This window comes from Halegenticoccus tardaugens (assembly GCF_004116405.1).
GTDB classification, from domain to species: domain Archaea; phylum Halobacteriota; class Halobacteria; order Halobacteriales; family Haloferacaceae; genus Halegenticoccus; species Halegenticoccus tardaugens.
This window is the reverse complement of sequence record NZ_SDIC01000010.1, coordinates 1-115343: the sequence shown is the minus strand read 5'-3', so window position 1 is coordinate 115343 and position 115343 is coordinate 1. Positions and strand designations below refer to the sequence as shown.

Annotated in this window: 99 protein-coding genes, 1 tRNA gene and 12 pseudogenes (1 of these 112 running past the window's edge); 50 read left to right on the top strand and 62 right to left on the bottom strand. The window is 61.3% G+C overall.

Annotation, left to right across the window (positions count from 1 at the left end; all coding sequences use genetic code 11):
* Positions 1-395 carry the 3' end of a hypothetical protein gene (locus C3L37_RS21940; protein WP_129116681.1) on the top strand. It extends 1432 nt beyond the left edge of the window, so 395 of the gene's 1827 nt are visible here — the last part of the coding sequence; its start codon lies off the left edge, out of view; its stop codon occupies positions 393-395.
* A 16-nt stretch (positions 396-411) separates the two neighbouring features.
* Here C3L37_RS21940 and C3L37_RS21935 read toward each other — a convergent pair whose 3' ends face one another.
* The 3 genes from C3L37_RS21935 to C3L37_RS21930 all read right to left on the bottom strand — a co-directional run bounded on the left by C3L37_RS21935 (position 412) and on the right by C3L37_RS21930 (position 3403).
* The gene (locus C3L37_RS21935) at positions 412-1818 is read right to left on the bottom strand and encodes an ATP-binding protein (protein ID WP_129116680.1); all 1407 of its coding nucleotides are present in this window, start codon (positions 1816-1818) and stop codon (positions 412-414) included.
* 245 nt (positions 1819-2063) lie between these two features.
* Positions 2064-2234 carry a hypothetical protein gene (locus tag C3L37_RS24590; protein WP_164974842.1) on the bottom strand — a complete coding sequence of 57 codons (171 nt, stop codon included), beginning with the start codon at positions 2232-2234 and terminating at the stop codon, positions 2064-2066.
* A 47-nt stretch (positions 2235-2281) separates the two neighbouring features.
* Positions 2282-3403, bottom strand: coding sequence for a GNAT family N-acetyltransferase (locus C3L37_RS21930; protein ID WP_164974841.1), 1122 nt, complete (start codon positions 3401-3403; stop codon positions 2282-2284).
* Positions 3404-3643: 240 nt separating this feature from the next.
* On the opposite strand from C3L37_RS21930, the gene C3L37_RS21925 reads away from it, so the two are divergent.
* From C3L37_RS21925 to C3L37_RS25600, 5 genes are all read left to right on the top strand, one after another.
* The gene (locus C3L37_RS21925; protein WP_129116678.1) at positions 3644-5236 is read left to right on the top strand and encodes an alkaline phosphatase family protein; all 1593 of its coding nucleotides are present in this window, start codon (positions 3644-3646) and stop codon (positions 5234-5236) included.
* An 82-nt stretch (positions 5237-5318) separates the two neighbouring features.
* Complete coding sequence (locus tag C3L37_RS21920) at positions 5319-6521, top strand: DegT/DnrJ/EryC1/StrS family aminotransferase (protein ID WP_129116677.1); 1203 nt, start codon at positions 5319-5321, stop codon at positions 6519-6521.
* A gap of 37 nt (positions 6522-6558) precedes the next feature.
* On the top strand, positions 6559-8352 hold the full coding sequence (locus C3L37_RS21915) for an asparagine synthase-related protein (protein ID WP_129116676.1): 1794 nt from the start codon (positions 6559-6561) through the stop codon (positions 8350-8352).
* Positions 8349-9299 carry a formyltransferase family protein gene (locus tag C3L37_RS21910; RefSeq protein WP_129116675.1) on the top strand — a complete coding sequence of 317 codons (951 nt, stop codon included), beginning with the start codon at positions 8349-8351 and terminating at the stop codon, positions 9297-9299. Before C3L37_RS21915 ends, C3L37_RS21910 begins: the two co-directional genes overlap by 4 nt.
* 54 nt (positions 9300-9353) lie before the next feature.
* On the top strand, positions 9354-10193 hold the full coding sequence (locus C3L37_RS25600) for an LpxD N-terminal domain-containing protein (RefSeq protein ID WP_164974840.1): 840 nt from the start codon (positions 9354-9356) through the stop codon (positions 10191-10193).
* A 54-nt stretch (positions 10194-10247) separates the two neighbouring features.
* Here the strand turns inward: C3L37_RS25600 and C3L37_RS21900 are convergent, their stop codons facing one another.
* Positions 10248-12095: an asparagine synthase-related protein gene (locus tag C3L37_RS21900; protein WP_129116673.1), complete on the bottom strand. Its 1848-nt coding sequence runs from the start codon at positions 12093-12095 to the stop codon at positions 10248-10250.
* Positions 12096-12267: 172 nt separating this feature from the next.
* Between C3L37_RS21900 and C3L37_RS21895 the strand changes: the two genes are divergently transcribed.
* A tRNA-OTHER gene (locus C3L37_RS21895) sits at positions 12268-12350 on the top strand.
* Positions 12351-12813: 463 nt separating this feature from the next.
* Here C3L37_RS21895 and C3L37_RS21890 read toward each other — a convergent pair.
* The gene (locus tag C3L37_RS21890) at positions 12814-13740 is read right to left on the bottom strand and encodes a glycosyltransferase (protein ID WP_129116672.1); all 927 of its coding nucleotides are present in this window, start codon (positions 13738-13740) and stop codon (positions 12814-12816) included.
* 211 nt (positions 13741-13951) lie between these two features.
* Here C3L37_RS21890 and C3L37_RS21885 point away from each other — a divergent pair, with 211 nt between their 5' ends.
* Entirely contained in the window at positions 13952-15049 is a 1098-nt protein-coding gene (locus C3L37_RS21885) for a hypothetical protein (protein WP_129116671.1), read from the top strand.
* 2 nt (positions 15050-15051) lie between these two features.
* The gene (locus C3L37_RS21880; protein WP_129116670.1) at positions 15052-16056 is read left to right on the top strand and encodes a glycosyltransferase family 2 protein; all 1005 of its coding nucleotides are present in this window, start codon (positions 15052-15054) and stop codon (positions 16054-16056) included.
* 80 nt (positions 16057-16136) lie between these two features.
* Here the strand turns inward: C3L37_RS21880 and C3L37_RS21875 are convergent, their stop codons facing one another.
* From C3L37_RS21875 to C3L37_RS21840, 8 genes are all read right to left on the bottom strand, one after another.
* Positions 16137-17660, bottom strand: a complete 1524-nt coding sequence (locus C3L37_RS21875; RefSeq protein ID WP_129116669.1) for a flippase — start codon at positions 17658-17660, stop codon at positions 16137-16139.
* On the bottom strand, positions 17660-19294 hold the full coding sequence (locus tag C3L37_RS21870) for an alkaline phosphatase family protein (protein WP_129116668.1): 1635 nt from the start codon (positions 19292-19294) through the stop codon (positions 17660-17662). Before C3L37_RS21870 ends, C3L37_RS21875 begins: the two co-directional genes overlap by 1 nt.
* Positions 19294-20307: a GNAT family N-acetyltransferase gene (locus C3L37_RS21865; RefSeq protein WP_129116667.1), complete on the bottom strand. Its 1014-nt coding sequence runs from the start codon at positions 20305-20307 to the stop codon at positions 19294-19296. Before C3L37_RS21865 ends, C3L37_RS21870 begins: the two co-directional genes overlap by 1 nt.
* Positions 20308-20396: 89 nt before the next feature.
* Positions 20397-21284 (bottom strand): polysaccharide deacetylase family protein, encoded by an 888-nt coding sequence (locus C3L37_RS21860; protein ID WP_129116666.1) that lies wholly within the window; start codon positions 21282-21284, stop codon positions 20397-20399.
* 7 nt (positions 21285-21291) lie between these two features.
* Positions 21292-22662 (bottom strand): nucleotide sugar dehydrogenase, encoded by a 1371-nt coding sequence (locus C3L37_RS21855; RefSeq protein WP_228546428.1) that lies wholly within the window; start codon positions 22660-22662, stop codon positions 21292-21294.
* Positions 22659-23675, bottom strand: coding sequence for a Gfo/Idh/MocA family protein (locus C3L37_RS21850; protein WP_129116664.1), 1017 nt, complete (start codon positions 23673-23675; stop codon positions 22659-22661). Before C3L37_RS21850 ends, C3L37_RS21855 begins: the two co-directional genes overlap by 4 nt.
* Complete coding sequence (locus C3L37_RS21845; RefSeq protein WP_129116663.1) at positions 23672-24763, bottom strand: DegT/DnrJ/EryC1/StrS family aminotransferase; 1092 nt, start codon at positions 24761-24763, stop codon at positions 23672-23674. The genes C3L37_RS21850 and C3L37_RS21845 overlap by 4 nt, the downstream gene beginning before the upstream one ends.
* Positions 24760-25344: an acyltransferase gene (locus C3L37_RS21840; RefSeq protein WP_129116662.1), complete on the bottom strand. Its 585-nt coding sequence runs from the start codon at positions 25342-25344 to the stop codon at positions 24760-24762. Before C3L37_RS21840 ends, C3L37_RS21845 begins: the two co-directional genes overlap by 4 nt.
* Positions 25345-25702: 358 nt before the next feature.
* On the opposite strand from C3L37_RS21840, the gene C3L37_RS21835 reads away from it, so the two are divergent.
* On the top strand, positions 25703-26227 hold the full coding sequence (locus tag C3L37_RS21835) for a DUF7344 domain-containing protein (protein ID WP_129116661.1): 525 nt from the start codon (positions 25703-25705) through the stop codon (positions 26225-26227).
* Between the two features lie 183 nt (positions 26228-26410).
* On the opposite strand, the pseudogene C3L37_RS21830 reads toward C3L37_RS21835, so the two are convergent.
* The 4 genes and pseudogenes from C3L37_RS21830 to C3L37_RS21815 form a co-directional block, all read right to left on the bottom strand.
* Positions 26411-27249, bottom strand: a pseudogene (locus C3L37_RS21830) (transposase); the annotation flags it as partial.
* A complete protein-coding gene (locus C3L37_RS21825) occupies positions 27212-28090 on the bottom strand; it encodes a DUF1616 domain-containing protein (protein WP_267195354.1) in 879 nt (292 codons plus the stop codon). The gene C3L37_RS21825 and the pseudogene C3L37_RS21830, both read right to left, overlap by 38 nt.
* Positions 28091-28407: 317 nt before the next feature.
* Complete coding sequence (locus C3L37_RS21820) at positions 28408-28683, bottom strand: PadR family transcriptional regulator (RefSeq protein WP_129116659.1); 276 nt, start codon at positions 28681-28683, stop codon at positions 28408-28410.
* 62 nt (positions 28684-28745) lie between these two features.
* The gene (locus C3L37_RS21815) at positions 28746-29234 is read right to left on the bottom strand and encodes a helix-turn-helix domain-containing protein (protein WP_129116658.1); all 489 of its coding nucleotides are present in this window, start codon (positions 29232-29234) and stop codon (positions 28746-28748) included.
* A 706-nt stretch (positions 29235-29940) separates the two neighbouring features.
* Here C3L37_RS21815 and C3L37_RS21810 point away from each other — a divergent pair.
* The 3 genes from C3L37_RS21810 (at position 29941) to C3L37_RS21800 (ending at position 31480) form a co-directional block, all read left to right on the top strand.
* Complete coding sequence (locus C3L37_RS21810) at positions 29941-30138, top strand: DUF7563 family protein (RefSeq protein ID WP_129116657.1); 198 nt, start codon at positions 29941-29943, stop codon at positions 30136-30138.
* A gap of 91 nt (positions 30139-30229) precedes the next feature.
* On the top strand, positions 30230-30730 hold the full coding sequence (locus C3L37_RS21805; protein ID WP_129116656.1) for a hypothetical protein: 501 nt from the start codon (positions 30230-30232) through the stop codon (positions 30728-30730).
* A gap of 246 nt (positions 30731-30976) precedes the next feature.
* Positions 30977-31480 (top strand): DUF7344 domain-containing protein, encoded by a 504-nt coding sequence (locus C3L37_RS21800; protein ID WP_129116655.1) that lies wholly within the window; start codon positions 30977-30979, stop codon positions 31478-31480.
* A 22-nt stretch (positions 31481-31502) separates the two neighbouring features.
* On the opposite strand, the gene C3L37_RS21795 is transcribed toward C3L37_RS21800, so the two are convergent.
* From C3L37_RS21795 to C3L37_RS21785, 3 genes are all read right to left on the bottom strand, one after another.
* Positions 31503-31730: a hypothetical protein gene (locus C3L37_RS21795; protein ID WP_129116654.1), complete on the bottom strand. Its 228-nt coding sequence runs from the start codon at positions 31728-31730 to the stop codon at positions 31503-31505.
* A 48-nt stretch (positions 31731-31778) separates the two neighbouring features.
* Complete coding sequence (locus tag C3L37_RS25175) at positions 31779-32579, bottom strand: helix-turn-helix transcriptional regulator (protein WP_228546427.1); 801 nt, start codon at positions 32577-32579, stop codon at positions 31779-31781.
* Between the two features lie 493 nt (positions 32580-33072).
* Positions 33073-33987: an NAD-dependent epimerase/dehydratase family protein gene (locus C3L37_RS21785; RefSeq protein WP_129116653.1), complete on the bottom strand. Its 915-nt coding sequence runs from the start codon at positions 33985-33987 to the stop codon at positions 33073-33075.
* A gap of 209 nt (positions 33988-34196) precedes the next feature.
* On the opposite strand from C3L37_RS21785, the gene rdfA reads away from it, so the two are divergent.
* From rdfA to C3L37_RS21770, 3 genes are all read left to right on the top strand, one after another.
* Positions 34197-34895: a rod-determining factor RdfA gene (gene rdfA, locus C3L37_RS21780; protein ID WP_129116652.1), complete on the top strand. Its 699-nt coding sequence runs from the start codon at positions 34197-34199 to the stop codon at positions 34893-34895.
* A 142-nt stretch (positions 34896-35037) separates the two neighbouring features.
* Entirely contained in the window at positions 35038-35589 is a 552-nt protein-coding gene (locus C3L37_RS21775; protein WP_129116651.1) for a DUF7344 domain-containing protein, read from the top strand.
* 273 nt (positions 35590-35862) lie between these two features.
* On the top strand, positions 35863-36690 hold the full coding sequence (locus tag C3L37_RS21770) for a polyprenol monophosphomannose synthase (RefSeq protein WP_129116650.1): 828 nt from the start codon (positions 35863-35865) through the stop codon (positions 36688-36690).
* 87 nt (positions 36691-36777) lie between these two features.
* Here the strand turns inward: C3L37_RS21770 and C3L37_RS21765 are convergent, their stop codons facing one another.
* The 7 genes from C3L37_RS21765 to C3L37_RS21730 all read right to left on the bottom strand — a co-directional run bounded on the left by C3L37_RS21765 (position 36778) and on the right by C3L37_RS21730 (position 46613).
* Positions 36778-38133, bottom strand: a complete 1356-nt coding sequence (locus tag C3L37_RS21765) for a sulfatase (RefSeq protein WP_129116649.1) — start codon at positions 38131-38133, stop codon at positions 36778-36780.
* Positions 38130-39929, bottom strand: coding sequence for a DUF2079 domain-containing protein (locus C3L37_RS21760; protein ID WP_129116648.1), 1800 nt, complete (start codon positions 39927-39929; stop codon positions 38130-38132). Before C3L37_RS21760 ends, C3L37_RS21765 begins: the two co-directional genes overlap by 4 nt.
* A complete protein-coding gene (locus C3L37_RS24585; RefSeq protein WP_146333966.1) occupies positions 39926-42910 on the bottom strand; it encodes a DUF2079 domain-containing protein in 2985 nt (994 codons plus the stop codon). The genes C3L37_RS21760 and C3L37_RS24585 overlap by 4 nt, the downstream gene beginning before the upstream one ends.
* On the bottom strand, positions 42907-43926 hold the full coding sequence (locus C3L37_RS21745; protein ID WP_129116647.1) for a glycosyltransferase family 4 protein: 1020 nt from the start codon (positions 43924-43926) through the stop codon (positions 42907-42909). Before C3L37_RS21745 ends, C3L37_RS24585 begins: the two co-directional genes overlap by 4 nt.
* A gap of 205 nt (positions 43927-44131) precedes the next feature.
* Positions 44132-45376, bottom strand: a complete 1245-nt coding sequence (locus tag C3L37_RS21740) for a tyrosine-type recombinase/integrase (protein ID WP_129116646.1) — start codon at positions 45374-45376, stop codon at positions 44132-44134.
* A 284-nt stretch (positions 45377-45660) separates the two neighbouring features.
* A complete protein-coding gene (locus C3L37_RS25935) occupies positions 45661-46005 on the bottom strand; it encodes a hypothetical protein (RefSeq protein WP_394345823.1) in 345 nt (114 codons plus the stop codon).
* A gap of 89 nt (positions 46006-46094) precedes the next feature.
* Positions 46095-46613 carry a DUF7342 family protein gene (locus C3L37_RS21730; protein WP_129116644.1) on the bottom strand — a complete coding sequence of 173 codons (519 nt, stop codon included), beginning with the start codon at positions 46611-46613 and terminating at the stop codon, positions 46095-46097.
* Positions 46614-46773: 160 nt separating this feature from the next.
* On the opposite strand from C3L37_RS21730, the pseudogene C3L37_RS21725 reads away from it, so the two are divergent.
* The 4 genes and pseudogenes from C3L37_RS21725 to C3L37_RS21710 all read left to right on the top strand — a co-directional run.
* Positions 46774-47066: pseudogene (locus C3L37_RS21725) on the top strand (zinc ribbon domain-containing protein); the annotation flags it as partial.
* A 180-nt stretch (positions 47067-47246) separates the two neighbouring features.
* Positions 47247-48530: a TIGR00341 family protein gene (locus C3L37_RS21720; RefSeq protein WP_129116643.1), complete on the top strand. Its 1284-nt coding sequence runs from the start codon at positions 47247-47249 to the stop codon at positions 48528-48530.
* A gap of 488 nt (positions 48531-49018) precedes the next feature.
* Positions 49019-49975: a formyltransferase family protein gene (locus tag C3L37_RS21715; protein ID WP_129116642.1), complete on the top strand. Its 957-nt coding sequence runs from the start codon at positions 49019-49021 to the stop codon at positions 49973-49975.
* A 144-nt stretch (positions 49976-50119) separates the two neighbouring features.
* The gene (locus tag C3L37_RS21710) at positions 50120-51922 is read left to right on the top strand and encodes an SLC13 family permease (protein ID WP_394345822.1); all 1803 of its coding nucleotides are present in this window, start codon (positions 50120-50122) and stop codon (positions 51920-51922) included.
* Positions 51923-52105: 183 nt separating this feature from the next.
* Here C3L37_RS21710 and C3L37_RS21705 read toward each other — a convergent pair whose 3' ends face one another.
* From C3L37_RS21705 to C3L37_RS21695, 3 genes are all read right to left on the bottom strand, one after another.
* Positions 52106-53341: an RNA-guided endonuclease InsQ/TnpB family protein gene (locus C3L37_RS21705; RefSeq protein ID WP_129116641.1), complete on the bottom strand. Its 1236-nt coding sequence runs from the start codon at positions 53339-53341 to the stop codon at positions 52106-52108.
* A 3-nt stretch (positions 53342-53344) separates the two neighbouring features.
* Positions 53345-53491 carry a DUF2080 family transposase-associated protein gene (locus tag C3L37_RS21700; protein WP_129113136.1) on the bottom strand — a complete coding sequence of 49 codons (147 nt, stop codon included), beginning with the start codon at positions 53489-53491 and terminating at the stop codon, positions 53345-53347.
* 140 nt (positions 53492-53631) lie between these two features.
* Positions 53632-53880, bottom strand: coding sequence for a DoxX family protein (locus tag C3L37_RS21695; RefSeq protein WP_129116640.1), 249 nt, complete (start codon positions 53878-53880; stop codon positions 53632-53634).
* Between the two features lie 115 nt (positions 53881-53995).
* Here C3L37_RS21695 and C3L37_RS21690 point away from each other — a divergent pair, with 115 nt between their 5' ends.
* A complete protein-coding gene (locus C3L37_RS21690; RefSeq protein ID WP_129116639.1) occupies positions 53996-54622 on the top strand; it encodes a helix-turn-helix domain-containing protein in 627 nt (208 codons plus the stop codon).
* 39 nt (positions 54623-54661) lie between these two features.
* Here the strand turns inward: C3L37_RS21690 and C3L37_RS21685 are convergent, their stop codons facing one another.
* The 5 genes and pseudogenes from C3L37_RS21685 to tnpA form a co-directional block, all read right to left on the bottom strand.
* Positions 54662-55198, bottom strand: a complete 537-nt coding sequence (locus C3L37_RS21685; RefSeq protein WP_129116638.1) for a hypothetical protein — start codon at positions 55196-55198, stop codon at positions 54662-54664.
* Entirely contained in the window at positions 55198-56109 is a 912-nt protein-coding gene (locus C3L37_RS21680) for a ParA family protein (protein WP_129116637.1), read from the bottom strand. The genes C3L37_RS21685 and C3L37_RS21680 overlap by 1 nt, the downstream gene beginning before the upstream one ends.
* Before the next feature lie 1371 nt (positions 56110-57480).
* Entirely contained in the window at positions 57481-58137 is a 657-nt protein-coding gene (locus C3L37_RS21670; RefSeq protein ID WP_129116635.1) for a helix-turn-helix domain-containing protein, read from the bottom strand.
* A gap of 233 nt (positions 58138-58370) precedes the next feature.
* Positions 58371-59674, bottom strand: a pseudogene (locus C3L37_RS21665) (RNA-guided endonuclease InsQ/TnpB family protein).
* 6 nt (positions 59675-59680) lie between these two features.
* Entirely contained in the window at positions 59681-60085 is a 405-nt protein-coding gene (gene tnpA, locus C3L37_RS21660) for an IS200/IS605-like element ISHmu6 family transposase (RefSeq protein WP_129116634.1), read from the bottom strand.
* 306 nt (positions 60086-60391) lie between these two features.
* On the opposite strand from tnpA, the gene C3L37_RS21655 reads away from it, so the two are divergent.
* A complete protein-coding gene (locus C3L37_RS21655) occupies positions 60392-60688 on the top strand; it encodes an amphi-Trp domain-containing protein (RefSeq protein ID WP_228546424.1) in 297 nt (98 codons plus the stop codon).
* Positions 60689-61115: 427 nt separating this feature from the next.
* Here C3L37_RS21655 and dpsA read toward each other — a convergent pair whose 3' ends face one another.
* On the bottom strand, positions 61116-61661 hold the full coding sequence (gene dpsA, locus C3L37_RS21650; protein ID WP_129116632.1) for a DNA starvation/stationary phase protection protein DpsA: 546 nt from the start codon (positions 61659-61661) through the stop codon (positions 61116-61118).
* A gap of 208 nt (positions 61662-61869) precedes the next feature.
* On the opposite strand from dpsA, the gene C3L37_RS21645 reads away from it, so the two are divergent.
* The 3 genes from C3L37_RS21645 (at position 61870) to C3L37_RS21635 (ending at position 64167) form a co-directional block, all read left to right on the top strand.
* Entirely contained in the window at positions 61870-62370 is a 501-nt protein-coding gene (locus C3L37_RS21645) for a ferritin-like domain-containing protein (protein WP_129116631.1), read from the top strand.
* Positions 62367-62558: a hypothetical protein gene (locus tag C3L37_RS21640; RefSeq protein ID WP_129116630.1), complete on the top strand. Its 192-nt coding sequence runs from the start codon at positions 62367-62369 to the stop codon at positions 62556-62558. Before C3L37_RS21645 ends, C3L37_RS21640 begins: the two co-directional genes overlap by 4 nt.
* A gap of 1153 nt (positions 62559-63711) precedes the next feature.
* A complete protein-coding gene (locus C3L37_RS21635; protein WP_129116629.1) occupies positions 63712-64167 on the top strand; it encodes a metal-dependent transcriptional regulator in 456 nt (151 codons plus the stop codon).
* 61 nt (positions 64168-64228) lie between these two features.
* Here the strand turns inward: C3L37_RS21635 and C3L37_RS21630 are convergent, their stop codons facing one another.
* On the bottom strand, positions 64229-64903 hold the full coding sequence (locus C3L37_RS21630; RefSeq protein WP_129116628.1) for a hypothetical protein: 675 nt from the start codon (positions 64901-64903) through the stop codon (positions 64229-64231).
* Positions 64904-65343: 440 nt separating this feature from the next.
* Between C3L37_RS21630 and C3L37_RS21625 the strand changes: the two genes are divergently transcribed.
* From C3L37_RS21625 to C3L37_RS21615, 3 genes are all read left to right on the top strand, one after another.
* Entirely contained in the window at positions 65344-65499 is a 156-nt protein-coding gene (locus C3L37_RS21625; RefSeq protein ID WP_129116627.1) for a DUF2080 family transposase-associated protein, read from the top strand.
* 3 nt (positions 65500-65502) lie between these two features.
* Positions 65503-66732: an RNA-guided endonuclease InsQ/TnpB family protein gene (locus tag C3L37_RS21620; RefSeq protein WP_129116626.1), complete on the top strand. Its 1230-nt coding sequence runs from the start codon at positions 65503-65505 to the stop codon at positions 66730-66732.
* Between the two features lie 720 nt (positions 66733-67452).
* Entirely contained in the window at positions 67453-68736 is a 1284-nt protein-coding gene (locus tag C3L37_RS21615) for an orc1/cdc6 family replication initiation protein (RefSeq protein WP_129116625.1), read from the top strand.
* 124 nt (positions 68737-68860) lie between these two features.
* On the opposite strand, the gene C3L37_RS21610 is transcribed toward C3L37_RS21615, so the two are convergent.
* Positions 68861-70135: an aryl-sulfate sulfotransferase gene (locus tag C3L37_RS21610; RefSeq protein ID WP_129116624.1), complete on the bottom strand. Its 1275-nt coding sequence runs from the start codon at positions 70133-70135 to the stop codon at positions 68861-68863.
* A gap of 914 nt (positions 70136-71049) precedes the next feature.
* Here C3L37_RS21610 and C3L37_RS21605 point away from each other — a divergent pair.
* The gene (locus C3L37_RS21605) at positions 71050-71433 is read left to right on the top strand and encodes a VOC family protein (RefSeq protein ID WP_129116623.1); all 384 of its coding nucleotides are present in this window, start codon (positions 71050-71052) and stop codon (positions 71431-71433) included.
* 527 nt (positions 71434-71960) lie between these two features.
* On the opposite strand, the pseudogene C3L37_RS25930 reads toward C3L37_RS21605, so the two are convergent.
* The 3 genes and pseudogenes from C3L37_RS25930 to C3L37_RS21590 form a co-directional block, all read right to left on the bottom strand.
* A pseudogene (locus tag C3L37_RS25930) lies at positions 71961-72089 on the bottom strand (ribbon-helix-helix domain-containing protein); the annotation flags it as partial.
* Positions 72090-72149: 60 nt separating this feature from the next.
* The gene (locus C3L37_RS21595; RefSeq protein ID WP_129116621.1) at positions 72150-72719 is read right to left on the bottom strand and encodes a hypothetical protein; all 570 of its coding nucleotides are present in this window, start codon (positions 72717-72719) and stop codon (positions 72150-72152) included.
* Complete coding sequence (locus C3L37_RS21590) at positions 72716-73084, bottom strand: hypothetical protein (RefSeq protein ID WP_129116620.1); 369 nt, start codon at positions 73082-73084, stop codon at positions 72716-72718. Before C3L37_RS21590 ends, C3L37_RS21595 begins: the two co-directional genes overlap by 4 nt.
* A 1260-nt stretch (positions 73085-74344) precedes the next feature.
* On the opposite strand from C3L37_RS21590, the gene C3L37_RS24580 reads away from it, so the two are divergent.
* Together C3L37_RS24580 and C3L37_RS21585 are read left to right on the top strand one after the other, a co-directional pair.
* The gene (locus C3L37_RS24580) at positions 74345-74500 is read left to right on the top strand and encodes a hypothetical protein (RefSeq protein WP_164974839.1); all 156 of its coding nucleotides are present in this window, start codon (positions 74345-74347) and stop codon (positions 74498-74500) included.
* A complete protein-coding gene (locus C3L37_RS21585) occupies positions 74501-75937 on the top strand; it encodes a sodium:solute symporter family protein (protein WP_129116619.1) in 1437 nt (478 codons plus the stop codon).
* Between the two features lie 1072 nt (positions 75938-77009).
* Here C3L37_RS21585 and C3L37_RS21580 read toward each other — a convergent pair.
* Both C3L37_RS21580 and C3L37_RS21575 read right to left on the bottom strand, forming a co-directional pair.
* Positions 77010-77258: a hypothetical protein gene (locus C3L37_RS21580; RefSeq protein ID WP_129116618.1), complete on the bottom strand. Its 249-nt coding sequence runs from the start codon at positions 77256-77258 to the stop codon at positions 77010-77012.
* Positions 77259-77383: 125 nt separating this feature from the next.
* On the bottom strand, positions 77384-78574 hold the full coding sequence (locus C3L37_RS21575; RefSeq protein ID WP_129116617.1) for a hypothetical protein: 1191 nt from the start codon (positions 78572-78574) through the stop codon (positions 77384-77386).
* Positions 78575-79174: 600 nt separating this feature from the next.
* On the opposite strand from C3L37_RS21575, the gene C3L37_RS21570 reads away from it, so the two are divergent.
* Positions 79175-79414 (top strand): FaeA/PapI family transcriptional regulator, encoded by a 240-nt coding sequence (locus C3L37_RS21570; protein ID WP_129116616.1) that lies wholly within the window; start codon positions 79175-79177, stop codon positions 79412-79414.
* Positions 79415-79848: 434 nt separating this feature from the next.
* On the opposite strand, the gene C3L37_RS21565 is transcribed toward C3L37_RS21570, so the two are convergent.
* A complete protein-coding gene (locus C3L37_RS21565; RefSeq protein WP_129116615.1) occupies positions 79849-80721 on the bottom strand; it encodes a hypothetical protein in 873 nt (290 codons plus the stop codon).
* Here C3L37_RS21565 and C3L37_RS21560 point away from each other — a divergent pair.
* Entirely contained in the window at positions 80695-81003 is a 309-nt protein-coding gene (locus tag C3L37_RS21560) for a hypothetical protein (protein WP_129116614.1), read from the top strand. The genes C3L37_RS21565 and C3L37_RS21560 overlap by 27 nt on opposite strands.
* A gap of 158 nt (positions 81004-81161) precedes the next feature.
* On the opposite strand, the gene C3L37_RS21555 is transcribed toward C3L37_RS21560, so the two are convergent.
* The 4 genes from C3L37_RS21555 to C3L37_RS21540 all read right to left on the bottom strand — a co-directional run bounded on the left by C3L37_RS21555 (position 81162) and on the right by C3L37_RS21540 (position 89813).
* The gene (locus tag C3L37_RS21555; RefSeq protein ID WP_164974838.1) at positions 81162-84137 is read right to left on the bottom strand and encodes a hypothetical protein; all 2976 of its coding nucleotides are present in this window, start codon (positions 84135-84137) and stop codon (positions 81162-81164) included.
* A gap of 781 nt (positions 84138-84918) precedes the next feature.
* The gene (locus tag C3L37_RS21550) at positions 84919-87987 is read right to left on the bottom strand and encodes a VirB4 family type IV secretion system protein (RefSeq protein ID WP_129116612.1); all 3069 of its coding nucleotides are present in this window, start codon (positions 87985-87987) and stop codon (positions 84919-84921) included.
* 67 nt (positions 87988-88054) lie between these two features.
* On the bottom strand, positions 88055-89443 hold the full coding sequence (locus C3L37_RS21545) for a hypothetical protein (RefSeq protein WP_129116611.1): 1389 nt from the start codon (positions 89441-89443) through the stop codon (positions 88055-88057).
* 85 nt (positions 89444-89528) lie between these two features.
* Complete coding sequence (locus tag C3L37_RS21540; RefSeq protein ID WP_129116610.1) at positions 89529-89813, bottom strand: hypothetical protein; 285 nt, start codon at positions 89811-89813, stop codon at positions 89529-89531.
* A gap of 404 nt (positions 89814-90217) precedes the next feature.
* On the opposite strand from C3L37_RS21540, the gene C3L37_RS21535 reads away from it, so the two are divergent.
* On the top strand, positions 90218-90742 hold the full coding sequence (locus C3L37_RS21535) for a hypothetical protein (RefSeq protein ID WP_129116609.1): 525 nt from the start codon (positions 90218-90220) through the stop codon (positions 90740-90742).
* A 29-nt stretch (positions 90743-90771) separates the two neighbouring features.
* Positions 90772-90993 carry a hypothetical protein gene (locus tag C3L37_RS21530; protein WP_129116608.1) on the top strand — a complete coding sequence of 74 codons (222 nt, stop codon included), beginning with the start codon at positions 90772-90774 and terminating at the stop codon, positions 90991-90993.
* Between the two features lie 36 nt (positions 90994-91029).
* On the opposite strand, the gene C3L37_RS21525 is transcribed toward C3L37_RS21530, so the two are convergent.
* Entirely contained in the window at positions 91030-91503 is a 474-nt protein-coding gene (locus tag C3L37_RS21525; RefSeq protein WP_129116607.1) for a hypothetical protein, read from the bottom strand.
* 488 nt (positions 91504-91991) lie between these two features.
* Positions 91992-92084, bottom strand: a pseudogene (locus C3L37_RS21520) (IS5/IS1182 family transposase); the annotation flags it as partial.
* Positions 92085-92199: 115 nt separating this feature from the next.
* On the opposite strand from C3L37_RS21520, the gene C3L37_RS21515 reads away from it, so the two are divergent.
* The 3 genes and pseudogenes from C3L37_RS21515 (at position 92200) to C3L37_RS24575 (ending at position 93182) form a co-directional block, all read left to right on the top strand.
* Positions 92200-92379 (top strand): hypothetical protein, encoded by a 180-nt coding sequence (locus C3L37_RS21515; protein ID WP_129116606.1) that lies wholly within the window; start codon positions 92200-92202, stop codon positions 92377-92379.
* A pseudogene (locus tag C3L37_RS21510) lies at positions 92379-92885 on the top strand (RNA-guided endonuclease InsQ/TnpB family protein); the annotation flags it as partial. The gene C3L37_RS21515 and the pseudogene C3L37_RS21510, both read left to right, overlap by 1 nt.
* A gap of 126 nt (positions 92886-93011) precedes the next feature.
* The gene (locus C3L37_RS24575) at positions 93012-93182 is read left to right on the top strand and encodes a hypothetical protein (protein WP_164974837.1); all 171 of its coding nucleotides are present in this window, start codon (positions 93012-93014) and stop codon (positions 93180-93182) included.
* 55 nt (positions 93183-93237) lie between these two features.
* On the opposite strand, the gene C3L37_RS21505 is transcribed toward C3L37_RS24575, so the two are convergent.
* The 3 genes from C3L37_RS21505 to C3L37_RS21485 form a co-directional block, all read right to left on the bottom strand.
* The gene (locus C3L37_RS21505; protein ID WP_129116605.1) at positions 93238-93642 is read right to left on the bottom strand and encodes an HVO_A0114 family putative DNA-binding protein; all 405 of its coding nucleotides are present in this window, start codon (positions 93640-93642) and stop codon (positions 93238-93240) included.
* A 23-nt stretch (positions 93643-93665) separates the two neighbouring features.
* The gene (locus tag C3L37_RS21500) at positions 93666-93971 is read right to left on the bottom strand and encodes a toxin-antitoxin system TumE family protein (RefSeq protein ID WP_129116604.1); all 306 of its coding nucleotides are present in this window, start codon (positions 93969-93971) and stop codon (positions 93666-93668) included.
* A gap of 844 nt (positions 93972-94815) precedes the next feature.
* Positions 94816-95010, bottom strand: coding sequence for a hypothetical protein (locus tag C3L37_RS21485; protein WP_323740474.1), 195 nt, complete (start codon positions 95008-95010; stop codon positions 94816-94818).
* Between the two features lie 372 nt (positions 95011-95382).
* On the opposite strand from C3L37_RS21485, the gene C3L37_RS24570 reads away from it, so the two are divergent.
* The 3 genes from C3L37_RS24570 to C3L37_RS21475 are packed head-to-tail and all read left to right on the top strand — an operon-like array spanning position 95383 to position 96764.
* Positions 95383-95520 carry a hypothetical protein gene (locus C3L37_RS24570; RefSeq protein WP_164974836.1) on the top strand — a complete coding sequence of 46 codons (138 nt, stop codon included), beginning with the start codon at positions 95383-95385 and terminating at the stop codon, positions 95518-95520.
* A gap of 18 nt (positions 95521-95538) precedes the next feature.
* A complete protein-coding gene (locus tag C3L37_RS21480; RefSeq protein WP_129116601.1) occupies positions 95539-95892 on the top strand; it encodes a hypothetical protein in 354 nt (117 codons plus the stop codon).
* On the top strand, positions 95889-96764 hold the full coding sequence (locus C3L37_RS21475) for a hypothetical protein (protein ID WP_129116600.1): 876 nt from the start codon (positions 95889-95891) through the stop codon (positions 96762-96764). Before C3L37_RS21480 ends, C3L37_RS21475 begins: the two co-directional genes overlap by 4 nt.
* A 252-nt stretch (positions 96765-97016) precedes the next feature.
* Here the strand turns inward: C3L37_RS21475 and C3L37_RS21470 are convergent, their stop codons facing one another.
* The 5 genes from C3L37_RS21470 to C3L37_RS21450 all read right to left on the bottom strand — a co-directional run bounded on the left by C3L37_RS21470 (position 97017) and on the right by C3L37_RS21450 (position 100985).
* The gene (locus tag C3L37_RS21470; protein ID WP_129116599.1) at positions 97017-98177 is read right to left on the bottom strand and encodes a Fic family protein; all 1161 of its coding nucleotides are present in this window, start codon (positions 98175-98177) and stop codon (positions 97017-97019) included.
* 1081 nt (positions 98178-99258) lie between these two features.
* Positions 99259-99699 carry an HVO_A0114 family putative DNA-binding protein gene (locus C3L37_RS21465; protein ID WP_129116598.1) on the bottom strand — a complete coding sequence of 147 codons (441 nt, stop codon included), beginning with the start codon at positions 99697-99699 and terminating at the stop codon, positions 99259-99261.
* Entirely contained in the window at positions 99689-99985 is a 297-nt protein-coding gene (locus tag C3L37_RS21460) for a toxin-antitoxin system TumE family protein (RefSeq protein WP_129116597.1), read from the bottom strand. The genes C3L37_RS21465 and C3L37_RS21460 overlap by 11 nt, the downstream gene beginning before the upstream one ends.
* 228 nt (positions 99986-100213) lie before the next feature.
* On the bottom strand, positions 100214-100663 hold the full coding sequence (locus C3L37_RS21455) for an HVO_A0114 family putative DNA-binding protein (protein ID WP_129116596.1): 450 nt from the start codon (positions 100661-100663) through the stop codon (positions 100214-100216).
* Complete coding sequence (locus tag C3L37_RS21450; protein WP_228546423.1) at positions 100644-100985, bottom strand: toxin-antitoxin system TumE family protein; 342 nt, start codon at positions 100983-100985, stop codon at positions 100644-100646. Before C3L37_RS21450 ends, C3L37_RS21455 begins: the two co-directional genes overlap by 20 nt.
* 65 nt (positions 100986-101050) lie before the next feature.
* Between C3L37_RS21450 and C3L37_RS25925 the strand changes: the two are divergent.
* From C3L37_RS25925 to C3L37_RS21435, 3 genes and pseudogenes are all read left to right on the top strand, one after another.
* Positions 101051-101604: pseudogene (locus C3L37_RS25925) on the top strand (RNA-guided endonuclease TnpB family protein); the annotation flags it as partial.
* 2272 nt (positions 101605-103876) lie between these two features.
* Positions 103877-105109: pseudogene (locus C3L37_RS21440) on the top strand (RNA-guided endonuclease InsQ/TnpB family protein); the annotation flags it as partial.
* A 752-nt stretch (positions 105110-105861) separates the two neighbouring features.
* Positions 105862-106098, top strand: coding sequence for a hypothetical protein (locus C3L37_RS21435; protein WP_129116595.1), 237 nt, complete (start codon positions 105862-105864; stop codon positions 106096-106098).
* Here the strand turns inward: C3L37_RS21435 and C3L37_RS21430 are convergent.
* The 3 genes and pseudogenes from C3L37_RS21430 to C3L37_RS21420 form a co-directional block, all read right to left on the bottom strand.
* Positions 106074-106214: pseudogene (locus tag C3L37_RS21430) on the bottom strand (IS1595 family transposase); the annotation flags it as partial. The gene C3L37_RS21435 and the pseudogene C3L37_RS21430 overlap by 25 nt on opposite strands.
* Before the next feature lie 504 nt (positions 106215-106718).
* Positions 106719-106834 (bottom strand): annotated as a pseudogene (locus C3L37_RS21425) (IS1595 family transposase); the annotation flags it as partial.
* A 143-nt stretch (positions 106835-106977) separates the two neighbouring features.
* The gene (locus C3L37_RS21420; protein ID WP_129116594.1) at positions 106978-107688 is read right to left on the bottom strand and encodes a CHRD domain-containing protein; all 711 of its coding nucleotides are present in this window, start codon (positions 107686-107688) and stop codon (positions 106978-106980) included.
* Between the two features lie 145 nt (positions 107689-107833).
* Between C3L37_RS21420 and C3L37_RS21415 the strand changes: the two are divergent.
* From C3L37_RS21415 to C3L37_RS21400, 4 genes and pseudogenes are all read left to right on the top strand, one after another.
* Positions 107834-108516: pseudogene (locus C3L37_RS21415) on the top strand (IS6 family transposase).
* A 194-nt stretch (positions 108517-108710) separates the two neighbouring features.
* Positions 108711-109982, top strand: a complete 1272-nt coding sequence (locus tag C3L37_RS21410; RefSeq protein ID WP_129116593.1) for a DUF7405 family protein — start codon at positions 108711-108713, stop codon at positions 109980-109982.
* An 87-nt stretch (positions 109983-110069) separates the two neighbouring features.
* Positions 110070-111110: a DUF7350 domain-containing protein gene (locus C3L37_RS21405; protein WP_129116592.1), complete on the top strand. Its 1041-nt coding sequence runs from the start codon at positions 110070-110072 to the stop codon at positions 111108-111110.
* 61 nt (positions 111111-111171) lie between these two features.
* Positions 111172-111714 (top strand): hypothetical protein, encoded by a 543-nt coding sequence (locus C3L37_RS21400; RefSeq protein ID WP_129116591.1) that lies wholly within the window; start codon positions 111172-111174, stop codon positions 111712-111714.
* A gap of 118 nt (positions 111715-111832) precedes the next feature.
* Here the strand turns inward: C3L37_RS21400 and C3L37_RS21395 are convergent, their stop codons facing one another.
* Positions 111833-113095 (bottom strand): hypothetical protein, encoded by a 1263-nt coding sequence (locus C3L37_RS21395; RefSeq protein ID WP_228546421.1) that lies wholly within the window; start codon positions 113093-113095, stop codon positions 111833-111835.
* A gap of 240 nt (positions 113096-113335) precedes the next feature.
* Between C3L37_RS21395 and C3L37_RS21390 the strand changes: the two genes are divergently transcribed.
* Both C3L37_RS21390 and C3L37_RS21385 read left to right on the top strand, forming a co-directional pair.
* Positions 113336-114586, top strand: a complete 1251-nt coding sequence (locus C3L37_RS21390; RefSeq protein WP_129116589.1) for an outer membrane protein assembly factor BamB family protein — start codon at positions 113336-113338, stop codon at positions 114584-114586.
* Positions 114587-114761: 175 nt separating this feature from the next.
* Positions 114762-115343, top strand: a pseudogene (locus tag C3L37_RS21385) (RNA-guided endonuclease TnpB family protein); the annotation flags it as partial.

Genomic DNA, 115343 nt, shown 5'->3' with positions numbered 1-115343 from the left:
CGCAGCACGTCTCCGAGCAGGAGATGGCCGGCTATCAGACCGCCTTCGATCATCGCGCCGGTGACACCGGCTTCGCAGGTGTCTCTGGCGCCGCGGACCGCTACGCCGACGCGACGTACGGCTTCAACTCGGATCGGACGCTGGCCGGTCCGTCGCCGAGCACGGACATCGTCACGCCAGAGAACTTCTCGAACCACTCAGTCGCCTCGCAGTACGACTCGGACCGCTACTTCGTCGTCGCGGAATCTGACGTGCAGCGCGAGGCAACTCTGTACAAGGAGAGGTCCTACTCCGTCTCCGGGTTCCAGTCGCTCGACGAGCAGCGCCGACTGAACAAAGTCCAATCGAACGATGAATTCTCGCTCTACCGGGTCGACGCAGAACGCAACAGGTGACGGCGTAATTTTTCTTTCAGCTGCTTTTCGACGGTTCCGCTCCCAGCATCTGTTCAACGTCGTCGAGGTCGAACAGCCGCCAGTCGTCGCCGACGTCGGCCGCGAGCCCGTCGGTGAACCCGCTCTTCGAAAAGAGAACGAAACGTTCGTCCCGATCCGCCGGTCCCCACCGAACCCGATCCGCTTTGTCCCTGAGATCATCCGCGAGAGAGCGTCCGACCGGTTCGGCCGTCCACTTGCACTCGCCGAACAGGATGCGGTCGTTTTTCGGGGATAGCGCGACTAGGTCTATCTCGTCCTCGCCGTACCACCACCGACCGACCGACGCGTAGCGTTCGACGTCGCCGCTCCGCACGCCGGCCCACACGGCCTCCCGACAGATCGTCTCGAAGGTCGCAGAGACGTGGTTCGGCAGGTCGGGCTCGATGGTGTCCTCGAAAACCCTCGCCGGCGCTTCCGCGATTCCGGAGCGGTTCGGTTCGACGTACCGGAACCAAAAGCGGAGGAACTCGTCCGCGACTTCGTACACCGACCGCTTCGACTTCTTCGCCGAGGCGGTGACGGGGACCTCGCGCCCGACGAGTCGGAGGCGACGGAGCGTCTGGAGGTACTTCGAGAGCGGGCCGGAGTCGACCCCGGTCGCGCCCGCGATCTCGTTCGGCGTGGTGTGGCCGGTCGCGATCGCTTCGAGGATGCTCATGTACCGCGCGGGGTTCCGCAGTTCGGTGCGGAGCAGGAACTCCGGTTCGCTGTAGAGGACGGCAGTCGGCGAGAGCACCCGTTCGAGCACGTTCTCGGCCAGCGTGTCCCCGTAATCGAACAGGGTGAGGTACATCGGCGTCCCGCCGGTGATCGCGTACGATCGGACGGCTTCGGCGACGTCGTACCGGATCACGGCCCGCGCCTCGGCGAACGAGAACGGTTCGAGGTCTATCTGCCCGGTCCGCCGCCCGTACAGGGGGCTTCGGTGGCCCAGGACCTCGGACTCCATGACGCCGACGCTCGACCCGCACAGGACGAGCATCGAGTCGGTTCCGGCGAGGCGCTCGTCCACGAACGCCTGAAGGTACGACAGGATCGACTCGTTCGCGTCGACGAGGTACGGGAACTCGTCGATCGCGATCACGACCCGCCCGGTTTCGACCTTCTCCCCGAGGTACTCGAACGCCTCGTCCCAGCCGCCGATCCGGGGGGTGCGGTCCCCGAAGTGGTTCGCCACCCCCTCGACGAACTTTTCGAGCTGCCGCGTTTCCGACTCCTGGGCGGCGAGGTAGTACACGTGGGGCTCGTCCCGGCAGAATTCCTTGAGCAGCTCCGTCTTTCCGACCCGCCGGCGACCGTACACGACGAAGAAGTCGTGCCCGTCGGCGTCGAACGCCTCCCTGAGGCCCCCGAGCTCCGCCTCCCGATCGTAGAAGGTCATTATCGGGATAACCATTACCCAGATAATGACTTAACGCCTGCGGTGTGCACCCCGGTGCCGCTACCGCTCTCGGACGCCGGAGTCGCGGTCGTTCACCGGCCCGCTAGCTGCTTCGGCTCGCTCGGTTTCGGCGCGTTCTCCCGCCTGACCGCCTCGTTGAGCGCCCTCATCGTCAAAACCTCCACGTCGCCTCGATCCCGCCGCTCGGCGAGCGTTTCGAGGAACGACCCGATCGGGCGCGTGAACTACCCCTCCCTACTCGTGCTCGGGATCTCCAGTTCGTCGCAGCGCGCCAACAACCACTCGAGGGTTCGCGTCTCCTCGTAGCCGTCGCGACTGAGCCGGTCGAGCGTCCCCAGATCGTGGCACCCCCAGCCGAGTTCGATCTCGAGGCTGAGGGTGAGACGGCCGCTCATCGCGAGTCACCTCGCTCGTCGGTGGGCGCGGATCGTCCCGCCATCGTTCAACACGTGTCCTGTTCGCCGAACGAGAGCTGCCAGTTGAACCGCTCCGCGGGGTCGAAGGTGAGATCGTCCGAGAGCGAACGGGCGACGAGGGTCGTCCGACCCGCGACCCGCGACAGCGGAAACGCGTCGTTAGGGTGGAACCCATGTCGTCGCAGCAGGTCGTGCGGGAGCGTCCCGTCCGCCGCCGCGATCAGGTCCGCGTCTGCGTGGTCTTCGACGATCCGAGACAGGAGGTGCGAGAACGCCTCCGCGTGCGCTCGCCGTTTCGGGAGCGGCGCGACGTCGGTTAGCTTCGTCACCGTCGCGCCGTCGTCGCGCCGCGTTCCCGCGACGATCCCCGCGATCGGCGATCCCCCGCGTCTCGCCGTGTACGCGTCGTACTCCCACTCGGGGTTGCCGAACCGCCACCGGTAGTACGTCTCGTCGCGCACCGCGTGAAGCCCCCCCGGCGCGTTCGCTCGGGACAGCTCGGCGAACTCGGAGACGGGAATTCGCGGGTGACGATTGACGGTCAAGCCGCCGCTCGGAGCCGCGGAAAGGCGGTCCCGAGCGCCGAGATAGCCCCGCGCCGCGATCGTCCCGAGTTCCCTCGCGACGCGTCCGACGGCGTCCTCGCGCCCCGCGTCGAGCAACCCCGCCGGGTTCTGAACGCGATAGTACGCGGCCAACTCGCCGACCGTCTCCCACCCGAGCTTCGCGAACGCCCGCTTCGCGTGCTCGTTGGGGAAATTGAAAAACAGCGCCGGGTCGCCCGCCGCGTACCGCTCGATCGCGTGCTCGGTCATGCGCGTCAGGAGCCCGTTTTGTCGGTGGTCGGGGTGGACCATGGCGTCCACCGGCTGGAGCGCGAGGAGACGTTTCCCGCGGTACGCGAGTTCGAGCGCGAAAAACGGGTTCGCCCCGACGATCTCGTCCCCGGCCGCTGCGACGCAGATCGGGACGTGGTCGACGTAGGGGTTGTCGACGTACTTCCACTCGAACCAGTTCGCGCTCGCGTCGCCGAAAACCGCCCCGAACAGCGACAGAAATCCGGCCTCGTCGCCCCGCCGGAACTCCCGTATCCTGTACTCTTCGCTCGTCGATTCCGCGACCCCGTCGGGCGTGCTCGTCTTGCTCATAGGTGTGACCGTCATCCCTCGTTGGATGACTCGATATGCTGAAAGACAGGACGAACGTACTTTGTTAATCTCGCATTGCTAACGAGCTACATCTTAGGAGCGATCGAGCGATAGCATCAGTCGACACCGATCGGACGCCGCGACCGCGACGACCGCCAGCTCTCCTTCGTTCGCGAGGCGGCCCGGCGGCGAAAGCGGCGCATAACAAAGCCGCCGATTCCCCTCGTCTCCGATGACAGCATGCAGTCGACCTCTACTTCCGACCGTGCATTCGTGCTGGGCCTCGACGGCGTCCCGTGGGAGATGCTTCGAGAGTGGGCCGCGGACGGCTCGCTTCCCAATTTCAATCGATTGTTCGGGGAAGGGGCCGCCGGCCCCCTGCGGAGCACGCGACCGGCGTCCACACCACTCGCGTGGCCGTCGATCGCCACGGGCGTGTGGCCCGACAAACACGGCGTCTACGGTTTCCAGCGCCTCACCGCCGACCACCGGCGCGAGATGTACACGGGCGACGACGTGAGCCGACCGTCGCTGTGGGAGATGCTCACCCCGGCGGTGGTGGGCAACGTCCCGATGACCTACCCGGCGACGGAACTCGACGGTACGATGGTGACCGGGATGCTCACGCCGGAGCTCAACGATCGGTTCACGTACCCGCCGTCGCTCCGCGAGACGATCGTCGAGGAGATCCCCGACTATACCGTCGGCCTGTTTTACGAACAGTACCACGATCGGAAGGGGGAGTTTCTGGACGCGCTCGACGCCGTGGTGGAAAAGCGCAGGCGGTTGCTCTCGCTTCTCATGCGCGAGGAGGAGTGGCGGCTGTTCTTCTTCGTGTTCACCGCGCCGGACCGGCTTCAGCACCTCATCTGGGAGAAGTCGCAGCTCCGCGCGCACTACCGGCTGCTTGACACGATCCTCGGCGACGTGATGCGGTACGTGGAGGAGCACGGGGCGACGCTGTACGTCGTCTCCGACCACGGGTTCGGCCCGATCGAAAAGCATGCCAGCGCGAACACGCTCCTCGAAGAGCACGGCTTTCTCGTCCGCAAATCCGCCGCCACCGGCGGCGCGCGGAGCGTCCTCGGCCGCGTCGGACTGACGAAAGCGCGGTTCGAACGCGTGCTCGGTCGATTCGACCTCGACCTCGACGCAGTGGCAAAGCGGCTCCCGCGCTCGGTCGTCGACTCGGTTGCGGAGCACGTTCCCGGCAACCACGCGCTCTATGACGTCAACTTCTCGCAGACCGCGGCATTCGTTCACGGCGAGGGGCTGGTGTACGTAAACGACGTCGAACGATTCGAAAACGGCGCGGTCGATCCCGATCGGATTCCGGCACTCAAGAAACGCCTCACGCGGCTGTTCGAAGAGTACACGGACCCCGAGACGGGCGACCAGGTGTTCGAGGTGGTCGACGGGTCCGAGGCGTACCCGACCGACGAGCGCGCGCCGGACCTCGTCGTCGAACCGACGCCTGGGTACGAGATCAAGGGAGCCCTGACCGATCGCGTCTGCGTCCCATCGGCGGTCCTAGAGGCGTCTCACCGCCCCGATGGGATCTTCCTCGCGTGGGGGCCCGACGTCGCCGCGGGCGTCGAAGTGGAAGGGGCGACCGTCGTCGACGTGGCGCCGACGTTGTTGCACGCGGCGGGCGAGCCGATCCCCGAGGACGCGGACGGCCGCGTCCTGACCGAGATGTTCGACCCGAACTCGGCGCTGGCGTCGGCCGAGATCAGATCGACCGCCTACCGACAGTCCGCGGGCGACGACTCGACCGAGGACGACTTCAACGGCGTCGAAGATCGACTCCGCGGACTCGGCTACATGGAATGATCCAGTCCGCCGCCACGACGGACGCGCTCGTCGTGGGAGTTGCACTGGATTCTGAGCGCACTGGTCGGCGCGGTGATCGCTGATGTACGTCCACCACTCGCCGCACTTTAACCCGGCGTGGCTCGGTTCGCGGGACGTCGGTATCCCCGAGTGGTTGGCGGACGGTCGCTGGATCCCGTCGGGCGACTTTGGTTTGTACACGCACGCGCGAACGGGACTGGCTGCGGCGCTCTCTCGCCACGGTGTCGACGGCGGAACCGCGCTGGTGCCGGCGTACACGCCCCCCTCGGTCGTCGGCGTGCTCGACCGCGAGTTCGACTTGCAGGTCGAGTACTTCCCCGTGCGGGAGGATCTGACGGTACCGACCGGCGACGTCGTCGATCTGATCCGCGACCGCGAGCCGGACGTGGTGCAGCTCATCCACTACCTCGGCTTCGAGACGAACGGTCTCGACGAACTCGCCGCGGAAGCCGAGGCGGTCGACGCCGTCTTCGTCGAAGATTGCGCCCGGGGGCTGTTCAGCCGCCGCGAGGACGGGACGCCGCTGGGGTCGGTCGGCGACGTCGCCATGTTCAGCCTCCGGAAGACGCTCCCGGTGCCGAACGGCGGGCTCGTCGTCGCGCCGGGTACGAGGCTTCCCTCGCCCGACGACGAGGCGCGCGAAGGACGCGCGCTCGCCCGATCGTTTGCTGTCGCGGCGCACGAGCGGCTCAGTTCGGCGATACCGTCGATCCCGCGTCTCAGGTTCGTGGAGGAATCGATGCGGCGCTCGACCGCGTTGCGACGGTTGACAGACGGTCCGCTCTTGAGCGCCGGAGCCGGCGTGTTCGCCGGAGATGGCGCGCCGGGGACCGCACACGATCACCGCGTCCCCCCGCGTCGTCCCGGTTGGGTGTCGCGGATCGGACTCGTCCGTTCCCGACCGGCGGAGATAGCCGCGGCCCGGCGGGAGCGCTACCGCAACCTCCGCGCACGTCTCGACGCGCTCTCTGGGCTCGCCGTCGTCACCCCGCCGGTCGCGGACGGCGGCTGTCCGTACGGGGTCGGCGTCCGCCCCGTCGACGGGGTCTCCGCGCCCGCCCTCTGGGCCGCGCTGCGCGATCGCGGTCTGCCCGCCGAAATGCTCGGCTGGGCGCTCGGAGCCGACGTTCCGCAACCGGCGGATCCGGGCGCGACCGCGCTCCGACAGTCGCTCGTCGTGCTGCCGACACACCAGCAGCTTCCGTTTCCCGCCCTCCCTCGAATGGTCGAAGCGGTGCAGGAGACGCTCCGCGGAAGGGGCTGAATAACAATACCGACGCGCGTCGACTCCGACGACACGAATGCCTGGAATCGTTGGAAGCGCACCGGACGGCGGCGACGTGCGCGCGCTGTCGGAGTCGCTGACGCACGAATCGTGGTACGAGTGCGATCGGGTGTCGACCGGAGATGCCGCCCTCGGCGTGATCCACCACGGCGAGAAGGACGCGTCGAGCGACCTGTGGTACGAGGGGGACGGCATCGCCGGCGTCCTCCACGGAGTCGTTTCGAAGGCACCGCCGTCGACGTCAAACCCCGGCGAGTTCTTCCGAGCGGTGCTCGATCGCCCGACCGAAACGTTGGCCGCGACGGACGGGCTGTTCACCCTCGCTTGCGCCGACGCGGACGATCGGCTTGTGCTCTCGACTGACAAACTCGGGAGCCGCCCATGTTACTACCGCGAGAGCAACGACTTCCTGTTCGCCTCTGAAGTGTCGGCGCTCGCGCCCACGCTGGACGACCCGACGCTGGACCTGCAGGCGATTTCCGATATGGTCCTCTTCGGGCACACGTGGGGCGAGAGCACGCTGCTCGACGGGGTGTCTGAACTTCGCCCCGCGCGGGTGCTGACGCACGCGGACGGCGAGACGACCGTCGATCGGTACTGGCGACCGAGCTTCGGCAGGAGCGTCGATGTCGACTACCCGCGAACGCTGCTGCGGGAGTACCGCGCGTCCGTGCGCGACGTCGTCGGCACCGTCGAGGGGACGACCGGCGTCTGGCTCTCAGGTGGGCTCGATAGCCGGATGATGGCCTCCGCCCTTCGCGAGGAGCTCGACGCGTTCCACACCATGACGTACGAGATCCCCGATGAGGACGAGTCGGAGCCGGCGCGCCGCGTCGCGGCGGCTCTCGGGGTGGAGAACGACCGCATCGAACTCGGGCCGCCGGACGCCTTCGCAGACGTGCTTGACCGGGCGATCCGGCTGACGGATGGGATGGTCGCCTGGTCGTACCTCATCAACACGACTCACATGCTCGACGGGCGGCTGGCCGCCGCCGCAGACGTGGTGTTCGAGGCTGCCCCGCAGGAACTCTACTTTGGCGACGACATCTGGGACTACCAGCGCCAGCTCGTTCGGAACGGATCGCTCACCGACGCGCTCGCTAGCCGCTACGCCGTCGTGGATCCGAGGGATGCGGCGGCGCTCGTCGACGGGGACGTCGATCCGGTCGACTCGCTCCGTCAAGAGGTGACGGCGAACGATCACCCAGACGCGGAGTCTGTCTTCCGGGACGTCGTCTGGCACCGGGCCGCGTACGGCCACTTCCGGAGCAGCCGCGTCCCGCGGAGTCAGGTCGGAACCCGGGTGCCCTTCGCCGCCAGCGACTTCCTGAACGTCGCCGCGGACCGTCCCCCGCGGTACCACAAGCGGACGGTGCCGCACACCGGCGGCCGCGTCTCCATCGCCACGACGAGCCTGAAGCTCGAACTGACGCGGATGATGAACCACGGCCTCGACGAGATCCCGTACCAGCGGACGGGCCTCGCGCCCTCTGCGCCGCAGTGGCTCCACACCGTCGGGCTGGCGAAAAAGCGCCTGCGAAAGCGCCTGCGCGGCCCAAAGCTGTACGCCCACTGGTACCGGACGGACCCGACGCTCCGATCGTACCTCGACGACCTGCTCGACTCGGCGGCGTCGCGGCCGCACTTCGACGCCGACGCGATCGCGGCGCTTCGCTCTGCGCACCTCGACGGCAAGGACAACCACATCAAACCGATCGCCGCGATCACGTCGGTCGAGCGGTGGACGCAGGAACACCTCGACAGATCGGGAAGGCCGATCACGAACGGCAAGGTACCTACACGATCATGAACGGCAAGGCACTCATCTCACGGCTCGCAACGATCCTGAACATGGACGCCCGGCTGACGCCGTCGGGGACGGCGTCACGCCGGTCGACCGACGGCGGAACGGAGCAGTCACCGGTCCGCGACGTCTGTCTCCTCCTCGGGAGCCGGTGGGTGCCGATGCAGTTCCACCGAGCGCTCGTCGAGATGGTCGTCGAGACGGAGGCCGAACTCGTCTCGATCGTCCTCGCGGGCGAGGACGACGCGCCGCCGACGGACGGCCCGTCCGGTCGCGGGCCGCTCGCGTGGCTCCACGCCCGCCGCGACCCCGACATCGAGCGCGTCGACGTCCTCGCGCAGCCGTACGCGCCGACGACGGTCGTCCGAACGTCGACTATCCCCGACGGACCGGGCGTCGAACTCCCGGACGACGTCGTCGACGGGGTCGTCTTGGAGGCCGACGTCGCTGTTCAGTACGGGATGGGTCTTCTCGCGGGTCGGGTCCTCGACGCGCCCGACCGCGGCATACTCAGCTTTCACCACGGAGACGTCCGCGAGTACCGGGGGATCGGGTTCGGCTTCTGGGAGTTCCTCAACGGCGAGTCCGAGGGTGGCGTCACGCTCCAAATCCTCTCAGAGGAGATCGACGCCGGCGAGATTGTCGCGATCCGTCGAACCGATTTCGAGGGCGTCATGAGCCTCGGAGAGCTCAGGCGACGACTGTTGGAGACGTCGATTCCGCTCCTGGCAATCGGAATCCGCCGGCTCAACGATCCGGAGTTCTCCCCCCGAGCGTTCTCCGAGGACGAACTCGGCGACCTGTACTACGCGTCCGACGTGACGACGCCTGTGAAAGTGGGGTACGTCTATACCGAGGTAGTCAACGCGCTTCAGGCGCTCTCTTCCGACGGCGGAGGGACGAGCGCGCGGGCGGATCCCCGGACGGACCGCCGGACGGGTCCCGCAAGGTGACGGGCGGGACGCAACGCGCGCATAACAATGGGCGTGGGAAGCCACCTCGACGGTATGCCTGAGCTTCGAGCCGCTCACGTGGCGTGGTTCCTCGGACGGACGCTCGCCGGACGGAGCGGATCCGACGTGTGGCTCACGGGCGTCGACGCCCTCGACGAGGCGACCCGGACCGACCTCGCCTTCTCGGTTTCGGACGATCCGGCACGAATCGAGGCGTCAGACGCGGGTCTCGTCATCTGCCCGGAGACGACACCGACGATCTCCGACCGGCCGCTCGTCCGGACGGCGGATCCGAAACTCGCGTTCGTGAAGGTCGCGCGGGAGTTCTTCGTCGAGCCGGTCGAGGAGACATCGATCCACCCCACCGCCGTCGTCGAGGAGGGCGCGGCGATCGGCAACCGCTGCGTGATCGGCGCGCACGTCTTCGTCGGCGACGCCGTCAGAATCGGCGACGACTGTCGGATCCACGCGGGGACCGTTCTCGGCGAGGCGGGGTTCGGCTTCGCCCGCGACGAGCGCGACCGGCCGCTCCGACAGATCCACGACGGCGCGGTCGTCATCGAAGACGGGGTTGAGATCGGGGCGAACTGCGCTGTCGACCGCGCGGTGTTCGGCGAGACGGTCGTCGGCGCGGGGTCCGTCCTCAGCGGCGGGGTACACGTCGCCCACCAGGTGAAAATCGGCCGGAATGTCTCGATGGCCTACGGGGCCGGCGTCTCGGGGAGCACGATGATCGGCGACGGCGTCATCGTCCACCCGCACGTCTCCGTCGCCGGCCACCTCTCGGTCGGCGACGGCGCGGAGCTCGGGATCGGCTCGACGGTCCTCGACAACGTGCCGCCGGAGACGACCGTCGTCGGCACGCCCGCCCGCCCGATCACTGAACTGCGCTGAGCGTTCCGTCGTCTTTCCTTCGTTCTTCGTTCTTCGTTCCGTTTTTGTCGCCCCTCAGTACGCGGTTTCGCCCGTCGCGAGCGCGACGACGGTGTGCAGCCGCGCGAGCTCGGCGTCGCTGTACGACGACTCGCGCTCGAGGACGGACTCGACGCCGCGGGGGTTCAGCCCGCTGTCGCCGTCGGCGGCGAGGAGCGCCCGAACGGGCTCGGGGTCGCGAAGCTCCTCGCGCCGGCCCTTCTGCTTTCGCCGCACCTGTGACACGACGAGGCGCTTCAGCGACGGGAACCGCGTCAGCTCGTCGTAGAGTCGGTGTTTCACCCGGTACTCCAGAGAGGAGAGCGACGCGCCGAAGTTCGCGTACTCGACGTCGGCGATCTCGGGCGACAGCATCGAGAGGAACTCGCGGTACAGCCCCCGGCGCTGTTTTTGCTCCGGCGGGCAGTTCATCGCGTACTCGAACACCGGCCACGCGTAGAACGGCGAGAGGCTGGGGAAGTAGTAGCGGTTCCTGTCCTCGCCGTGGGTGAGCCAGTTCATCCCGCGCTCGCGGATCAGAAAGTGGACGTGTTTCGCGTCATGGTCGCTCTCGGGGTACGAGCGGACGCGCTCGCGGACCGATCCGAGCAGGCGTTGAGTGTCGATCCCGGCGATGCGAGCCGCCTCCTCCGGCGGGAAGATCGAGTTCGTCTCGACGAGGTGGTGGGCGAGCGTCCCGTCCGTGCCGACTGGCCGCCCCGCTGTGAGGTCGGCCAACACCTTATCACCGCCATCGCCGGTCAGGTACGTGAGCGACCCATGGTCCGCCTGGAGGCGTTCGAAGAACTCGAGGATGAACGCCATTTCGAGGTAGTTCGTCCCTTGCTTCATGTCGAGAAGCTGTGAGCGGACTCGCGCCGAGTCGGACACCTGATACAGCGTCCACGGAATCCCGAGCTTCGCCGCAACCTCCTCCGCGATCTCGGCGTCGTCGCTCATTTCGTCGGCGAAAGCCGACTCGTCACTGCCCATCTCGCCGGCGATTGCCGGCGTGGAACTCACCTCACCGGTGTTCACCGGCTCGGGGTTACTCACCCGCTGGAAGGTTGCGGCGACCGCCGGGAGGTCCGTGCGCGCGAACCCCGCCGCGACCGCGCGCGAGTCGAGTCCGCCGCTCAGCGAGACGACGTTCTGCCCCGCGACGTTCGAGCGTCGGCGACACGCATCGAGAAAGCGGGACGCGAGCGCCTCCGCGTTCTCCGCGGACGATCTGTCCGCGTGCTCGTGCCCCTCGAAGTCGTGTCGATAGACACGGTCAACCTCGATGCCGTCCTCGACGTCGATCCGCGCGCCCGGCGGGAGCTGTTCGACCCCTTCGAACGGCGTTCGCGTACCGAGCGTGTACCCGAAGAGGAGCTGCTGGGCGACCGCGAGGCGGTCGAGCGAAACGGGATCGCCCAGCGCGTCGACCATCCGACGGACGAACTTCAGCTCACGGGAGACGACCGTCGTCCCGTCGATCGTGACGCTGTACGTCGGAAACCTGCCCAGCACGTCCGTGAGGACGGTCACCTCGCCGGCATCGTGATCGGCGACCGCGAGGAGGAACTCCTTGTCGCCCTCCCTGAGCCACGATCGCAGTTTCTCCGTGTCGCCCGCGCGGAGCCACCGGACGACGCTCCGGACCTCCCGCTCCGGATCCGCGGTGTCGTGTACGTACCCTTCGAGCACCGCCGTCCACCCCTCACCCTCGACGGCCCGCACCGGGTACGCGTCGTACCCCGTGTGCGCGACCATCGTTCCCGCGTCGCGAACGTGTTCGTCGACGCGGTATCCGTCGAGGAACGTGACGGCGTCGAGCGCGTCGTCGATCGTACCCGTCGCAACGTCGTCGCCCCCGCGGACGATACTCAAGCCTGGCATAGGGACCGCTTTGCTACCTGGTAGTAAAGTTAATCAGCTCGTTCAGCCACGCTCTCCTGACTTTTCGAGCGCGCGTTCAGCCGCGCCTACCGGACAGTTTGCTCTGGCTACTGAATCGAAATCGGGACATAACAATGCGTGAATGGGTCAAAGCGGAGAATGCGGTCGACGTGGAAGGGTCGCTCAGCGGCAGAGCACCATCATCTTCCGATGGGGGCCGAGAGGCTTCGCGTGGTTCGAATCCCGCCCCTTCCGTTCTGTTTTTCCCGCCTTCGCGTTTTGCAAAGTGAACTACCCGCCCTCAGCGAGGCCGCAAGGCCGAGCAGGGCGGGGGCTTGCTGTTTGCAAGACGTGCTTTGCAGGAACCGAATCGGGTCCCACAGCGAGCGTCGTCTCCGCAAGTGTGCGAAAATCGCTCTGCAATTTTCGCAGCCCCTCAGAATCGCACCGTGATTCTGAGGACGTTGGTTCGGGGTGAACCACCTCTATTTCGGTGATAGTCTCCCACGACTATAGTCGTGGGCTTGCTCATTCCACGACAGGACTGTCACCACAACAGGCGGCAACGCGGTCCCAGTCTCCAGAGGCGTTCGGGTCGGGTCGGGTCGGTTCTACCCATCCCTCCCGTCCCATGTGACTGTCTGGCATAGAACCTAACAATGTCGGATTCATCCCACGACGACAGTCGTGGGCTTTCTCCTCGAACCTCTGTAAAGACTCAATTCCGCGCGAGGGCCCGTTCGTACACGGCGCAGATGCGGTCCGCCATCCCGTCGACGCTCAGCTCGCGCGCCACGTCGCGCCCGTCGGACCGGCCGTTTCGTCGGAGTATCGTCGCGAGGTTCGAGATCAGCTCGTCGTCGCTCCGGCAGACTGCCGTCCCGTCGACGCCCGCCAGCCGCTCTCGGACATCGCCGACGTCAGTCGAAACGATCGGAACGTCGCACGCCAGCGCCTCCTTCACCACGTTGGGCGATCCCTCGCTCTTTGAAGTCAAAAGCAGGCTGTCCGAAGCGTTCAGGTAGACGGGCATCCGCGCGTGCGGAAGGCCGCTTATCGTGTGTAGCTCAACCTGTTCTTCGAGTTTGCGGTCGACCGCATCGACGACGCGCTCGGCCCGCGGGTAATCCTTGACAGGGCGTTCCGTGTCGTATGGGAAGAGCACGTGGTACGCGTCGTCGTCCCAGCCGACCTCCGCGCGGGCCTCCTCGCGGGGGATCGGTCGAAACAGCTCCAGATCGACGCCGTGGGGGATGACGGTGCACTCGCGGTCGAGTTCGTCGCGCATTTTCTCGGACATCACGATCACGTCATCGAAAAAGCGCGCGCAGGCCTTGCTCAGCGTGCCGTACCGCCCGTGGAGGTCCGACCCCCAGAGCGTGAGCACGATCGGGCGAGTCGGCTGGGCGAGCGCCATCGGCGCGGTCAGGCCGTAGTTGGCGTGGACGATGTCGTACGGTCCGCCGGCCCGACCGAGCACCTTCGGAAAGAAGCGAAGGTAGTCGGACGGCGAGCGGGTTGCGCCGTCCAGGTGCGAGCCCGGGACAGACAGCGTGGTGCAGGTGACGCCGCGCGACTCTAGGGCGCGGACCTGTAGCTTGTAAAAACGTGCCTCCGCGTTCGTGGTGAGGTTGAGAACGTGCATGATCACGGCCGCGCGTGCGAGCGGTGTCGGCGGTTTGTTGGCGAGCGGTCTTTGTTATCCTCCCCCTGAAATCGACTCTCGTCCGGCGATCACGGCCGCCGCCGGTGTCGCTCTCCGCGCCGGTCGTCGCCGCCGCTCGCACCGGCACGCCGCGCGTCCGTCAGGTAGCGACGGCATAACAAAGGCCGGCTGTCCGGAACCCTCGGATGGAATGCGGTACCTGATATTCACGAACACGCCGGCGCACGTCCACGTCTACAAGAACGTCGTGCGGGAACTCGAAAACCGCGGCCACACCGTCCACGTCCTCGCCCGCGATTACACCTGCACGGTGCCGCTGCTCGAGTATTATGACCTCCCTCACGGGCTGTACGGTCGACACGACGCGGCGGCGTACTCGCGGCTGGATTTCGGCCGCGAGCTCGCCTGGCACCTCGTCAAGGTCCCCGTCGAGGCCCGCAGCTTCGACCCCGACGTCGTATTCGGCTGCGGGGCCTACGCGGCCTACGCGGGGACCGCCACCGGCGCGCGGACGATCCTCCTCCGCGACTCCGCGCCCGGCAAGCTGCTCCCGACACTGTCGAGCAAGTTCGCCGACCTTGTGTTGACGCCGGACGTGTACGGGCTAGATCTCGGGCCGAACCACTACACGTTCGCGGGGCTAAAAGAGTGCGCGTACCTCCACCCTGACGTGTTTGATCCGGATCCCACGGTCAGAGAGCACCTCGGAGTCGGGCCGGACGAGCGGTACGTGATACTTCGGTTCAACGCCTTCGACGCAGTGCACGACGCCGGCAAAGCGGGCTTTTCGCCCGAACAGCGCGGCGCGCTCATCGAGCGACTGAGCGAGCACGCACGGGTGTTCGTCTCCGACGAGGGCGGTAGAATGCGCTTCGACGGCCTGCCCGCGGAACCGTACGACCTCCCGCCGGCGCTCATCCACGACGCGCTGGCGGAGGCGTCGCTTCTCGTCGCCGACACGGGCACGATGGTCACGGAGGCATCGCTCGTCGGGACGCCCGCGATCAGGTCGAGCGCCTTCATCGACCAAGAGTTTGGCGAATTCACCGAGCTCGAACGCTGGGGGCTCATCGAAAATATTACCGACTTCGACGCCGTCGTCGAGCGATCCGAGGAACTCCTCGGCGACGACGAAGCGCACGAGCGCTGGGCCGAAAAGCGAGCGGCGTACATGGACGATCGGCTCAATCTCACGGATCTCCTCGTCGACGTCGCCACCGACCCGTCCGCGGTCGATCGACTGGAAAACGTCACGAAGCGCACGCCGACGAAGCCGGCCCCGCTCTGATCATGTACCGGGGCGCAACCGTCGGGGCGGTCATCCCCGCGTACAACGAGGAGGGGTTCATCGGCGAGGTCATAGACACGCTCCCGTCGTTCGTCGACCGGGCGTACGTGGTCGACGACGGCTCGACTGACGGCACGTGGCAGGAGATCCAGCGACACGCGGAGCGCGCGAACGAGGAGTGGCAGGCCGGCGCCGCCCGCCCGGACGGCGGCACCACCTTCGACAGGCGCGTTGTCCCGATCCGCCACCCGCGAAACCGGGGCGTCGGCGGCGCAATCACGACGGGCTACCGACGTGCGCTGGCCGACGGCGTCGAGGTCACGACGGTCATAAGCGGCGACGGACAGACGGAGCCGGACATCGTCGAGCGCATCATCACTCCCGTCTGCGACGGCCGCGCCGAGTACGCGAAGGGCAATCGGCTCCGGGGCCGCGACCGGGACGCGATGCCGCCGTTTCGTCAGTTCGGCAACTTCGTCCTGTCGCTCCTGACGAAGATCGCGAGCGGCTACTGGAAGGTTGCCGATCCGCAGAACGGCTCGACGGCGATCTCGCGGGAGGCGCTCGCGGAGATCGACCTCGACTCGCTCTACGAGGACTACGGCTTCGCGAACGACCTCCTCGTCCGACTCAACGTGCACGGGATGCGCGTCGCGGACGTCTCCCGGCGGGCGGTGTACAAGAACGAGACGAGCCACATCCGCTACAAGACGTTCGTTCCGCGGCTCTCGAAGCTCCTCCTCCGCGACTTCCTCTGGCGGCTCCGCGCGAAGTACCTGACCGACGACTTCCACCCACTTCCGTTCTTCTACTACGCCGGCGCGTTCGCGGCGTCGGTCGGACTGACGTCGCTGTTCCGGCGGATCGTCCGCCGCGACGGCGACGCGGTCGTGTCGCTCACGCTGTTTCTCTTCGGATGGCTCTTCATGCTCCTCGCGATGGTGTTCGATCTGAAGGAGAACGAGGACCTGCAGGTGCTCGTCTACGACCTCCCCGACCGCGACTGAGCGCGCGGTTCGTTACGGTCCCGAACGTTCGGAAGGGACGACTCGATCGACAGCGATCGAAGGCGTCGATCGCGGCCCAGTCACTGGCCGGCCGGCAGGTACCGCCGCACCAGCGGAATCTTGATCCCGATTCGTTCTTCCACCACCTCGACGATGACTTTGTCCTCTGGCTGGAGGGCGCCGCCGGCAATGAGAACCCCGATGCCGGCGAGGCCGACGACGACGAGGAACGGGAGGAGCGTCACGGCGGATAGGGAGACGTACTGCCCGAGGACCGCCGCTGGCGGGAGCAAACAGACGGGAAGCAGCACGGCCGTTCGGACGTTCGCCTGCGAGATCGGCGTGATGTCGCAGTACTTCCAGAGGACGCCGTTTATGATCCCGTGGATGAGGAACGACGAGAGCGTCGAAGTGAACGCAGCGCCCATGAAGCTGTACCGGGGGATCAACACGAGGTTCAGGAGGAAGTTGAAGACGAACCCCGTCAGGTTGGCGACGAGGATGAAGTTCGTGTAGCCGATCGCCGACAGCGCCTCGCGGTTCCGTCCGACGGCCGCGCTCAGGAAGAAGCCAACGGAGAGGATCGCGAGCGACGGCGCGGCCGACGTGTACTGTGCCCCGTAGGTGATTCGGATGACGTCGGCGGGGAAGACGAGGAACGCCAGAAAGCCCGGGAACGTGATAACGTACACCCACTTCGTGGTTATCTGGTAGATCCGGTTTATCTCCTCGCGCTCCCCGTCGGCGTCGAGCCGCGAGGCGATCGGGAGGAACATGAAGCCGAACGCCGAAAGGACGATGAGGAGCCCCGCGGCGATGGCGTACGATGCGTCATACAACCCCGCCTCAGCGGTCGACTTGAAGTAGCTCACCATAACGGTATCCGTCTTCGTCAGCAGGAGCGACATCATCGTCGACACGATAAGCGGGGCGGAAAACATGAGCATCTCGCGCACGTGCGTCCGGTGTGGCCCCCTGAGCGGCAGCAGCCGCCGGAGGAGATAATGCCCGAAGAGACACGACAGCGCCGCGGCGATCAGGTACGCGTAGCCGGCCGCGAGCACGCCCATCCCCGCCCAAAGCAGCGCGGCGATGAGTGCGATCCGACCCACGGGGTAGAACAGGTCCTGGACGTAGATCCGGTACACCGTGTTCTCGTAGCCGCGGATGGTGTTGACGACGATCTGCTGGCCGACGACGAACGGGATCGCGACCGCGAACACGCGGACGAGCGCGGCCGCCGACGGCTCGTGAAAGAGGGCCGCGGCAATCCGTCCCGCCGACAGGAAGGCGGCCGCGCCAACGGCAAGGCTTATCGCGCCCGTGAAGACGAGCCCGCCGAGCCAGACCCCGCGCCTGTCGGCGGGCTCGTCGTACCGCGAGAGGTACCGTGGGATCCCCTGCGAGAACCCGACGAGCGCGAACGTGCTCGCGAACGTCAGCACCGCGAGGGCGACGGCGACCTCGCCGTACTTGTCCGGCGAGAGCAGCCGCCCGATGACGATGCGCTCGACCAGCGTCCCGCCGGAGTTGATCACCCCGCCGATGATGATGAGGCTGGCGCTCGACAGGATCACTTTGAGGTCGTCGCCGGTGTCTGCCATTATAGGTACCCAAGGTCTTCGAGTCGTTCCGTGACCTCCTCGTCGTCCGTCGGTTCCACCTCGTCGGTGCCGAAGTCGACGTCGGGGTAGTCACATTCGTCGACGGGAACCGAGAGCAGCCCCCCGGGAACCCGACCCGTCATTCGCGTCGGCACCGGCCTCCCAAGAAGCGCCATGCAGATCGGCGCGACATCCGTGAGCGAGAGCGTCTCCGGGGCGTCCGACTCGAAACCGGGGCCAGTTCCGATGAAGACGCCGTCACGCTTGTGGTCGTAGGTGTCGACCGAGAGGAACCGGCGGCCGTACAGCGAGATCGCGATCTGGTTGTCCATCCCGCGGGGCAGAAACAGCACGTCGTCCGCGCGATCGGCATGCGGGCCATCGTACACCTCCTCGCGGCGTTTGACGAACTCGAACGCCGGCTTCCCGTCGGGCGTGCGGAGCCCCGAGAGGAGATCGACGATGTCGTCCCGCACGGCTTCGTACTCCGACTGGGGGACGATCCCGTCGGGCTCGCGCCCTTCGAGGTTGATCCGAATTCCGAGGCGCGAACTCGACCGACAGTACGCCTTCGAGGCGCGCCAGTCGACGTTTTCGCCGGTCGCGCCGCGCAGCTCCGACGGCGCGAGCGCGAGAAGTCGATCCCCGACGCCGACCCGGCGGGCCGCCGCGTACACATCCGCCGGGGAGACGCCGAGCCGGTCGAGCGCGAGCCCCATCTTCGTCACCGCCCGCGACAGCGCCGTCGGCTCGGTCCCGTCGGACGTCTCAGCGGACGTGAGATCCGCCTTCACTGTGTCCAGCGAATCGTGTGATCGCTCGCTCGTAGTCTCTATGTACCCGTGTCGCCTGAGAACCTCGTTGACGTAGATTCGGTGCCCGCGGGTCGGGCCGATCCCGTGGTCCGAACAGACAACCACGTTGACGTCGTCTTCCACCGCGTCGAGGACATGGCCGACGAGCCTGTCGGCAGTGGCGTACACCTTGCGGAACGCCGCGTCGTCGTCGAAGTTGTGGAACACCGCGTCCGTCTTCTGGACCTGGACGAATGCGAACTCCCAGTCGGTCGAGTCGAGGAACGACAGCGCCGCGCGGCGACGGAGGTCGAGCAGGTCGAGGTAGCCCGCGAGCTTCTCCTCCTTGTCCGTGGACGTCTCGGCGCTGGAGTAGATCCGGTACGGTTCGCCGATGGCCTCGGACAGCTCGTCGCGGACCGCCTCGGGGTAGCCCGGTGAATCTTCCGTCGCGAGGTAGCCGGGGATCAACGCGCCAGAGACCGGCTCCGCAGGGTGCGTCACCGGGACGTTCATGACGGCGACGCTCACGTCCTCGGCGTTCAGGTAGTTCCAGAGCGCGGGCGCGTCGACGTCGTTCCGGGTGATCACGCTCCCCTCGTCGGGGTAGTGGTCGTACTGGAAGAAGCTGTACACGCCGTGGTGGCTCGGGTCGACGCCTGTGTACATCGACGGCCAGGCGCTGCCGGTCCACGGGGGGAACGTCGATCGGAGCGACGCTTCGACGCCGTCCTCGCGGAGCGACTGGAGGTTCGGGGTGACCTCCGCGAACCGATCGAGGTACCGAAAGGCGAGGGCATCGAAGCCGAGGACGACGGTTCGGGGGGTTTCGTCGGTCATCAGTGGCTGATCAGGCTGTACGCCCGCTTCGCCACGTCCATGCTCCGACCCGTGGACTCGACCAGGTAGTACGGGACGAGCTCGGCCCCGAACTTCGCTTTGTACCGGCAGAGCCGCTCCGTGTTCGCGCCCATGAGGTCGTAGGCGTGGACCGAGTCGATCGGTGGATCGTCGATGATGTCCTCGATGATCCGCCAGTGTAGCAGGCTGTTGATGCTCGTCCCGTCGTACGTCGCCCGGGTCCCTCCCTGCCAGAAGTAGGCCATGTCGTTCGAGTACAGGGCGGTGATGCCGCTGAGGTACTCGCCGTCGGGCGTCCGCGCGAGGTAGACGCGGCAGCGGCGCTCGTCGGCGAGCGCGCCGACCAGGTCGCGGACATACGGCCACGACAGCCGGTACTGCTCGTCCTGCTCTTCGTACCTGGACTTCGCGTCCTCGTAGACGAGGCGCGCGCCTTCCAACGGGGGGACGCGTTCGACGACGACGTCGATATCCTTCGCGTCGCGGATTTCGCGGCGCAGACTCTTGCTGAACGACGACAGCAAGTCGTCGGGGTTCGCACCGTCAAGCTGAAGGGTGTAGGTGAAAAACGGTTCGACGCTCAGATCGTTCCAAACGTATGGCCGCGGGTCATCGTACGCCGTGTTACACACCATCCGGAGGAGGCTGAGCGACGAGTCGATCTCAAGTTCTTCGAGCACCTCCTTCGTGAACTCGCGGTTGACCCGCTCCTGCTTTCGGCGCTTTGGACTGGGGGACATGATGACCGGCCCGAGGCGCGGGACGCCCATCGCCGGCGGCGGCGAGAGCATCGCGGTTCCCACGGACTGTTGGCGGAGGACGACCGGGAGGAGCGCGATCGGCTGCTCCCCCTTGAACCCGCCGTACAGTCGAAGTTGCCCGGAGGCGTGCTCGTCGAGGACCGAGAGCGCCGCGGGCGTGTGAAACACCTCGAACCCGGACGACGGCAAGGCGTCTCCCCACGCGTTCAAGTCAAGCTGCTCGACTCTCATTTCCGCTCGTCCCAACAGGCGATCACCACTTTGTTATCCGCCCCTTACCCCGAAATCCCGGGGACGGCACCGGGATGAGGCGGACCGAATCAGGGACGCTTCGCGTGCGCCAGCGACTCGTAGACGGGCCCGAGCGGGCCGACCCATCCCCCGAGTTCCTGTGCGCGTTCGATCAGTCGCTCGTACAGCGATCGGTAGCCGGGGCGGTGGTCGGGGTCGAGGTACGTCGGGTGCCAGAGTACCGTCATGACGGCCCCCTCGTCGCGGGCTTCGCGGAGCAGCCGCTCGCACTCCTCCCACGCTCGCTCGGGGTCGGACTCGACTGGGAGCGTCCGCTCCATGAGCGTCAGCGGGAAGACGACGAACTCGTCGTCGAAGGGGCGGAGCGGGTGATACCCGTGCTGAAAGCCATACGTCGAACTGGAGCCGAGCGTCGAGTCGTACCGCAGGCCGATCTCGGCGTGGTGCCGCCACGTCTCCGGTCGATCGAGATTCAGACAGTGCTGGCGACCGCCGAGCACCTCGTGGCCGAGCACGCGCTCTAAGAGCGCCTTCTCCCGCCGGAGCCGCTCGCGGTCGTCGTACGAACTGTACGAACCGTGCAAACCGACCTCCCAGCCGCCCTCGTCGAGCCGCCGGACGAGACGGTCGATTTCGGGCTTTGCCGGGTCGTACCGCCCGAGGTGTTCGATCCAGTGCTTTGGGTCCGTCCACTCGGCGAGCGGCCGTTCGGTCATCGATTTCTCGCGCAGGAAGTAAAACGACGAGCGGACCCCCAGCTCCGATTCGAGTTCGAGGATGTCGTCGAACACCCAGTAGGGGTTCGCGCCGGGAGTGAGACCGCGAAGTTGTCGGAGGTCGCGGTCACGGTAGGCGTAAAACAGCGCGTGAGCAGCGCGCTTGTAGGGACGGTCCACGTCGTGGGTCAGCCCGAGGACGAACTCGTGCGACCGGATCGGGTCCCCGCACGACGTCATCGCCGGGTCACCGCCGGGACCGACGCTCGCCGCTGCCAATTGTGTACACCCGGTGGTCGGTCTCGTCGAGGTTGAGTGCTTGCCGGCCGTCGACGACGATCATCGAGTCGAGCGACCCCCAGTCGATTGCGTCGAACTCGTCGTGCGCGGTGACGAGCACGGCGGCGTCGAGATCGTACTCGGCGAGGGAGTCGACGTCCGCAGGCGTCGCGCCGAACTCGGCCGGATCGACGAGTGGGTCCGCAGCGAACACATCCGCGCCGAGAGACCGGAACCGGTCGATGATGGGGATCGCGGGCGTCGCGCGCGTCTCTGCGACGTTCGGCCGGTAGGTGACACCGAGCACGAGGATGGCCGCGTCGTCGACGGCGATTCCCTCCTCCGCGAGGCGCTCCGTGACCTTCTCGACGGCGAACGCGGGCATGGAGTCGTTGACCGTCCGGGCGGTCCGGACCAGCGGCGTCTCGTCTTCGACCTGCTGCATGAGGAAGTACGGGTAGTAGGGAATGCAGTGGCCGCCGACGCCCGCGCCGGGCGTGTGGATGTCACAGAACGACTGGGTGTTCGCCGCGTCGATCGCCTCGTTGACGTCGAGGTCGAGTTCGTCGGCCAGCCGTGCGAGTTCGTTCGCCAGCGCGATGTTCACGTCGCGGTACAGTCCCTCGAACACCTTCACGGCCTCGGCGGTTGTCACGTCCGAGACGGGGATCACGTCGTTTTCCGTGATCTCGCCGTAGATGAGTTCGGCGACGCGCGTGCTCTCGTCGTCCGCGCCGCCGACGATCTTCGGGTGCTCCCTCCGGATCTTCCGCAGCGCCTTTCCGCTCGTGGTCCGCTCGGGGCAAAAGGCTAACCCGAAGTCGCCGACCGAGAGGCCGCTCTCGTGTTCGACAATCGGCAGCAGGCGGTCGCGGCACGTCCCCGGCGGAACCGTGCACTCGACGATGATCGTGTCGCCCGGGTCGAGTTCGCGTGCGATCGTCTCCGTCACTGATTCGAGCGCGTCGAGATCGACCTCCTTGTCGTCGGTGACGAGCGTCGGCACAATGATCACGTGGACGCTCGCGTCGTCGGCCGCCGCGGCGGCGTCCGCCGTCGCGGAGAGCGCGCCGCGTTCGACCTGCGCCTCGACCAGTTCTGCGAGTCCCGGCTCCCGATTGATGTGGCACCCGCCCCCGTTGATCGTCTCGACGACCGACTCGTCGATGTCGACGCCGGTAAGGTTACCAGTCGTCTCGGCGTACACCGCCGCGAGGGGGAGTCCCATTTTGCCGAGGCCGTAGATGGCAACCGGCACCGAGCCATCGGTGAACGCGATCCGCTGGGCCTGCGTCGAGTGCTCCGAGCCGTACAGGCCGACACCGCGGAAGACGCTCACTGCTGAATCACCTCCTCTCTGCGCTCCGAGCGCATCGCCTGCCGGTCGATCTCGCAGGTGACCTCGATCGCGCGTAGCGCGTCCTCGGCCGTGACCCTCGGGGTCGTTCCCTCGCGTGACGCCTCGATGAAGGAGGCGATCTCGTCGCGGAGGGGCTCGCTCCGTTCGACCATCGGCTCTTCGACGATGCTTTCGTGGCGGTAGCGGATCTCGCCGTCGTCCTTCACGTACTCCGGCAGCGAGTTCCGGTGGATGTGCACCGACTGGGAAGTGTAGTCGATGTCGATCCGGCAGTCGGTCGCCGTGACGCTGAGCGTGCGAATCTTTTTCTGAGTGAGGCGGCTCGCGGTGAGGTTGGCGACGACGCCGTTTTCGAACCGCAGGTTCGCCGTTGCGTACTGCGTGCCGCGCGTGCCGCATGCGGACACCGTGTCGAGGTCCGCGTCGACGAGCGACAACAGCACGTCGACGTCGTGGATCATGAGATCCATCACGACGCTGTCGTCGAGTTCGCGGTCGAGCGGCGGGCCGAGCCGGTGGGCCTCAATCGCGATCACGTCCAGGTCCTGGAGGATTTCCGCCAGCGCATCGATCGCCGGGTTGAACCGCTCGACGTGGCCGACCTGGATCGTCACGCCCGCCTCGGCGGCGCGCGACGCCAGCTCCCGCCCGGCGTCGAGGTCGTCGACGAACGGCTTCTCGACGAGCGCGTCGACGCCGGCGTCGATGCAGTCGCGGACGATCGGCGCGTGGTGGCTTGTCGGGACGGCGACGGAGACAAGATCCGCTGCGGCGAGCAGATCCTCTTGTGAGCGCGCGACCGTGCCGTGGGCGGCCGCGATCGACTCTGCCCGCGTCGAATCGGCGTCCGCGACGCCGACGAGGTCGACGCCCGGCAGTTCGTCATACACGCGGACGTGGTTTCTCCCCATGTGACCGACGCCGATCACGCCGGCGGCCGTGGGCGCGTCGTCGCTCACCTCGTCGGTGGTCACCGACTCGTCGTCTCTCACGCGGCCACCTCCTTGGCGTGTTCCGCCACCGCGTCGCCGATCCGCTCCACGTCCGCCTCGGAGAGCTTCGGATGGACAGGAAGCGACAGGACCGACGCTGCCGCGTGCTCCGCGTTCGGCGCGTCGTGGTCGACGTCGGCGTACGCCGGCTGTTCGTGGATAGGCGTCGGGTAGTACACCCCGGAGCCGATGTCGAGGTCGCCGAGCGCCGCTCGGAGGCCGTCTCGGTCTGGGCACCGGACGGTGTACTGGTGGTACACGTGCCGGTACCCCGCCGGTTCGAGGGGCGTCTCCACGGGCGCGTCCGAGAGCAGTTCGTCAAGGCGGGCGGCGTTCTCCCGTCGGGCGCGGTTGTAGCCGGGGAGTTTTTCCAGCTGCGCGCGGCCGATCGCCGCCGCGATGCTCGTCATGCGGAAGTTGTGTCCGACCTCGACGTGTTCGTACCCCGACGTCGCCCGGCCGTGGTTGACGAACCGCGCCGCCCGCTCCGCGACGTCGTCGCGGTCGGTGACGACCATGCCGCCCTCGCCCGTCGTCATGTTCTTCGTCGGGTAGAAGGAAAAGCAGGCAGCGTCGCCGAAGGTGCCGACCCGCTCGCCGTCGACGGCCGCGCCGTGGGCCTGCGCCGCGTCCTCGACGAGGAGCAGGTCGTACTCGTCCGCGAGTTCTCGGAGGCGCGGCGCGTCGGCCGGGAGGCCGTACAGGTGGACGGCGAGCACCGCATCGAGGTCTACGCCGTCACGGAGCGCGGCCACGAGCGCGTCCGGGTCGAGGTTGTACGTGCGCGGATCGACGTCGAGAAAGACCGGCTCCGCGCCGCACAGGCGGATCGCGTTCGCGCTCGCGATGAACGAAAAGGGCGTCGTGGCGACCCGGTCGCCCGGGCCGATCCCCAGCGCGGCGAGCGCGACGTGGAGCGCGGTCGTCCCGTTGGACGTCGCGACGCCGTGGGTCGCCCCGCAGAAGTCGGCAAACTCGTCCTCGAAGGCGCGGACCTCCGGGCCGTCCGCGAGCTGCCCGTTCTCCAGCACGGTCGCGACGCGGCCGCGTTCTTCCTGTCCGACGTCCGGATTCGCGATGGGAATCATTCGAGCGCGTTCCCCCCGGAAAGCTCCTCCGGAAGCGGTTCGTGCGACGCCGGCGCGCCCAGGGCGAGCGTCTCCGGCGGGACGTCCCCCGTCACGATCGCGCCGGCGGCGACGAACGCCCCCTCGCCGACCGTGACGCCCGGGAGGATCGTCGCGTTCGCCCCGACGGAGACGTCGTCGCGGAGCGTCGGGCCGGCCAGTTCCGTCGCCGTCCGGATCGGGAACGGATCGTTCGTCAGCGTCGCCGCGGGGCCGACGAACACCCGATCGCCGATTTCGGTCTGCGCGGGGACGTACGCGTTCGTCTGGAGGCTCACGTGCGATCCGACGGTTGTGTGGCCGTCGATGACCGCGTTCGTGCCGATGAGCACGTCGTCGCCGAGCGTCGTATGCTCGCGAACGAGCGCGTTGTGACCCGTCTGGAGGTCGTCCCCGGCGGTCACGTCGGTGTAGATGACGGTGCCAGCGCGAACCGTCGCATTCTCGCCAAGAACCGTCGGATTCCCGCCGTCCCCGTGAGGGTGATCGAGTACCGCCGTCTCATGGATCCGGGCGTCGCCCCCCGCGTCCGCATGCGTCATCGACTCCCCCCCGAGAACCGACCGAGAGGGACGCGTTCCCTATCGCCGATGTCGTATAGTTCCATCATGAATACGTGTACCGCGGCCAGATTCTCCGCGATCCGGCCAGGGCTCATCCGAGACCTACACCGATCGCCGCTTTGTTATTCGCCGCCTGTGACGCCGGTATGAGCAGCTTTACCGGTGGGCGGCGATCGACGCGGAAAAGGTGTCAGACGGACGGCTATCGGGACCGAGAGGGCCCGGACGGTAGCCGGCGGATAGTAAAGAGGCCGTCGTGCGGATACAATAGCATGCGCCGGCAGCGCCATCGGACCGTCGACGAACGCCATCCCGTAGCCCGGACGACGAATCGACGATGACGGCCGACGAGACGCTCGCGAAGGGAACGCTCTTCGATCTACTCTGCAACCGTCGTCGTCTGGAGATCATCAAGTACCTCCGCACGAACGGGCGACAGGGACGGCTGAATCCGATAATCGACTACGTTGCGGCCACGGAGAACGGGAAGCAACCGACCGAACTCACCAGGGCAGAACGCCGCCGGGTATACGTATCTGTCTACCAGACGCACCTGCCGATGCTCGAAGAACACGGCGTCGTCGAGTGGGACCAGTCGGAGAACGTCGTCAGACTGTGCGCCGACTCGGACGTCGAGCGGTACCTCGACTATCAGGACGACAGCGGCCTCCCGTGGCACTGGTGTTATCTCGGCGTCGCGGCCGCGAGCGTCGCGGTCGTCGGTGCGTGGGTTCTCGGCGTCATCGCGCTCGGCAGCGCGTCGATCTCGTGGGCGCTCGCGCTCGTCAGCATAGCGGTGCTCGGACTGGTGCTCATCCGCTATGTCCTCGAACGGCGGGCGCGTGCGTTCCCCTCGCTGTAGGGCGCGTATTTTTAAATTCTGCCGACGGCCGCACCCGTCGTTGACATCCTCCACGCGCCTAAAGGTGTCCCAGAACGCTTCGCGTTCTGGTGTGCAGACGAGACGCGGAGCGTCTCGTCAACGCGGGAATTCCCACACTCGGGGTCTGGCAGTAACGCTACTCCCGACGTGAGCGACTTTCTCCTACCCGTGGATACTCCGGTCTGTGCGCACTTCTTTGGGACTGTCGTGAGAGCGTGGTGACTCCAGCCATTCGTGGCTGTCCCACTCGGATCGCACGGGCCGTGCCATCGGCCGTGGTACGTCTGTGTGCCGTCTCAGGAACGATTCGAGGCCACGCCAGCGTGTCCCTCGAACCCGCACGAACACGTGAGCGTGTCCTGATGCCGAATCGTGTTCATGGTCGAACCGCAATTCGGACACGTCTTCGAAGTCCACGCTTCCGAGCGAATCTCCACCGAGATACCGCACTCCTCGGCGGTACACGCCAGTTGGTCGATGAACACGCGGAACGTCCAGAAGTTGTGTGTCTTCTCGTTCACCCGAACCGACCAGTGTGTTTTCAGTACGTCGGTTAAGTCCCCGATGTACACGGTCGCAACGCCTTCGCTGTGCAACTTCTTGATGAGGTCGCGTACCAGCGCGTTCTGTGCGTGGTCGCGTCGTCGCATTCGTTGGCGGTACAGTCACCGAATCTGGTTCGAGGAGTCCCGGCCTTCGCAGAGCTTCGACTGTATGCGAGCGATTTCCCACGTCGTTTCGCGGAACCGCTCGAACAGGGAGCGTCCTTCATACAGATACTGCTGGCCGGTCGTGGTCGTACAGGCGACGAGGTTGTTCGCACCAATATCCAGCGCAGCGGTTTCGTCCGCCAGTGGTGAATCCAGTCGAGAATGGTTGACGGTGACCGAAGCGAACCCTGCCAGAGTCGCAGACAAAGCGAGCGCCGGGGCGTCGAACTCGAACGAACGCTCCCGGCCACGCTCAGCCGACGGAGAGCCAGATATGGAGTTCCTGATCCGCGTTCTGCTCGTTGGGGTTCGCGGGCGAATTGCCTTCGTACAGGAGATACTGGAGCCGGAGGTTATTGCCGGTCATCGTCGGCACGACGGCGTGGCGGATCTCCGCCGTCTCCCCGGCGGCGACGCGCTGGCTAAACCTGTCCAGCTCCGTCCGCTGTTCGACGTTCCCGTCGGAGTTGACCTCCTGGAGCTGAATGACAATCGTGTACTGCGTCGCGTCCGCGCCGTTGTTCTCGATGCTCGCGACGAGCGGCACCGACTCGCCGCTCCCCACGTTGGAGGGATACCCCCCCGCGACGAGGTCGCCCGAGTCGGATTCGGTCAAGAGCGAGAACTCAGTGTGCTCTGCTCCCTGCGGCGGGACGGCGAGCGCGTACGCGAAACTGCTCGCAGCGGCGATGACGCCGACAAGGAGGATGAGCGCCAGCAGCGTCTCACGCCCGTCAGTCCGATCCGCCCGCCGCCGAACCGCGCCGGCCCACGCGCCGACCGGCAGGCGGAACCGCTCTGCGTCCGGGAGCCGAAAGCGTCTGATCGCGCCGAGGACGGCGGCGGCGAAGATGAAGCCGCCGACGACGCTCAGCGTCGTCTGCAGCGTGATTGCGCCGGCGGTTCCAAGCGCGAGCAACAGAACGGGGACGAGAAGGAGGCTCACACCGAACGATAGCGCGAACCGTTCGCCGAGGGTGATTCCGCGCACGTTCCGCCCGCCGGAAGCTGCCACTTGCTCACGCGCGCTCCGTCGGGGGAACAGGACGGTGAGCAGGGCGTATCCTGGAAGGAACAGGACGAACGGTAATCCTAGAAGAAACCGGAGCGGCGACGTCGCCGCCGGCGTCATCGTATCGAGCAGGATCACGCCCGCCGTCCAGGCGAAGACGATCGCGATGTCGATCGGAACGGCCCACGTCGCCGACACCCTGGGTGCCGATTCGTGCGTCTGCGGCTTCATGGGTTAAGCGGCGAGTCCGGCGTGTCAGCGGCGGTGTTCCGGGCACCGAACCCGGCTCTCTGCGCTCGTACGCGTCGCGTCACACTCGTCCGATTCATGGTTACTCTGTGTCGGACCGTCGGTGGTATTGTTATGTTCCGGCTACCGGAGCCGCTCCCGCGACGGCTCCTTGTGGTTTCCCGGCAACTCCGACTCCGCCCAACCGGTCACGGTTCGAAGTACTGGCTCTCCCAGTCTCTCCGCTCAACCATCGCCTCGCGACCGTCGTCCGTGATCGCATAATAGTTCGTTCGGCGATCGAGCTGCCCTTTCTCGACCAGGTCTTTGGTGACCAGCGTGTCGAGGTTCGGATACAGCCGCCCGTGATTGATTTCGCTGTCGTAGTAATCTTCGAGCTCTTCTTTCACGTTCTGTCCCGACGGTCTGTCGAACCCGCTGATAACGTACAGCAAGTCCCGCTGGAACCCACTCAGGTAGTACATGTGTGTCAGTTCTGACTGGCTATTGGCGTGAGGGGGTAATTGTTATCCATTTCATACTGGCGTTATGGGTTCGGGTACTGATTCCGGTCGCCCCAGAGCGCGAGAAACCGCTCGAACAGGTCGTCGGTGAGACCGATGCTGACGTTCAGTTCGTTCTCCCCCGGATCCACGTCGATGTGTTTGAACGGCATCTCCGAGAGAAGCTGGAGCAGGTGGTACGGCCCGTCGCCGTACTGGTGAGGCGTTACCTCGAATCCACTTTCGGTGACGTCTACCTCAACGTGCTCGAACGTCGTTCGATACACCTTCTGTCGGGCCGAGTCGGCGTCGAACTCGAACGACTCGACTAGGAGTTCGTTATCGAGGAGCGTGTTGATCCGGCGATAGACCGTGGCCGGTGAGACGTCGCAGTGTTCCGTCAGTTCCTTCGCCGTCATCGGTTCGCTCGCGGCCGCCGAGAGGATGACGCGCGAACACTCGTCTCCGAGGGCGTCTAACACGTCCGACGCCGCGGGCTCATCCTCGTAACTGTTCCGAACCGCTCCCGTCATGCCGTTTGATAGTTTACCGGACATCGATTGATTCGAACTGTATTGTCATATTCTCTCGTCCCGTTCGGTTGCTGCGCGGTAGGGCGTTTTCGGAGGAAGCCCCGACGCAGGGGCGTCCGTGCACGCCGACGTGAAGTTACCGCGGGCGAGGGGGACGAAAGTCGGACGCGTTCCGGAAGACGAGTTGAACGTGTTCCGAAAGACGGAATCCACTCGGCTTCGCCGAATGGCCGTCCTCGTGTCGACCCCCTCTGGGTGCGGATATTCGTCAACGCCGTCATTGCATAAGTACTTGGGTCCTTTCGATAGTTCAGTTTCAGTAAGCATAGAATAGAACTAGAAAAGCCTAAATTTCGACGTGAACTATAGGGTTAACTAGAGACTAATCAGCTGGAGAGAGGGTTCGAGGAAGCGGTCAAAACCGCTAGAATCACGGGACACGCCCGGAATCCCCGAGAAAGGCGAGATTACACGGGAGAAACGAGAGGAGAAATCTCGGAACGGTACTCGTCGTTTATACTGTCGCCCCTCCCAGTCCCGCCGGATGACGACGCGGAAGCGGTCTCACGCGACCGACGGTCTGTTGCCTCGCCGCCTCGAGGCGGCCGCGAAGCCGTCGCGTCGTCTTCGACCTTCCCGCCGCAGCGGGTCTTTCCGCCGCAGCGGGAGGCCAACCCACACGCAGGCAGAGAGGGTGTTCATACAGATGGTCAACAACTACGATTGGCACGAGACGGAGGAAGCGACGACGAACCGATTCTGCGAGAACTGCGGCCGACACGTGACCCGGACGTTCGCTCGGGTGTTTGGCGACAACCTGGACACCGTCCACGGCTGTATCCACTGCACGACGTCGCGCGAGCGGCAGACAGCCGACCACATGCCGCAGACGATCGAGCAGTGATCGAGGGGGGAGGCGCTCGGCTCGTTTTTTAATTTTAGCTTTTTTGACTATCCACCAAAACAGCTATGTGTCGGTGGCCAGATGGTCTACGGTGACGAATATGAGCCGCACCGGGCTGGGGAGGCTAATCACCCGTACCGTCTACGAAAGCATCTCGACCGTCGCACGAAGGGTACGGTCGACCGTCGGGACGGAGGGAAAGACGCGGCGGCCGGACGATGGTCCCGGGCAGGAAGCCGACGATCGGACGACGACCGTCACTCGCGAGAGCCTGTATCTCCTGTCGAAGAACGGTGACGTCGAAATTGTCGGCGGAGCGGAGCAGAGTCGGACAACTCCGGACGAGATGTTCGCGTCCGCCCGCCCGCTCCGCATGTACATCGACACCTTCCCAATAGCCAGGCTCACGTGGAGCCGATACTACGCCGGTCTTGCGAGCACCGGCCTCGTAGTCGTCCTCAGCAAGTACGTCTCGGTACCAGTCGTTTCGAACGTCAACAGGGTGGTGTCGCTCCCGCTCCTGTTCTGTCTCCTCGCGTGTAGCGCGCTGTACCAGCTCTACACGCGCGTCGACGTGCCCTCGCACGCGTAAATTCGGGGTTACCCCACAATCTCCGAGACCGGAGCGCGGCCGTTCGACGCGGGAACGATACGTTGGCCGTCCGGTAATTGTTCATTACGGGAGTGTGTTGGGCCCCTATACGCCCGAAACCGGCCGCCACGGGGTATTAAACCGGCATGAGAAGCCAAGCATAGTACTGATACAAGAACGACCGTACCTAACACCTAACGCATTAACCGACCACTACCCTCCGCACGGCCAGAAAAGGTAGCTAAGATGGCAATTAACGTGAACACGAAACGGGAGCTCGACGAGGCCGAAGCGTTCCACATCCTGGGTAACGACCGACGGCGAGCGGCGATAAAGCGGCTCGCTCAAAGCAGCGGAAGCATTACCGTCTCGGAGCTCGCAGAACGCATCGCGGAAGAAGAAGCGGATAGCACGGCGGAGGCCGAAGACCTCTACAAGAGCGTCTACGTCTCGCTCCGGCAAACGCACCTCCCGAAGCTGGCCTCCCAGGGTATCATCGAGTACGATCCGGGGTCGCAGACGATCCACCCCGGAACGCGGATGGACGAGATACGCGTATACACGAGTAGTCCGAGCAGATTCGAGGCCCTCCAGCGCTCTGCGTACCTGCTCGTGAGCCTCGTCGGCCTCCTCGCCGTCGTTGGGGCGCAGTTCGGCGTGCCTGGATTTGGCTTCCTGCCAGTCGAAGTGTGGGCGGTGTTCTTCCTCCTTCTCATCGTCGGACTGAGCCTCTATCAGAGCTACACCTGAGAGTCGACGGGTAGCGGAGCCGTCACAGCCGCCAGTTTTCAAACACGGAGATGTCGGGGAGGTCCGCGATGCCGTGGTGGGTCCCGCGGTACGCGGCGTCGTCGACCGCTTGTGCGAACGCGGGGACGGTCGGGTACTCACGGACGGTGAGCACGCGGCCGTCGGATGATTCGAACACCACCTCGACGGAGCCGTCGTCGTGCTCGTACTGATCGCCCTTCGCGGGGGTCTGGGGCGGCTGTGACTCCATGACGGGTAGGTCGAGTCCGACGCGCAAAGGTTTTTCCTCGGCAGGAAATCAATCCCTAGTCTCGTCCACCTCCCCGGAGAACGGGGAGCGCGAGGCCGGAGGCTCGCGGCCGCGGAGGCAGATGAGGTTCTCCCGGCCGATCCGCAGTTTCGTGATCTCGCCCTCCTCGTCCAGCTTCGAGAGGAGGCGGCTGACCTTCGCCTTCGACCAGTCGACCTGTTCGACGATCTGCGACTGTTTTACCCGTCCGTCGTGATCCTCGACGAGTTGTCTGATCCGATCTTTGTCAGTGGGGACCCGCTCGCGCTCGGAGATCGGTGCGTCGATCGACCGGGGCGTGGCGCGAACGCCAGAAAAGCGCTGATACACCGCGAGGCCGACGCTGACGAGGATCGTCACGAGGCTCAAGATGAGGGCTACGACGTCGATCCCGTCTAGGGTTCCGGCGAGTCCGACGACCGTCCACGCGGGCGATGACGGCTGTGCAGGAGACGACGCGTGCTGTGCGGCGTGATGCGGCGGTCGATCGGCGTGCGGCGTCAGATCCCCGTGAGCGAGGAAGATCGCTAGCGTGAACTCGGACGGTCGCGTCCGTTCCGCCGGGAGGTGCTCGGCAGCGTCCGCGTCGACGAGCGAGGCCGCGCCGTCGCCGAGTTCGTGCAGGTTTCCGACGAATTCGCCGGATCCGTTGACCGCGCCGTCAGCCCCGATCCCTCCCTGCGTCTGACCGACGCGATCGACACCCGTCGCCCCGTTGGCCGGCGCGGCGGGTCCCTCGGTCGCGGCGGCCGTCCCGTGACCGCCTCCGGTCGCGGCGACGACGAACGCCACGCACGCGAGCGCGAACACGATCCAGATCCACCTTCTCGTAGGCTGTTCATCCCTCATCGTCTTAGCTGGCGTCTCTCATGCGGTCATTCGAGGCACACCCGAGTTGTCTCCGCCGTCGCGACCGATACGACGCCGGACTGTTCGGTATTCTTGCTGACAGACAAGCGCGGACGTTATATTCTTTTTCCCGCTTCTCAGTACGAAAAACGATATTTTGTCGTATTTTCTCTGATACGAGAGCGTTGGTCGAAAGAGAGCGTCTCGGCCACCGATGTGTTTCGAGCGGTGATTCGGGCGCACTCATGAGCGAACGGCTCGTCGGTCGAGCGACTCGGAACGGTACCGGATGAGGTAGGGGGAGGGGGGGGGGAGGGGCGGAGTCGGTGTGTCACTCCTCCGCCATGCACTAGCAATGAATCCGCGTGAATAGTTATTTACAACCTACAGATATTTGATTAATAATATCATCTGAGCGTGATAGTCGTCAACGACGATGAGACGACAGGAAGAGTCAGTCGCAGAGCGAAGCTAGTCCGTCAGAGAGCGACACGGTGGGTTCGTACCCGAGTCGACGTCGGATGCGGTCGATATCGGCTCGGCTGTGGTCGATGTCGCCGGGTCTGGCGTCCACGTGAACGACCTCCGAGTCGGAATCGGTCACCTCCCGAATGAGTCTCGCGAGTTCCGCGATGGACACGCTAGATCCCGTTCCGACGTTGTACGCGTCGCCTACGGCGTCAGTGTTCGCCGCGAGCAGGTTCGCGCGGACCACGTCGTCGACGTGGACGAAGTCGCGCGTCTGCGTCCCGTCACCCTCGACCGTGATCGGTCGACCCTCCCGTGCCTGCTGGAGGAACGTAGTGACGACGCCGCTGTACTGGTTCGCCGTCTGCCGCGGTCCATAGACGTTGAAGTACCGGAGGGCGACCGTGTCGACGCCGTACAGGTCGTGATAGATCCGGGCGTAGCCGTCGGCCGCGAGTTTGTCAATACCGTAGGGGGAGGTGGGTGACTTCCCGTCGGATTCGCAGATCGGCGTCGACTCCGGCGGCCCGTACACGGCGGCGCTCGACGAAAGAACGACGCGAGCGTCCTCCCGTCGTGCGCGTTCGAGCACCGAGAGCGATCCGGTTGCGTTGATTCGGTGGCTCCGCTCGGGGTGCTCCGTCGACTCGGCGACGCTGACCAGCGCGGCGGTGTGAAAGACCACATCGACGCCGTCCATCGCCCGGTCAAGCAGGGCCGGGTCGCGGACGTCGCCTTCGAACAGCGTCGCGTCGTCGGCGAGGTTGTCGCGCGTTCCGCTGGAGAGGTCGTCCAGAACGCGAACGTCGTTCTCGCCGACGAGCGCGTCGACGAGGTGGCTTCCGATGAACCCCGCGCCGCCCGTCACCAGCACCGATCTACCGCTGAGTTGGCGCTGCATCGAAGAACGTGTTGACGGGAGTCGCCCTTTGGTATGTGCTCGCTTCGGGCGATAACGCGCCGCATACCCGCGTTCCGTCGCCGATGAAAGGATACGATTCGGTGACCATGTTTTACACTGATACGTCTGTAAACCTTACGTCAGACGAGCACCCCATGACGTCGGCGCGAGGAGAAAACGTTTATTAGACAGGTGTAGTGCGGAAACGTATGACGGCGCTACCAGGCGACGCCGAGAGGGAAACGAAAGCCTGCGGCTGTAAGGTGGGGCGGCTCATCGAGCGGTACGGGTTGACCGACCTGAATGACGAGTTGCGGAGACGGTGGACCGGGACGGGAACGGAGCGACGGAGCCTCCGGGAGCTCGAACGGAACGTGAACATTCGCGTCCTCGACAGCGCGATCGCCGCCTCCGAGTCCCCGATGACAGGCGAGAACGTGGAGGCGATGTATCGGTTCCTGACCGACGACGGGATCAGCTCCGGGCGTCGGATCGAGGTCGAAAGGCGACTCGCGCGAGCGGGCGTGAACGTGGAGACAACGTTGAACGACTTCGTCTCCCACCAGACCATCCACTCGCACCTCCGAGGATGTCTCGGGGCGTCGTGCGGCGGCGAGCTCTCGGACAGCGAACGGCTGGAGAAAGCGGGAAAGACGGTGTTTTCCATGCAGAATCGGACGAAGATCATCGCGTCCGAGACGATCCAACGCCTGACAGACGCAGACACCGTCTCCCTTCCCGATTTTGAGGTGTTCGTCGAAATCCAGGTGACCTGTGAGGAATGCGGACGGTACATGACCGCGGCGACCCTGCTGGAGCAGCAGGGGTGTCGCTGCCAGGGGAAGGCGGAGCGAGCGAGCGGCGGACTCGCCGAACGCCCGCCGGAGTCGACGGAAACGGTCGATTGATCCGCCGACGGACGCGCGCCTCCGCACCGGTCGATCGGAGGAATCGCCCCCGTTTCGGCCTCCGAAGCGAATAATCTCCCGTCACGGTATTACTTTTGTACTTGAAGAAAGGTAAATATAGTCAACCACCATGTATAATGGTATGTCCTATGGCGAGCTGGAGGCGGTTCGTGGCGACGAACCCGAGGAGAAGGTGGGCCGCGCCCACACGAGCGAAGGGGAAATCTTCGGACTGCTGAAAAACGACCGACGACGACAGGTCGTCTCGCTGCTCGCGGAGGGACGCGGTGCGGTCTCGATCTCGGATCTCGCGCGGGTCATCGCCGACCTCGAAAGCGACGAGGTCCCGTCGAAAAAGCTGTACAAGAGCGTCTACGTCTCGCTGCAACAGACACACTTGCCGCGGTTGGCGCGGAACGGCGTCGTGGAGTACGACCGGAGCACGGGCACCGTCTCCGCGGGACCGGAACTGGAGAACGTGCTGATGTACACGCACCGGCGATCGCCGTCGGGGTGGTGGTCGAAGGAGTTTCTTATCGGGCTCGCCGGTCTCCTCGTTGCCGCGGGCGCGATGTTCAATCTACCGTTCGTGAGTGGGACCGCCACGGTGATGTGGGCGGTCGCGCTCTTCAGCGCGATCATCTGTCTCAACCTCTATCAGATCGCGATCCAGCGGACGAAGCCAATAGAGTGACGCCGGGCGGAGTGCCCGCGCGTCGAACCGACTCCGTCGAAATCGAGAGAGAACGCGCCGAGCCGCGGGTGTAGGGTCCGCCTACAGCCCGAAAGCGGCGCGTTTTTCCGCCGGAGGCGTCCGCTTCCGCCGATGGTGGCGCCGAGGATCCAGCCGCGCGCCGCCCCGTTCGAAAAACGGTGTTTCTCAGAGGTGAGCGGAGAAACGGCGTGTTGGCGTCTGCAACGGTTCGTCCCGTATTTGCCGATGTCGGACGTCGTACACGACCACAAGATGTCTGGGGAAGGGATAAGCGGGGGAGAGCCGCCGGTGGAGGTGACGGCGGGGGAAATCGCGGCGATTTCGGGGGGTGAACGCGTCGGCGTCGGGCCGCAGACTGTTCGGCCGGCGGCGATCTCTATCATCATCCCGACGTACAACGAGTCGCAGAACATCCTCCACGTCATCGACCGCTGCCGGACGGCGCTCGACGGCGACGACTTCGAGATCATCGTCGTCGACGACGATTCCCCTGACGGGACGTGGAAGCTCGTCGAGGACCGCTACGCCGAACATCCTCGGGTCCACGTGATCCGCCGGATCGGGGATAGGGGGCTCGCAGCGGCCGTTTCACGAGGGTTCCGTGAGGCTGCCTGCGAGTATTGTGCCGTTATGGACGCCGACCTTCAGCATCCGCCCGAGAAGCTCCCGGAGCTTGTCGAGGCGCTCCGACCGGGCGTCGACGTGGTCATCGGGAGCCGCCACGTGGAGGGCGGCGGCATCGAAGACTGGTCGGTACTTCGCCGCCTCGTCAGCCGCGGAGCGACGTTCATCGCGCGACTCGCGATTCCGGAGGTCAGGTCGATCTCGGACCCGATGAGCGGCTTCTTCGCGATCCGACGCGACGTTGTGACGGACGTCGACCTGCAACCGACGGGGTACAAGATCCTCCTCGAGATCCTCACCAAAGGCGAGTACGGCCGCGTCGTCGAGGTGCCGTACGTGTTCAAACAGCGTGAGCGCGGCACGTCGAAGCTCACGGCGTTCGAGTACGTCCACTTTCTCGAACACCTCCTCAGGCTTCGCCGTCATTCCCGCCGGCCGCCGCTCGCGCCGCCGTGAGGCCACGACGCAGTCGCGTCGCCGGACGGCCGCGCCGTCGCGCCGCGGTGGGGCCGTGGCGCGACCGCATCCCCGAGCGGCCGCATCTCAATCGAGGTAACCGAGGTCCTGCAGCCGCCGTTCGACGTCGGCGTCCCGCTCGGCCGCGACCGCGCCCGACAGGTCGATCGCGTCGAGCCGCGCGTCGAGCGCGGCCTCGAACGATCGCCACTCCGCGCCCGACGGCTCTCGGCTCGGGCGTTCCTCGCCGGGGTCGTCCCGGAGGTCGAAGCCGTACCGGCCGCCGTCGGCGTCGAGGAGCAGCTTCCGCTCCGGGCTTCTGACGCCGATCTGGACGGCACTCTCGTTAATCTGGCCGGGCGTGGCAGCTGTCGAGGCGACCTCCGAGATTGCGAGTCGATCGTCGAGTCCATCGCCCTCGATGGCCGGGCGGAGCGACCGTCCCGCGAACGTGCCCGGTGGGGAGAGCCCGGCGTAGTCGAGGATCGTCGGGGCGACGTCGATGTGCTGAACCTGCCGGTCGACCGTCCGCGCTCCGACGGTCGCGTCGGCGGGTGGGCGGATCAAAAGTGGCACCCGGATCAGCTCATCGTACAGGCACGGCTCGTGGCCGAGTTGGCCGTGCTCGAACAGCGCCTCGCCGTGATCGGCGGTCACGACGACAAGCGTCTCGTCGTCGACGGCGTTGAGAAGCGGCCGGAGCCGCTCGTCAGCGTGCCGGACCGACGCCGCGTAGAGGCGTTTCACCGCCTCGCGCTCGCGGGAAGAGAGCACACCGGGATCGTGCTGGGCGCGGGTGACGAGCGCCGTCGGCGACGTCGAAAGCTCCGGGACACCCATCGCCTCGCGGTGTCGCTTCGGCGGCGTGTACGGCGCGTGCGGCGTGAGAAGGTGCGTCCAGACGAAGCGGTCGTCCGCGCCGGTTTCGAGCGCCCTGACGGCGACGTCAATCTCGTCTGGGCCGCCACGGATCCGCTGGAGCGGGGTCTGAGCGTGCCGGTAGAGCGTCTGGGCCGCGCGGTACACCGGGTGATCGAGGCCGAATCGGTCGATGAGGAACTCCCGGGTGTCGTCGAAGAGCGGGAGTCCGAACTCGCCGACGTCCTCGTAGAAGTCGTAGCCGCGGCCATAGCCGTACTTCGCCCCGAGCCACGGGTTGCCGTGGACGCCGACGCAGCTCCAGCCGGCCGCTTGCAGGCGCTCGCTGACGAGTGTTCGGTCCGGGCTGATCCGCTCGTAGCCGCCGTGATCGAGCGGGAGGGTCGAGGAAAAAAGCGCCGGGAAGGCGTACGGCGTGGCCGGCCCGTGGCTCACCGCCTGCGTGAAGACGGTGCCGTCCTCGGCGAACGAGGCAAGCGCCGGGGTGTATGCTTCGGCCGCGTCGGGGGCGAACGATGCGTGCGATGCGCGCCATGCGTCGATGGTGATGAGCAGTGTTTTCATTGTCGGACTCCGAAAGCGGTCGTCGGTTCGGTCTTTACCGCGGTCGTGAGTTCAGATTTTACCGCGATCGTCGGTTCTGTCGGCAGTTCCGCGGCGGTCACGGGCCGAGAACTGACCGCGGCCGCCGCGCCGTTCGCATCCGTCACTGGCCCCAACCACGGCGGATCCGCTTCGGGGACCTCGCCGTCGTTCCGGGTCGAGCGGAACTCATCCGGCAGCGGTCGCGGAGGGACGCGTTCGTCGGACGTGATCGCCCGGGGCGGGCCGTCGTAGCCGCGCTGGAAGATCCAGACGCCGTCCTCGTAGCGGTACAGCCCGTACTCGTCCCCGAGCCGGTCACCGAGGGCCGTCCCGACCTGTCGCGACCAGTCGATCGACCCGGTGTCGAGTCGCGTGTCGAGGAGGACGTACTTCGGCGTGACCGTCCCGTGCGCCCGTTGGTACTGATCGAACGTGCCGGGATCGACGACGTACGTCGCGCCGGAGCGTTCCGCGACGTGCGGGTAGACGTCGTTCTGCGTTAGGACGGTCGCGTCTTCGGGAATCGTGTCGATGGCTGCGTGCAACGTGTCGTCGTGATCGGTCGTCTCGGGGAGCATCTGGCGCTCCGCCCCCACGCTCGCGGCCCCGGCGACGTTCAACACGAGCACGACGACGAACAGCCGCGCCAGAAGCGGCCGCGACGGACCGACGGGGCGGTATCGGCCGAGCACCCGAGCCGCCCCGATGTACACGAACGGGAGCAGATAGAACGGGTAGTGCGCCCCGAACATGTAGTAGATCGGCCGACCGGCGAACAGCCACGCGAAGCAGAGAAACGGCGCGAGCGCGCCGACGGTGACCTCGTCGGTCGTCGCCACGAAGAGAACCGGAACGAAAAAGAGGACGAGGAAGGCGAACTTCTGGAACACGTCGAGCGTGAGGAGGTCGACGAGGAGGTGCGGTCGAGCGAGAACGACGCCGACCAGATCACCGACGGGCGCGCGCGCCCCGTCGACGAACGGTTCGAGCGGCGGGGCGACGGAGCCGCGCGGGATGCCACCCTCGCGGCTGAAACGGTCGATGACCGCGCCGGCGAGGAGATAACACAGCGCGGTCAACCCGAAACCGGCCGCGAGCGTCGGCGCGGCGTGACGCAGTCGGTCCTCCCGGTACGCGGAGAGCGCGAGTCCGGCGAGCGCCCCGGCGACGAGGAACGCGACGAACTCGTTCGTAAAGAGCGCGAGGAGGAGCAGGAGGAGAAAGCCGAGATGTCGACTACGGTCGTACAGGGCGTACGCGCCGAAGACGAAGAGCGGCAGGAGCGCCTGCTCCTGGAAGTCGAACACCCACGCGGCCCAGAGGAAGGGATTGAGCGCGTACGAGGCGGTGAGGAGGCCGGCGAGGCGGTCGTCGCCGATCTCTCGCCGGGCGAGAAACCACAGCACGGGGATACTCGCGGCGACGATGAACGACTTCGCGACGAGCAGTGTGATCGGCGACGGAAACAGCGCGTACAGCGGCACGAAGGCGAGCAGCGTCAGCGAGAAGTGAGCGCCCCAGTAGGATCCGTCAGGTTGCCCGGGGCGGTACTTCCCGTGCAGGAGGAACCCCTCGCCGTTGACCGTCGTCCACATCATGTGGACGTACGAACCGAAGTCCGCACCGGTCAACCAGAAGCTCCGATAGAGGAGCGTCGTGTACAGCGTGAACGCCACGAACAGCATCGCCGACAGCCCGAGCACCCGCCAAGTTGCCCGGTCTACGTCGGTCAGCGCCGGACGGTCGAAGACGAACGCCGAGATGCGAGTCGTCATTGCTCGTCCTCGGGTGTCTCCGTCTCGTCCTCGGGTGTCTCCGTCTCGTCCTCGGGTGTCTCCGTCTCATCGTCCTCATCGTCGGGAGTTGCCGTCTCGGCGTCCTCGTCCTCGGGTGTCTCCGTCTCATCGTCCTCGTCGTCGGGAGTTGCCGTCTCGGCGTCCTCGTCGGCGGCGGTTGTCGTCTCACTGTCGTCGGGCGTCGTCGTCTCGTCGTCATCCGCACCGTCGTCCGGGGTGGCGGTGTCCTCCTCGTCGCTTTCGTCGGCGTCCGCGTTGTCGGCACCGTCGCCCTCGGTTTCGTCGCTCGCGGCCGCACCGCCGTCATTTGCGGCGCTTCCTCCCCCGGCGCTCTCGACCGACGCGTTGCCGTCAGCACCGCTCTGGCTCACGTTCTCCTGAACGAGGGTCACGTCGTCGAGGACGACCGTACCGCCGGGTGCGGTTCTGAACCCCCTGAACTCGACCTTGTCCATCGGCTTGTCGAGCGTGAAGGTGATCGAGACCTCCTGCCACTCGTCGTCCGACTGGACGACACTCCGCCCGACGACCCGGTGGTCGCTTCCGGCGGCGACGTCGAGGGCGGCTGCGGGACCGGGCCGGTCGGCGGAGGCGTACACGTCGAAGGTCGCGGTGTACGTCCCCGACTCGAGCGCCTCGTATGGCCCGTACCAGATCGCGTCGCCCGACGGCCCCCGTCGGGATTCGATCTCACGGTCGGCCGCGTCGTACCGCCCGGAGCCGATCCGGAACTCGTCGGCTTCGTACTCCTGCGAGGGACCCTCGAACCACGTCGCGTTCGACGTGAGAGCGCGCGGCGTGCCGTCGTAGCCGCGCTGGAAGATCCAGACGCCGTCCTCGTAGCGGTACAGCCCATACTCACCCCCGAGGCGGTCACCGAAGATCTCGACTACGATCGACGCCCAGCCCCTGTTGAGTTCCGTGTCGTACAGCACGTACTCCGGCGTGATCGGTCCCTGCGACCGCTCGTACTGCTCCGTGTCGTAGGGACTCACGAGAAACGACGTGTCGGGACGCATGGCGACGTGCGGGTAGATGTCGTTCTGCGTCACGAGCGACGCGTCCTCGGGAACGGCGGCGATCCCCGCCCGGAGGGTCTCCGTGTGCTCGTCCTCCGGTGGAACCGGCTGCATGTTCCCGCCTCCGATGACGAGACCCGCACCGGCGTTCACGATCACGACCAGCGCGAGCGCACGGACGAAGAGCCGCCGCGACGGTCGCGGACGCGGGCGCGGAACGGCCGTGAGCACCCGCGACCGAATCGACGGCAGTCGCGACCGGAGTGACGCCGTCGTCGAACCGGATCCGTCGGTCAGTCGCGTCGGCGCGTCGGCGGGGCGGCCGGACGCCGACGCAGCGCCAGTGTGGTCAGGCGTGGCGTCGGGAGGTTTCGACGTGGGGAACGAGACGTCCAGCCGATCGAGCGCGCGGACCGCGCCGATGTAGACGAAGGGCATGACGTAGAAGGGATAGTGCGCGGCGAATGAGTAGTACGCGCTCTTGCTCGCGAGCAGCCACGCGAAGCCCAGAAACGGTGCGAGCGCGCCCAGCGAGATCTCGTCCGTCGCCGCGAGAAACAGCACCGGGAGGAAGAACGCGAAGAGGTAGAGCAGCTTCCGGTCGAAGTCAGTGGCGATCGCCTCGACGATCACGTCCGGATTCGCGAGCGCAAGCGGGAGCAGCGTGCCGATCGAGACCCGCGGGCCGACGTCGGCGACGAGTGACTGCAGGGGGATCGCGAGCACGCGGACGGGGATCCCGGAGGCGACACTGTACTGCGAGATGACGTACCCCGAGAGGAGCTGGGCGAAAGCCGTGAGCGCGAAGGCCGCGACGAGGATCGGCCACTCGTCTCCGATGCGGCCGTCGCGGGCGACCGCGACCGTCAGCCCGACCAGGAAGCCGGCGACCACAAGGATCATGAACTCGTTCGTCACGAGCGCGAGAAACAGCAGGAGGAGAAAGCCGAGATACCGGCCGCGATCGTACAGGGCGTACACGCCGAAGACGAGGATCGGGAGGACGCACTGCTCTTGGAAGTCGAACGACCAGGCGGACCAGAGGAAGGGGTTGAGCGCGTAGGAGACGGTGACGAGGGCTGCGAGACGATCATCGTCGAGCGCACGCCGGGCAAGAAACCACAGCACGGGGATACTCGCGGCGACGACGAACGACTTCGCGACGAGCAGCGTGATCGGCGACGGGACGAGGGCGAAGATCGGCACGAAGGCGAGCAGGGTGAGTGTGAAGTGGCCGCCCCAGTACACGCCGCTCGGATGGGTCGCGACGTACTTTCCCTGCCGGAGGAATCCCTCGCCGTTGACCGTCGTCCACATCATGTGGACGTACGAGCCAAAGTCCGCGCCGGTGAGCTGAAATCGGAGGTACAGAAACGACGTGTAGACGGAGAAGATGATACAGAGCGTGGCCGCGAGCGCGAACACGAGCCACGTCCTCCGGTCCAACCCCGGAACGCGCGAGTAGAGGGACTGCCGAATCGTCCCCACCCCCGTCGCGGCGGCGTCTTCGGACCGCCAGACCCACCGCTCGCTCGCGCCGAACCCCCAGAAGATGCCGACGGCGATGGCGAAGAGGTTCGCGACGAGGTAGTGCATCCCGAACACCTCGACGAAGAGGATCAGCGCCCCGAGGCCCATCCCGATGCCAACGACGCGCGTCAGGATGTACTTCAAGCCGCGAACGACCCACTCGCGGCGACCGGGGGAGCCGCGCCCTCCCCAGGTCCATGAGTCGTTCATCACGTAGTTCGCGAGGATACTCAGCACGCGGCTGAGCGTCCCACCGATCACGTACGAGATACCCATGACGCCCGTCGCGACGAACAGGACGCCCTGGTTGATCCCGATTCCGACGAGGCCGACAATGACGTACTGGACGAACCGCTTCGTCTGCCCGTCGGAGAGATCAAGACGCTCGATGAACCGCGGGACGTTGCTCACGCGCCGATCCTCCCGACAGAGAGCAGCAGCCGCTTCAACTTCGGGTAGACGACGTCGACGTCGTGCTCCTCGCCGTGGCGGCGGGCCGCCCGACAGCGTCGGTCGTACCCGTCGCCGCGCTCCCACTCCCGGCAGACCGTTTCGATGGTGCGCACCATCTCCGGTACGCCGTTACAACGCAGAACGGCTTGTCCGTTTCCGACGTGCGTCGGGATCGGCGTTGTGACGACGGGCGTTCCGGCGGCGCACGCCTCGTTTATCACCATGCTGTCGGTGTCGACGCGCGCGGGGTGTAACACGAGGTGCGCCCGCGAGTACGCCGACGCGAGTTCGTCCTCGGTCAGAAATCCGAGATCGCGGATCGACGGGTCCTCGCACGTTCCCGTCGCCTCGACGTGGATCTCGGCGGGCAGTCGGGCCGCCACCGCGCGGACGAGATCCCAGCCCTTCTCGCGGATGTGCGCCGCCGTGACGAGCACAGTGAACTCGTCTGCGAGCGGTTCGCGGTCGGGGGAGAACCGGTCGGTGTCGACGAAGTTCGGGATGTACACCGTATTTGGGTGCGACGACGCGAACGCCGGCGTGACGGTGTGGACGGCGTCGTACTGCCGGAGGTCCCACCGGCCGACGAGCCGGTAGAGCGCCTTCACGGCCGTCGGGACGACCCCGTAGTGGGGTTCGAACAGCCGCTTCGAGACGAACACCCACGAGTGGACGCCCGCGATCGACGCCGCCTCGCCCGTGAAAAACAGGTTCGACAGCGGGGCGTAGAAGACGTATGCCGTGTCGAACTCCGAGAGGTCGTGTCGCCACGCCTCCCGATACGGGACGTTCCCGTCGAGGACGTCGCGGACGCGAACGCGGCGCTCGTCGTCCGGCGTGTACGGGAGGGCGCGGATCGAGACGTCGACGCCGTCGGTCGCGAGCCGGTTCGCCAGTTCGACGGCCCACTTTTCTCCCCCGCGGTAGTGTTCGACCGAGATGTGCGGACAGAGGGCTACGCGCACCGGGACCACTCACCCTCGGCAGCGTCGCTCGGATACGCTCCCATCGAAGAGACGAATCGGTCAGCGGACGCATTAGTATGGGCTCGTTAGCAGCGAAGCGTCGGGAGAAACGGAAAGTTGATCCGCGCGAACGGCGGGTTCGACAAAGACGACGAGGACGACGCGGTCGGGGCGGTCGGCGACGGCGGTGGCTCCCTCGAAGGTCCGTCCGCCGTCATCGCTCCGGATCGCCGCGGCGGCGATCCCGTGCGTTCTCCCGACGATCCGACGTGTCCCCCCGACGATCCGGCGTGCCCTCCCGACGGTCCAGCACATCCTCGACGCGACGCCGTGTCTCGACCGCCCGCTGGTCGCGGTACGCCCGGTGGGTCGTCTCGACGGATCGATGTCGGAGGACGTCCTGGGCGAGTTCTGCGCTCCCTTCGGCGTAGAGCTGGTTTCCCAGCCCCCGGCGCGCGCCGTGGGGCTTGAGGTAGTCGCCGTTGACGTCGACGTCCGCCTCGTCGCAGAGCCGACGGAGGACAGCGCGCGCGCCGTTAGTCGAGACGCTGTTCGGGACGAGCCCGTGCGCTCGGATGAGTTCGTCGGGGGCGCGCGCGTCGAGCGCCGCCTCGATCGCGTCTTCGTCCCAGCCGGCGGCCGCGAGACCGTCGCGGACGCACGCGTAGCGACTCGGGGCGTGTGCCGTCGGAAAGACCGGCCAATCGTCGCTCGGCGGGTCGAGCACCTTCCGGTACCGCCGAAGCCGGTCCGCGGCGTCGCGCGGCAACTGCGTCCACTCGAACTCCCGGGACTTGCCGAACACGCGGAGCAGCCCGCGGTCAAAGTCGACGTCGACCCACCTGAGCCCCGGGCGGTTGTCGTCGCCGGGGTCGCGGAACACCTCGGCCCCGCGGACGCCGGTGAGCGCGAGGACGTATACGATCGCCCGGTCGCGGAACGCCAGCCGTCGCTCGGATCGATCGCCGTCGAGGCTCGCGGTAGCGCGCTCATCGACAAACGCGAGGATGGCCTCTCGATCCGCGAGGCTCCAGAACTGGCGCGTTCTCGATCCGTGCGCCTCCGGGAGCGCCTCGCGGACCCGTCGCGGCTTGGCCGGGTTGACGTCGAGCCGCTCATCCTGGACGCACCACTCGAAGAACGCCCGGACGACGGTGAAGTACGGACCGTCGGCGGCGGCTGAACTCGCGGAGAGGGGATCGTCCGCGTCGTTCGCCCGGCGGCGGAGCCATTGGGCGTACCGCCGGCAGTCGATGACGCGCACTCCGTCGAGGCTCGTTATCCCGCGTTCGCGTTCGAGCCACTCGCAGAACAGCGAGAGGACGTGTTCCGTGCTCCGACGGTAGTTTCCCGAGTCGATGCTTTCGATCCGGGCGCGGACGGCGGTCGCGAGGTCCGCGCCGGCTGGGTCGGGAGCGTCGGGATCGTTGCCGCCCGCTTCGTCCGTCGAATCGACCATTCCAGGTCGACCGACGGCGAGGGACCTCCTAAATCTACTGAATGTTTGTGGGCTAATCAACAGTGGACTCGCGCGGCGATCGACGCGGTGAAATCGGGGGACAGCGTTGACGTGAGTGTACCATAAACCATAATATGATATACGGAAAACGATCCGTCTTGAAGTTCACAATCTCGGAGGATGTCAAGCGTGCCTTCGTTTCATCGAGTCCGAATCACTTACTCAAGAAGTTTGCATATATACCAACGGCGTGCCGCTTGGGAACGATGAGAGAGTTCGTCTATCTATCGTCGCTCCCACAGTGTTTCTATGCGTTTCTCAATGCGATCAAAAACGAGGCGGCTTACGTCCCGATGATCCGGCGGCCACTGAGCGTCCTCCGCGTCGTTGCGGCTGGCCGTCGGCGGCGGATGGAAGTGGTCCCGTGAGTTGTGAGTGTTCGGATGCCGGTCCCACCGACACTTCCACTCAGTATTCTGTCGTTCTTCTTGGTAGTGGACATTGAAGTCATCGTTGCGGTACCACCGAATCTCAAAGTGAGCAGATACCTCACCCGGGTAGTACTCTCGGGACAACTCAACACGGAGGTGCAGGTTTCCTTCTCCGACTAATTCCGCGGACTCAGTCATACGGCTGCCGACGAATCGTGACTGTATTCGCTCTAACACCGACCGGTCTATCGGTGCGGGAGTCGCACCGTCATCCACCGGCACCATCGTCAGCCGTGTGATTGAGCCGTGGAACCAGCGACCTTTCTCCGAGCGCGTTCGTGAAGGCGGCGTTCCTCGATAGCGGTGGCCCAGTCACCGAGGTCAACATATACGTCGTCAACCTGCGCCGCGTCGAATTCGAGGACATCGACTTCGGCAGGTGAGTCAGCGTTGTATTCGTCACGGTACTCCTCAATTCGGCCGGTCAGTTCTGACACGCGAACCTGCAACTCGTCAATAGTGTTCTCCTGTGCCAGCCCGTTCACTCGCCGCCACTCGAAGTAGTCGTCGTTGCGCTCGTACCGAACTGGCCGGCCCTCGTGGCGAATGACGATACCGAGGTCGGCGTAGAAGGACAGGTGTGTCCGCGCCGACTCTTCCGAGCAGTCTGCCCGCTCGGCAATCTTCGAGACGGTCATCGGCTCTCGGGCATGCAGCACCGCGCCGTACACGCGCTGCTTCGTATCTTCACCCTCGAAGGGCCTATCGAACGGGGGTGGGCCGTCACGGTGAGCATTGTCCGTCATACCCCGTACAACGGGGTAATCACATATATTTCTTCCCTCAGCCAAAATATATTGCCAATTTCAGTCATTCCTTCGGAGACAGATCTTTTCGTTTATCTTTAACAGGTGCAATACCCCTTCCTCAACGGAGTGAGCGAAGCGAACGGAGTATGGAGGGGATACGCACCTCGTCGAAGGTAATCCATGCGGCACTACCAAGGAGTGTAGCACTTGCGGCGTCGAAACCGACAAACCTCTGTGGGTGCGCGAGCACTCATGTCCGTCGTGTGGATACGAGGACGAGAGGGACGCGAACGCCGCGAAGAACATCCTTCAACGCGCGTTTTCTGAATTAGGCATGGGACAGGCCGACTCCACGCCCCCGGAGACTGCGACCGCTACGGTGCCCGTGTGGCATCTGCAAGTCGCGTCATAGAACGGGGAAGCCCTACCCTCAACGCGCGAAGCGCGTAGGGTGGGTAGTTCACCATGCGCATGAGTAGACCGCAAGCAACCGCCGAACGGCAACCTCCAACTGCTATTTTCGCGGCCGTTGGCTGGTATTCGCTCCTTCGGGTGAGAAAGGAAAACCGTAGAGAAGTTCTCAATATATATGCAGATGGCCTCATATATTGAATAGCACGTAATATCCGCATGCGTCTCGTCCAAGTGCTCATTCCAAATGGGGATCGAGCAGCCGTTCTTGCAGTACTCGACGAGGAAGGGATCGACTATGCTGTCTGGGAGGAGACTGGCCGCGGCGACTTCGAAGCGCTGGTCTCCTTTCCCATGCCCGAGTCCGGAGTCGAACCCGTGCTCGATAATTTGCATGGGGTCGGTATTACGGAGAACTCCTATACCATCGTCATGCCGACAGAGACAGTCGTCTCCGAGCGCATCGAGGCACTAAAAGATCGATACCGGGGGTATCGTATCTCGCGTGACGAACTCGTTGCACACGCTGAAGAGCTCGCCCCCGCGTCCTCGACGTTTTTCATTTTCCTCGTCGTGAGCACGCTCATCGCGACGACTGGGCTGCTCCTCGATTCGGCGGCAACCATCATCGGGGCAATGGTTATCGCGCCGCTGATGGGACCGGCCATCTCGGCCAGCGTCGGGGCCGTTCTCGCAGACTCCGATATGACATCGCGTGGTGTGACACTTCAAGTAACTGGCCTGCTCGCCGCAGTCGTGACGGCCGCCGTCCTCGGCTTACTATTGAAAGAGACTGTCCTTTTGCCGCCGGTTGATATCCGGACGATTCCGCAAGTCCTCGAACGAACATCCCCGAATTTCCTCGCACTCTTTCTAGCGCTCGGATCGGGTATTGCCGGTGCTGTGAGCATCATCCGGGGAGCGGGATCAGCACTCGTCGGGGTTGCCATCGCGGTGGCACTCATCCCGCCTGCCGCCACCGCGGGCCTTGGCGTCGCATGGGGATATCCTGGCGTTGTTCTCACTGCTGGCGTCCTCGTGCTGGTGAACCTGCTCGCTATCAACCTCTCGGCACTCGTTCTATTATGGGTCGCTGGCTATCGCCCCGAGAAAGGAAGGCATGCAACACGGGCTCGACGGGCAGTCCGCATCCGAATCGCGACCATCGTTCTTGGCCTCGTCCTGCTGTCGATCGTCCTCGGTGCCGTCACCTGGGCGTCGTTCGAAGTTGGAACTGTGGAGACTAGCGCAAACACGGAAGTTGAAGCGATGTTCGACAGCGGTCAGTTCGGTGAACTGGAGTTCGTGGACGTCACTGTCGACTACGATGTTGATCATGTACTCCTTGGTAATCCAGCTGATGTAACTGTGGTTGTGGCGCACGGGCCAAACGCACATCTACCACCTGACGTCGCACAGCGTATCGATGACCGTCTGACGAAAACGACCGGAGAAGATGTCGTCGTCAACGTCGAATTCGTGCGAGGGCAGAGATCTACCTGACATGGAGTGCGTCTACCCCTCCCGGTGCCGTATGACGACATGAATAGCGTCCCACCATAGACCCACTCACTTACGTGAGGCAGTTCACGGTCGGCTGGAATGATCGAATGATTCGGTATTCCGCGCGATTCACGTCGTGTTCTAGCTCGTCCCGCTTCCAGTCGCGTTGCTGCGAAATCAGCGACGATGCCTCGTCAACTACCGACCACCGTCAGTAGCTTCGCCGCCCCTCGTTGCGTCGAAATCATCGTCCGTCTCTCGGGAGAGTCCGCTCGTGTCGGCTACTGAGAGCAGTCGTTCGAATCGGTAGGGTCCCGTTAGTCGGGACGTCGACCGGAAGACGCGACCGGTTCATCGAGGGTGAGGGGAGATTCAGCCTTCCGACGTGAAACCGGTTGTTCGACTCGGTAAGGGCGTTCTGCGTCCAACAAGGCGTGCATAACAAACACGCCTCGTCCGGAAACGGGGGGATACGCCGAGGACGTCACATGACTCAGACGCCAGATTTCGCCCACGGTGCGAACCAATCCGATGCGACGATGGAGGATTCGCCGCTGCTCGGCCGTGAATCGGATTCCAACCAAGCCTCCGGCAGGAAACGATTCCGCGTCGGCCTCCTCCTGGCCAACGAGCGCATTCCCGCGTGGCAAAAGCGGGCGATCGAACGGATGATTGCGCGGACGAACGTCGAGATCACCCACGTCGTGATCAACGACCGCGTGTCGTCGAAGTCACTCGAGGAGCGGCTCGAAAGTTGCGTCGAGCGAGTGCAGAACTATCCCTTGTGGTCGATCGTGGGCGGATTCAGGGGCTTCCGTGGACCGCCGGAGTACATGGAGCCTCGTCCGATCGGTTCGATACCCGGGATGGCTGACGCAAAACGGATACACTGTCAACCCAGACCGGCTCGGACGTTCGGCAACCGGCTTCCGGCGCGAGTGGAGCGGGAGGTCGGCCCGCGGACGGACGTCGTCGTCCGGTTCGGCTTCGGGGTGCTGAAAGGAGAGTTGCTGACCATGCCGACGCACGGCGTGTTGAGCTTTCATCGCGGCGACTTCGAGTCCTACCGGGGACAACCGGGAGGGTTCTGGGAGTTTCTCAACGGCGAGCCCACGGCGGGCGTTACGCTCCAGCAACTCGAAGAGCGGCTCGACGCGGGGAGCATCGTGGCGTACGAGGAAGTCGACATCCGCGATGCGCACACGTGGCGGGAGGTCGAACGCCGCCAGATCGCCGCGTGCGAGGAACTGCTCGCTGTCGGCGTCAGAAATCTGCAGGATCCCGACTACGAACCCGTCCCTCCTTCGTCTCTCGGCACGTTGTACACCACTCCGGCCGGCGTCGACGTCCTCCGGTACGTGAGCAAAGACACCCGCGGGTGGCTCCGGCGCACAGCCGCCGGAGAGGGGACGGTCGTAGACGCCGTTCGGAGGTCGGATTTTTGACGCCCGACGGGATTCTGTGTGCAAAAACCGAGTCGAACGCGGGGTTCGTCGACTGAATCTCGTGTGAATCTCTTTTATTCTTCGCCACGCAGTTCGAAGGAGATGTTACCCGCGACGGCCGTTTTCGCTCAAACGACGGTAGATATGCCGCCGGTTACGGCGGAGATGGCCGTCGTGTTTCTCATCGCGGCCGCCGCGCTCCTGCTGTTCGTCACCGAGCTGGTACCGGCGGACGTCACGGCGCTCATGGTCATGGTCGCGTTAATCGTCCTCGGTCCGTTCACGCAGATCTCCCCCGAAGAGGGCGTCTCGGGCTTCTCGAACGAGGCGACGATTACCGTGTTGGCGATGCTGGTTCTCAGTTTCGGCATCACGAAGACCGGAGCGGTCCAGCGACTCGGAGAGCGAATGGTGTCCTTCGCCGGGACCGACCAGCGTAGACAACTCCTTGCGACGCTCGCGGTCGCGGGCGTTCCGTCAGGGATCCTCAACAACACGCCGATCGTCACGATGCTCATGCCGGTCATCTCGGACATGGCGGATCAGGGCGGGACGTCCCCCTCAAAGCTTCTCATCCCGCTTTCGTACGCGTCGATGACGGGCGGGATGCTCACCCTTATCGGAACTTCCACGAATCTGGTCGCGAGCGACGTGGCCGGCAGGTTAATCGGTCGTCCGTTTTCGATGTTCGAGTTCACCGCCCTCGGCGCGATCGTGTTCGTCACGAGCGCGGTGTACCTCGCGACCGTGGGCTACCGACTCCTCCCGGAACGAGTCAGCCCCGGCGAGGATCTCGTCGCGGAGTACGAACTCGGCGATTACCTGACCGAGGTCGTCGTCGAAGGCGACTCGCCGGTCGTCGGCCGGACGGTCGAGGATGCGTTCGAAGACTCCCCGGTGGATTTCGATATCCTCCAGCTCATCCGGAACGGCGAACCGTTCGTCGATCCGCTCGGGGAGGACGTCAGGGCGGGCGACCTGTTCGTCGTCCGCGTCGGGCTCGACTCGCTTCGAGGACTCATGACGACCGAAGGGCTGTCGTTCGTGCCGACGGCGACCGTGACGGAAGAGGAACTCCGCCCGAACGAAAAACAGCGGACGCTCGTGGAACTCGTCATTCCCTCGTGGTCGTCGCTCGTCGACCAGACGCTCGCGAACGTCGCGTTCAGCCAGCAGTACGACGCGACCGTCCTCGCCATCCGTCGCGGGTCCAACATTCTGCACCACCGGATGGATCAGACGCACCTTCGAAGCGGCGACACGCTCCTTGTGCAGGCGACGGAGGACGCGCTCAACCGGATGGCGGCGGACCGAGACTTCATCGTCGTGCGCGAGGTGTCCGAGCCTAACTACCGCACGTCGAAAGTACCAATCGCCCTCGTCATCATCGCGCTCGTCGTCGGACTCGCGGCGCTGGGCGTCGTCGACATACTCGTGTCCGCCCTCGGGGGCGTCGTCGGGATGATCGTAACCGGGGTCATAAAGCCGCACGAACTGTACGACGGAATCGAGTGGAACGTCATCTTCCTGATCGCCGGGCTAATTCCGCTCGGTATCGCGTTTGAGCAGACCGGCGCGGCCGACCTTCTCGGCGCGCTCGGCGCGATGAGCGCGGACGTGCTCCCTCCGATCGGCGTGCTCTGGCTGTTTTACATCCTGACGACGCTCGTGACCGCGCTCATCAGTAACAGCGCGAGCGTCATCCTCATGCTGCCGATTGCGGTCGAGACCGCGAATCGCGTCGGCGCGGACGCGTTCGCGTTCGTGCTCGCGGTTACCTTCGCCGCCAGCGCTGACTTCGTGACGCCGATCGGCTACCAGACGAATCTGCTCGTGTACGGGCCCGGCGGCTACCGGTTCACGGACTACTTCCGAGTCGGCGCGCCGTTGCAGGTGCTGCTGTCGATCGTGACCGTGCTCGGGATCGCGGCGCTATGGGGCGTGTGAACAGGGGAATGGCTGCTGCTCGTACTTCTTATAGATAGAACGAGAGCAGCTGGAAACTCGTGACGAAGAGTCCAGCTATGAGGTAGATCGCTGGCCCGACGGATCTCCAGAGTGGATCGTCAACCCGGAAGAGATGCGTCAGGACGGCCCCGATCATCGTGGCAATGAGTGAACTACCCCGGCCTACTCGCTCACGGCTGACGCCGTTCGCTCCGTGAGGCCGGGGCTTCCTGCTTCCACGACGCGCTTTGCAGGAACCGCAACGGTTCCCGTAGGGAGCGCAGTCTCCACAGGCGTTGATTCGGAGTGAACCACTCCTACTTGATTGAGGCCGCGAGAAAGAATGTTCAGCGCCGCATTGAGGTCACGGTCCGCTTCGAACCCGCATGAGGGACAGGAGTGTTCGCGGACCCACAACGGCTTGTCGGTCGAAACACCGCACTTCGAACACTCTTTCGTCGTTCCGCGTGGATCAACGGCGACGAAGTGCGTCCCTTCGCGTTCACACTTGTATTCGAGCATCCGAAGGAACGTTCCCCACGACGCCGACGCACGGTTTCGGCTGTTCGACGGAAGTTCCATCAACCCTTTCGCATCCAAGTCCTCGACCGCCACGAGGTCGTATTCCCGAGCATAGTGGTTTGAGAGTCTGTGTAAGAAGTCCCGACGCTTCCGCTTCAGGTCGGCGTGGCGTTTGGCGACAACGCGCCGTTGCGTGCGGTAGTTGTTCGAACCGTGTTCCTTCCGTGAGAGCTTCTGTTGTGCGCGTTCAAGCCGGTCGCGTTCCTCGGAGAGGTCGAGCGACCCAACCGAGAACCCATCCGAGTCGTGGGTATACGAGAGAATCCCTATGTCGATGCCGACGCACCGCTCGGGATTTTCGGGTTTCGCCGGCGGCTCACGGTCGAGTTCAACGCCGAAGGTAGCGTACCATTCGCCGGTCGGTTCCTTCTTGAGCGTGACCTGCTTGAGTGTCGCGTCGTCGGGTATCTCTCGGTGGAGTCGGACCGGAATGTCACCGATCTTGCTCAACCACAGCAAGGGCCGACCGCTCGTATTCTTGAGCTTGAAGCCGGTCTGGTTGTAGGTGAGCGAACGGTAGTCCCGAGGACGCTTCCATTTGAGCATCCCAACAGCGCGTCCGTTGTCTTTCTGTGCTTTGAGCGTCGAAAGGTTGTCGTAGACGCGCTTGACGACCATCTGAAGGACTTTCGAGTGAACGCCTTTCAGGTCGATCCACCACTTCTTGAGGTCGGGGAGTTGCCCCTGAAGGTCGTAGCGAGCCGGGATGCCGTCTGTGGATTCGTTGAGTTCGTAGAGGCAGTGGTTGTACAGTTGCCGACACACGTCGATGTGGTGCCGAAGCTCGTCGCGGGTGGCTTCGTCCGGTGCGAGTCGGTACTTATAGTTGTACTGCATGGACTACTCGTCTGAATCGGGTTCGGAAACGCGGACGACTTTCACATCTGCCCCTCGCCACCGTTTCGGGACGATGACGTGGGCGCTATTCCCGGATGGTTTCGCGGTGCCATCGAGGACTTCGTGGCCGTCGATTTCGAACCGATCCATTACGAGTGTATAGACTATGGATAGACATAAGCGTGTCGGTACGTGGGCCTGTGGGTCTGCTACCGAACGCGTTTGAGAACTGTGCGGTGCTGTATGCCCTCCCTACTCGCTCCCTTCGGTCGCTCGTTGAGGAAGGGGACTTAGCGCCTCAATTCGGAAATTCCGCCGAGAACAGCGAGAATCGGCGCGAATACGAGACCGATGAGCAACCCGAGGCCTCCAATAACTTCGATGCCACCGGTAACGAATCGGAACCACTCTGGATAGCCGTATCGTTCGAAATCCTTTTTCGCGAAGTCAATGCCGATTATCTTCGCACTGCCCGCACCCACCATGATGAATCCGAGTAGTCCTTGCACGACGGGGATGGCCGTTTCAATTGTGCTCATAGATATTCTCTACGTGCTACGCTGGGCGAGACGACGGATTTGCGCGTGAATAGATTCACCTTTATAAGGCGTCCGCGAGTCTGTTAAGCCACTCGTCAGCCAACTTTTGCGTGTTATGCCTCGTGTACACCTGAAGGTCAAGATTGGGGTAGACGACGATAATTGGCTGGCTGCCGTCTCGACCGACTTCTCGGATGCCGAGTTCAAGATCCTGGCGACCCATCCCATAGACGATGACGTGCTCGAATTGGTCGAAGTAACGACACCAGACGGGGACGCCATCGTTCGCCGGTTCGACGGCGCACCAGAGGTACGCTCGTACGACGTGCTCCATTCCGACGAGGGGATGGTACTAATCCAGTGCATGTTTCCAATGCCGTCATCGTATGAGATGAGACGTGCAACGGGGAACCTTCCGCGACTTCCCCTTATCATCCGAGACGGGTGGATATCAGGTGATCTAATCGGCTCACAGAAGCAGTTGTCGGAGTTCACTACCGCGTTAGCAGCGGCTGACATCCCCTATGAGATCGTGTCGGTCACTCAATCATACGAGGCGAGCGGACTCCTGACCGAGCGCCAACGAGAGTTCATTACTAAAGCGGTTGAACGCGGCTACTACGACAGTCCTCGTGGCTGTACACTCATCGAGCTTGCAGAAACGTTTGAAGTCAACCAATCGGCCGCTAGTGGCGTTCTGCATCGGGCTGAAGGCCGGATTATCAAGGATTTCATCTCCTAGGCAGCAGAGATTGGCGAATCGAGGGAGCCGGGAGTGGAGTTATTTGTCGAGGTATTCGATACCCCATTCGCTGAGCTTCTTGGCGACGAGTTCGGGATTTTCCTGGGCGACGACCATCGCGGCCTCGCGTGCGTCGCCCTTGTAGACGGGGCCGTCGACGAGGTCTCGAAGATCGTCGAGGAAGGTGTCTTCGTCGTCCTTGACGAAAGGGCGGACTTCGAGGAGGAGCTGGTTCGTACGGTCCGCGTTTACTGAGGCGCCGCGCATCTGCCGCTGTACGAGGTAGGGGAGGTTATCTATGTCGAAATTGGGTGCCTGTGGCGTCGTGTCGGCGGCTGGCGATGGGGCGGTATCCGCCGTTGCCATGGCTCGCGGTTCTGAATCCAGGTCTTGGTCCTGTGGAGGGGCTAGCTCGTGTTCGTTATTTTCCGTAGCCGATTCTGCTAACGTGTCCGCAGAATGGGTCTGTGACTCGGTTATGCTATTAGACTCCTGCTCCGAGGTATTCTCGTGCTCGTTGTCGGTCTCTTCTTCCTCGAAATTGAGGGAGCCGGTGCCCTTCTTGAGCCCCCCCATCAGGAGATCACCTCCGTGTTCTCGATGTTGAGAGTGGGTTCTTCGGGCAGTTCGACATCGAACTCTGCGACGAGGTAGCTGGCGATCTCGAGTATGATTTCGAGGGATTCGATTTCGCGGTCGCGCAGGCGGCGCGTACCCTTCTCACCGTTATGCCAGCCCTCCTCAACGACCTTGAACGCACTGCCCTGTGCGTCCCACATCTCATCCATCATGCTTTCGCGTTTTCCGATCGCGGCTGCGATACCGTACTCGTCCTCCATCTGCTCGATGTAGCGGCGGTGCGTGCTCGTGTCGCCGGCGCCAGAGAGAATGACAGCAGCGACGCCGACATCGATGCCAAGATTCTCACTCATGCTTTCGAGGAGGCCGCTTAGACCGTCCAGACTCTTGTTGCCCTTGCCGGCAGGTTTGGTCGGAGCGACCAAGGTCCGGGTGGCGTAGATGGCATTGTAGAGCATGATCTCAGCACGAGCATTCGGATCGACGATAACAACGTCGTAGTTCTTCTGGACGTTGTTCTTCTTCCAGAGGACGTTGTAGAGCTGTTCGTAGCGGTTGAAGTCGTCGCCCATGTTCTCCTCGAAGCGTTCGCGTTGGAGGAGGAGCTCGGTGAATTCTTCGAGCATGTCGTGGGCGGGGAGGACGTCGATTCCCTCGTCAGTACTTCGGATGAGGTCTTCAAAGTCGCCTCCGGGCCGTCCGAGGATGTGTCGGACGAGGTTATCGGTGTCGGGATCATCGCGACCTTCCTCGACATCGAAGAGGTAAGTGAGGTTGGCAGCCTGGTGGTCGAGGTCAATGACGAGAACATCGAAGCCTTGGCGGGCGTGGGCTTTGGCAAGGTTGGCGGTCCACGTTGTCTTGTGAATGCCACCGGATTCCGAGTAGACCGTGTACGTGATAGGCATGTGTTTGGTGGATTGCTCGACCACATAATAAAGGTACGTCAGACAGTCACCTAATCTATCTACCTAATTCATGTATGTGAGCTATTGGGATTGGTTACATGTATGCCATATCCCCATCAGCGGACGAGGGAGATAGACAAGTAGGTAATGAGGGAAATAGATTAGATAGATGAATTAGGAATGTGGATTAGGTAGATGAGTTACTTAACTTCGCACAGTTAACTAGAGCAGTGATCTCTATCGGAGAACGGCTGATGAACCAATCGTAAGCTACCCATGACTACAGTCATGGACTTTCCCCGACGGTTTCGGCACACGACTCGATTACTCATGGGCGCGGTTCACGGCGGCAGGACGGGCACACGGAGGGGATTCCTGCGTGGTGTTCCGTCCCGTAGTCTGCGTCCGAAGCCGACTCACCCGGCTTTAATTCCCGGTGTTCTCATCTCCCGCTCAATCCCAACAGTGGGAACGGAGCGGCCAGTGGCGTCACGTTCGCGGTCATAGTCCCCGAGTTCAGGGCCTGCCTACGGAGGCCCCTACCAAGCGTCCGTTTTGGCCGCTCAGCAGTGTCGTACAAACCGCCCCAAGAGAGCCGATCTCTTTCGATGCAGGCGACAGAAACTAACGACGGGCGATTCCTCCCACGACTACAGTCGTGGGCTTCCTCGCCCGACAGTTATGTGAATCCCTGAGGTGAACCGCCTCGGGGCTTGACCCCGAGACACTCGGGCTGCTCAGTCTGTAGATTTTACTATATTTTATTGAAACGCAAAAAGCCTGCCCAGTACTCCTTTTACATGGGGACCATGTCCTCTCTATATGTCCGATCAGCAAGACCAGCATGGCCGACCCCTATTCGCGTGCAATACGTGTGCGGTCGTCTATGCACGATTTCAGCCACCAAACAAATGTAAGGTTTGTGGAAACGACACCTTCGTCGAAGTACAGGCGCGAGAACATTAATTTTAACGTAGACAGCTCTGTGAGACCCTCAAGTTGTGACAGGAATGGCATGCCGAATACAGAGGATGAGTCAGTACAGAGCTTCGAGTGGTTCGCATCGTCTGCAGTACCCCGACCAATATGACAATTTATATAGTTTACTTGTTAAGTGGATTCATCTGTTTGGTAAGCGGAGTCGAGCGAATATTTGAGAACTCGAAATTCTGTTGATCCACACTGACAGTTATTACACCCAATCGGTTGAGTTGTCCCGTCAGACCATTTCCTAACCGGATACGCAGCATCACAGTCGATACATTTGGCGAGCTTTCGTTCGTACTCCCCAGTGGGCATTGTACGTCTATCTCTTTCGCAAGCCAAGATCAGAGTTGGTTTTGGCTATACAACACTCTTTTAAGCAACCTACTAATTCGGTTGCTCCGTCTGGGAAAGAGTATTTCCGAGGATCTGTTTGATTCCACGCCGGAGTCGAGACGCGACGGCCTGCTGAGAGATGTCGAGTTCGTCACCGAGGTCTTCCATCGTCACCTCGCGCGGAGACTCGAAGTAGCCACGGTTGTAGGCGAGGACCAGCGCTTCCTGTTGTGTGTCGGTGAGTGCCGTCTCGGTCTCCGTTTCAACTGGCATGAGCGCGTGCAGCTTCGTCAACGTAACTGGGATATCTACCTCTCGACAGCGTTGCTGAAAGGTCGCAATGTCGCTTCGGTCATCGCCACGTACCTCAAATGTCCATTGCTGTTTCGTGCCAACGGCTTGGAGAAGTGGGATCTCTGTCTCCGCCAGCGTGCTGAGAATACCGGTGTATTCCAGTGCCCACTCGACACGCAACAGATACTCGTCCTCAACGGAGTCAACAAGGCGCATAGCTTTCACCCCTGGATGGTCAGAAAACGACTCCTCGATATCGTCAACGATAGTTCCGCGGACCCAGAAGTATGGAACGATCACGTCCTGTGCGGGGATAATTCGCTCCAGTGTGATCGTTACATCCGGTAATTGCTGAAAGACTGTCCCGAGAGGAAACTGGTCTGCAGGAATCGTGAAGGTCGCCTCAGTAGCCATCGGCCGAAGTATGGCACTCTGGCCATAAATACTCACTACAGGCACTCAATAGTGTCTGGTTTGAGAACCTCCGTTCGACAACCCATACTTGGGCATACGCGCTCTGTATTCATCCCGACTTCGCCAAATTATCACTGATTGAGTGTTTCAATAGAACAGTAAAAACGTCTTAGCCGGACAATTAGTCATTGAGAGTGAACATCTCTTGGTGAATCACTGTGAACTACCCCGGCCTACTCGCTCACGGCTGACGCCGTTCGCTCCGTGAGGCCGGGGCTTCCTGCTTCCACGACGCGCTTTGCAGGAACCGAATCGGTTCCCACAGGGAGCGCAGTCTCCACAGGCGTTCGAAAATCGCGTAGCGATTTTCGCAGCCCATCAGAATCGCACCGCGATTCTGAGGAGTTGATTCGGAGTGTCCCACTCCTATATCTTCGAGGTCGCGAGAAAGAATGTTCCACGCCGCGTTCGCGTCCCTGTCCGCCTCAAACCCGCAGGCAGGACAGGAGTGTTCACGGACCCACAACGGTTTGTCCGTCGAGACACCGCACGACGCGCACTCCTTGGTTGTCCCTCTCGGGTTGACCGCCACGAAGTGCGTCCCCTTGCGCTCGCACTTGTATTCGAGCAACGAGAGGAACGTTCGCCACGCGGCAGACGCCGTATTGCGGCTGTTCGACGGCGATTCCATCATCCCCTTCACGTTCAGGTCTTCGACCGCTACGAGGTCGTACTCTCTCGCGTAGTAGTTCGAGAGTTTGTGCAAAAAGTCGCGGCGCTTCCGTCGGAGGTCGGCGTGACACTCCGCGACCCGACGCCGTTGCTTCTCGTAGTTGTTCGATCCGTGTTGCTTCCGCGAGAGCTTCCGTTGCTCGCGCTCCAAGCGTTCACGTTCCGTCGAAAGGTCGAGCGACCCGACCGCCGTTCCGTCCGTGTCGTGGGCGTACTTGAGAACCCCTACGTCGATACCGACGCACCGTTCGGGATTCTCAGGCGGTTCGGGTGGGTCACGGTCCATTTGGACGCCGAACGTGGCGAACCACTCGCCCGTCGGTTCCTTCTTGACCGTGACCTGCTTGAGTTTGGCATCGTCGGGGATGGCGCGGTGAAGCCGAATCGGTATGTCCGCGAGTTTCGAGAGTGACAGGACAGTCTGACCGCCCTTCTTGTCGAGCTTGAAGCCAGACTGACTGTAGGTGAAACTGCGGAACTCCCGTGGCGGCTTCCACTTGAGGTGACCGACGCCGTAGCCATTCTCCTTGAGCTTGGAGAGTCCTTTGAGGTTGTCGAACAGGCGTTCCACGACGGTTTGGAGAACCTTCGAGTACACGTCCGAGAGGCCGTCCCACCACTTCTTGAGGTCGGGTAGTTCCGACCGCAGGGTGGTCATGGACGGCAGTTCGCCGTGTTCGTCTTGGTACTCGTTGAGGCGGTAACGCGTGTGGTTGTAGAGTTGCCGACAAATGTCTCGGTGGCGGTCCAACTCCTCACGATGGGCGTCGGACGGCTTGAGACGGTACTTGTAGGCGTAGTACATGGCTCTCTACTCGCGTTGGTTCTCGACGTACTGTTTCAGCACATCCAGCGACACTTGCCCCGTCGATATGAGGCAGTACGAGTCGTTCCAGAACGAGTCGCCCCACAGTTCGGTCTTCAGTTCGTCCGCGTACTCGTTGCGGATACGGCGGGCGGTCGCGCCCTTGACCGTGTTGATGAACTTCACGAGGTCTGTGGTTGGTTTCGCTCGGAACAGGATATGAACGTGGTCGTCCTCGCCGTCGAGGTTCGTCAGTTCGACACCGTAGTTGTCCGTGAACCCGCTGATGACCTCGTGAATGAATTGGGTTCGCTCCTCGGTTAGCACTCCGCGCCGATACTTTGTGGTGAGTATCAGGTGGTAGTGCAGGGAAAACGTCGAGTGCGCTCCCGAGTCGAGGTCGTATTCCATTGGGTTCGTTCAATACTATTCCACCCTACTGTAAAAACGTTGCGACTGCGTGGTCCTGTGGGCCTGCAACCGTAGAGTGTATGAAAACTGTGCGGCGCTGTATCCCCTCCCTACTCACGCCTTTCCTTCGGTCGGCGCTCGCTGAGGAAGGGGGCTTAGCGCCTCAATTCAGCTAAACGGCCATCTGAGGGGAATCTGGTTCCTCCATAGCATCTTGATAGAGTTGCGAGCGCATACCCGCGTCTTCAGGCGCGGGAGGAGGTCAATCGACGCGTTTTCCTCTGTGAAGTCGCTATCAGGGTGACGATGGCAGACGACTCCGCCGACACCGAGGAAAACCTGACCACAATTCGAACCGGACGTGAATTCGAACAAGAATACCGGCTTGATGCGAGTGAAGCGGGTAAGTTCCTGATCAACTTGGGCGAACAACTCCGCGACGAGGACACGCTCACTATCAGTGACGACAAATGGGAACTACCGTTCCCTTTCGGCGAGCCCGTCGAATTGGAGATCGATTTCGACGGTGTCGGGGAACCGGAACTCGAAATCGAAATTGAACTCCCCGGACAAACCGACGAAAACGCACCAGACGTCAACTAGCGTAGAGTGACCATCTCCACGCCCGTGAGGGCGTGGCATCCCACCGTGGGATAGCGGCCAGTGGCCTTCGAGGTTTCAACCCGCACTCGGAGGAAACCGGCGACATCTCGGAAGACACAGTCTTCCGATGAGTCCGCGAGAGCGTTGCTCTCGCGAGACACCAAGGGAATCTCTCGGTTTACCTCCCGTGGGAGGGCTGTGGCCCGGTCACTCAGGCCCCATCTCCAACTGAGTCATCGACATGCGTGTGTTCTCTGGCATGACTCTCTCCGCTGGAGTAGCACATCAAAACAACCAGCACAGGCGCTCAAACGTACCATCGTGGGATATCCGCCCCGGCACCCGACGGCGGATGATCGGTCGGGCCTCCCGCTCGACCCGCGCCTGAAGACGCGGGTATACACTACAAATTCGTATCAGCGAGAGGTTACTTCGTCGCAGATTCGAGGACGAGGGTATCGTCTTCGAGGTAGTGGTCGATGACGTGGGCGTGCTCTTCGAGGTCCTCCAGCTGTTCACGGAGCATCTCGCCGGTTGCGTAGTCACCGAGGCCTTCGGCGAGTTCGATGTGTTCGCGGTAGCTCTCGATAATGTCGCCGTATATCCCCAGGTCGTTCTCGAAGGACGTGCGGATGTCGTAGACGTCTTCGTCTTCAGGTTCGACCGTGGCGGCCTCCGAGAGGGCAGGCATACTGGCGTGCGGGACCCCACCGATAGCCTGGATACGCTCGGCGATCTCGTCGGCAGCCTCCTCAACGTCTTCGTAGGCCTCCTGGAGGAAGACGTGGATGCTGAGGTGTTCGGCTCCTTCGACGTTCCAGTGGTGCTTGTGGAGCTGGTGGTACAAGACGTACGCGTCGGCGAGGTCCGTGTTAAGCGCGTTGATGATCTGCTCGGCCTTCTCTTTGTCGAGACGGACGGGGTTCTCGTGGACGCTGCCGGCCTGTCTGCGAACGGTTTCTTGGGTACTCATTACGGTTGAGGGTAGGCAGCCGAACTTCTTATAACTTTTCAATTATCGGATAAATTTTCGTATCGCCTAAAAATCCGGTACTCTCCCGATAAGACCAGGATTATCCATATCTCCGAATATAAATAGCAACTATAAAACATGAATTGATTGGAGGTACTCTACATATCAATACAAATCTTTAACGGCCGGTCAGACCCAATCATAGTGTATGGATGTTGGAAACCATGTTTCGTCGAACCACCAATTGGTTCGCCTCCTCCAGCTCGGTATTGTCCTAGAGGAGGTCGTCGAAGCACGGGCCACCCAACACCACCAATCACTCTCCCCTACAGAACAGGCCGACCTTGATCCAACCATCGAGAACCTACTGGCAGAAACCCGCGAAGAATCCGCGCACCACCGAAACCAACTGGAAGATCTCCTTGAACAGATGGACGCGGAGACCATGCCTGCAGCCCACATCGAGCAGCTTGTCCAGAATAGATACGATAAAACGAAGCCAGAAGATTTCGACGACATTCTCTACGATCAACTTCACGCTGAAGAATCAGCGTACAAATTCTACGATGACCTCATCGCGGCAATCAACGAGAGCGACGTGACGTTCGAAATCGACCGCACAAAACTCCTTGCGGCCTTAGAAGATATTCGGGAAGAAGAAAAAGAAGGCGTCAAGGAGGTCACCGAGTTGATGGAGGACCACCCGTGAGTACGGAAACTATGTACCTGAAAGCGACATACCTCATTCAGCAGAGTGTGTGCGATGAAAATCTGCTCACAGCCTGTCTGGAGAGTGCTGGGGACGACGTCTGGGTAGTTCCAGCAATCGGGGATATTGAGCAAAGATGGACAGTCACCAGAGATTTACAGAGGTTCGAGGAGAAAACCCACGACTAAAGTCGTGGGAGACTATCACCTCAGAACCAGAGCGCCGACCAGAGACACACGGAGAGGCGCTTTCGGAGATCCTGGACGATGAGCGAACACGAGCGATTGTTGCGGCACTCAAGGCCAATGGTGGAGAGTTCCAGCTCTCTGAGCTCATTGATGCAGTAAACAACCCACAACCAGGGATTATCTCAACAGGTGAGATGGGTCAACGTGTGCTGAGTGATAGAGATTCAAGCGCATACCTCCGCCTGTGGAGACTGCGCTCGCTACGGGAACCACTTCGGTTCCTGCACAGCGCGTCATGGAAGCAGGAAGCCTGCCCTCACGGAGCGAACGGCATCAGCCGTGAGCGAGTAGGGCAGGGTAGTTCAAGACCGCCTAATAATCGAAATCACTTTGGTCATTTAGGCAAGCCTAAAACGTATGGCGGACGACCCCACGCAACACGAGGCACCAGCGCGACGAGAGTACGTGAAGTACGGCGGGGCAGTCGTCACCGGTGGGCTACTTGCTGGGTGTTTGACCTCCTCCCACGACTCCACTCGTTTCCAAGTGGATTACGAGGTGCGTCGGCGGATTCGGAGGTACTTGGGTATGTAGCGTCGGTACCTGACGTGAGGTATCCCGACGGGGTACCGTCGAGCCTCGGTCGGGAGGTCCGAATGTGGCCGATTGTCCCAGTATGGGCGCGGACGTGCCGCGTCGGATAGGTATAGAACCGCGCGGAGAGCACCTAAGACTATGCCACACACTGAAAGGAGACGATGACGGCGATTCATCCCACGACTCAAGTCGTGGGCTTTCTCGCCTGAATTCATGTAACAACGAGGAGACTGAGCGATGATGGTGGTGCAACACCCGTTCCGTCGATGCCGGATCGGTGCACCACCCGTACCGCTGAACCGTTTCGAGAACCGAATCTTTTTTACTTTAGGCCTACCTAAATCCCGCATATGCCTGCGCGTTCACGGTCGGACTCGGAACCAACACCGATACAGACGGACGATGCGCCTCCCGCAGTCTCCACCTGTGAAACCTGCCCAGGAACCCTCGTCTTTCTCGAATCCGGCAACACGGACGGCTGGATCGCCACCGACACGGTTATCGAACTGCACCGCTAATCAGACGTTGTTACTTCGTATTCGAGTGTCTGTCCGTGATGGGACGCAACGCACAGTATCTCGTAGTGATTTACGCGCTCGAACACACAGATGGAGCGCCGGTCGCAACGGGACGGATTGCACGTTTGCTTAATCGCTCACCAGCAGCCGCGACGGAAATGATTCAGCGACTCGCAAACGATGAACTCGTTCAGTACGAACGGTATTCTGGCGTAGAATTGACTGACGCAGGCCGAGAGCAAGCTGCTGAGCTGTACGACACGCACAAAACACTCTGTCGCTTCTTCCGCGATGTACTCACGCTCGACAACTACGCGCAGGAGGCATTATCCCTAGCCGGCGCAGTGGATCCTGACATCGCACGCAGACTGGAAACAACCATACTTCCCCCGGATAGTGATACGATGAAACCAATCACTCTCCTCCCTTCTCGTGAACAATTACCCCCTACCAAGGGGAAAGAACAAACAGATGCGTCACAGAACCAGGAGTGACATCTCACCGGCAGTAGCAGTAAGCTACCCACGACTTTAGCCGTGGGTAGCTTACGGAAACTCAGGTGGACAGATCACCAGGAGGTACGCGCTGGCGGTTCGACGCAGTGATCACACCGGATGCGATTAGTGTACCGCCGAGAAGTGCAAGAGCGGTGATAGAGACGAGTGGAGTCATAAACTGGGCCACAAGCTCCCCTCCGAGCGCACCAGCGACGAACCCGGCCTGAACGATGGCAATGATGCCCCATTTCCATTTACCCGTCGACCAGAGACCGGCGACGGCGCCCGTCTCCGCTGCCGTATGAGCTGCGAGAACTAGCGCGGCCCCGAGACCGACGGTGGCGGCGGCCGAGTAGAGTATCGCCAAGAGCGCTCCCTCGACGAAGCGGTGGAGAACCACGGCTCCGAGTGCGGCTTGGTCGCACCCGCGGTGGCCACCGAAGACGTGATTCCGGAGTGACCACGTGGCGACGGCTCCGGCAACCATGACCATCCCTGCGAAGGCAGATCCTTCGAGGACAGCAACGATGGCTGCCCAGCAGCCGAGGACGACCAATAGAATCGAGATGCTCAGAGTCGACGGACGGCTCTCGGCAGAGGATCGCCGCCGAACCACGATGACACCACCTAGAATACCGAGTGCGACGGTCAGCGCGACTACGAATCCGAATCCGAGCCCGTGATCTGAGATCGCAGTGCTCGGCTCATGAGCACTGACGAACGGCGCCGCCACTGGCAGCAAACCCAAACCCAGAAGGATTTGCAAAGCATTTCGAGTCGCCTGGTTCACGGTCGTCTCTTCATTTCATTTTCTACGAATTCAGTACGAGTTATGACTGGATGGCCGTGTCGACATTGACTCGACAGCCGTTTCGTGGTTTGTTGAACGCGAGCGGCGTTACCTGAATTGAGGCGCTAAGGTCCCTCCCTCACCGAGCGACCGGAGGGAACGAGTAGGGAGGGGAGACAGCGTTCACAAGAGCGGAGCTCTTGTGCGCGAACGAGACGCGCAGCGTCTCGTCAACGTCACCAGAAGCCGTAGGCTTCTGGTTGGCAGCCAGAACGCTTCCGCGTTCTGGCGACGCCCACACGGTTCTCAAACGTGCGATACTGCCGGCCCGCAGGCCCACGAAATCGGTAGGTTAAACTATATGCAAACTATATACTCTGGTAATGGATCGGTACGAAACCGACAACGCTGAAGAAGTCCTCGACCGAACCGTGAAACCGTTCGGGAGCGGTGGTGCTCACATCACTGTCCCGAAGCGGTGGATCGGTGCCGAGGTCAAAGTCGTCCGCGTTTCCGAACCCGATCCAGCCGACGAGTAGCCCATGCGCTACAACTACCGGTATCGGCTCAAACCCACCGACGAACTCCACGAGCGGTTAGCGTGGACGGTCGATACCTGCCGACAGGTCTACAACCACTTCCTCCACCGACTCAACCGAGTAGACGGCACGTCCGCCTACTCCGAACAGTCACTCCTTCCCGACCTCAAACGCGAGTGGACCAAACTCAAACAGGTCCACTCGAAGGTGCTTCAGAAAGTCGTACAGCGATTGTACGACAACCTCTCGACGTTGAAGGGGCGGAAAAAGAACGGCTACCGGGTCGGCGAACTCAAGTGGAAGGCACCGCAGGAATATCGCTCGATCACGTACAGTCAAACCGGCTTCAAGCTCAACAACACGAGCGGTCGGCCTGTACTCTCTCTTTCCAAGATCGGCGACGTTCCAATGGTCTCCCACCGCGAGGTTCCCGCCGACGCGACGATCAAGGAAGTCGTCGTGAAGCAGGAACCGACGGGCGAGTGGTTCGCCGTCCTCGGACTCGAAACCGAGAACGACGCACCGCAGAAACCCGAGAATCCCGAAAAGGTCGTCGGGATCGATGTGGGCATCCTGAAGTACGCCCATGACAGCGACGGAACCGCTGTCGAAGGCCCCGACCTCTCAGACGAACGCGAGCGGTTGGAACGCGCACAGCGCGACCTCACGCGGAAGGAACACGGGTCGACGAACTACCGCGAGCAACAACGCGTCGTGGCTCATCGTCACGCCGACCTGAAGCGAAAGCGACGGGATTTCCTGCACAAGCTCTCGAACTACTACGCGCGGGAATACGACCTCGTAGCCGTCGAAGATCTCGACGCGAAGGGGTTGATGGAACTCCCGTCGAACAGCCGCAACCGAGCGTCGGCGGCGTGGGGAACGTTCCTACGGATGCTCGAATACAAGTGCGACCGGGAAGGAACACACTTCATCGCCGTCGATCCACGCGGAACGACAAAGGAATGTTCCAACTGCGGTGTTTCGACCGACAAACCGCTCTGGGTTCGGGAACACTCGTGTCCCTCGTGCGGATTCGAAGCGGACAGGGACCTCAACGCGGCGTACAACATCCTTTCACGCGGACTCACCGACGTAGGGGTGGTTCACCCCGATTCACTGCCTGCGGAGACTGCGCTCCCTCCGGGAACCGATTCGGTTCCTGCACAGCGCGTCGTGGAAACAGGAAGCCCCGTCCTCAGCGAGGCCACAAGGCCGAGCAGGGCGGGGTAGTTCACGGCTGTCCTCTGTGTCGATAGAGAGACGCCTATCCAAGAAGTACTTTTGTATGAATTATAATTATGGGTTATGGACGCAGTGCATGCTTACCATGAAGATTTGTTGATCTCGAATTGAGGAGAGCCGAACGATACTAAGCACACCACCGTGTCCGCAGTAACTCGGATCGAACGCCTCCGGACACACTCACACCACTATGTCCGCTGTTCCACGCTCACGAAGGAGGGCCATCGCGTAGAATGGACGAGACGAGATGTCATTGAAGGGATGTTAGAATACAAATGCAGTCGATCAGACGGACACATGAGATGACTGGATAGGAGATATCGTCGTTTTTAGCGCTTTTTAACGCTGTGTGAGTACTATACCGTTTCTGTAAAACTCGTGTACGATACAGTCGTCGAGGGGACACACTCACACCACTATGTCCGCTGTTCTGACTTCACAGAGGAGGTGCCGATCGTCACAAAATGCGGCCACTTCGTTCCTCCGCATTTGCTAAAGCTGCAATACGGACTAGCTCACACGCTATACAAATATATTTTTTCCTGCCTTCAGAACCTCCGTTCACCTCCCCCCACCCTCTCGTTCTACTTACTCCGGACATAGTGGAGGGGGTGTGTCCCACCCTTTATTTATATACAAGAAGAACAGCGGACGCTGCGGACACTCCGGACGCGGTGGTTTTATCACGTTCACTGTCGAGTTACGACCATGGCGTTGTTCGAGCGAGACCATCACATCTACCGGGACCGCGACGCGCTCCGGGAGGACTACCAACCGGACGAGCTCGTCGGACGCGACGAGGAGTTGCAGACGTTTCAGGCCGCCCTTCAGCCGGTGATAAACGGCGAACAGCCGAACAACGTCTTCATCTACGGCAAGACTGGCGTCGGAAAGACGGCGGCGACCCGGTACCTGCTGAGCCACCTGAGAGAGGACGCGTCCCGATACGACGATCTGAACCTCAGCGTCGTGTTTCTCAACTGCGACGGGCTCACGAGTTCGTACCAGATCTCGACGCAGCTCGTGAACGCACTCCGGCCCGAGACGGAGCAGATCAGCACGACGGGGTATCCGCTCGCGTCGGTCTACGAGATGCTCTGGGACGACCTCGACGCGCGGAGCGGCACGATTCTCATCGTTCTCGACGAGATCGATCACGTCCAAGACGACAGCATCCTCTATCAGCTCCCGCGGGCCCGCGCCAACGGGAACCTCGACCGCGCGAAGGTCGGGCTGATCGGTATCTCGAACGACTTTTCGTTCCGCGACGATCTCTCTCCCAAGGTCAAAAGTTCGCTCTGTGAGCAGGAAATCCACTTTCCGGCGTACAACGCGACGAACCTCCGGGCGATCCTCGAACAGCGCGCTCAGGTCGCGTTCCACGAGGACGTGCTCTCGTCCGAGGTTATTCCGTTATGTGCGGCGTACGGCGCGAGGGACGCGGGCGACGCCCGACAGTCGATCGACCTGCTGATGAAGGCGGGGGATCTCGCGCGAGATCGAGGGACCGAGTTCGTCACGGAAGAGCACGTGAAACACGGCCGCCGCGCGCTCGAACGGGGTCGGATCAAAGAGGGGATCATGGGACTGACCGAGCACGGCCACCTCGTCCTGTACGCGCTCTTGACGCTCGATCTCGAGGACGAGACGCCGATCCGCTCGCGGGACGTCCGCCCGCGATACACGCGCTTCGCGGAGATGGCGAACCGCGATCCGCTCGTCCCGCGACGGATGCGTGATCACCTGAGCGAACTCGCGATGCTCGGCATCATCTCCGTCACGGAGCGAAACGAGGGCCGCCGCGGCGGCACGTACCGAGAGTACGCGCTCGACATGGACGTCAACCTGATCCTTTCTGCGATGGACGATACAGTCGAACTGGTCGGTGTCCACGAGTCTCTCTCCGAATACATCGACGTCGACGAGTTCGTCGCCGATTCCGACGACTCCGACATGGAGTTTTCGCCTGGATCGCTTTCGACGGATTTGTGACGAATTGATTTTGATGGCGCTGTCTAGTTACCAATGCTGCCAATTAGTAGAATTGTGACCTCCTCCCCGCCGTAAACGGCGGGATTCTCTCGCCTAAGAAAGATAGAAGAACGTATCTATTTATCTACTTTCTAACTCGATCTAGAGGGATCTTAATAACCGCTTCAGCAGTTAGCCATGAGATCAAAACACCACCTGCAGCGAGCAAGAATAAGAACTGGATTTTATCAATCCATGAAGGGAGGACCCATTGTGCCAGGTAGTATGCTGAATCAAACGCATCAAATAGAGGACTAAGCGCATGTGACTGTGAGTGATCTTCTGGGATAGGGGAGCCAAACTCACTTTTGAATTCAGTCATAGGCGGGCCCTGCGGTTCATCCCCATATTTTAACAGCTCTGCATCATATGGATTCTCTCGAATTGCAAGCTCCCACACAACTTCTCTATCTGGTGTGACCTCGACAACACGATCGCCGTTACTGTCAACAATCAATGTATTGCCATTAGGCAACCGATCCGCATCACGTGGCCAATTCAACTGCCCATAATATGACCACGTGAGTTCCCACTCTTGGCCTTTCTTTTGATATTCAACAATTCTATCGTTCTCGCTATCCGCAACGAGTACCGTGGGCGGGTCTTGCGATAATAACACCGGATTATGTTGCTCATATAATATGTCATAATTGTCTTCTTCACCGAGTACCCACTCTACTTGATTTGTAGATCGATTGATCAGCATCACCCGATCAAAATTCCGGGGACTCACAAGAAATGCAGAACCGTTATTAACTGAGTCAATATCGTTTAGATGCGTATAATCCCCGTTTATCCCGTCACCTGCTTTCTCGGAAAAGTGATCTGCGAAACGGAATTGCCAGACAGTTTCATCCGTATTCCTGTCAAGTATGTAGGCTTTATGGCTTGCTTTGTCCGCGATCGCGTATTTTCCATCACCTAAATAATCAATATCGTGCGTATCTTTTGGAATGACGAATTTATCTTTAACCTCGCCAGTTCGCCAATTCATTACGATAGCAACGCGATCAGACTCGCCGTTACTTAGATCCCTAGTCGCACTAAATAAAATGGTATTTTTATCGATTGGATCGACGTCAAAATACCGTCGGTGCTGCTTGTGTTCCCAAATGACAGTCTTCGTTTCTCTGTCGAGAGCAACTAATCGTCCCGTGTTATCATCAATTGTATTGAACTTCCCCTGAAATGCAATAAACATAATTTCCCCGGTCTCGTTTCCGCTCACTTGATTCGGATCACCAGTATTATCCGATGGCTGATGTAGCATCCCTGCCGCCAGAACTGGTATCAAAAGAACCACTATAATTGATATAATGAAAACTCTGCCCCGAGTACGCGTTAATTTTGGCGTGTCCATCTTACTGAGCGCTCTCTACTACACCAGTATAAATCTGCATGAATTATAAACCCAGACGAATGTCATTTTTCGTCCTCTCTTATTAACTACTTGTAATTTTCGATACGGGATGCCTTCAACGCTGGCCGCTACTTCGGCGTCCTTCCGAGCGGTCTCCATCGCATCGCCAAGCGCCTTTTGGTATACCTCACGTTCGTCTCGGTTTGTAACTCTCCGAAGGCGTCGATTCGGCCTGTCCCGTGCCTACGTGTCCGCACTGCGCAGTGCGTGGGAGGCCTTGAGGACTTCAATTCCTCCTACTATCACGCACACGTACCGCTTTCGTGAGATAGTATATCACGCTATCGCACGTGTAAGACCACCAAAGACGGCGCTGTATCCCCACCCTGCTCGCTCCCTTCGGCGCTCGGTGAGGATGGGGGCTTAGCGCCTGCAATTCAGCTTTAGCGGATAGCGCGGAGCCCCCTTCCTCAACCGCGAGCGAAGCGAGCGGTAGCGAGGGGAGGAGCGCGTTTCGCAACGGGTTAAGCCGGTGTACTGCCGATCCTGAGTTACTGCTCTCCCGGCACACGTCCGGGTGGGTAGGAGCCACCAGTAAACTGGCTCCTGTGGTGCGATCCCAACGCACCCTCTACTCGGGAACGACGACCGCGAACGGGTTCGACTCCCGTCCCCCGATTGGGGATAGAGCGCGAGAACACCGGGAATTAAATCGGCGGGACAATCCTCGTCGGCGGTCGGAGTGGGAGGCATCAACAATGCGCCTACGCCGTCGGCAGGACGGTAAGAGGAAGCCGGGCCGCGTCCATGCATGGGGTCGCGGGGCACAATGTCGGTGCGGGAACGCCCCGCCCTCAAGGAGTGACCGACCGCCGCACGGCGGGAGGGAGCGAGTAGGACGGGGTAGTTTACTTATGGATCCACGAGTCACCGTCATCACATTGGGGGTCAGCGACCTGGAAAAATCACTTGCCTTTTACCATGATGGGTTGGGATGGCAGACAGAAGGTATCGTCGGAATAGAGTTCGAAGGTGGAGCTGTCGCTTTCTTCCCATTGAACAGTGGGTTGCAGCTCGCGCTCTACCCCAAAGAGCAGATTGCAAAAGACGCGAACGTTGACGGAATTGGGATGAGTTCTGTAGAGTTCACCCTCGGCCACAACGTCATGTCTAAAGAAAAAGTCGATGAGGTGATAAAGGCAGCAGAAGACGCAGGGGCAGAAGTCACCGACTCGCCGCGTGACCGTGTCTGGGGCGGTTATTCCGGTCACTTCAAAGATCCAGACGATCACTTGTGACATCCTCCCCGCCGTAAACGGCGGGGCTTCCCCACACGGGAGGAAACCCGGCGTGTTGCCGAGCAGGTTTCAGGACCGTCTCTTCCGGCGTCAAAGGCGCGGGTTTCACGCCACCACTCTTCCGGAAGCGTCCTGTGGCACTGCCACGGGCGCTCCTATCGCCCGCCGAGTCATCGTCACCCGGTTTCTCAGGGTGGCTCTCTCCACGGGCGTCAACCTCATGGTCGATAGCGGGCCGATCACACTTAACCCACCTGTTAGGCGGTTTACCGTGCTGACGACCGACGCGAACCCCGCAACCGATTGCAGAACCGGCCCGTGGGAACCGACGCCCCGAAATATTCAGGACACTGGTTTCAGCGCGTCTCGTACTTTCGCGCAAGTGCCAAAAGCCGACGTAACCCTTGAAATCGTATACGTCGTGGTGTGTACTAACTGTTTGGGTTTCTCCCGAGTGTCGACGGAGGTTGGTCAGTATCGTGTCGCATTCCCGCCCGGCGTGAACGCCGGGATTCCCTGCTCGAATCAAGATGGGCACGACAGACTTCCTTGATGAATTCGCTCTTGTTGGTGTAGATCCCCGTTTCATCGAGGAATCGCTCAATCTCGGTGTCGAGTTCGGTCGGGAACTTGACACTGACACTCGCGTATTTCATGGTAATACCATCGTGCTACGAAAACGTAAACGGCTGGGTCACCGGGCTCGGAACGTAATTCTACTCCAAGAGGGCCAATAATTGCGTGACGTAGGGGCTGTTCTTCCAGCTCCGATGCGGGCTAATCGTTATGATGAGCGTCCGTGCTTCCTCGTGGGTCATGTGGTCGTTGCGGGCGTAATCACAGAGCAGCCGTGGTGTTGGGACGATACGCGGGCCCTGCAGGACTGCATGGATGAGCGCGAAATTCGTCCCGCCGAACTCATCGGTCAGAAAGCCGTCAACGTCGAGGTCGTTCGCGAGAACGATGCCGTCGGTTTCGCCGTCGTCGAGGCCGAACGTCGGTCGCGACTCGGGCGTGTCGGCTCGCTCATAGGGATCGTCGACCGTATAGTGGGTGCGAGCGGCGAGGACGTTGGACGCTGCAGCGCCGTGGATGTCCTGGTACTGGGCCATGTCACGAAGCTCTGCAACGACTTCCGGTGGGACGGAGACGTAACACGAGGTGAGGAGATACTGGAGGGGATCCGGAGCGGTGTCGGTGTCGTACGCTGCGTCGGCTCGTGGGACGGCGAGACTGACCAGCGCGCTCGTGTCGGCGACGACGGTTCGCAGCTGCGGCCTGCTCATCGCTCGTCGCCGTCCGCGGTATCCACTGTCGTCGCGTTGTCGCCGTAGATGTCGACATCAGCGGACGCAGCGAGATCGAACGGTTCACCCTCGAGATCTGCCTTGAGGAGCCGGAGCCGCTGAGCAATCTCGGCACCGACAAGCTGCTTGACCGTCTCGAATTCGAGTTGGTCATCGTAGTACTTCGTCGCCACCAGTTCCTGGAACGTCTCGCTGTCGGCGGTCTCTTCGATGTACTCGCGGATCGCCTCGACGAGGACATCCGTTCGGTCTTTGTCGAAGAGGTCCGCGATCGCGTCGAGACGCTCGACGAGATACTCCGGGGACTGGAAGTGAACCCGTCGGGGCTTGTCACTCGCGCCCATTCTATGTGCAAGTTCTGCACATAGTCGGATAACGATTTCGGCGCATGCACAGAGCTTGCACATCGATGCAGGAGCAACGTGTGAACGGGCTGGTCGACGGCTACTGCGACGTAGCGTCACGAACGGGATGCTCACTTCGCCCGCGCTTGAGGAAGGAGAATTAGCGCCCTACACCGCTTTAATTCCCGGTGTTCTCATCTCGCGCTCAATCCCAACAGTGGGAACGGAGCGGCCAGTGGCGTCACGTTCGCGGTCATAGTCCCCGAGTTCAGGGCCGGTCTACAGCGGCCCCTACACCGGCTCCGTTTTGGTTCCGATGCAGTAGTACCATGCACGCTCCGAGGGACGAAAACTGCACCGCCGGCTTCCTCCCCTCCCTACTCGCTCGCGTTGCTCGCTCGTTGAGGAAGGGGCATCCGCGCTGTGCCGCCGGTGAACGAGCGATCCCGCCACAAGGGTATACGACCTCACAGTAGTTCAAGCAGGAAGCCCACGGCTTTTGCCGTGGGAGGAATGCGACGCTGGCGGCGGGTTCGCAACGCTTTTCGTCCGTGGCAACCCCTTGCAAGGTGGCCGAACGGCGTTGCGTCCATCGGGAAGTTCGTTCGACAAAGGCACTCGTCGCGGGCGGTGCAACTCCGGCGAGAAAACCGCTTCGTGGGGGCGAACGACCGCCCTCTCCGCGGACGGACGCGAGGTCCAGTGTGGACAAACTGTACCGGACGGCAAAAGAGCCTCAACCGGTTCGTCACCCTCCCAGTGGAGACAGGAGACACGGCGTCCGTCCGGGTTGGGTGCCGGTCAGCGCACCCGCCGAGAAATCGGAGCAAGCGGTCGGGACGACGAAGGCGAACGTAGCTCCATACTCGTACCATCGCGCCTCGGCGCGACGGTCAGAGCCGGAGTCCACGACCAATCAACGCGGTGTGCGGAACCCCTCCACGGTGGACGGGAACTTTGCAACCCACCCACGACGCTCATTGAAGCGCGGGCCGAAACCCCATCGAGCGGCACGGTTCCGTTGCGGTGCGGGGGGAAGCCCACGACTGAAGTCGTGGGTAGCTGACTCGGCGTTTCGCCCACCGGGACGAGAGCTGTGTTCGCCTGCGCACTCCTCCGGTGCTCCGTCGAAGAATGAATACTGCACTCACTATCTTCGATGATGCTACCCGAATGTCACCTGGCCGTGCGATTTATACCGGCTGCGCCACGGAGTCAGATCGACTGTCACGACAACAGTTAACAATCACAATGACTGTATTGGGTCTTCCAATCGAGACGTTCGCGATGGTGATCGCCACGGTTCTCGCGGGGAGCCTGGGGATGGGTCACTACCTGATCGTTCACAAACTCATGGACAAGCCGTTCCCCGGCGGGGACCGAACCAAACCAGAAGAGCAAGCGGCAGGCAAATAGATGGTTTCAGTAGAGTCAGTAAACCCGTTCTACCTCGGGGCTTTTGTCATCTACTTGTTGATCGTGCTCGCGATTGGCGCGTGGGGGTACACGCGTACGAAGACAAAGGACGACTTCTGGGTGTATGGGAAGAACCTCGGAAAGTGGCTCGCGACCTGGTCGCTGGTGGCAAATTTCTTTAGTGCGGTCGCAGCGATTGGCGTGATCGGTGAGTTCGCACAAACGGGCTGGGCCATCATGGTTGGCGTCAACTTTGGCCTCGCGCTCGGCATCAGCGCGCTCTACTTCGTCTCGCACAAGATACGCGAACTAGACAAGGTCACGCTCCCCGACATTGTCGCAAGCGTGACAGGGCGAGAGTACGCCCGTCCGATTACGGGTGTAATCCTCTTCGGTAACGCCTGGGTGTACCTGATCATCCAACTCGTCGGCGCGAGCGTCCTCGTCACCGCAATTACAGGCGTCCCATATCGCTATATGGTCTGGGTGATCGGAATCGTGTTCATCACCTACACAGTGATGGGCGGGTTGATCAGCGTCGCGTGGACGGACCTGCTACAGGGGACCGTGATGATCGCGCTCATGACGCTGGCCGCTATCTATCTCGTGGTCGACCTGGGGGGCCTCACCGCGATGAACGCTCAGTTCGCTGCGATCGATCCGTCGTACGTGACGCCGCTCGGCGACGGAACGTACACGCTGCTCACGGTCGTCAGTTCGATTGTCGCGTTCTTCGGGACGATTTTTACAAGCCAGAACGTCATCATCCGGATCAACGCGACTAAAGACATCGAGACGACGAAATTTCACTTGGCGATGGGCGGGGTAATCATCGGCAGCTTCTTCGTCGTCACGTCGATCCTCGGCGCGGCGACGGGCGTGGCGCTGAACAACGCCGGCCTGACCGTCGCCGATCCCGATCGGGCGTTCCCGGTACTCATCATGCAGTACTTGCCGACCTCAATCGGAACGGTCGTCATCCTCGGAATCATGAGCGCGATTCTCTCGACCACCGACACCCGACTTCATGCGATCGGTGTCACCGTTTCGCGCGACATCTACGACTATTTCAAACCGGGGATGTCGGATGAACACCAACTCAAAGTTTCGCGAACGGCGACCGTCGTTTTCGGTCTTCTTGCGACGGCTGTCGGCGCCAGTCCCCCCGGGTCGATCTTCGAGCTCTACAATTTCCGGGCCGTGTTGCTGACGACGGGGCTCCTGATACCCATCTACGTCGCGCTGTACTGGCGCGGCCTAGACGGTCGAGCAATTATCGCCTCGATGGTGTTCGGAGCGGTCTGCGGCGTTGGAACGGAACTCCTGGGTGGGGAGCTCTTTGGCGTCCCTGCAACCTTGCTCGGAGTCGGCGTCGCGATCGCGGTGCTCGGTTCGTCGGTAGCTACGTCGCACTTGAGCGCTGTTCCCACAGACTAGCGTTAGGCGCCGATCTCTGGTAGTCGTCCGATCAGGCGCCCTCTGTTTTTGGAAACGTCACGATCTAGGTCGACTGTCTCGCCACGGGCCGCCGACAGCTCACGCCGGTACCGCAAGATATGGCGCAGCCCCTCGTTCGCCAGCGGGGACGCCTCGAGGTCGATCGACGACCCCCCGCGCGGAGTGCCCGGCGTTACTTCGACGTCCGCGAGAAGCCGTTCAATTTCCCGCTTCGAGCGCCGGGTCATGAATCAACCCCCGCTGCTCTTCGAGCCAATCTAGCCGCTCGGTCAAATCCTCGAGGTCTCGGTTGGGGTTCTCACAAACACGAGAGATCCACCACTGCATGCAAAAATCTTCTCCGCAGTACCGGTACTTCACGATGGTCTCCGCCTTCTCGGGAGTCCGATCCGTCCGATAAAGTCGACGCAGTCTTGCGATTAGTAAGAATCGTGGTCTGAGAGTACCGGCACAATCGGCCAAAGTTTTCTTTTTCTCGTGAAACTCGCGAGAGAGCACCCAGGGCGAAAACGCGCTCAACGGACGCAACGCTAGCTCTCGGACGCGAAAGCATGAATCGACGAAAACACGAGGGAGACTCCGTAGCGGTCGCCGCTACGAACGAACTCTTGTTCGTTCTTGCGAGACATTCGCCGCTACGGTACTGTACACCGTAATGGCATATAGGCGTTTCGAAAGCAACTGTTTCCGCGAGAGGAGAGTAACCACAGAGTGATGGGAAGGGTTAGCAATCAGAAGGTAAGTTGTTAATACTTCTCCACCCAGGTGGCTATTCGTGTTTCTCGTGAAAACTGCCGTCTTGAGACTTTTCGGACGGGTTCAACGGAGAGGATGGGGGCGCTACAGCGGAGCGAGTGAATTACACCGACCGGAACTCTTGGAGGTGAGTTCTGAAAAAGAAAACTTCGGGCGATTGTACCGGTACTATGTCATGAATCAGAGAAGAATAGTTCATGGGACAGTAGCACATCTGTGGTATCTCCATACTCCCTGTGATAGTCTCCCACGACTACAGTCGTGGGCTTTCTCCTCGAACCTCTGTAAAACGAGATCATCCATGGTCGACATCGGGGGCGCCAACCGAAAGTGCCTCCGTGAACTCGTCCGCAGCGACGATCACGGCGTTGCGATTGGGGCTTAACTCGAACTGGCTCAGCGTGGGCGCGAGCGCAACCGCGAGACGTACGAGAAGCTTGCCTGCGAATGAACGACACCAGAGGACACCGATCACCGAAAAGAGTGTTGTGAGCGCGTCCACCGTATCATCGAAGATGAACGGGGACTCTTCGACGCGCTGCATGACTAAGCAACCTGTGTGGCCGTCACTCGTGACTAACCCACAGAATAACCTCTGAGGATAGTGTGGGTTAGTCCACGATCGAAGAGCCAGACAAGCCGGCCGTCACTTGTCGGTGACTCTGATGCTTAGTCGATATCCGAGATGATCTTGCGGACTCGATCGGAGACATGGTGGTCGAGGATCTCCTGGTAGTAGCGACCTTCGATGAGGGCATCGACGAATCCGAGGTACTCAGTGGCGAACCGCTTGAGGTAGACCGTGATGCTGGGGTGTTCGTCGATGTCGTAGTCGAAGCCACCGGCGTCGTCGCCGTCCAGGGCGAGCACGGTCTCGGTGTGTTCGGTGCGGATCGTTTCAAGCACCGCTAGGTCGGACAGCGCTTCGGCGACGTCGTTCTTCCAGGTGCGGAGGGCTTCGGAGTCACCGGGCTTCGAATTGTGCGCTTTGAACCACTTTTCGCGGGCCATCGTGTTCACGAACCCGCCGAGCTCATCGGTCGTGTCGGTGACGTACGTGGCGATCGCGTCGCGGTACGCTTCTTCGGTCATATAGTAAGCGTCCTTGTCGGGGTTCGGGTGGGGGTAGAGCAGCTCGGCGTTGAGCATCGTCTCCCGATAGGTCTCGCGAAAGTACGCGCGTGCTTCGTCTTCATTGATGCGGTCGGTCTTGTAGCCGACGTAGTGATCGATCAGTTCGTCGATCTCCTGGCCGGAGATGACTGTGCCGAATTGATGCCGGCAGATTCCAGCGAGCACACGGCTGATGGGCTTGCGTCGCGAGCGGAGGTTCTCGCGATCGATCCGTCCGGGATGTATCTTGGCCTTGTCGTCGAAGCGCTCGTCACTCGTCACCTTGCGGATCGTCTCCCAGTCGAGTACACGGCCCTGCTTGGTGAGATCGGCCCGCGTCGGGATGGGCGAGTAACTCGGTGCGTTCACGGTTGCTCCCCCGTCGGAGGCGATCATCGCGAGCTTTTCCCGGAGAGAGACCTCGGTCTCTGCCGGATCTGTCTCTGCGTCTGCACCGGTAGGCTCGGCACTGTCGTTTTCGTCAGGGTTGAGGCGGAGTTCAGGGTCGATTTCGTCGATCGCGAGCTTACCTGCTTCAAGCTGGTCGAGTGTGGCGTCGGCGACGCGGTTTTCCGAGATTGCCCGGGGGTCGAGATCGTTGTAGGCGCGCTGGTAGGCGTCTTCGATGAGCATTCCGACGCTGGCCGACTGCGAGCACTCAAGGCGCTTGCTGATCGCCTCGAGCTGCGCCTTCTGTTCGGGCGTGACGTAGGCCTCGACACGCTCGCTTCGAGCAGCGGTGCTCATGTGTTCGCCCCCCTGCTCTTAGCGTGGTTGGTCGTCGTCCGTCCTCTCTCCGTAGGTTGCATTCGTGGCTCTCTGTTTGGGATGAGCCGACGCCCGAGGACGTCACGACCACTCGTAATAAACCCATGGCTCTTCGTGTCACAATTATGAGCGACGGATTTATCACGTATCGCGGAGAAGACGGAGGTGGATAGGCCGCCGGTCCTTCTCCGGCCCTTTTGATTCTCCCTTAGCTTAGCGTTTGACTGTTCTAGCCCGATGTAGCCATCCGCAATAAAGTTCAGGGTGATTGTATTGGCCGAATCATTTGCTGGAGTCACGCTCACTGCGTACTCGTCGGTCGAAATACCTCCTGGTAGAACTGAGCAGATAGCCTTACGGGCTTCGAGGTCTTTTGCTAACATGGTCTTCCGGGGTTCCGTAGAGAAGACCAGCCCGGGTGCTCCAACACCCGGGCGTTACTACGCCCCTGAGGAACTGGTCTGTCTCAACCTTGTAATCACGCTCCAAGGGTATATACCTTGTCCCCTGTAATTCGGATATAACGGTACTTGATGAACTCCATCATATCTATGTACAATGGCGGTGCAATCACCTGACATGCCTGGCATGGACCGAGACGAAGAGAGCGGGCGGTACTTGGAGAAGTATCCGATTGAAGAATTCGTAGAGGCGCTCGAATCACTCGGTGGGATGGCTGGCACGCAAGAAGTGGCTGATGAAGTCGGAAGCTCGTACCAGACTGCGTATTATAAGCTTGGCGACCTCGAGGACGAAGGGCGCGTCCATCCCCGGCGTGTAGGAAGTGCTAACCTCTGGGTCTTAGTCGACGACGAATAGGACGCGACGATGGTGAATTACGCCGAAGATGATTTGGCAGAGAACGCTGAAGACTACATTAGGAGATTTGAACGATAGCACGGAATCAACGACGTGAGCGACCTGTGAGCGAGGCGGAATTCGAGCGTATGCCCGACGAAATCCATGCGCACTTCGACGAAGTGCGGGCGCTCCTCGCCGCCGAACTCGACGACGATTCCGAATAGTCCCGTTTTCCCTCATCGCTTTCGTGCCCCCGTCAACTACATGTCGCTATCTTAAAAACACAGACAGGTCCACCCACTGAGCCCGGGATCTCAAAGCCCCGACTTCGCACATTTGACGGCTTCTTTCTTTGAGGATGGAGATAGCGCGGTATCATCCCTTACCAAACGGCAACTTGTCTGCCGAGACATGGACGAGAAACGGATGAAGCCCTCCGCGGGAGGCGTGGACTAGTGGATTGTGACTCCATCGTCGGTTACGTCCGAGGGGCGAGCGGGTGATCCGAGAATGAGTCGCCCGCCCCCAGTAGTAGGCGTTCGGAAGCGGACGTTCGTGATGTGTGTCGGGCCGGCCAGTTCTGAGCACATAATGCCAACGCAATCGACTCCCAGAGCGACATCGACGTTGTGGATCCACGCCTCTTCGACCTGCCGCGAGAAAATGGCGTATGTCGGGATAGGTGAGGAAATCTCGACGCGCGTCCGCCGGAGTGTGGGGGTACCGTCATCGAGTCGGATGCCAACCTGTCCGTCGAAGTGCTCGGAAATCTCGCGGTTGATAATCACAGTGCAACGGTCGATAAGCGACCCCTTGCCGTTGATGCGGATATTGGCGATTTTTGAGTTGGCGGCGATACTGTGCGTTACGATCGTTTGTCCGGGGCCGCCTTTGACATACAACCCGTTGTCGGGCCACCCGCCACAATAGACGCGATCGACGTGGAGCGTCCCCGCCTTGTCAGGGTGGGCGGTGAGTCCAGAGGTCGCCCACGACTCGCCATCTCGTTCAGACCGCGTGTTGATGGTGTCGGTGTAGTGCTGCCCGCCAGCTCGCATATCGATGTTCTGGAGGAGACACGTCGAGTCGGGCGTCTGCGGGTTGAGTCTGAGCGCACCCTCACATCCGAGCGAGTGCCGCCCCCGGAAGACGATATTTCGAATCTCAGAATCTCCTGCGGTGTTGTGGTCGAGCAGTTGCATCCCGCGGTTCGGGCCATCCCAGTCGACGATGAAGCCGCCGAAGACGAACGCCCCGTTGTGGAGGTCGTAGTCGACACCGACACGGAAGAGGCGGGCGTGGCCGTCGAACTCGCCTTCTGTCACGGAGAAACGGTCGATAGCGTCCACGCGGCCGTGTCGAAGCACCGCATTCTGGCCGATAAAGCCCATGTCCGACTGACCGGTATAGCGGTGTTGCCGATTCATCTTATAGACGCCTTGAGGGAAGACGACGAGCGTCCCACTTTCGGCGATCGAGTCAAGGACATCGTCGATCGGTTCAGAGCCAGTTGGGTCGGCACCGACCTGCGTGATATCGACAACGCGGTCAAACGCCTGTGCATACTGGCCAGGATTGAGAGCGGAAGGGACGACTTGGTCGGGTGATGCCCCACGCTGGCCGCCCGTCGTGCTATTTCCGTCCGTATCCCTATTCCCGTTGTCTTTCTGGACACCAGACGCACTGCCGGGCGTATGAGCGACACATCCCGAGAGAGCGGTCGCTCCAAGCGCCCCAAGCGAACTAAGGAACGCCCGGCGACGCATTACAGGTCACTCCAGAGGTCGGAATTTGCCTCATCCGAGGCCTCCTCGTGGGTGCCTTCGACCACACTCCCCTTGCCAGTGGACCCACTCGCACCCACACCGGTGCGGTGGCGGTCGGGGAGGGGGAAGGTCTGTCCCGTCTCAGGGTCGAACCACTGCAAGGGTTCACCACGTTCGGTCGGAAGGATAGCGATATCCCACTGGTCGGGCGTCGGGAGCGTCTCGAATTCCCACTCGGGAACGAACGGCGTCGAGACGGCAGTGTAGTCGTCTGGGACGTCATCGAAGGCTGCCGGGAAGTCCTCGACACCTGCATCCTCGAATGCTTTGTGAGTCGTAAAGCGGGCGTAGACCGTCCCCTCAGCGTTGCGGAGGACGACGCTGCCATCCCCGGGGTCGACCCACTGGTGTGTTTCCCCAGGGAGAGCGATCTGCTGGCCACTCCGAGAGAGTGCGCCATTGCGGTGAAATCTCCGGGAGACATCCGAGGGAGGGTTTTCGTAGGTAAGGACGGGCTCGGAGAGCTTTCTGGCGAGCTTGTCCGCCACGGCAGTGTAGTCGTCTTCACCCGGGGAGACGACAAACAGAACGTGCCTCGGTGGTGACGCCTCGATGGCTTTGTGGAGGTTCGCGCCGATCTGTGCCGGGCGGTCGACCGTCCCCTTTTCGAATTCGATGGCGAGCTCGCCGTCCGCGGAGAGATCAAAGACCGCTGGGTAGTCGTCCTTGAGACGGTCACGATTACGTTGGGCCTCGGTGAAGGTCGCCCCGCCAACGGACAGGGGAAGCGTTCCAAGGAGATCGGGGAGTTCACCCCCGTCTTGGACCGGGATATCAACGACATACCCCATCTCGTCGCACGTCCGGGCGATGCACTCCATAGGGGCTTGATGTCCGATGCCGCCGGTCGACCCCGCCTTTCCACTGTCGAAGAGACGTTCACGGCCCTCGGGTGTGAGTGCGGCCGTCGAGCCGTCGGGAGAGAGCGTGACTAATTCGCGTGCATTCGCCCGCTGGACAAGCGTGTCAGCGTGGTTGTACGGGAGGTTCGTATTGGACTTGACAAGCGTCACGAGAGCGCCCGTGTCGATAGTATCCCCCTCGTCCTCGCGGACGGTCAGGGCGAACGCCGCCGCCAACACGTCATCGAGCGTGCCATCAATATCGCCCACACCGTCGCTTCCCTCACCGTCGGTGGGTGCCTGTACTTCGTCGTAAAAGTGCGACTCGGCCTTGAGTTGTTCTGCGGACTCGGGGACGTCGCCATACCGCTCGACCGACTCGCGTTTCATCCGTGCAACGTCGCGGTCGGTGACGGTCTCGTCGCCGAGGACCTCCTGGCGGACTTCTCGGGAGGGTGGGAAGGCGTCGACTTTGTATGAATACGTTTTGTCCTCGTCTGCCCCCCGCTGGTAGTACGTCCGCAACCAGAACTTGTAGCGACCGATTCCAGCGAGTTCGTCCGCGTCGAGGGTATGATGCGACGCGACATACCGGGCGTCTTCCTTTCCGGTCCCGAAGGAAACGGCCGTGTCAATCTGGTTCTGCATGGCCTTCTTGAGGCGGTCATACAGCTGGTTCGACGGGGCTTGGCACGCGAGGATCATCCGGAAGTCGTGCCCGCCCGCGATCGAGAGCATTTCGTGGATGTTCGTCAACGGACTCACGCACTTGTCGAACTCATCCCAAATGAGGTAGAACCGTGGAGCGTCCGGGAGCGTCCGCTTGGCAGTATAGAACCGGCGGACAATTGGCGTGAGCATGAACTTCGTCTCTGTTTCTCCAAGCGAGGGGTCGATGCGGAGGACGCACACCTTCCCCTCGCGGACGAAGTCCTGAATCGAGGCGGTTGGATTGCGGGCACACAGGAAGTTCCGCATCCCTGCGTGTTGGGTGAGCATATCCATCCGCCCAGCGAGGGGTTCGAGATCTGCATCTTCCTTCTCGGCGAGGCGCTCGGCGGCCTCGCGGACGAAGTGAATCCGCTCTTGATCCATCCACTCTTTGAACCGTCCGACGCCCTCTGCGGACGAACACGCCGCTGCAAGGTCCAGGGGCGTACACGTCTTGCCTGACTCTTCCATCCCGCGGATGATGGTGCGGGTCAGCCGGTTCATCAACGCCCCCCAGTAGTTGTCTGAGCCACCGCCAGCCTGGGCGAAGGAAGCCGACCAGTCGTCAGCGAGGGCTTCGACTGCCGTCGAAAACTCGACCGTCCCTGGGTCGGCATCAGTCGGGAGTTCGAGAAGATTGAAACGAACGCGCTTTTCGAACTCATCACCCGTGTCAATAAAGACGAAGTCCTCTTCTGGGCGATCCTCTGGCCACGCCTCGACGAACCGTTCGTCGTCGCTCTCTTTCCCGTTGACGATGACGAGCGCCCCGTGACCGCGTTCCATGATCTGTTCGCCGATCTGGGTGAGTGTGTTCGTCTTGCCCTTTCGCGTCCCGCCGGTCACCTGCATGTGGGCGTTGAGATAGCGTTCATGGACACCGACTTCCGTCCCGTTCCGACTCCCGAAGCCTAACCAAAAGACATCGTCGCCGGGCTCTTCGAGCATGGTCACTTGCCGCTCTTTCCGCGTGGCTTCTGACTCAATCCCGGCCGCGTCGAAGTCGTATCGGGGTGTTCCCGGGGGGACGCCCTCGCCGGGCTTGGACATCGACCACTGCATTTTGTTGGTATTCACGTCCTTCGCCTTCGGGACGTTCACGAGTCCAGCGAGTTCCAACTGTGTCTTGACCATCCCAACGTCCTCCCACTCGCGCCGGGCGGCCGTGTCGACGAGCGTGCGGAGATCGTCACCCGTCTGAGGGTGCGGCTCGAAGGTCTGTTCGGTGTTCGATTCGTAGAAGTTACGGTACATCCCGGCGACTTTCGCGGCTCGACGGACCGCGACATCCGCATCCGAGGAGACTGCAAAGACGCGGATCGCCAACTCCCACCCGTGTTCGCCCTGCTGTTCTTCGAGCATCGTCGCGACTTGCTTGTCCACCTTCGAGGGCGGGTGTTCGATCGTCTCAGAGGTGAAAACACGTCGCTCTTTCGTGTACGTGGGTTGGCGGAGGTTATGCACTAAATCGCGGATGCTCGGCGTTCCGTGGATGTTCGGATCGTCAGCGTCGGCCGGACCGCCCCCGTTCCGCACGCCCTCGCGCCAGTCACGCATGGCTGGGCGAAACATAATCTGGGTAATCACATCGGCTTCAATCGGTGACTCGTCGTTGGCGGCCACCATCTCCGTCATGATCGATCCGGTGGGGTCAGAGCGCCACCCCTTGAGTTCGATATTCTTGATGGGCAAGAGTGTGTACCGCCGGAGTCCAAGCGACGCCCCCGCCACGTAATCGCCTTCGTCGACGTCAAGGAAAGACGGGTCCGTCCGGTCGAGTTGTGAATCGGGATATTGCTGGATGAGTTGGCGTTCTAACGTTCCGTCAGTCCCGTCACTCCCGGCGAGGTACCGAAGCGAGAGGAGTCGCTCGTCGTTCCGACCTTCACACGCGTATCGAATCTCGAAAGAATGGGCGGGAGAGACGTTCGTCGTTTTGCGGGTAAGCCACGGGCTTTTGGTGTCGACCGTGTGGAGTGCGTCGAGCACTTCCACCATCGCGGGGATGCCGCCATTGTCCTTGTCCGGACGGACGGTAATCGCCTCTCGATCGACCGTCGAGGCGAACGACGAGGCGAGGTCTGAATCGATTCGGAGCGCCTCGTATCCGGCTTGCTCGTGGGTCTCTTGAGACTTAAACCGCTCAAACATGCTGGCTCTCCCGGCGGTCGTACCACTGCTTGCGGAGATACTCGTCGAAATCCCCGTCGTCTTGGTGGCTGTAGTTCCAGAGCACGTCCTGGAAGGGGGCGGCCTCGACGTGGCACTCCCACCAGCCTTCGCGGTCCTGGAAGTTGATGAGACACTCTGAATAGCCCCGCTGTGCCTTCCCGGGGACAGCCTTCTGCATGACGTACTTCGTCTGAATGTCGTTCATCCCCAGGTCCTTGAACAACTCCGACGTCGTCATGGGCGTCCGGAATACCTGCCGTGTAGTACACTGTTCGAGGATCGTACTGCGTTGGTTCTCTTCACCCTCGCCGGTATCCCTCGCACGTTCGATGAATTCCCGGGGCGATTGCGTCACGAACCACAGACACGCGTCATAGCGTGCCCACGCCCGCGCGGCGTTCTGCAACCACTCGACCATTTCCCGTGAGTGCATCAAGAGATGCGCCTCGTCAATAAGGAAGATCGTCTCGCCCGGCGCACGTTTGATCTTCTGTCCGATCTGCCCAAGCATGAGGTGCAACTGCACGGACTTCTCGGCCTCCGAGGCGTGATTGAAGTTCTTCAGGTCAAGGTAGATCATCCGCTCGTCGGGATCGAGAATACTGGCCGACGTTTCCCCCAGCATGTGCTCGAATTCGTTGCCCTCGCGGAATCCAGAGAGTTTCTCAAGGAGTTTCGCCGCCAGTTCACGCTTGCGCTCTATTTCTAGCTCGTCGGACGTGAACGTGTAGCGGTCGGCCTCGGCGTTATTGAGAATATCCCGAAGGGCGTCAATGAAGTCGCGTGGGTCAGGGCTTTTCCGCGCGTGCGTCTCTGGTTCGTCCGTGATACCCGCCCGCTTGTACGTCTCTCTGACCGCGTCCCCGATGACCGAGTAGTAGTTGCCCGGGTCCGACCCTTGGGACCGGAGGATCGAGGCGAAGAACTCCGAGACCTCCTTGCACTTCCGTTCGAAGTTTCCGATCGCCTTGCCTGACTCAATCTCTGACCGAGGTGCTTTGCGAATTTCGAAGGGGTTGATGACGTCCTCGCCAGAGCCTACTTCGATGTGTCGTCCGTCGAGTGCCTTTGTGAACGACGTAAACCCGCCCTCAGTGTCGCAGACGATAAGCGTCCGGTCATCACGTGCAGCGTACCACTCCGACAGTCCCGTCTGTGAGCAGTAGGTTTTTCCTGATCGAGACTGGCCGATGGTGAGCGCGTGTGGGGCTGCCCCTCGCTTGAACGGATCCGCGATAATGGGCGTCCCGTTCTGCTTGTTCCGCCCGAATCGAACACCGCATTTCTCCTGAATTGTGCCCGTACACCACGGGAACATCGCCCCAATCGCCCCGCCAAGCATCCGCGTCGTTTTCGCCTTCTCGCCATCTTCCTCGACGGCATCCCGCCCTGTTGGCGAGCCACTCTCGAACGCCCGCATCGGGAAGGCGTCCGTCCCCCGCGGCGAGAGGTTCGCCGGGCGATTCTTGAGGATACGGAGGACCTTGCTACACGCATCTTCGAGTGCCTTCACTTTCGCCATGTGGAGGTTTTCGAAGTCATACGAGGAGGATTCGGCGACTTCATACGCCTCGTCAGGACCGGCGCGGACGGTGACGTACATACTGACTTGCCACGGTTGGGCGGACGTGTTGTGCAGTTCGTCGTACATCACATAGGCGGCCTGTTTGTCTGACTGGATTCGCTGGCCAGACATGTCGCCCTCTTCGAGTCGCTTGCGCTCTTCGGAGTCAACGTCGGCCATGTGGCGCTCCAACTCGTCCATTGCGTGGTTTTTGTCCTCTGCGTGACAGTGAATGCGAACGTCAAGGTTCACGCCCCGCAGCGTGAACAACTCACCGAGGAACATCGCTTGCGGCTGTGCGGGCCACCCCATAATGTGGTACGTCCGGGTGAGATGGTCGCCAACGCGAATCCGCCCCTCGTCGACTTGGTAGATTGACGGCGTGAGTAGGCGTTCCGTCGCCGTCTCGTGTTCACGGACACGTGCCGTGTCGTTCGCCATCGCGTTCACCGTTGCCTCACTCGGCGTGCCCTTTTCAGAAGTCCAATAGCGGGCGAGGAGGCCGATGTGTTCGAGGAGATCCACCCGCTCAACCTCAACTCCTTCGACAGACCCGAAGGCGTCTTCGGCCGCACGGACGCGCTTCTTGAGGCGTTCCTGCTGTCGGCTCGACTGCTGACTCCGATTCCGTCCGGGGGCTGAGCCAGTGACGCGGGCGCGTAGGCGCTCCATCCGTCCGAGGTGTTCCATCTGGCCCGGGTCCCATCCCGTTCCTTCGCCCGACCGCGATTCGACGACGATGTAGTAATCCCACGGCGTGGCCTGCCACTGCGGTTCGTCCACATCGACGAACCACTCAGCAACGTTCAACAACAACGTCTGGAGGTATTTCGACGCCCGTGACGTCGACCCCAGCGGGTCGCTTGCCCCCCGGCCGAGGGCACGGTCCTCAAGGTGTTCGACGAGGGTTTCGGGGTCGCTTTCATCGGTCGTGGCATACATGGAGAAATCGAAGTCGCGGATATCCTCGTCGATCGCCATGCCCAGCTGTGAGGTGAGCGACTGTGCCCGGTCGGCTTTGAGCATCGCCGAGTTCATGCCTCGCACACCAAGCATGGCGACAGTTCGCCCGTCGGCCATGCAGACCGTTCCGTCACGGAAAGGCTGTTCGACGCCGTGCAGTTGTCGCCCCAGGGCATCCTCCCATCCGAGGGGCATTTCACGCTCGATCTGCTTCGCCTCAACCCATGATTCAACTCGCTCTTTCGTCCCCATGTAGTGGGGGTTCGACGCGATGGCGTACGTACAGACCGCGAGAGAGAGACCCGCCACCGCGAAGAACGGTACCGACACGACGGGTAGGTCGGCGGCGACAGCGACGATGCCGATGATGGCACAGGCGAGGGGAACGCTTAACGCTTTGAGGTCGCCAAAGTGGATCGGCCCCCAGATCTCAATCGACGTATCGATGTAGGGGAGCGTGATGTGATTCGCAGGTGGCCCGTCCGTCCGATCTGACTGTGATTGTGTATTCATAGTCTATCGTGTCATATCTTCTTTTCTTACCGTGGTCTGAATGATGGGAGTGCCGAGAGGGCAGTGGTTAACGCACGCTCCGATCCGGCGGGGAGACAGTCGGCGAACTGTCCTGAGTGAGACGGTCCGTCCGGCGGTTGAACTGCGAAGACCGGCTCCCAGAGTGGCTCATCGGGCCACTCCCCGGCGGGGTGGCCGCGGCGGTCATGCCGCCACTCGTCCGTCGCGGGGATGTCGAGTGGGGTGTCCGCTGCGGTGGGTCGCGAACTGGACCACTTCCACGTGGCGCAGGCGTCGATCCAGCCGTGGTATCCGCGGTAGCAGCCCGATAGCGGTTGTACGCCCCCCGTCCCACGGAGAAGCCTCCGGCCTTCCGAGCTGCACGCTGGCCCATTACGGCCGCACTCGCAGGCAAGAGTTTCTCGAACCCGCCAATCGGCAGAGCGATCAATGCGACCGTCAGCCCGACGATCGTCACGGCAAGCGCCAGCAGCGTTCCGTTGATATCCCCCACCGAGAACGGCAAGTGATAGAGGAATCGGAGAATCCCTGTCTGGAAGAAGTTGATCGCCAAGAGGATGACATACGTGGCAATCCCGACGTACCCGACGTTACGGACGTTAGACGATTCTTGGACGGCAAACGCCCAACACAGCGGCCAGAACGCGTAGCAGACGAACATCAAAAACCACAACCCGAGGAGGGCGAGCAGCCCAACGAAGACGACGCCCGACTTGGCTATGACAAGCGCGAAGCCGAAGATCAGCCCCAGGCCAAGTTTCGAGACGTCACCGGGCGTCTCCATGAACTCTGTCCCCGAGGGTGCAATAGCAAGACTGAATGCGTTGATAGCGTGGCCTCCCATCGCCAACACGGGAATGCCGAAGAGCGTCCCAATGGCAAACGCCTTCACAATCCGTAACAGCGTGGCCGTCCTTTCGTTCGAATTCGGCTTGTCAACCCCGAACGCCACCGCCGGGATGTACAACACCATCGAAATCGCCGCTGAGATCCAGAACATCACATATGTCCCCGGCCACCAGCCGCTGTCGTCGGTGTACCACGACACCGGATCAAGCGGTTCACCCGGCGCGGGGACCGTGAACATGATGTGATTGAATCCGTCGACATATCCCGCGACCTCGGACGTGGTCTCGTCGATAATCCACTGAATAGCTGATTCCATCCACTCTTCGCCTGACGGGATACCGAACGACCCCACGCCGAAGCCACCGCCACCACTCGCACCGGCGGAGACTCCAGACTCGTTCGCAGAGACGCCCGTACTACCACCCCCGCTACCGCCAACGCCATCGACCCAGTTCGATGGTCCGACAACGCCAGTACCGTCTCCAGTCTCGTTGTTGGTCGAGGAATTGTCGTCAGACGAGTCATCGGGTGCGCCGTTCGCATCGACTTGGGCGGAGACACTCGACACACCGACGCCAACCGCCACGCCGAGAACAATGACTATACAACAGACAAAAACAAGGCCAGCACGTCGCGACTGTGGTCGGCGCATATTATGCCACCACCCACACTTAGGGCATGAGACACGACGCGATGTCGAGCCCGCCCGCCTGGAGCAGCAGCGGGATCATGAACAGAACAATTGCCGCGCCCACACTGTAGACGCTCCCCATCGCCTGTTCTTTCCCACGCATTTGCGTGTCACTCTTCGTACTTCCCATCTTGTCGATACCGAACGCCGCCCGGGGAGCGGCTTTAAAGATGAAAAACAGGAACAGTCCGCCGTACATCAATCCGACAATCCGGCCGACGTTGATCGGGCCACCGCCACAGATAGCGCTCTCTGCTTCCGACACGCCCGTTTGGGCGGCGACGGGTGACGTGAAGAACAGACATACCGCCAGTCCCCACACGACCGCAAACCCGAGGTCGCGTGGGCCCCAGTTGTAACGGAGCCGCCAGTATGACTCCCTGAACACTTCACTAAACCATTTTTTACACCGATCCAATCTTACATTCATGGACAACATTCAAGCCATCTATCTCCCCCTACAAAATACTATTGCGTAACAATTCTAAAATTTTCTTTGAATAGCTTTTCATCACAGATACCTATATGCGCCTACCCGCCTGGTAGCAAGACGTTGGAGACCGAGACTTCTTTATATCCCCCTGGTAGTTAAGTAGGTTCATTGCAAGGTCCAAGCCATGCACAACAAGGATCACACACCCCATGGCGACGGTGAGTAACGGACGATACATGGCAAATCTCACCTCACACACATTTTCTGACATACCAAACGAGCAGTGGCAAAAGTGGCAGGCGACAGTCCCTCGACGCTATACACAACTCGGCGATCGTCTCGTTGAATTACTCACCGCTGACTATCTCTGCCATACGGAAATCGGGACCGGCGCCATCGAAGTCCTCCACCGCCAAACAATCGTCGACGAACAACAACTCGACGAGTATCGCACCGCCACCCCTAAGGAGACGAAAAGTCACACCATCCTCGATATTCCAACGCCCTTGTGGACGGATTGGAAAGGCACGGTCGCGAAAGGCTACCGCCGACTCGGGGACCGCCTTATCGATCTTATGTGTGCCGACCTTGCCTGCCATGAAATCCACTTGATGGGCATGACCGAGATTTTCAACCATGAGGGGACTATTCCGATCGACGAGATCCGACAGACGATTGCGGACGCCCAACAAATTGCATCCGAAACTGATAGTGAGGAAAAAACTAATAACGACGGCTCTGATACAACTATTGAGGAGTAGTTCAGATCATGAGTTCTCGATCTCCCTCGATGTTCGCTGACGTCCGCCTGGCAGCACGCTACTACGCTCGATTCGCACTCGCCTCAATCGTGGGCGCGTTGACCATGTTCGTCATGATAGTCTTCGCGATGCCTGTGGGGAGACTCATCTACGGGAGCAACGCAGCCGTCCCTGGCTCGTATATCGCTCTCCACGTCCTCGCCATGATCGGAGTGTGCCTCATTATCGGGCGACTTTTCGGGATTAAGTAAACCTGCCCGCCTGACTCGGCATCCCACTGACCTGAACTACTCGTTTTCGTTTTCGCAGTTCGACTCGATGGCTTTCAACCGGCGGTTCAGATCCTTTGTCCGTTCGTCCACTGTAGCGAACTTGTCATCGTGGTGCTCCAGCTCGCGGTAAGCGTCGTTCAACCGCTCGCGAAGTCGCCCGATCTGTTCTTGTTGAGACGCCACCCGCTTGCGTAACGCGTCAACGTCCGCCTGCGCAATCCGTGCCTCTTCGTACTCATCGAGGACGACCGCACCCCGTTCGGTCAGCGAGTAGACGTACGCGTATGAGCCACTCGGACGCTTGTGCTCGCCAATCATCCGAATCAACCCACGGTCTTCGAGGTCGCCAAATAAGTGGCCACGACTCCCTTCAGGAATTTCTACTTTATCTGATATTTCGGTCGCATCAGCCTCACTACCGAAGTACTCGATCGCCGCTAAAATGTCCGGGCGTTTGCCCCGTAACTCTGACAATGTGTCCGCTGACATACCTCCAGTATAGTGCCGTTCACGCATAAATTTATACCCATAATATGCCCATAGCACCCGATCCGACAGTAAAAGCCCCACAAACACCCCACGAACGATAGCAGACAGATCACACACCACCAACACACGGGGACGGGAACACGAAACGACACGGCCCAATGATTGGCCTTCATCGCAGGCGCGGACAAAAGGGAACAGACGGCTCGGACGAAGTAATTCAACAATCAGAGAAGACGACGATTCGACGTCCTCGAGAGAACTGCCATCGAGGCCGCTGCGGATCACGACAAAATAGTACTCACGGTTCTTCTGGGACCCCAGATCACGGTCAGACTGGACAGAAGCCTCATAATCCAGACGTTGGCCGTGTTGAAACCCTTCGTCGCAGACATTCCGAAGAGACACCCTCCTCGCCACTCACGACCAAAGCGGCTGAAACGAGCCTCTGTACGAAACCGCACGACATGGAGAGGGTTTCAACAGAGCCAGAACTTCGAAGAGTAGCGAGCGACAGCTCGTCGAGCCAAGTGAAATGCCTGCTCAACGAACTGGAGGAACCGTGATTTTGGAAGGGATTGCATCCGGTCAGACTACCGGGCGAATCTGTAACTCTCTGAGGATTTCAACAAAGCCGTCCTGCTGTAACCCTCGTACGTTACCGATCTGCCCAGCGAACTCGGTGGGGTTGTCAACACGATGGCCCGCGAAAAGTGGCTCAAAGCGCACGATGCAGAGCCCGGTGACTCCGGTGCCCTCCGCGCGTGGAAGAACGACGTCGCCGAGGCACGGTCCGACCGAACGATGCTCGAAACGATTCGCACCGAGCACGCTGAGACCGTGCTCGCCCTCGACGAAGAGGGGGGAGAGAGCAACTGAGACACGCCGACCTCAAGCGAAAGCGACGAGACTTCTTTCACAAACTCTCGAACTACTACGCGAGAGAATACGACCTTGTGGCCGTGGAGGACTTGGACGCGAAGGGGTTGGTCGAACTACCGGGCAACTCTCGTAACCGGGCGGGAACGGCGTGGGGCACGTTCCTACGAATGCTCCAATACAAGTGCAAGCGCGAAGGGACACACTTCGTCGCGGTTGACGCGAAAGATACGACGAAGGAATGCGCGGCCTGTGGTGTCAAGACAGACAAGCCGCTGTGGGTGCGCGAACACTCGTGTCCCTCGTGTGGGTTCGAGGCGGACAGGGACGCGAACGCGGCGTGGAATATTCTTTCTCGCGGTCTTGAAAAGGTAGGAGTGGATCACTCCGAATCACCGCCTGTGGAGACTGCGCTCCCTGTGGACACCGTTGTGTCTGCAAAGCGCGTCGTGGAAACAGGAAGTCCCACCCTCACGGAGCGAACGGCGAAAGCCGTGAGCGAGTAGGGTGGGGTAGTTCACGACTGAGGATCGCCCGCGTATCTGGAGTGAGTTGAAGCGGCTTCAACGACTCCGGATTGTCCGGGAATTATTCCCGGACGCCGGCGGCGAGGATGACGACGCTGACGAGCCATGACTCACGACGAGACCTATCCGGGCGCGGGTCCCCCGACAGGTTCAGAAGACAAGTCTCTCGCAAAAATTCTCGCCGAGCGAACCGGTGAGCGCGTCGAGGAATTCGAGTACGACGGCGAGATTCCCTCGGTCGACGAGCAGGAATCCGTCCTCACCGACGACGAATAGGTCGTTCCAGATCACCCCTCGAACAGAACATCAGCACCTACAGTGCCAACAACGGTTACGGCGCTGCTGCACCGACGCTCCCGTTCGGCCCCGTAAACGGAATGTCGATTTCGAGGCCGTTGTAAACCAGCTTCGGCTTCTTCGCCTGACCCGATCCGCCGCCTTCGAACTCGATGACGCCAATGTCTTCGAGTTCAGAGAGGTTTCGATGAACCTGTTTGTAGTCTCGATTCACCAGTTCGGCGGCCTCGCGGATGCTCTCGGGGTTGTGTTTGGAGATCGCCTCCAGTAGCTCCAGGTTCTTCGGACTGAGCAACCGACTGAGCTCTGCGTACGACCCGAAGTTCAGCATCGGCTGGGCGTCGTCGAGGTCCTCGCCCTCTTGGGCGGCCTTGATGCGGCGGCGCGTACGCTGATCGAGGTGGTCTCGTTCGCCGACGGTGACTTTGAGCGTGGGCATGGTGGGTACCTCCTGGAGGCGTCCTACTCCGGCCAGTCCCACGAGACGGGCGACATCTTTTCGGCTTCGCGTTTGAAGCGGTCGTAGAGCGCCAGCATCCCTGGGAACTGGATGATTTCGACACCGTCCCGGGTGTGGCGCTCGTGACCTTTCGTCCGTTCGTGGGCGTTGTCGTAGCGAAGGATGGTGTCTCCACCGATTTCCCCGAGGTGTAGGCCGTAGTCCCACCCGCTCGGGTACTTTTCGTCTTCCGTCTGCCGGATGGTGACATCAACGACGTAGCCGTCTTCGACATCCTTCCAGTCTTCGATGGTGGTGTAGGACGCCATCCGTCAGCCTATGTTACTAGCTCCATACCCATAAGCCTATGGACTCTCCCACATAGGTCGAGAGACGGCGTCCCTCTTCGTCGTGCTCCATTTCTGAGGCGTCGAGTTCGCCGGCTAAATAGGCGTGTCCCTTGTTCGTGAGCGAATAGAATCCTCCTTCGGGGTACTCTTTTTGAACGAGTCCCCCTTCGTAAAGGAGTTTTAGTCGTCGATTCACTGTCAAATAAGACATTTCGACACTATGGCGGCTACGGAGGTTGTATTCAATCGCCCGCGGAGAGAGTGCAAGACCACAGCCTTGGAGAAACTCCAAGATCGTATCATCACTGTCAGTCATCCAATTTGCCCGCGGGCGCATTGGCCCGCTTTTCTTGGCAAGGTCGTTTAATCATATCGCAGCTCTGAGGGTTTGACAATCTACGGTACATTCAATGATAGTCTACGTTGCCAAAAGTATAAGTATTCTTAACCTAACAGCCGCTCGGAAAGTCACACTCAGGCCTGACTGTCCTCAGGTCCATCAGGAAGTAGGAGGATCGGCGTAGGGGCACCGGCCTGGGAGGTGGCTTTCTTGGGAGAGAAGCCAGTATGTACGCCAACGCCACGGGGAAGAAAGCCCCCGACCGTTCAGAGAGTTACGAGTCGCCTAAGTGTCCGACCTGCGGCTAGCCCGCGATCGCCGTCGAGACGCGCGGGCCGTCGACGCACCTTCTCCAACCGTGCGGCCACCGCGTCGGTCCGCTGACCGTCCGTGAATTCGTCGAAACGACGAGTACCGGTGGTGGATCACATACAAGACATAAGACCCTGTTATTGGTGAGATAAACGCCGTTTTGTTGTCCGATCAGACATCTCCTGCTTCTTCAGTTTTGCAAACAATTTCGCGAATCTCCTGAAGGAGCTCTGGGTGATAATCCTCCAGAAGTTCAAGGTCAGTTGTAAGTTCGTCTTTCACACGTCGGCGGACACGAGAAACCGCCTCGTACCTCCGCTGGTCAGAAGTTTCTCCTGAGATATGCTTTCGCTCTGTGTCCGTCAACAGTGCACGACTTCGTGCCATAGAACACAACCCTTTCGCCGGCATGGTAGCATTTTCTCACTGAGAATCCTAATCAGTTGCGGTATAGTGCAACCATTGCAGTATTTAACAACCTATAAGTAGCTGTAGACATATCTTATTGATAGAAAGTCGGTCCTCTAGGGCACGAATTCAGTAACGAAGTGCCCGAGTGTTGGAGCACTCGGACTGGCCTTCTCATGCAGCTCCCAAGAAGACCATGTCAACCCAAGACCGCAGTACCCGTAAGCATAGCGCTTCGACCCACATCCAAACCCCACTCCCCACGGAGTGCGACACCTGCGCTGCACTCGGCACACTCCCTTGCTTCGACTGTTTCATGGAGGGCCACGAATGAGCGCCCTCCACACCGAATTCACCCTCCCGTTCAGTCGAATCCTCCGCATCGAGATCTATCTCGAAACCACTGAGTTCCCCTCTGGGAAGCACCGCCTCTACACTGAATCAGCGTTCGAACTCCAGCGCAACTAACTCTCTCCCATCAATCCAATGTTGCTTGAGCACGTGCTCTGTGGCCTGCGCATCGACACCGGCACAACCACCACCTGCACCGAGTGTGCCCGCGAGCTCACTGAGTGCGATCCCGTCACCGTCCGACTCCACCACAACCGACGGGATATCCGGTGGCACCTCGCGGCGTGCCACTGTCTGAGTTGTGCGCCTACCTCCTTCGAGGAGCTCCCGCCCACGCTGGGCACCCACCTCCTGTGTGAAGGACGCATCGGCATCACCCAAGACGGCCAGATCCAACGGACCTGGCCCGGCCTCGTGAGCCCGACGATCATCGAAACCACTCGGCGGACGCACGTCACCTACCACGCTACCCAGGAGGTGCCTGAATGAGCGCTCACTCGCCCACTGGCCACTCGAACCCGTCCGTCGAGACCGATCTTCAGGCTATCACCGAGCGACTCGCCGAACTCGAAACGGCGGTCCAACAGCTCCAAACCGAAAACGAGCGTCTACGAGAGCAACTCACCGAGAAGGACGCCCAACTCGACGCCTACGAGAAGCGCCTCGACGACCTCGAAGCCCGCCAGTACGTCGAACTTCGCGACGTCGACGACGACGCCGATGCGGCCCTTGAGAACATCTGGATCGCCGATCAGCCTGTCGGCAGACTCCTTGATTCGAGTTGCAAGCGGTCCAAATCGCTCTCCACCCGCGTCGATGACCTCGAAGCAGCCGATCTCGAGCAACTCACGGAGGACCTTCGACAGGAGCAGATTACACGGACGAAAGCTGACGCCCAGATCCGCGCTCGACTGTCCCAATGTGAAGATGACCTTGGGATCCAGAAGCCCGATGCACTGTCGACCGAACAGGGTGGTGAGGACGCCCAGCACCTCTCGAAATTAGAGCGGTTCATCCGCCATGGTGCGGAGGCTGTTGTCGATCGCGTCTACCCTGTGCATGAACGCGCGCGTGAGATCGCACTGCACTTCGGCGAATGGGGCAAAAAGATCAGCGACGCCAACGGCAAACGTGTTCGCTTGTGCTCGAAGAAGGACAAGTTGAAAACGCATCTCGAAGCGGCGTTCGGCCAGCGCTTCCAGTGGGTCGAAGTGTACAGAGCAATCGAGAAGCTCGCGGAGTTCGCTCACGGCTCACCACTGCAGTGCAAGCGCGGGCGGCAAGGCGAGGGCAAGTACGTCCTCGAACTGCGGATGAGCGACGGTCGCGGTCCGTCGTTCGCTCGGGGAGACGGCGAATGACTCTCGGGCTTACAGCTGTTGTAAGCCGGGCGCACCCTCGTGGGTGTAATCGCGGCCGGCTACGCGGCCGCTTCACGTCACGCTAGGTTCACAATCCCTCGTGGTATGAGGACTGGGCGGGTGGGTTGGTGGGTTGGCTAGTGGTGAGTGCGGCTTCTCGAACGGCAGTCGACGGCAGTCCAAGCGACAGCCACGGGAGAATGGTCGCTTACAGCAGGTGTAAGACGAGGAAACAACGCTGGACACAGAGAATCAGGGATTGTACGGCTCTACGATCTCAAGAACGGGTGGGACCTCGTAGCGTCTGTTTCGTTGCTGACCGGTTGTCTCACGGAGAATGTCGTCATCCCATAACCGTCGAATCGCCTGATTGACCGCCGGTTGTGATCGATCGAGGGCATCGACTGCTTGCGGTTCAGTGAGGTAGGGATGTTCGATGATGAAATCAATGAGTTCGCGGATGACCACGCCCTGCCCTTGGTACTGCTCCCGGTAGCTATCGCGAAGGGCCAACAGGTCGCGAGCGACCGTGTATGCCTCTCGACCCTGTTCGGCGATTGCTTGGACGAAGAACGACACCCACTCAGTCCAAGCACCGTGCCGACTGACGGCAAGGAGTCTCTCAAGGTATGCATCTCGATTCGCGTTGAAATACGACGATGGGTACAGATAGGGGCCGGGCAGCAACTCCCAGTTGTAGAGTGCGAGCATCACGAGGAGGCGGCCGAGACGGCCGTTCCCATCCTGAAACGGATGGATTGTCTCGAATTGATAGTGAATCAGCGCCAGATCGACCACTGGCGCATATGTGGGCCCCGACCGGATATACTGGAGGAGACTCCGTAGTGCATACGGGATACTTGCCGGTGGTGTCGGCACGAAACGCGCATCACTCAGCGGTGTGCCAGGCTCGTCGATCCCCACGAGGTCATCGCGAAACTCGCCGGGATTCTTTTGTTCGCCACGGGCACCGCGGAGGAGTATTTCATGCAGTCGGCACAACAAGTCTCGATTTAGCTCTGCACCTTCACGAAGGGTCTGAATACCGGTCGTGATCGCCTCAACGTAATTCTGAGCCTCCGTGATATCTGCTCGTTCGGTCGCCGTTTGTCCGGGCTCTTCGCCGGCTTCCCGCCAATAGATGTCCGAGAGCGTGAGTCGTGTCGTCGTCTCGATATTCGAGGAGTCAACAGCTTCACGGTGGATGAGAGGACTCAGGATAACTTCGGAGGAATCAAGCCACGTGTCTAGATCAGAGAGCTGACCCACTGCATACATTGCATCCCCGTTCTCATCAACCAGCTCATGCGTCGCTTCGAGATCGGGTGGAAGTGGATCGGGGCTAAATGCGAAGATGCCGTCGACCATCTCAATCTCGCCAGGAGCATTCTCAACAAAGTCTTCGGGTCGCATTGGTATCCAACACGCATGCCTACGCAGATATAGATAACGAAATATTCGAATAGTTATTCAAAATCCGGCTGAGACTGCTTTAAGATAGCTAAATTCGAATTTCGTTATGTAACGGACGCAGCAAGCGACTGGAACATGGCAGACATATCACACCTCTCTCTCTATACAGACATCCTGATTGTGGCGAGAAACAGCGGACACGGTGGTGTACAGACAGACCTGCCAACAGCTGCCGACGGACCAGACTCACCACGAGAGGGGCGAAAAAGTGCACAATGGAAATTACGGCACTGGAGATGGGCCGCGACATCCTCGCGACGGGCGCGTGTGCCGATGGCGAGCACCAACTCAGGTGGAAGTCTGGACTGATCCTCACATGTGACCGCTGTGGCCTCGACTCAACCACGATCAACCGATGTTGGGGCACTCACCCTCTCTGCTCGCGGCTTCGCCGCTCGTTGAGGAAGGGAGGAAGAGGATAGCCGCGCTACCACAGAGGTGAACAAAACCACTGACCCACGGCTCGTATACATTAATAGTTCATCGATTATTCACACGAAACAGTCAGGCGAGAACGATGAAACGCCTCTGAACCGTTGCTACCCTTTATTCAGACGGCCGTTCGCTCACAGAGCGAGGTGCTCCAGCACCTCTGTAGTCACGCCACGCAAACGCAATCACGCCTGTACGTCACAAGACGTCAACCATTGAGACACCACAGTCCTTGTGGATGTGGGATTCCGACAAAAGCAAGGGAGGATGGGAAATCGTGACTGCCACCGTTCCCATCAGTTCCCTCGCTTAAGGGGGCTGTGTCCCCCTGCCTTGCAAACCCACCCATAGTCCGGAAGGTCCGCTCTTTGTACCCGAGCTTACGTGAAATCCGGCGCAAAGCCTCCTCTTTCCGCCACCCCCCGAACGCGGCTAACGCGAGCCCGGAGCGGTAGGGAGGAGATACAGCACCCTGCACCGCCGTTACGGCGCTCAGATCGCTCCGCTGAGAGAGCGAAAACACGAGCAAGAGAGCGCGAGGCCACGGTCCTCCCGTTCGTTTCTTTTGTGGGTTAGTCGTGGGAGGATGTCAAGCCGGTGCCGGAGCGTGGGAACTGTCGTCGCCGAGCATGTCATACTCGACGCGGACCTCTTCATACGGAATGTACGGCGCCTTCGCCCGGCCGTGCTCGCGGAAATACACGATACCGTAGTCAGCGAGAATATTCACGTCCTTCGCGACCTCCGTGTGGCTCCGATCGAGGCGCTCGGCGAGTTGTCGGAGGCTTTCGGGCGGCTCAGCGTCGATCGCGCGCACGATTTCGTGGCGCTTGTCCGTGAACAGTTTACGCAGCTGCGAGGGGTGCTCAAAGCTCAGTACGTGGGGGACCTCTTCACCGCGTTCGAAGCGGTCGGCAAACTCAAGCTGACGGGTGGTGGCTTGCTCCTCGCTCTCGATCGTGATGAGGAGCACCGCCGGATACTCGGCGTCTTCTGGGTCGGGCACGGGTGGAGTCGTATCAATCGGCATGGCGTATCTCGTAGACCTCCTGTTGGAACCGGCGGACGTGAGCGCGCAGCCCCTCGTACTCAATCGACGTATCTTCCGTGGGCGTGTGGCGATGGTGACGACCGAGATCGGGATCGGGATGGTAGTTGTCGTAGCGAAGCCGGGGAGTCCCGTTGGGCTCAACGTATTGCAAGCTGTACTTGAGGCCCTCGGGAAACTCGGCCGACTTGGGCACCTGCCATGGTCGGAGGTCGTACCGAGCGCCGTTGTCGAACTCGCGTGTCTCGTCGAGTACCTTCGTGGCCACGTCTCACACCGTTTCACCCATGGATAGGTCCCACCTCACCATAAGAGTACGGGCGCCCTGCACCGCCGTTAAGATGCCCCGTCGACATCCTCCTGCTGAGTGGCGAAAAACGGACGGAATGGGAGCCGAGACACCAGAATACAGCCGATGTTGTGAACTACCCTTCCCTACTCGCTCACGGCTTGCGCCGTTCGCTCTGGGAGGGTAGGGTAGTTCACGCGTCCCGAGTCACGCCTCGGCACTATCCTCGCTGGCCCCATTTCCGGCGGTGAGCGGGAGTTCGACGGCGATCTCGTCGTACCAGACGGTCGGGCGCTTCGGCTTCCCTGGCCCGTCGGTCTCGAACTCGATGAGGTCCAGGTCCGCGAGTTCTTCGAGGTTCCGATGGACCTGTCGGACGTCGCGATCGACGAATCGGGCGGTCTCGCGGATGCTCTTGGGGCGCTCGGTCGCCAGCACTCGCAACAGTTCGAGGTTCTTCGGTCGCGTCACCCGATGCAGGTTATCGACGTCGCGGTAGACGCGCTCGAAGTACGGCCCGGGCTCTTCACCGCGGTCAAGCGCGGCCAGCGTCTCCTCCACGCGCTCCTCGTTCCCGATACCGAACCGGATGTGCATGACGCGGTGCTCGCTGTCGTCGGCCGTCTCGTGGGCGGTCTCAGCCCCAGGGTTCGCCATAGTCTCGTACCTCCTGTTTGAAGTCGCGGTAGAGAGCGAGCAAGCCGTCGAAGTCGACCCGCTCGATCCCCCCGTCCTCGGTGTGCTTGTGGTGCAGCGGAGCGTCGGGGTGGTCCGGGAAGTTGTCGTACCGGACGATCGTCCCGTCCTCGCCCTCCGGGGCGTCGGTGCGTCCGTACTGCATGGAGTATTTGACGCCGTCCGGGTAGCGCTCCGAGCGGGGGACGCGGTGGGCGCTGACCTGGGCGTAGGTCGCGTTCGTCGGGAAGCGTTCGCGGACGTCCAGGACGTGCGTCACCGTATTGTCGTCCTCCGCTATCAACTGTTGTTATTGCCCCCAACAGCATAATAGTGTTGCTCCCACCCTCAACGGTGAACTGGTTAACGTCATCTTCCCGAGAGGCACCCCGGCTGGACCGCAAGCGGATGGAACGCCGGACGCACTTCTTGCACACACTCTCGAAAGAGATTGTCGCGCAGTGCGTCTCCCGTGGCGTCGAGATGCTCGTTGTGGGCGACCTCGGTGGTATCCGAGACGAACCGAGAACGACGATCCCCGAGACTGGGGCGGCCACGGCAATCTCGACTTGCACGGGTGGGCGTTCGACCGCTTCACGAAGATGCTGGAGTACAAGGCGGAGGCCGAAGGTATCGCCGTCGAACTGGTATCTGAGCGCGGTACGTCGAAGTCGTGTTCAGCGTGCGGCCACACAGAGGACAACCAGCTCGTCTTCTCAATGGACGTGTGCGAAGAGCACGACACGGTGGCGAACGCAGACACGAACGGGGCGGAGAACATTCGGCAAAAGGTACTCCCGAGTCTCGCCACGGATGGCGGTGAGAGGGATACCGGCTGGTTGACACAGCCAGTGGTTCGCCTGTTCGACCGTATCGAGGGCCGTTTCACCCCGCGAGAACAGGTCGCTAACCACGAACCGTAATATCCCAACTCAGCGGTACGGTGCCGGGGGATTCCCGCGTCTTCAGGCGCGAGAGGATGTCAAGAACACCCATGATCTGAGTGACCCACCCCGGTGGGGTGGGATACCCGAGAGGACGTTGATCACGCGAGGGGCACAAAGGCCCATCGAACCGAGCACGCCTTTTCACGACTGTACGCCACGGACGGATGCCACGCCCGAGGGGGTGGACGTGACGAATACATCTCATCGATACGTGAACTTAGTAAATCACTCCTTTCGAACACTCCCACGAGAGAGTGAGAGTGTCGAAGGTATGTGCCCCTGACAGCCCGTGAGACACGCGTGTACGCACATCTAGTGCGCATCTTTCTTTTCGACATCATGACTAATAAAGAAGGTGTTTGATCGACTCGACTCTCCATAGGGCCGATTCTTCTGACCGTCAATGAAGGAGGAAGGGTATGCCCTCTTCCTCTCTAATCCAAAGAGTGTGCTTGGCGAGATGTGGATTAGCTTAACCGAGGCGCTAAGCCCGCTTCCCCAGCGACCGAGCGAAGCGAGGGCGTAGGGAGGGGAGACAGCGCCGCACGGGTCACTGTCACTGTCTGCGGCATCTGTACGACCTGCGCGGTCGAAGCGGGTAGGAAGACGCTCGCCACGGTTCCGCCGGTGTTCAAACGCCGAACCTGCAATGTTTGAGTGCCCACACTGCGTATCTGTGGAAGCCGGGACGATGGACTCCCATCGACTCTCGGCAGTCCACAAATTGGCAGTTGACTCGGTGTGTGCCTCATCAAAACGTAAGCCCGTGGCCAGCGGAACCGACGTTAAATAATTAGGTACCTCCGAGTCCTGTACAGGAGAGGATAGGAGTACCGTGGGCGTGGCACTCCCATCGGCACGTCGGGTCGGAAACCCGAAGAGACCACCGAACCGCCCGGTGGTGGGCGTGGGAAGCCCCGTCGTTCACAGCGGGGAGGATAGCACCTGTCTCACGTCCATTGAGAAGACGAGCTTCGAAGTAAGCTACCCACGACTTTAGTCGTGGACTTTCCCCGACGGTTTCGGCACACGACTCGATCACTCATGGGCGCGGTTCACGGCGGCAGGACGGGCACACGGAGGGGATTCCTGCGTGGTGTTCCGTCCCGTGGTCTGCGTCCGAAGCCGGCTCACCCGGCTTTAATTCCCGGTGTTCTCATCTCCCGCTCAATCCCAATATAGGGAACAGAGCGGCCAGTAGCGTCACGTTCGCGGTCATAGTCCCCGAGTTCAGGGCCAGCCTACGATGGCCCCTCCACGGCGACCGTTTTGGTCACCGAGGAGTATCATAGATGCGCCGAGAGGGGGCCTAAACCTCCCGATTCAGGTGTTTGCGACCAAAGACGGGCGATTCCTCCCACGACTACAGTCGTGGGCTTCCTCGCCCTGCAATCATGTGAATCACAGGGACTCTAGACGGCCTCCTTGGCCGTGGTCCCTGCGTTTGCTCGCGATTCCCAACGTAGGCACAGCGCATCGTACGCGACGCCGGACAGGTGCGGGGAAGACAGCGTATCACGCTCCGTGAGCGGACCAAGCCGATGATCACGCTGTCCTCCCAGCCATAAGTTAGCTAGCCGTTCCCAAAGGTGCAATGGCTAGGATGATGAGCAAACAGCTACTCGATATGCGGTCAAAAGGGAATGGAGAGGTGGTGTGTCAAGCCGTGAACGTTCTGTGGCTGCCTCTGAGAACGTTCAGTACAACAATAGAATTCACGGTATTAAAATGTCTCGATAAATTATTTCTATCTAGATCAGTTATAAAATATTTGGATGTATATAATAATTCAAATTATGGGATGACTCCCGTAGGATGTGGTGTGTCTCAGCGCGTGGGGGGCTTCCGGCCTTCCAGGCGTTTCTAGATCGTGTGAGCAGCTGAATGGCGACGCTCAGTGCGCTGAACGTGACAACAAAGTAACTAGATGTGTCCGGCTAATTGTGTTATTCGGTCGTCAGCCTCTCGCCTACGCTTTCTCCGGGAAAACGATATGAGAGAGTTTGTATCCACCTCTCGAGAGCGTATAAAACCCTATATTTGTGACTTAACAAAAACGGTAGAACAAACTAAACGGACAGGCGTGTTTATGTGCTATCGCATATCTCCTTTCGGATGAGATGCCTGCTGTGCATCTCTGAGGTATCGTCTGGAATCACAGTCCATGGGTACCTCTTCGAGACGACACAGGGCCGCTCTCCCAGAATTTCATGATGCATTCTGGGGAACGAGGGCCCGTGTAAGCGTCATCATCCCCCCGCACTCCCATCGGGGGGGCTTCCTCGACCTGCTGACTGATAAGCGGAGGAAACTCCGAGAGACGCGAGAAGCGTACCAGCACGCCCTCCAAGACGCCTTCGACGCCGGATGTACCACGCAGACCGAAGCGAACGACGTGGTGGTCAACTACGACCTGAGTGGGTACGCGAAGAACGCACTCAAGAAGTACGTCCCGCAACTTACGACGACGTACAACGCGGGCGAACTTCACGACGACCACCCTGTCCGCTTCACGAACGAAGGGCTACGGCTCGACCATAAGCCCGAGAACGCTATCGAGTGGTACGTCAAAATCCCGCACCACGAGGACTACCACCTCTGGATGCCAGCACAACCGAACCCCGAACAACGGGACTGGTTGGAAGCGTTGAACGCGGGAGACGCCACGATGGGCGAGAGTCGGCTGTTCGAGCGGGACGGGACGTGGTATCTCCACGTCACCGCCACCCGCGACGGAGAGGAACGCTCCGAAGTGTCCGACGAAGAACGGACGCCCATCGGCGTGGACATCGGGGAAGCGTCACTCGTCACGGTGTGTCACCGCGACGACCACGGTTCTCCGACCGCGCCCGAACTGTGGGCCGACGAGGGGAAGACCGTTCGTCGGCTCCGCAAGACCTACTTCACCGCCAAGCGCCGACTCCAGTCGCGCGGAAGCGAGCGTATCGCGGAATCTTTCGGGGACGACGTGTGGAACCAGATAGACGACGTGTTCCACCGCGTCACCCGCGAAGTCGTGGAGTACGCCGAGTCCGTCGAGAACCCCGTTCTCGTTCTGGAAGACCTGACGTACATACGCGAGTCGATGGACTACGGCGACTTCATGAACCGGCGTCTCCACGGATGGGGATTCGCCAAACTCCACGCGCAGATACGCTACAAGGCCGTCGAGAAGGGTATCCCGGTGGAGACGGTGAATCCGCGCAACACGTCGAAGGAGTGCCACGCTTGCGGTGAAGTTGGATACCGCCCGCGACAGGTGTCGTTCAAGTGTACGAACGACTCTTGCTGGTTGGACGAGTACCAAGCGGACGTGAACGGAGCGGTGAACATCGCAGACCGCTACCGTAGTGGAGAGAGCCGTTCCAGAGAACACGAGAACGGCGATGACTCGGCTGAGGATGGGGCGCGTTTGACCGCGCCACAAGACAGCCAAGCCGATGCTGATACCCAGCAAGAAATGCTTGGAACGTATGCGTCTCGAAACCGTAGGGCCGAGCAGGCGCTCGCGCTGAAATCCTGTGGTAGGATTCCCGCGACTGTAGGCGCGGGAGGAGGTCAATTAATGGTTGAAGAGAAGATGTGTTGGCCACCACAGTTTTGTATGATAATAACTAACAAACAAGTTGGAGGAGATCGGCGTACTGGGTCACTGATAGAACCAGATCTCCTCTCGCTGCAGTCTTCCACCACTGGAAGGGCTGGTTGTGTTGCCATCACGCCATTCCCTTTTCGGAGTCTCGTCTCTGGTCCGTCCACGCTTCTTGACATCCTCCCGCGCCTCAGGACACAGGAATCCTCACGCATGGGGTCTGGCCCGAGTCCCGTTCCCATCGTAAGCGACTTTCCGCTATACCGGGAGCGTACTCTGGTGTGTGCGCAGTGAACTACCCCGCCCTACTCGCTCGCTCCCGCCGTGCGGCGGTCGGTCACTCCTTGAGGGCGGGGCGTTCCCGCACCGACAGTGTACCCTGCACCCCCATGCATGGACGCGGCCCGGTCCATTTCCAATCTGAACATCCCGAGATGGGTAAAAGCGACCACAAAAGCGCTCACTTTTCCAAGTCAGCCCCGACAGAGGTGCTCTGGGAAGCCGTTGAGCAGCTCTTCGAAGAGGTGCTTCCGACACTCAGTGGCTAGCGCCCTACATTCTGGCGCGTGTTGATACAAACGCCGGAATTCAGAGAAATCTCTCAGATGAAAGAGACGTCTGTCTAACTAACGACCAAGAGAATGAGCTGTGGTCGTGAGGGTAGGCGAGCGTGGTCTACTGAAGACGGAGAAGAGATCATCCGCCACGATACCGAAAGCCACTGGGAATCCGACGATGAAGAAGACGACGAAGGTGAAGACTACAAAGACGTCTCTGGCGGGTCCGACGAGTCCGAGGAGGACGCTGACGACTCGGTCAAGGACGGAGAAGAGAGGGAGAAAGAAGAAGAGACTCTGACGAGTATGACCACGATTTGAGAGATACTGAGCAACGTGTCTGCATAGAGGAGGTACGCGAGAAGCACCTCTCCTGCGGTGAGGCGCCTCTCGTGGAATGGCGTACCGTAGGTGTAGACCGGTTTGAAATCGCAGTTTCAGAAGACATTCGAGGCGGAACCCCACGACTGTAGTCGTGGGAGGGGAGCCGACATGATCTTTCGGAAGCGATACAGCGTCTCTCTGGCCGGTTTCGCTATTTTTTCGTTCATGTTATCATATCTATTGGTAGTGCAGGTGTCGCACAAGTCGCCGCCTGTACGGGCCGAGAGTAGGCCGGCCCCGAACTCGGGGACTGTGACCGCGAACGGGTTCAACTCCCGTTCCCCGATTGGGGATAGAGCGTGAGAACACCGGGAATTAAACCGGCGGGACAACTTCCGACGCGGGTTCGGTAAGCGAGGTCGCAGCACACACTCCGACCCGCTGCCCAACTCGGATGCAGGAAGCCGGGCCTTCGACGGCGGATGAAGCGTGGGCCGAAACCCATCCGGGGGGAAGCCCACGACTGTAGTCGTGGGTAGCTTACCAGATACCGCGGTCGGACGACTCCACATGTAGATGCTGGGATGACCGCAGCGTGGACACGTAGAATGCTCTCAGAACTCCTTAAGTTGCCGCTCGATGCCGGCATCGAGCGGCTCGGTGTCCAACTCGAAGAGTCAAGATCAACGAGCTGGCGAAGCATCCTGCCAAACGCTGGCTGAGTCGGAGGCATAATCTTGAGTTTTCGGCTCGCTCACCGTAACCACACGGTCGTTCAGAAGCTCTACACAAGAGCGTCGATAGAAGAATGGTTCCTCTGGGGATCTGCACCTTTAGGCGCAGGAAGCTGTCATATCGCTAGTGGACGATCTTTTGTCAACAATTATCTCCGTTATCGTCCTTGTCTCTGTTTTTGCCTTTATCAGTCTCGGCTCGTTCGAGGTCGACATCCAGCTCGATCTCCACGGTGATCTCAGTTGGTGAGTTTGAGACTGCCTCAATTTCTGTCTCAATCTCAACTTCGAGTTCCTCGGCTGCGTAGATTTGATCCCTCAGTTCACCACCTGTGGCTTCTGTCGTGTGGACGTTTACATAGGCATTTTTCGCATGGATTTCATCGAGCAGGTCCTCGATCGAACCGCCTTCAAGTGGGCCAACGAGATCATCATTCGTAATTGTCCCAACTGCCCCAGCATTATTCTCGACTATAGACTGTTCGGCATCTGCTTGGTCACCAAGCAAGTGGACGACAACGGGGCCGTTTTCTCCTTTCTCGCCAAGATGGATATGGGCAGCTGTGATCGGTGCATTCGCATTGATGGCTAAAAGGGCGTAGCCCAGCCGCGTTCTATCCGGACTTGCTTGGAAGGCAGCAATACCTTCTCCGTCACTGTCAACAGGTGGAACTTCGTTGTCACCCTCAAGTAAACCAGTACTGAGCAGATCTCCCGGTAGTTGAAAGCTCTGCTCATCGTCGCTCTGTACCGTTGCTGTATTTGTTGCCGTAGTCCCAGCAGTGAGTCCGGCGAGTGCTGCGGCACTCGTGCCAATTACCTGTAACGTACTCCGTTTCTGTCTGTCGATCATGGTTTGACTCCAACAGACCTTCTATATTCGATTATAATTAATTTATTGCTGATAAATTGATGCATAGAATAGTTTTCAATATACTATATAGTACTTATGGGGCACTGTCTAGATAAGGACGAGCAAGTCGAAGAGTTAGTTATTCATGCCACTCTCAGACCTGCTCAGAGAGAGTTTAGACACAGCTACGCTTGAATGTTGGCAGCGGGAGAGGACGGCTCTCAGACGCCCGTCAGGGCGTTCGCCGTCCGACTCCACGCTGCCGGATTATCGCTTAGGGAAACAGAGGCGGTTCTGCATCTAATCGGCGTAGATCGCTCGTTTCAGGCGATCTTCCAGTGGGTTCATCGGCTGGCCGACAGCGTGCCGGACCCGCCTTCGGCGAAGCCGAAGCGGGTCGCGGTTGACGAGACCGCTGTCAAAATCAACGGCGAGTGGTCTTGATTATATGCTGCAATAGACATCGACACAAAGTTACTCCTTGACGTCCAGCTGTTCAAGCGACATGGAACCGATCCGGCGGCTGCATTCCTTCACGGTGTTATTGAGAAACACGACTGCGAAGACACGGTGTTTCTGGCCGATGCCTTCGGCTATCGGACTGCCTTCTCTCGGTTAGGGGTGAACGGTCGAGTCGACTACAGAGAGCGAAACCTCATTGAAAAGTGGTTTCACACGTTCAAAATGAGGGTCGATCGTTTCCACACTTCATGGGTGGGCAGTCGGCTGAGCGTCCGCCAGTGGCTTGCAGTGTTTGTTCACTACTATAATTTTCAGCGACCGCATCAATCGCTTGACGGACAAACGCCAGTTCAGGAGGTTAACTAGCAGTACCAGAACATCCGAGTGGTCATCAGGCATCGAGGATCGTCAAATCGTCTGAAAAGCTTGAGTGTCAGTGACGACAAGCCCAAGCCGGAGACTATCGCAACGAATCTATTCGTTAGTTGTCTCCGCTCTTGGTCATTTCATTCGAGAACGTTACCAAAACGTCTATTCTCACAAAACAGCTAGCTTAACCGATGACCGGCCACCGGCGCGGTATCTCACGACGCACGTTCGTCAAAAGCGCCGTCGCCATCGGCGGTGCGAGCGCCCTCTCGGCTTGCGTCGACCGATTTGGGGAACCAGACGTTCCACGGGGACCGAATGACCTCTCCGCGCTTCCGGAGCGACAGCACGCATGGAATGACGCTCTTCCGTCTGACGAACGTGGGAACCGACTTGCACCCCGACACAATGTACTTCTACTTTTAACGTATGACGGCGACGAAACGCCAACGGATGGGGAGCGCCAGACAGTCGAGACGGTCCTTCAGGATCTTGAACGAGCCTATGCGCGGCGGTACGACGGATTACTGTTCACCGTCGGTTACTCGCCGCGCTACTTCGCTCGCTTCGATAAGCCGCTTCCGGAAAGCGTCGACCTTCCAGAACCGAAGGTACTCGCGCCGTTCGAGAATCCGGAGTTCGATCGACCTGACGCGATTGTCCATTTTGGAAGCGATCACGGGCAGATCGTACTCGCAGCTGAGGAGGCGCTTCTGGAGGGCCGCGAGGAGCTGAATGGCGTCGAGCTGACGGCGGATCTCGGGGGCATTTTCGAGATCGCTGACCGGCGGACGGGGTTCGTTGGAGAAGGGCTTCCGGCGAAAAACCAAGATGTAAGCGGCATTCCGGACTCGGAGCCCGTCCCAGAGGACGCGCCGTTGTACATGGGATTCAAATCGGGGTTCGCGAAAAACCAAGCGAGCGAGGATCGAGTCACGATTTCTGAGGGACCGTTCGCCGACGGAGCGACGCAGCACGTCTCTAACATCGCACTCCATCTCGATCAGTGGTATGAACAGGACAGCCGTAAGCAACGGGTCGCGAAGATGTTCTGTCCAGCACACGCCGAGAAAAACCGTGTCAAAGGAACCGGCGAGAACCTCGGCGACGGAACCGGAATCGAAGCGTGCGCCGACGACACAGAGAGCGACGCCCGGACGGAAGGGATGGTCGGCCACTCCCAGAAGACCGCTCGTGTCCGCGAGGACGGTTCACCTCTCATCCTCCGGCGCGACTTTGACTCAACCGACAGTGATCAGGCCGGCGTGCACTTCGTCTCGATCCAGCGGGGGATCAGCGACTTTGTCGACACGCGGCGAGCGATGAACGGTACGGATCTCTCAGCCGGATCCGCTGTTGGGCAGCGAACAAATAATGGCATCCTCCAGTACATGACGGTCAACCGACGCGGAAACTACCTGCTCCCCCCTCGGAGCCGTCGGACGCTTCCCGAGCCCCAGTGACCGGAAGAGCGCTCCAGGGCGCTCCCTTCGATGTAATTCGCCGGACGAACCAGAACCGATAATCGAACACAACCACTTTCCGAACGCATGGAACGTCGCGACGTGCTCCGGACGGGCGGATTCACCCTTCTCTGTGCGCTTGCGGGGTGCACTGAGCTGTTCGAAACACGATCTACCAATCAAGAGCCGCCAGTCGTTGAGAACCGTCCCAACGCGGTATACGTCCCGACCCACTTCGAGGGGATGGAAATGGTTGGGATGGGTCATGGTGGGTCGCGCATGGTTGGGTTGACCTACTCGTACCCACACCGCTTTTGGACCGTTACGGGACACGATGCGAAGCGCATCAATGTGGAAGAAGATGATGCCGTCCACATGATGCTCTCTGTGTGGGACATGGAGACGAATGAGGTGCTACCGATCGAGTCAGGGCTACAGATCAAGATTGAAAAAGACGGCGAGACGGTCACGCAACTGGCTCCGTGGCCGATGCTTTCACAGCGGATGGGTTTTCACTATGGAGACAATGTTTCACTCGACGGTGACGGGACGTACATTGTCTCCGTCGATCTCGGGTCGATAGGGCTTCGCCAAATGGGATCGTTTAATGGACGATTCGGAGGACAACCCACCGTCGAGATTGAGTTCGACTACAGTGAGTCGGAGCGAAATGATCTCGAATACACGATGCTTGATGAGCGGAAGGGACAGAGGGGAGCCACGGATCCAATGGAGATGGGGGACATGCCACTGTCGTTCGCTCCACAGAAAGTCGATCTGCCTGGCGAACTTATTGGAGAGGGAGAAAGCGGTGACGCCGCTTTCGTCGCAACCACCGTCGAGCGCGACGGTGAGCCGTACCTCGTCGTCTCCTCGCGAACACCGCACAACCGATACGTCCTCCCTATGATGTCGCTCTCGGCAACGGTTCGACGCGGAGGCAAGACTACCTTTGATGAGGCGCTAACCAAGGCGATTGATCCGGAACTTGGCTACCACTATGGCGCGGCGATGGACAGTCTCCGTCCAGACGACGAAGTCACAATAGCTGTTGACGCGCCGCCACAGGTGTCCCGGCACGAGGGATATGAGACGGCGTTCCTCGACATACCTGAGCTCACCATCTGAGCGTTCGACAGGCGTGCCAGAATCAATAAACTGCAGTGACTCTTCGGTGTGAGCGAACCACATGAGTTCAAACACATCATTTGACAAGACGCGTAGTTCGAACGTCCTTTGCTCCCGCCGACGCATCCTCAGATCCGGCGCAGGCGCCGTTACGGCTGCCATCGCTCTCCCTGCTATCGGCGGTGTCGCTGCCGCCCACTTCCCGGAGGAACTCGACATCGATGTCAGGCCGAGATGTGATCGAAACGTGATCCCGGCAGAGGGCCAGCCAGTTGTTCCCGTCGCTATTCATTACACAGAATACACAGACGAAAATGGTGAGACGGTTGTGTTCGACCCGACAGAGCGCGCGAAGCGATACCGGTTCGGTGCCCCGGATACCGTCGAAGACGGTGGCGGAGCCCGCCCCACGGACCATATCCACGTGATCGACGTAGACGACGACGGCAACGACGACCTCGTACTTCGTTTCCCAATCGCCGAGACGAGATTCGACGGCGAGGAAACGACAGCGATGCTCGTCTGGGAACGAGATGAAACCGGCGAGCACGGGCTCTCCGGGACGGACGAAATAGACTTCGCTGGATCGGAGAGACAGCGATGAACGCAGAAAGAGCGAATGGACGGAGCGATCTTTGACATCTTCCCCCACCCGAAAGGGCGAGGCTTTGCGCCTGCTTCAACGTAATCCAGTCTGCACCCACTGCGTCCAAGGCGCCTTGTCAGGCGACGACAGGTCGTGAGATGATCCATAACGAGAGGACCGTGTAACCAATCATCAGCGCGACAAGCGGGGCATGTGCGCGCACAGCAGCCCGGTGCGATCCATACTGTTGGACGGCGACTGCGTGAGCGGCGATGACCGCAACCACGTGGCCGACAACGACGAGCACGACCTGCGAGATCCAAAAAGTGGGAAGCGACAGCCACCCGAGCAGTGCAACCTCCACCCCATAGAATTCTGACAGGGCCCCACCGACGGTAAGAAACTGGCCGAAATTTTTGAGCACGTAGGGGTAGTTGTGTGCGATCTCGTACGCTGCCGTAATCGGAATCACCGTTGGTGCAAAGGCACGCGCAGTCTCCCACTGAGGGATATCGCGTGTATCGGCGAGTCGCCGCATAACTTCGCTTACGAGGAGAAAGCTTCCGACGAAGGCTCCCAGTCCGATTAGGTAGAGGACCATACTTGCTGTCGGGCCTATACTGAGCACGTCGCGCACTCCGATCGAGAGCGTCTGATACTCTGGCGTCCTCGTGAACCCATCGAAACTCACCGTGTAGACCGCCGAAACGATGAACGCAACAAGCGCGATTGATTGGGCAGACTTGATACTCCCCCGCCACGGCGGTCTGAGTAGCACGTCGTATCCACCATCGTCCGCCCGAATCGCGCTGAACGGCGCGGCGCGACCAAGCACCCTATAGAACACTTCGAACGCGTCCGAGTGTTCGAACCATCGTGGCCCGAAGGCGACGCCACCGAGGAGCATCACGAGCGCGTATCCGGCGACGAGAAACACAGTCAACTGTGGTTTAAACGGAATCACAGTGAGGTTCCCGAAGATGCCGACGATTGCGACAAAACCAACGTACGCTGGCCACACGCTCAGCCACTCGGGATAGTCGCCTAGGACGGCGATCTCCTCACCTTCGATTCGTTCGAGGGTCGCGTAGAGCGTCCGCCATGGCGAGAAGACGCGCCACGGGCTGCCGGCGAGGATCGCAAGCAGCCCGACGCCCCTGAACCACAGCGGCCAGACGAACACTGTCGCGAGGTTCTCTGCCTGCGCCTGCTTGCCTAATAGGCCATGCACCAGTGCGACGACGATGAGCGTGAGGAACACACCGCGACCCACTGCTCGCAATGCGGTCGCTGCAATCGGCGGGATTGAAACGAGCAGACGCCGCTGTTCGGGTGCCGTCGAGTCTGATACGATAACTAGAGTCCGTTCGGCGGTGCCGAGCCAGAGTGCAGTGACCATGACAGTTGCCCCCGCGCCGACGAACAGTAGTGGAAGAGGAATCGGCGCGTCGAATCGCGATCCGCCGACCTCATGAGCACTCGCTATCCGAGTGCTCGCGAGCAGGGGGATCGCCGCACTGAGCACCCGTGTCCGACGCATGCGGCGTACTTGGTGAACGGGTGGGAAAGCATCACTGATTCGCATCGAGACGGACAACGGAGCAAGCCGCTTTTCACCCTCCACGGGCGAACAGATCGTATGCGGCCCCGAACGGTGGCGGTCATCATAGGATTCGTCATTATCCTCGGCGGGATCGCGTTCGTCGCGGCGTACGACGACAGACCGTCCGACGTGCAACTGATCGAACAGTGGGTGAGCGACACGTCAGCCGAGACCTCTGGCAACCACCACGCACCGGCCGCAGGCCGTATCGAGGGACGAGGGATGGTCTACGCGCCCGTCAGCGGACAGAGTGATACAAAGCAGTGTAACCTCGTCGCGATCGACGCATCAAACGGGACAGAACGGTGGAGTTACCAAATCCCACCTAAAAACTGTACGATCCACTCGGTCGCAGATCCGATGATCGCAGATTACGACGACGACGGCACAGCAGAGGTCCTTGCGGCGACAACCGAACGGTCAGTCGTCGCATTCGACCCGACCACTGGCCAAGAAGAGTTCCGCTATGACCTGAGTGCGTACGGATATACGAGACCAGTCGTCACCGACTTCACGGGCGACAGCGCGAAAGAGGTCATTATCGTCGACGTGAAGGGGTCTGTCTCCGTCGTCCGAGCGGACGGGACTCTAGTCTGGACGAAGCGTCTTTCATCCTACGCCTGGGGACAACCGACCGTGGCCGATTTCACGGGCAATGGGGACGCAGAACTGATGCTCGGTCTTGGAAACGGCGACCTTGCGCTGTTTGAGTCCGACGGGTCAATTCGGTGGCGACTGACCAGTCTGTTCGACAGCTCGATCACGTGGCAGACGGCTGGTGACATTGACAATGACTCACAGAGTGAGATAATCGTTGCCACAGCCGACGGCACGGTCGCGGCGGTCAACGGACGAACGGGCGACGTCGAGTGGCGGCAGCACTTCGGCGCGTTAGCCGCTGTCCGCGACATCGGCGACGGCGACGGTGACGGCGACCCTGAGGTGTACGCCGTCGCTCGCGACGGAAAGCTCCGGAGCCTTGACGCAAAGACAGGGGAGGTCGAGTGGACAACAACGCTCACGACGGGTGACATCCAGATGACGCCTCCGCCGAGCCTAGGCGATGTAGACGGTGATGGGTCGCCCGAGCTCGTAGCAGTCACGAACGACGGAATCGTCTCGGTGGTCGACCCGACGTCGGGCGACGTCCTCGATTCGTACACACGGGACGTATCGGTATACACCCACCCGACACTGGCAGATACTGACGGCGACGGTGTCCCCGAGATCTACGTCATCTACAGCGACGGCCGCGTTGTCGCGCTATCGGCAGCGGAAAATAGTTAATTGTTAACCTACCACTCCCGTCTTCAGCATACTTCGAGGTGGAGCCTCCGACCTCACGGAGCGAGCGGAGCGAGCGAGTAGGTCGGAGAGGAAATCGACGAAGGACGGCGCAACCGCACGACGGTAGCTACCCGACTCCTGAACGTATAAGTACCGTCGGGGAGCAATCTGAAACATGGAGGTGCGTCGAACCGCGCCGGTCAAACTCATCGTTCCTGATGAGCACCGCGCCGACCTCCACGAATCCGCTCGACAGTTCCTTCACTGTGCGAACCGCGCCGCCGAGTTCTGTTGGGACGACACCGACTACACGAACTGCGTTACCGCGAACACGACGGCACGGGACGCGCTCTACGCGGAACTCCGAGAGGAAACCGACCTCACCGCGAACCTCGTTCAAGAGGCCATCCGACGTGCCGTACAAGCGACGAAAGGGTGCGTCGAACGGTGGAAACAGGGCAAGCGGGTGAGCCAGCCGGAGTTCACGTCGTGGAGCATGGTCTACGACAAGCGAAGCGCGACGTTCTACCGCAACCGTGTGTCCCTCTCGACCGTTAACGGGCGCGTCGAGTGCAACTTCGAACTTCCGGCGGATAGCCCGACGCCCTACGAGCGGTACGTTCTCTCAGAGGACTACGAGTTCCGGGCGAGCACACTACAATACGACAAGGCGACCGACGAGTTCTACTTCCACATCACGACCCGGAAGTACGATAACGACGAATCCGAGGTTTCGGAAGATGCCGAGCACCAAACA

Bases quoted from the DNA above. Each gene is read 5' to 3' on its own strand.
- C3L37_RS21760 (WP_129116648.1), bottom strand. From the start codon at position 39,929: ATGACGACTCGCATCTCGGCGTTCGTCTTCGACCGTCCGGCGCTGACC.
- C3L37_RS21860 (WP_129116666.1), bottom strand. From the start codon at position 21,284: ATGACGTCGTGCGGGGACCCGATCCGGTCGCACGAGTTCGTCCTCGGG.
- C3L37_RS21715 (WP_129116642.1), top strand. From the start codon at position 49,019: ATGACTCAGACGCCAGATTTCGCCCACGGTGCGAACCAATCCGATGCG.
- C3L37_RS21925 (WP_129116678.1), top strand. From the start codon at position 3,644: ATGCAGTCGACCTCTACTTCCGACCGTGCATTCGTGCTGGGCCTCGAC.
- C3L37_RS21400 (WP_129116591.1), top strand. From the start codon at position 111,172: ATGAGTTCAAACACATCATTTGACAAGACGCGTAGTTCGAACGTCCTT.
- C3L37_RS21740 (WP_129116646.1), bottom strand. From the start codon at position 45,376: ATGGTCGATTCGACGGACGAAGCGGGCGGCAACGATCCCGACGCTCCC.
- C3L37_RS21670 (WP_129116635.1), bottom strand. From the start codon at position 58,137: ATGGCTACTGAGGCGACCTTCACGATTCCTGCAGACCAGTTTCCTCTC.
- C3L37_RS21655 (WP_228546424.1), top strand. From the start codon at position 60,392: ATGGCAGACGACTCCGCCGACACCGAGGAAAACCTGACCACAATTCGA.
- C3L37_RS21575 (WP_129116617.1), bottom strand. From the start codon at position 78,574: ATGAGCACCGCTGCTCGAAGCGAGCGTGTCGAGGCCTACGTCACGCCC.
- C3L37_RS21770 (WP_129116650.1), top strand. From the start codon at position 35,863: ATGTCTGGGGAAGGGATAAGCGGGGGAGAGCCGCCGGTGGAGGTGACG.
- C3L37_RS21515 (WP_129116606.1), top strand. From the start codon at position 92,200: ATGGCCCGCGAAAAGTGGCTCAAAGCGCACGATGCAGAGCCCGGTGAC.
- C3L37_RS21635 (WP_129116629.1), top strand. From the start codon at position 63,712: ATGGGACGCAACGCACAGTATCTCGTAGTGATTTACGCGCTCGAACAC.
- C3L37_RS21900 (WP_129116673.1), bottom strand. From the start codon at position 12,095: ATGCCAGGCTTGAGTATCGTCCGCGGGGGCGACGACGTTGCGACGGGT.
- C3L37_RS21480 (WP_129116601.1), top strand. From the start codon at position 95,539: ATGTTGCTTGAGCACGTGCTCTGTGGCCTGCGCATCGACACCGGCACA.
- C3L37_RS21555 (WP_164974838.1), bottom strand. From the start codon at position 84,137: ATGCTCGAAGAACAGCAGGGCGAACACGGGTGGGAGTTGGCGATCCGC.
- C3L37_RS21870 (WP_129116668.1), bottom strand. From the start codon at position 19,294: ATGACCGACGAAACCCCCCGAACCGTCGTCCTCGGCTTCGATGCCCTC.
- C3L37_RS21550 (WP_129116612.1), bottom strand. From the start codon at position 87,987: ATGAATACACAATCACAGTCAGATCGGACGGACGGGCCACCTGCGAAT.
- C3L37_RS21465 (WP_129116598.1), bottom strand. From the start codon at position 99,699: ATGCCGATTGATACGACTCCACCCGTGCCCGACCCAGAAGACGCCGAG.
- C3L37_RS21695 (WP_129116640.1), bottom strand. From the start codon at position 53,880: ATGAGCACAATTGAAACGGCCATCCCCGTCGTGCAAGGACTACTCGGA.
- C3L37_RS21835 (WP_129116661.1), top strand. From the start codon at position 25,703: ATGACGGCCGACGAGACGCTCGCGAAGGGAACGCTCTTCGATCTACTC.
- C3L37_RS21455 (WP_129116596.1), bottom strand. From the start codon at position 100,663: ATGGCGAACCCTGGGGCTGAGACCGCCCACGAGACGGCCGACGACAGC.
- C3L37_RS21690 (WP_129116639.1), top strand. From the start codon at position 53,996: ATGCCTCGTGTACACCTGAAGGTCAAGATTGGGGTAGACGACGATAAT.
- C3L37_RS21915 (WP_129116676.1), top strand. From the start codon at position 6,559: ATGCCTGGAATCGTTGGAAGCGCACCGGACGGCGGCGACGTGCGCGCG.
- C3L37_RS21705 (WP_129116641.1), bottom strand. From the start codon at position 53,341: ATGCAGTACAACTATAAGTACCGACTCGCACCGGACGAAGCCACCCGC.
- C3L37_RS21890 (WP_129116672.1), bottom strand. From the start codon at position 13,740: ATGCACGTTCTCAACCTCACCACGAACGCGGAGGCACGTTTTTACAAG.
- C3L37_RS25600 (WP_164974840.1), top strand. From the start codon at position 9,354: ATGCCTGAGCTTCGAGCCGCTCACGTGGCGTGGTTCCTCGGACGGACG.
- C3L37_RS21910 (WP_129116675.1), top strand. From the start codon at position 8,349: ATGAACGGCAAGGCACTCATCTCACGGCTCGCAACGATCCTGAACATG.
- C3L37_RS21710 (WP_394345822.1), top strand. From the start codon at position 50,120: ATGCCGCCGGTTACGGCGGAGATGGCCGTCGTGTTTCTCATCGCGGCC.
- C3L37_RS21730 (WP_129116644.1), bottom strand. From the start codon at position 46,613: ATGACGGACAATGCTCACCGTGACGGCCCACCCCCGTTCGATAGGCCC.
- C3L37_RS21775 (WP_129116651.1), top strand. From the start codon at position 35,038: ATGTCCTATGGCGAGCTGGAGGCGGTTCGTGGCGACGAACCCGAGGAG.
- C3L37_RS21525 (WP_129116607.1), bottom strand. From the start codon at position 91,503: ATGTCAGCGGACACATTGTCAGAGTTACGGGGCAAACGCCCGGACATT.
- C3L37_RS21825 (WP_267195354.1), bottom strand. From the start codon at position 28,090: ATGACGCCGGCGGCGACGTCGCCGCTCCGGTTTCTTCTAGGATTACCG.
- C3L37_RS24575 (WP_164974837.1), top strand. From the start codon at position 93,012: ATGACTCACGACGAGACCTATCCGGGCGCGGGTCCCCCGACAGGTTCA.
- C3L37_RS21935 (WP_129116680.1), bottom strand. From the start codon at position 1,818: ATGACCTTCTACGATCGGGAGGCGGAGCTCGGGGGCCTCAGGGAGGCG.
- C3L37_RS21530 (WP_129116608.1), top strand. From the start codon at position 90,772: ATGTTCGCTGACGTCCGCCTGGCAGCACGCTACTACGCTCGATTCGCA.
- C3L37_RS21880 (WP_129116670.1), top strand. From the start codon at position 15,052: ATGTACCGGGGCGCAACCGTCGGGGCGGTCATCCCCGCGTACAACGAG.
- C3L37_RS21570 (WP_129116616.1), top strand. From the start codon at position 79,175: ATGCCTGGCATGGACCGAGACGAAGAGAGCGGGCGGTACTTGGAGAAG.
- C3L37_RS21615 (WP_129116625.1), top strand. From the start codon at position 67,453: ATGGCGTTGTTCGAGCGAGACCATCACATCTACCGGGACCGCGACGCG.
- C3L37_RS21815 (WP_129116658.1), bottom strand. From the start codon at position 29,234: ATGACGGGAGCGGTTCGGAACAGTTACGAGGATGAGCCCGCGGCGTCG.
- rdfA (WP_129116652.1), top strand. From the start codon at position 34,197: ATGACGGCGCTACCAGGCGACGCCGAGAGGGAAACGAAAGCCTGCGGC.
- C3L37_RS21810 (WP_129116657.1), top strand. From the start codon at position 29,941: ATGGTCAACAACTACGATTGGCACGAGACGGAGGAAGCGACGACGAAC.
- C3L37_RS21535 (WP_129116609.1), top strand. From the start codon at position 90,218: ATGGCAAATCTCACCTCACACACATTTTCTGACATACCAAACGAGCAG.
- C3L37_RS21680 (WP_129116637.1), bottom strand. From the start codon at position 56,109: ATGCCTATCACGTACACGGTCTACTCGGAATCCGGTGGCATTCACAAG.
- C3L37_RS21885 (WP_129116671.1), top strand. From the start codon at position 13,952: ATGCGGTACCTGATATTCACGAACACGCCGGCGCACGTCCACGTCTAC.
- C3L37_RS21930 (WP_164974841.1), bottom strand. From the start codon at position 3,403: ATGAGCAAGACGAGCACGCCCGACGGGGTCGCGGAATCGACGAGCGAA.
- C3L37_RS21580 (WP_129116618.1), bottom strand. From the start codon at position 77,258: ATGCAGCGCGTCGAAGAGTCCCCGTTCATCTTCGATGATACGGTGGAC.
- tnpA (WP_129116634.1), bottom strand. From the start codon at position 60,085: ATGGAATACGACCTCGACTCGGGAGCGCACTCGACGTTTTCCCTGCAC.
- C3L37_RS21610 (WP_129116624.1), bottom strand. From the start codon at position 70,135: ATGGACACGCCAAAATTAACGCGTACTCGGGGCAGAGTTTTCATTATA.
- C3L37_RS21685 (WP_129116638.1), bottom strand. From the start codon at position 55,198: ATGGGGGGGCTCAAGAAGGGCACCGGCTCCCTCAATTTCGAGGAAGAA.
- C3L37_RS24590 (WP_164974842.1), bottom strand. From the start codon at position 2,234: ATGAGCGGCCGTCTCACCCTCAGCCTCGAGATCGAACTCGGCTGGGGG.
- C3L37_RS21920 (WP_129116677.1), top strand. From the start codon at position 5,319: ATGTACGTCCACCACTCGCCGCACTTTAACCCGGCGTGGCTCGGTTCG.
- dpsA (WP_129116632.1), bottom strand. From the start codon at position 61,661: ATGAGTACCCAAGAAACCGTTCGCAGACAGGCCGGCAGCGTCCACGAG.
- C3L37_RS21405 (WP_129116592.1), top strand. From the start codon at position 110,070: ATGGAACGTCGCGACGTGCTCCGGACGGGCGGATTCACCCTTCTCTGT.
- C3L37_RS21585 (WP_129116619.1), top strand. From the start codon at position 74,501: ATGGTTTCAGTAGAGTCAGTAAACCCGTTCTACCTCGGGGCTTTTGTC.
- C3L37_RS21505 (WP_129116605.1), bottom strand. From the start codon at position 93,642: ATGCCCACGCTCAAAGTCACCGTCGGCGAACGAGACCACCTCGATCAG.
- C3L37_RS21435 (WP_129116595.1), top strand. From the start codon at position 105,862: ATGAGCTGTGGTCGTGAGGGTAGGCGAGCGTGGTCTACTGAAGACGGA.
- C3L37_RS21795 (WP_129116654.1), bottom strand. From the start codon at position 31,730: ATGGAGTCACAGCCGCCCCAGACCCCCGCGAAGGGCGATCAGTACGAG.
- C3L37_RS21785 (WP_129116653.1), bottom strand. From the start codon at position 33,987: ATGCAGCGCCAACTCAGCGGTAGATCGGTGCTGGTGACGGGCGGCGCG.
- C3L37_RS21475 (WP_129116600.1), top strand. From the start codon at position 95,889: ATGAGCGCTCACTCGCCCACTGGCCACTCGAACCCGTCCGTCGAGACC.
- C3L37_RS21720 (WP_129116643.1), top strand. From the start codon at position 47,247: ATGCGTCTCGTCCAAGTGCTCATTCCAAATGGGGATCGAGCAGCCGTT.
- C3L37_RS21420 (WP_129116594.1), bottom strand. From the start codon at position 107,688: ATGATCGACAGACAGAAACGGAGTACGTTACAGGTAATTGGCACGAGT.
- C3L37_RS21410 (WP_129116593.1), top strand. From the start codon at position 108,711: ATGACCGGCCACCGGCGCGGTATCTCACGACGCACGTTCGTCAAAAGC.
- C3L37_RS21645 (WP_129116631.1), top strand. From the start codon at position 61,870: ATGGATGTTGGAAACCATGTTTCGTCGAACCACCAATTGGTTCGCCTC.
- C3L37_RS24570 (WP_164974836.1), top strand. From the start codon at position 95,383: ATGAGCGCCCTCCACACCGAATTCACCCTCCCGTTCAGTCGAATCCTC.
- C3L37_RS21470 (WP_129116599.1), bottom strand. From the start codon at position 98,177: ATGCGACCCGAAGACTTTGTTGAGAATGCTCCTGGCGAGATTGAGATG.
- C3L37_RS21500 (WP_129116604.1), bottom strand. From the start codon at position 93,971: ATGGCGTCCTACACCACCATCGAAGACTGGAAGGATGTCGAAGACGGC.
- C3L37_RS21820 (WP_129116659.1), bottom strand. From the start codon at position 28,683: ATGTACTACCTGAGTGGGTTCCAGCGGGACTTGCTGTACGTTATCAGC.
- C3L37_RS21875 (WP_129116669.1), bottom strand. From the start codon at position 17,660: ATGGCAGACACCGGCGACGACCTCAAAGTGATCCTGTCGAGCGCCAGC.
- C3L37_RS21865 (WP_129116667.1), bottom strand. From the start codon at position 20,307: ATGAGAGTCGAGCAGCTTGACTTGAACGCGTGGGGAGACGCCTTGCCG.
- C3L37_RS21590 (WP_129116620.1), bottom strand. From the start codon at position 73,084: ATGGGCGCGAGTGACAAGCCCCGACGGGTTCACTTCCAGTCCCCGGAG.
- C3L37_RS21840 (WP_129116662.1), bottom strand. From the start codon at position 25,344: ATGACGCATGCGGACGCGGGGGGCGACGCCCGGATCCATGAGACGGCG.
- C3L37_RS21620 (WP_129116626.1), top strand. From the start codon at position 65,503: ATGCGCTACAACTACCGGTATCGGCTCAAACCCACCGACGAACTCCAC.
- C3L37_RS21395 (WP_228546421.1), bottom strand. From the start codon at position 113,095: ATGGTCACTGCACTCTGGCTCGGCACCGCCGAACGGACTCTAGTTATC.
- C3L37_RS21605 (WP_129116623.1), top strand. From the start codon at position 71,050: ATGGATCCACGAGTCACCGTCATCACATTGGGGGTCAGCGACCTGGAA.
- C3L37_RS21625 (WP_129116627.1), top strand. From the start codon at position 65,344: ATGGATCGGTACGAAACCGACAACGCTGAAGAAGTCCTCGACCGAACC.
- C3L37_RS21595 (WP_129116621.1), bottom strand. From the start codon at position 72,719: ATGAGCAGGCCGCAGCTGCGAACCGTCGTCGCCGACACGAGCGCGCTG.
- C3L37_RS21765 (WP_129116649.1), bottom strand. From the start codon at position 38,133: ATGAAAACACTGCTCATCACCATCGACGCATGGCGCGCATCGCACGCA.
- C3L37_RS21800 (WP_129116655.1), top strand. From the start codon at position 30,977: ATGGCAATTAACGTGAACACGAAACGGGAGCTCGACGAGGCCGAAGCG.
- C3L37_RS21390 (WP_129116589.1), top strand. From the start codon at position 113,336: ATGCGGCCCCGAACGGTGGCGGTCATCATAGGATTCGTCATTATCCTC.
- C3L37_RS21700 (WP_129113136.1), bottom strand. From the start codon at position 53,491: ATGGATCGGTTCGAAATCGACGGCCACGAAGTCCTCGATGGCACCGCG.
- C3L37_RS21845 (WP_129116663.1), bottom strand. From the start codon at position 24,763: ATGATTCCCATCGCGAATCCGGACGTCGGACAGGAAGAACGCGGCCGC.
- C3L37_RS25935 (WP_394345823.1), bottom strand. From the start codon at position 46,005: ATGACTGAGTCCGCGGAATTAGTCGGAGAAGGAAACCTGCACCTCCGT.